Genomic DNA, 113,105 nt, shown 5'->3' on the forward strand with positions numbered 1-113,105 from the left:
GGCGGGGGGCGCGCTGGCGGGCGCGACGGCCGGCGGGGCGCTGCGGGGGGCGGCGGCCGGCGGCGCGGCGGCGGATCGGGAACCGGCCCATCCGGCGGCTCCGTCCACGGCGGACCGGTCCGGGGCCGGCCGATCGGTCGACGGTTCCCGTCCATCCCGGGCCTCCCGCTCGGCGCGGGTCGACTCGTACGGCCGGGGCTCCTCGGACCGCACCGGCTCGTAGGGGCGGGCGGGCTCGGCCCGGACCGGCTCGTACGGCCGGGCCGGCTCGGCGCGCACCGGCTCGTACGGCCGGGCGGGCTCGGCCGACCACTCCGGCGTCCGGTCGGACCGGGACCGGCGGCTCGTCGGCGGCTCGTCCTCGCGCGCCCACGGCGGCGCCCAGCCGCCGCCCCAGCTCGGCCGGTTCCAGCTCGGGCCGGACCAGTCCGGTTCGTCGGCGGGACGGTGGCCGGCGTAGGGCTGCTCGGCGTGCGGGTCCGGCTCGCCGCGCCCGGCGGCCGCCTCGTCGCCGCCGCGGGCCCCCGTCGACGCGTCCGGTGAGCCGGGGTGGGAACGGTCGGCCCGGGCGCGGGACACGTCGGGCGGGAACTCGTCGGCCTCGGCCCGGCCGGACTGGCCCTGGTCCGGACGGGGCGCGTGGAAGCCCGGCGGGACCTCGAAACCGGAGGCGGCGGTGCCGACCGGCGGGACCTGCACGGCCGGGGGCGCGGACGTGGGCAGGCCCCCGTCCGCCCAGCGGCTGAGCCGGGGTGCCTCCTCCGAGGAGTGCCGCGCGGCGGCGTCCGGATCGGCCGGTCCGGGCTGCTGCTCGGGCGAGGGCGCCGGCCGCTGCGCCGGTACGACCAGTCGGTCGCCGTCGGCGTCCCGCCGCAGGTCGGCGCCGAAGCGGGGGGCGTCGGCGGGCGGGGCGCTCACCGGGGAGGGTCGGCCGCGCGGCTCCTCGCCCGGGTGGCCGACGCCGTTGAGGTGGGCGCGGCCGTTGCGCGGCACGGGGTCGGGCTGAGGGTCGGCCAGCGGCGCCGGCAGGTCGCCGTGGCGCGGGGAGGAGGCGTCCCAGCCGGTTGCCGGGTCGGGCCGGTGCCAGGGGGCGACGGTGTCCCGGTACGCGGGGGCGTCGGCCCCGCCGGACCACCCGGTCGCCGGGGGTGCCCACCCGCTGACGGAACGGGCCAGGTCGTCCTGCTGACCCGTCCCGTCACCGTGCTCTCCCGGGGTGGCGGCACCGGGTTGCCCTGTTTCACTCACCGCGCGCTCCTTGGTCGCCCCCGCTGAGGCTACCGTGTGGTGACAGTGGCGATAAGTTACAGCGGCGGGCCAATTCCGGGACCGGGGAACATGCCCCAGACCGGTACGGGGTAAAAGTGCCGGCTCGTACGAAGAAACTCGGAGGTTCCCATGACCGCTGTGGGGAACGGTGCGCAGACCGCCGGCCGGCCCACCAGGCTGCCCCGCTCGGCGCGACGGAAGCAGCTGCTCGCGGCGGCGCAGGAGGTGTTCGTCGCACAGGGTTACCACGCCGCCGCGATGGACGACATCGCCGAGCGGGCGGGAGTCTCCAAGCCGGTGCTCTACCAGCACTTTCCCGGCAAGATGGAGCTCTACCTGGCGCTGCTCGACACGCACTGTGACGCGATAGTCGCCAAGGTGCACGACGCGATGCGCGGTACCAACGACAACAAGGAGCGGGTCGGGGCCTCGGTCCGGGCGTACTTCGACTTCGTCGACCACGAGAGCGAGGCGTTCCGGCTCGTCTTCGAGTCGGACCTGCGCAACGACCCGGCGGTGCGGCAGCGCGTCGAGCGGGTCGAGCAGGGCGCCATCGCGGCGATCACCGACACCATCATCTCGGACACCGGCGTCAGCCGGGCGCACGCCGAGCTGCTCGCCTCCGGTCTGGTCGGTGCGGCCGAGACCGCCGCCCAGTTCTGGCTGGCCGGCGGTCGCCAGGTGCCCAAGGCGGAGGCAGAGGCGCTGGTCGCGGCGCTGTCCTGGCGTGGGATCGCGAGCTTCCCGCTGCAAGGTGAGTCAGCCTGAACATCCGGCCCCGAGATCGGATAGCCTTCCGATCGGCGGCTCTTTCGCCCACCTGAGGAGGCACAGTGGAGGTCAAGATCGGCGTGCAGTACGCGCCGCGCGAGCTGGTTCTGGAGAGCGCGCAGTCGCCGGCCGAGATCGAGCAGATCGTGACCGACGCCTTCGGCAAGGACGAGGGGACGCTGTCCCTGACCGACGAGAAGGGCCGACGGGTCATCGTGCCGGTCAACAAGGTCGCCTACGTCGAGATCGCCGAGGCGTCCCCGCGGGCGGTCGGGTTCACCGTCCGCTGATCCGGTCCGGCCCCCGCGGCGGGTGCGCCCGCCGCGGGCCGGGCCCGGCCGGGCAGTTCAGTTGTTCAGCCCGACGGCGGCCATCCGGGCGGTGTGGTTGGCGGTGAGCCGGCGGAACGTCGCCTGCACGTCCGTGCCGTCCCGCGCGATCAGCGCGGTCAGCGCGCCCCGGTCCGCCGCCGCGACCCGGCCCGCCTGGGACAGCGCCTCGCCGACGAGCCGGCGCGCCCACATCGACAGCCGGTTCGCCACCCGCGGGTCGGCCTCGATCGCGGCCCGGATCTCGGCGGCGGCGAAGTCGGCGTACCGGGATTCGTGCAGCACGTCGTGCACCAGCCGCCGGTACGGCTCGTCCAGCCGGTCGGCGATCTCGCCGAGGAAGTCGTCGGTGATGGCGTCCCCGACGTACGCCTTCGTCACCGCCTCCAGCCAGTCCTTCGGCTCGGTCGAGTCGTGGTACGCCTGCAAGGGACCCACGTACGGAGCCATCACGTCGTCGGGTGTCGCCCCGAGAGCGGTGAGCCAGTCGGCGAGACGCCGGTAGTTGCCGATCTCGGCGGCGGCCATCTCGCTCAGCGCGGCCCGGCGGCGCAGGTCGGGGGCGAGCCGGGCGTCGGCGGCCATCCGGTCGAAGGCGAGCAGCTCGCCGTAGGCGACCAGGCCGAGCAGGTCGACCACGGCCTCGGGTGTTGTCGGGGCGGACACGAGCGCAGGGTACCCCCCAAACCGGCACACCGAGACCCGCGGACAGTGGCACAGGTCACAATTGCCACCCCCGGAGGAGACCCCGCCAGCGCGCTCGGGGACGCCTGCGGGGTCGCTCGGGTAGTATGGAGCAGTTGCCGCGGGCGCCGATCTGATCGAAGTCCTGCCTGCGGCGCGCGTGCGGCCCGGTCCGGCTCGGCGAATCCGCCCCCGACCGCGTGGCCCGCGCCAAACCGAACGCGCCCTGAGGACAAGACGGGGCGCACCACGAGAGGGCACCCCCAGATCCAAATGAGCGAACAGATTCTCGAAGAGCTGGGTGGCCACGAACTGGCCCCCACCGCCCCGGTCCGTCCGGAGGCTCCCACCTTCGCCGCGCTCGGTGCGCGGCCCGAGACCGTCGAGGCCCTGGCCGCGGCGGGCATCACCCGCGCCTTCGCGATCCAGGAGTACGCGATCCCGATCGCGCTGCGCGGCACCGACATGATCGGCCAGGCGCCGACCGGCACCGGCAAGACCCTCGGCTTCGGCGTACCGCTGCTGGAGCGGGTCTTCGCGCCGGGCGAGGGCAGCGACGGCGTGCCCCAGGCACTGGTCGTCGTCCCCACCCGCGAGCTGGGCATCCAGGTCGCCAAGGACCTCGCCGCCGCGGGCCGGACCCGGGGCGTCCGGGTGCTGCCGATCTACGGCGGCGTGGCGTACGAGCCGCAGATCGACGCGCTGCGCAAGGGCGTGGAGATCCTGGTCGGCACGCCCGGCCGGCTGATGGACCTGCAGAAGCAGAAGCACCTGCGGCTCGACCGGGTGCGCGCGCTGGTCCTCGACGAGGCCGACCGGATGCTCGACCTGGGCTTCCTCGACGACGTCGAGAAGATCCTGGCGATGCTGCCGGAGGACCGGCAGACCATGCTCTTCTCGGCCACCATGCCGGACCCGATCGTCACGCTCTCCCGGCGCTTCCTGCGCCGTCCGATGACGATCCACGCCGGGCACACCGCCGAGACCGGCCCGTCGCCGCAGACCCAGCAGCTGGCCTACCGCACCCACTCGATGAACAAGGTCGAGATCGTGGCCCGGATCCTCCAGGCCGAGGGGCGCGGACTGACCATGATCTTCACTCGCACCAAGCGGGCCGCCGACCGGGTGGCCGAGGACCTCGACTTCCGCGGCTTCGCGGTCGCCGCCGTCCACGGCGATCTGGGTCAGGGCGCCCGGGAGCGGGCGCTGCGGGCGTTCCGGGCCGGGAAGATCGACACTCTGGTCGCCACCGACGTGGCGGCCCGGGGCATCGACGTCAGTGGCGTCACCCACGTCATCAACTACGACTGCCCCGAGGACCAGGACACCTACACCCACCGGATCGGTCGTACCGGCCGGGCCGGGGCCACGGGCGTCGCGGTGACCTTCGTCGACTGGGACGACATGCCCCGCTGGCGGATCATCGACAAGACGCTCGGCCTGGACATGCCGGAGCCGCCGGAGACGTACCACACCTCTCCGCACCTCTACACCGACCTCGGCATCTCCACCGAGATCACCGGAACCCTGCCGACCGCCGAGCGGACCCGGGCCGGGCTCTCCGCCGAGGTCGAGGAGGACCTGGGCGGCCGGCCGCGGCGCGGCGAGAGCGGCCGGGGCTCCCGGCGCGGTGACAGCCGTGGCGAGAGCCGGGGCGAGAGCCGGGGCCGGGGCGAGCGCCGACGCGGCGGTCACTCGGACGCCGGCACGCCGGACGCCGACGCGCCGGCCGACGCCGCCGCCGAGGAAGGCACCCGCACCCCCCGCCGCCGGCGTCGCCGCCGGGCCGGCGAGGCGGTCGCGGGCGAGTCGACCGCGTCGGTCGCGACCGACGCCGGCTCCCCGGAGCCGGCCGTGGCCGCCGCCGAGGGCGAGTCGTCGAAGCCGCGCCGCCGCCGGCGCCGCCGTGGCGGCTCCGGTGCCGGTACGCCGGCCGAGGCGATCGCCGACTGACCACTGCGCCACCCGACGTCCCCCGCACCGTTCACCGGTCCGGGGGACGTCCCCTTTTCCGTACCGGCCGACGCGCCGGTGCCGGGCGCGGCGGACGAGCGACGCACAGCACCATGCGGTGGCCTGCCGACGGGCGGCCCGGACCAGGAAGGAAGATGGTGGGATGCCGGAACCGTTGGACGTCGCCCTGACCGAGGTCCGGGCCCTGCTGCTCGACCCCGCGCTGACCCGCGCGGTCGCCGCCGGTCGCCGCCGTGGGCAGCGCCCCTCGGTGGTCCGCGCCGAGCTGCGCCCGGTCGCGCTCAAGGCCGGCCCCCGGTTGCAGATCTCCACCTCCGACGGTGCCCGTCCGTACACCCGCAACGTGGCTCCGGGGGCGGAGGCCGGCGCGGCGGTCGACGCGCTGCTGGCCGAGCCGTTCGGCAACTGGCACGTGGAGACCGCGGACGCCACGCTCCAGCTCCGGGTGACCAAGTCCGGCGAGGCGCAGGTGCACCGGGCCGCGGCGAGCCGCCCGGAGGCCGAGCCGGCTGATCACGACCGCGCCAAGGAGTACCTGCTCGATCCGGGCGACCCGATCTTCGCCGAGATCGGCGGTTCGGCCGCCAAGCGCCGCCAGGTCGACGCGTTCCTGCGCGCGCTCGCCGCCACGCTCCCCGACGAGCTGACCGGCCCGCTGCGGGTGGTGGACCTGGGCTGCGGCAACGCGTACCTGACCTTCGCCGCGCACCGCTACCTGACCCAGCGGGGCCTCGAGGTCGAGCTGGTCGGCGTGGACGTCCGCGAGGACCAGCGGCGGCGCAACACCGAGCTGGCCGAGCGGCTCGGCTGGGCCGACCGGGTCTCCTTCGTGGCCGGCACCATCGCCGACGCGGTGGTCGAGCCCGCCCCCGACCTGGTGCTGGCGCTGCACGCCTGCGACACCGCCACCGACGAGGCGCTGGCCCGCGCGGTCCGCTGGGACGCCCGCTGGGTGCTCGCCGCCCCGTGTTGCCACCACGACATCGCCGCGCAGCTACGCGCGCACCCGGCTCCCGCGCCGTACGAGCTGCTGACCCGGCAGGGCATCCTGCGGGAACGCTTCGCCGACGTGCTCACCGACTCGCTGCGCGCCGGCCTGCTTCGGCTGCACGGCTACCGGGCCGAGGTGGTGGAGTTCGTCGACTCCCGGCACACTCCGCGCAACCTGCTGATCCGGGCCCGCCGTACCGGCACCGCGCCGACGCAGGCGCAGCGGGCCGAGTACCGGGACCTGGTCGACCAGTGGCGGATCACCCCGCGTCTGGAGACGCTGCTGACCGAGGCCGGCCCGACAGCCTGAGACCCGCCCCCGGTACCCGTCCGACCGGCCTGGGTCGGCGGCGGCGCGGGTCAGCGACGGCGGTCGCCGCCCCGGTCGCGTCCCGACCGCTCGCCCCCGGGGGTCCGGTCGAAGACGGAGATCCGGTCCCGCGACGATCGGTCGTCCTCGCCGGGCGCGGTGGGGAACGGGACGACCTTGCCCGACGTCTCGGCGTTGCCGGCGGCGGCGAAGGCGTTCCAGGAGATGTCGACCAGCAGCCGCCTCAACTCGGCGTGCCGGACGGCGGCGCTGCGCTGCAACACCAGCCGGATGCCGAGCACCACGCCGACCAGGGTGGTGGTGATCGCGCCGGTGGCCGCCAGCACGTGCGCGCCGGTCGCGTCATCGCCGGTCAGCACGAGCGCCAGCAGCCAGATCCAGAAGCCGAGGGCGAACACGCCGGCCTTGGCCACGAAGAACACACTGACCGCACCCGGGCGGTGCGGCACCGGAAGGACAGGGTCGGCCATGCTGCTCCTCATCGGTGCGCCGGGACTCGTCAGCGCCACGTCGCTGGTGGCGCCGGCGCGTCGAGCTTAGTTGATGTCTGCCTATCGACGCCGGACACGAGACCGGCACACATGCCGGATTGCGGGGCCCACCGACAACCGAAGTCCTGCCGGCGGGGCCTTCGGGTCGATCGGTCGACTGCTCCGACGCCTTGTCGTACTACCCTGGGAGGGCGCACTGAATCTGGGCCCCGGCCGGAAAGGGAAGACCCCGCAGGAATGGGTTCCGCAGAGGTATCACCACAGATGGCCTTCGCACGTTTCGTGCGACGTGCCATCGACGACGCCCGCGACGAGCGGGGTTGGACGGTGAGCGACCTGGCGGCGCACACCGGGGTCGGCCGCTCCACCGTCTTCCGCTGGCTCGCCGGCGACTGGCAGGACTATCCCGAACTGGCCAAGGTGCGCGGGTTCTGCGCGGCCCTCGACCTGCCCGTTGCGGCGGCGTTCCGGGCGCTCGGGCTGCCCGACGCCGGTCCCACGCCGCGCCGCCGGGTCGACGACTCCCCCGTCGAGGCGGACGTGCGGGTCATCCTGGAGCGACTGGCCGACCCGACCGTGCCGGCCGAGGAGAAGCACCACATCCGCGACCTGCTCCGCTACCTGGCCCGCCGCCCGGTCCGCCGAGCCGGCTGAGCGACCGCCCAGGGCCACCCGGCCGCCGACGGTCGTCAGGGCACGGTGACGGTGAACTCGGCGGTGCGCACCACGCCCGCCACCTGGAAGTCCAGGTACATCCGGTAGCGACCCGGCCCGGGGGCGGTCACCCAGAAGGTGACCGGGTCGCCCGCCGGCGTCGCCACCGGGTGTACGTGCAGGTAACCCAGGTCCCCCTCGCGGAGGGCGACCAGGTGGCCGTACGCGCCGAGATAGCGTTCCAGCGCGGCGGGGGCGCCACCCGCGCTGACGGTGAAGCGCAGCGGGAGGGCCCTGCCGACCTCCGGGGCGCCCTCGTACCCGACGGTGAAGCCGTCGACGGTCGTGGTGGTGGCCGGGGCGGGCAGCGGCCGAGGGGCGTAGCCGCCGGGCGCGACCAGGTCCACCCCGAGGGTCGCCGCCGTCTGCCGGCCGTCGTCGGCGACCGCGGTGAAGTCGGCGTACGCCCGCCAGACGCCCGGCTGCGCGAGGGTCAGCGGTACGGACCAGGTCCCGTCGGGTGCCATCGTCGGGTGCAGGTGCTGGTAGCCGCTGAGGTCCCGGCGCACCACGACCAGGTGCATCGGCTTGTCGTGCACGACGGCGAACCGGGTGACCGGCCGCCGCCGCTCGTCGCGTACCTGGAAGCGGAACTCGCCGGCCCGGCCGACGCCGAACACCACCGCCGACGCGGTGAGCGTGTAGCCGCCGGAGCTGACCGAGAAACCGCCCGCGCCGCTGTCGGCGGCCTGGTCGGTGCCGACGCCGTGGTCGTGCGCGCCGGTGCCGGGGGCGTGGGTGTGGTCGCTGGTGGCCGCGGCGGCGCTCGCCGCCGACGGCGTGCCCGGGCCGGGGTTGGCCCGGCCGAGGCCGAAGCCGAGCAGCACCGCGAGCACCAGCCCGCCGACGGTCAGCGCCAGCCGCAGGGTGCTCCGGTCCGCCCCCACCGGCGGCCCGCCGACCGCGCCGGTCGGGAGTGCGTCGATCGGCTCAGCCGGCTCGTCGTCGGCCGGACGCATTCCGAACACCGGTGGACCCGCGTCGCCCACCGGGTGGGCCTCGGCCGGGCCGGACCACCCGCTCTCGACCGGGTGCCCGTCGGCCACCGGCGGACGCGGGTCGGCCGCCGGCTGAGCGTCTGTCGTCCCGGAGCGCTCGCCGCCGACGGACCCGGGCGGGACCGGCGGGGTGGGCGGCTGCTCAGGCACCGCCGACGGCCAGTTCGTACCCCGCCTCGTCCACGGCGGCCCGGACCGACGCCTCGGACAGCGGCGTTGTGCTGGTCACCGTCGCGGTGCCGGCGGTCAGGTCGACCCGCACCTCGTCGACGCCGGGCAGCGCGGACAACTCCTCGGTGACCGCGCGCACGCAGTGCTCGCAGGTCATCCCGGTGACGGCATAGGTCTGCGTGACGGTTCCCTCGGCCATGCGCCCACGGTACCGCCGACCCGGCTGCCGTCCGCCGTCCGGACGCCGGGCGTGGCGACGGTCCCAATCCACCGGCGCCGGGAACTTTTCCGCCCGCACCCGCCGACGACCGGCGGAACGGTGCGACCGCGGTGAGCCACGAGGGCCCGGGAGGGGGTGCTGTTCAGCCGGCGACGGCGAGGGCGAGGGGGAGCACGTCCGGGGCGCCCGCCCGGCGCAGCAGCCCGGCCACCATGGTCAGCGTCCAGCCGGAGTCGACCAGGTCGTCGACGAGCAGCACCGGCCCGTCCAGTCCGGCCAGCGCGTCGGCCAGCTCGTCCGGCACGGCGAACGCGCCGTGCAGCGCGCGTACCCGCTGGGCGCTGTTGCCGCGCGGCCCGCCGCCCCCGGCGACGCCGGTCGGGACCACCCGGCCGAGCAGCGGCAGCCGGCCCACCGCGGCGATCCGCTCGGCCAGCGAGTTGACCAGGGCGGGGTGCGTGCGGGACCCGACGGCGACCACGCCGGCCGGGCGGCGCGGCCACGGGTCGTCGCCGTGCGCCCACGCCTTCAGCACCTCCACCACGGCCGCCGCCACGTCGTCGGGGACCGGGCCGTCCGCCGCCTCCGGGCCGACCAGGCCGCGCAGCCGCCCACCCCAGCCGAGGTCCGACAGGCGTCCCACGGCCCGCCCGGGCAGCGCCTGCTCGCCGGGCGGAATCCGCCCCTTGAGGGGTACGCCGACCGCGTCCAGCCCGGTCGGCCAGAGCTTCTTCGGCGGGATCTCCACACCGGGGCGGCCCAGGAAGGTCTGCGCGGCGGTCAACGCGGCGTCGGAGACCTCCGGCGTGAACAGCGGCGCGGCGCAGCGGTCGCACCGCCCGCAGTCGCCCGCCCCGGCGTCGTCCAGACACTCCCGCAGATAGCGCATCCGGCAGCCGGAGGTGGTCGCGTACTCCCGCATGGCCTGCTGCTCGGCGGTGCGCGCCTGGGCGACGCGCCGCAACCGGGCCTCGTCGTAGACCCAGGGCTCGCCGGTGGCGAGCCAGCCGCCGCGGACCCGGCGGACCGCGCCGTCCACGTCGAGCACCTTGAGCATCAGCTCCAGCCGGGCCCGGCGCAGGTCGACCATCGGTTCGAGGGCCTGAGTGGAGTGCGGGCGGTCGGTGTGCAGCGCGCCGAGCACCGCCCGCACCTGCTCCTCAGGTGGGAAGGCGAGCGAGGCGAAGTAGCGCCAGATGGCCGCGTCCTCGACGCCGGGCAGCAGCAGCACCTCGGCGTGCTCCACGGCGCGGCCGGCCCGGCCGACCTGCTGGTAGTAGGCGATCGGCGAGGGCGGGGCGCCGAGGTGCACCACGAACCCGAGATCCGGCTTGTCGAAGCCCATGCCCAGCGCGGAGGTGGCGACCAGCGCCTTGATCTTGTTGTCCAGCAGGTCCTGCTCGGCGGCCCGCCGGTCGGCGTCGTCGGCCTGCCCGGTGTAGGAGGCAACCGACCAGCCCCGGGAGCGGAGGAACTCGGCCGTCTCCCCCGCCGCCGCCACGGTCAGGGTGTAGATGATCCCGGAGCCGGGAAGCCGGTCCAGGTGGTCGGCGAGCCAGGCCAGCCGGTGCGCCGGGCTGGGCAGGTCCACCACGCCCAGCCGCAGCGACTCGCGGTCGAGGGTGCCGCGCAGCACCAGGGCGTCGCCCAACTGCTCCGCGACGTCGGCGGTGACCCGCTCGTTGGCCGTGGCGGTGGTGGCGAGCACCGGGGTGCGCTCGGGCAGGTTGCCGAGGAAGGTCCGCAGCCGGCGGTAGTCGGGCCGGAAGTCGTGCCCCCAGTCGGAGACGCAGTGCGCCTCGTCCACCACCAGCAGCCCGGTGGTGGCGGCCAGCTTCGGCAGGACGGTGTCCCGGAAGTCCGGGTTGTTGAGCCGTTCCGGGCTGATCAGCAGCACGTCCACCGCACCGGCGTGGATCTCGGCGGTGATCTCGTCCCACTCGTCCAGGTTGGCGGAGTTGATGGTGCGGGCTCGGATGCCCGCCCGGGCCGCCGACTCCACCTGGTTGCGCATCAGCGCCAGCAGCGGCGAGACGATCACGGTCGGCCCGTGCTCGCCGTGCTCCCGCAGCAGGGCGGTGGCCACGAAGTAGACCGCCGACTTGCCCCAGCCGGTGCGCTGGACGCACAGCACCCGGCGCCGGTCCACCACCAGCGCCTCGATCGCCCGCCACTGGTCCTCGCGGAGTCGGGCGTGCTCGCCGGCCAGCCGGCGCAGCACCGCCTCGGCCCGCTCCCGTACCGCCGCCCGATCCTGGCTCATCCGGCATTTCTACCAGGCGCCCGACAGACCCTCACTGGTCCGCGCTGCTGGGCGGCGGTCCGTCGGGCGGCAGGGAAGCCCGTTGATCATGAAGTTATCGCCACGCGCACGGCGCGTCTGCGGCAATAACTTCATGATCAACGGGGTCGAGTGGGGGGTGGGGTGGGGGGTTAGTGGGGGCGGCGGGGGGTTAGGGCGGCGCGGAGGGGGGTTAGGCGGGAGGTGAGGCTGGCCAGGCCGCCGGGGAAGAAGTAGACGGCCAGGATGAAGACGGTGCCGAGGACGAAGAGCGGCTGGCTCAGCGGGCGGCTGAGGACGGCCGGGAGGCTCTCCACGGCGTCGCTGGTGCCGAAGGCGGTGAGGCGGTGGTCCAGGTACATGTAGAGGATGCCGCCGAGCACCGGACCCCAGCGGGTGCCGGGGCCGCCGAGCACCACCATCACCAGCAGCGACAGGGTCAGCTCCGACGAGGTGATGTGCGGCGAGGCGCCGCCGACGATCAGGCAGTAGACCACCCCGCCGCTCGCGGCGAGGCCGCCGGCCAGGGTGAACGCCACCAGCTTGAACCGGTACGGGTCGAGCCCGAGCACCCCGATCCGCCGCTCGTCGTCGCGCAGCCCGGCCAGCACCCGCCCGGTGGGCGAGCCGGAGACCCGGTGCACCACCAGGACCACCACCGCCAGGTACGCCAGCGCCAGCCAGTACAGGTTGACCGTGTTGGTCACCCCGACCAGGGCCGGCGGCAGCCCGGAGACGTCCAGCGGCAGTCCCTCCTCACCACCGGTCCACCCGCCGAAGTCCCGGGCCACCAGGATCGCGCCGACCTGGGCGAAGGCGAGCGTCACCATGGCGAAGGCGATCCCGACGGTGCGCAGCGCGACCGCGCCGAGCAGCGCGGCCAGGGTCGTCGCCCCGGTGACCGCGAGCAGCGCCGCCTGCCACAGCGGCAGGCCGGCCCGGGTGACGAGGATGTCCGTGCCGTACACGCCGGCGGCGAAGTAGAGCGCGTGCCCGAACGAGAGCATCCCGGTACGGCCGAACAGCAGGTCGTACCCGGCCGCCAGCCCACCGAAGACCAGGCAGACGGCGAGCAGTTGCAGGGTGCCCGGCGAGTTCAGCGGCCCCTCGAAGATCCCCGGCAGGCTGACCGTCGAGTACGGCAGGATCGCCGCCACGGCCAGCGCCACCAGCGGCAGCCACGGCCGTACGCCGTGCCAGCGGCGGCGTCCCGGCGTCAGCTCGTCGGGCACCGCCGCGGGCGGGGCCGGGACCTCGGGACTCTTGACCTCGGTCATGCCGTTGCCACCTTTCCGGCGAAGCCCTGCGGACGCAGCAGCAGCACCACGGCGAGCAGCCCGACCACGCAGATGTCGCCCAGTCCGGACTCGCCGTAGTAGTTGACGAACTGTTGCAGCAGCCCCACCGCGACCGCGGCGTACGCGGACCCGACCACCGAGCCCATCCCGCCGATCACCACCACGATGAACGCGAAGATCAGCAGCGAGCCACCCTGACCGGGCGAGACGGTGCCGAAGTAGACGCTGCCGAGCGCGCCGGCCAGCGCGGCGGCGGCCCCGCCGATCGCGAAGACCAGGGTGAACGCCTTGCGGACGTCGATGCCGAGCGCGGTCACCATCTCCCGGTTCTCCACCCCGGCCCGGATCACCAGGCCGTAGCGGGTCCAGCGGAGGAAGGCGAGCAGCGCGCCGAGCACCAGCACCGCGGCGACGATCAGCAGCAGCCCGCCGTTGGGCACGTTCGCGCCGAGGATCGAGGTCACCTGACGGGTCCACTCGGGACGCGGGAACGGGCGCGCGTCGGCGCCCCAGGTCGCCTGGAGCAGCGCCACCCCGGCCAGCGACAGGCCGACGGTGACCAGCACCTGCTCGATGGTCCGCGAGTAGAGCGGCCGGATCAGCACCAGCTCCACCAGCACCGCGACGAGGGCACCGGCGAGCACCCCGAAGGCGACGGCCACCACGAAACCGAACCCGTCGGAGCCGGCGCCGGGCAGGTTGCCCGCGGCCCACCAGGTCGCGTACGCGCCGACGCCGAGGAAGAGCCCGTGCGCGAAGTTGAGCACGTCGGCCAGGCCGAAGACCAGGGAGAGCCCGGAGGCGACCAGGAAGTAGAGCGCCGCCAGGCCCAGCCCGGTCAGCGCCAGCAGGATCACCGTGGTCACGAGTGCACCTCCGCCGAGCCGACCCCGAGCAGCGACTTGGTCAGTCCGGTCTCCAACAGCAGTTCCTGGGCGTTGCCGGCCCAGGCCACCCGGCCGGCGGCGAGCACCACCGCGTCGCGGGCCAGCCGTCGGACCACGGCCAGGTTCTGCTCGACCAGCAGCACCGGCACGGACTCGGCCACCCGTTCCAGCACCTCGGCCACCTCGGTCACCACCTTCGGTGCCAACCCCTTGGTCGGCTCGTCGACCAGCAGCAGCCGGTTGTCGTTGAGCAGCACCCGGCCGATGGCGAGCATCTGCTGCTGCCCGCCGGAGAGCGAGCCGGCCCGTTGCCGTCCGCGCCGGTCCAGCTCCGGGAAGAGCGCGAAGACCTTGTCGTACGCGGGGGTGGTGCCCCGCCGTTCGGCGAGCCGCAGGTTCTCCGCGACGGTGAGGCCGGCGAAGACGCAGCGGTCCTCCGGCACGTAGCCGAGCCCGCCGCGGACCAGCCGGTGGGTGGGGCGGGCGAGCAGACTCTGCGCGCCCATCCGGATGGCGCCCCGGACCTCGCCGCCCCGCGGCGTCAGGCCGACGATCGCGCGCAGCGTGGTGGTCTTGCCGACGCCGTTGCGCCCGAGCAGCACGGTGACGCCGGTCGGCGCGACCGTGAACGACACGCCCTGGAGGATGTGCAGTCCGGCGATCCGCACGGACAGGTCCTCCACACTGAGAACGGGTTCGCTCATAGCGACTCCCCCAGGTACGCCTCCTGGACGGTGGCGTTGGCCATCACCGTGTCCGGGGTGTCGCAGGCCAGCAGCGCGCCGTGGTGCATCACGGCGATCCGGTCGGCGAGTTCCAGGATCACGTCCATGTGGTGTTCGACCATCAGCACCGCCCGCCCGCTGTCGCCGGTCAGCGACTTGATCACCGCGACCAGCTCGGGCACGTCCTCGGCGCTGACGCCGGCCATCGGCTCGTCCAGCAGCATCACCCGGGGCTCCCCGGCGAGCAGCAGGGCGATCTCCAGCTTGCGCTTCTCGCCGTGGGCGAGGGTGCCGGCGAGCGCCGTACCCCGGTGGTGCAGGCCGACGCGGTCGAGCGCCGCGTCGGCGGCGGCGGCCACCTCCCGGTCGGCCGCCGCCCGCCGCCACAGCTTCATCGAGCCCCCGCGGTACGCCTGCACCGCGAGCCGGACGTTCTCCCGGACGGTGAGCGAGCCGAAGACCGAGGACGCCTGGAAGGTGCGTCCCAGCCCGAGGCGGGCCCGCCGGTGCGGGGGGAGGGCGGTGACGTCCTCCCCGTCCAGCAGGATCCGACCCTCGGTGGGCCGGCGCAGGCCGGTGATCAGGTTGAACAGGGAGGTCTTGCCGGCGCCGTTCGGCCCGATCACGCCCAGGAACTCCCCGGGCGCCAGGTCGAGGTAGACGCTGTCGACGATGGCGACCTCTCCGATCCGCCAGGTCAGACCGCGGGTGGCGAGCACGGTTCAGCCCTTCATCTGGGTGACCGGCGGCGCGGTCTCGTCACCGGTCAGGCTCTTCTGGGCGGTGGCGGTGAACGCGGTGCCACTGCCGGAGAGCTTGGCCTGGTACATCGGCTGGAGCAGCGCGTGGTCACCGGCGCGGATGGTCATCGACCCCTTCACCCCGTCGAACGTCCAGCCTTCGAGGGCCTTGACCATCTTCTCGACGTCGTCGCCCCCCTCCTGCACGGCGCGGACGACCATCTGCGCGGCGGCGAAGCCGTCCGGGTGGAACAGGTCGATGGTGCCGCCGGGGATCTTCGCCTTGGCGGCCTTCGAGGCCTCGGTGTCGCTGGCCCCGTCGAAGTAGTGCGACAGGAAGGAGATCTTGCTGCCGGCGGCGCCGAAGGTCGGCCAGGAGGCGCGGATGTCCAGGCCGGTGACGACCGTGGTCGAGCTCAGCACACCCTGCTGGTCGAGGGTCTGCCACATGGCCGGGGCGGTGGTGCCGGCCCAGGCGACGAAGAGCAGGTCCGGCTTGGCGGCCTTGATCTGGCTGGCGAACGGGGTGAACTCGGTGGCGCTGGCGGGGGCGCGGACGCTGCTGACGCTGGCCCCGGCACCGCCGATGACGGCCTTCACGGCGGCCTCGTTGGCGTCGCCGAACGCACCGTCCTGCGCGAAGACGACGACCTTCTTGCCGGCCGGGTCGCCGATGAACGACTTGGCCGTCACCACGTCCTGGTACGACTGCCGGCCCGAGCGGAACGTGTACTTGTTCGCGCCGGTGAGCGCGTCGGTGGCGGCCGGGCCGGAGATGAACAGCACCTTGTTCTGGGCGGCGATCGGGGCGACCTGGAGCGCGACGCCGGACGCGGTGGAACCGGCAATGATCTTCGTACCCTTGCCGATCAGGTCCTTGGCGGCGGAGACCGCCTTGGCCGGGTCGCCGGCGTCGTCGACCTCGGTGAGCTCGATCTTGCGGTCACCGACCTTGCCGGTGCCCTTGGTGGCGTAGTCGAGGCCGGCCTTGAACCCCTCGATGTACTGCTTGCCGTAGCTGGCCAGCGCACCCGACTGGGAGTACACCAGGCCGACCTTGACCGGTGCGGCGTCGCCGCCGCCGGAGGCGGTGTCCTGCGGGCTGCCACAGGCCGTGGCCGCGAGCGCGGCCGCCATCACCGTGGCGGCGGAAAGGAACACCCGTCGCGTGTGCCGGATCGTCATTGCGACTCCAGGTGGGGACAGGGGGAAGTGTCAGTTGTCGGCTCACGCTAGAAGTGACGCCACGCACGGGCTATGTGGCCCCGGCACACAAGTGATACGGACCGGGTGGCCGACCGTAACAATCGCCGCGCGGGTGCAAGTTACCGCCCGCTTCGTGATGGCTTGTGCCGCCACCACCCGACCCGCCCCTGTGTCGCGTCCCGCCATCGCCCCGACATCGCCGGCCGTTTCTCGTTCCGCCCGCCCTCCACTGTCGATCGCCGCGTTCGCCGCCACTCGCGCCGGCCGATCCTCCCCGCCACGGCCGCCACGGCCCATCGGTGGAACACCACGGGTGTCACCGCGGTCGCCAGGCACCCATGGTGTTCCACTCGCCGATCGGCCGGCGCGGGGCGGCGCAGGCGCCGTCGTGGTCGGCCGGGCGGGGGCAGCGCCGGCCGCCGTCGAGCAACCGGTCGCAGAAGACCCAGTGGCGTACGCCCTGCGCGTCCTCGGCCGACACACCGTGGTGCCGCCGCCGTCCACTGCGGGCAGGAACCCGAGCGCCCGGGTGATCGACCGGGCGAGGCGCAGCGCGGCGGGCAGGTCGGCGGCGACCACTGGCAGGTGTACGACGAACCGCCCCGGACTCACCACCGCGCGCCCGGGGTGAACCGGGACTGCCAGCTCCGCAACGCCCGCTTGATCCGGAGGTTCTCCTCGGTGGTCAGCGCCAGGTCCCGCCGAGCGTTGGCCAGCTCGGCGGCGACCCGATGCAGGAACGCGTGCACCTCGACCGGGTCGAGTCCGCGTCGTACCTGGTGGAACTGCTGCTCGCGGATCTGTCCCGCGGTGAGCGGCCGGCACGACTCCGAGCGGTACCAGCCGGCGTTCGGCGGACGGTGCGGATGGCGCCGTGGGGCGCGGCGGAACAGGGAGAGCACGTTGCGCATGAGCCACCTTCCGGTCGTCGCGTCATCGCGTCATCGCGCGTCGTCGCGCTGGAAGGCGGCCCGGTCCACCGATAGGGGACGCGGACCGGGCCGCCGGCCCCGCGACCGCAGCCCTCTTCGGCGGTACGACCCCGGAGCCAACCTTGGGTGTCCGCCCCCAGGGTTTGCCGAACCAACCGGAGCCGGACACCGAGCAACTTACGCCACTAAGTGGCGCGAGTCTAGCTCCCCGTGTCGGCGCGCCAACTTATTGCAGATGCTGGTGTAGGTCCGGCATGATCGGAGACGCCGAACCAACCGGAGTCTCACCATGCCCACAGCACAGCCCGAATTCCGGCGCATCGTCGACGACATCGCCGGGAAGATCAAGAACGGCGAACTCAAGCCGGGAGACAAGCTGCCGTCGACCAGCAAGCTCGCCGAGATGTACGGCGTCAGCAACAACACGGCCTACCGCGCGCTCGTCATCCTTCACGACCGCGAACTCATCATCGGCCAGCAGGGGCGCGGCACCTACGTGGCTGAGCGCCCAGCAAGCTAGCAGTTCAGGCGCTTTGGAACTGATGTCGTAGCCGACTCAGCCGGCGGGGCGCTCCGCACCATCCCGCAAGATCGTGCTCATCCGCCTGGTAGTGGGCCGCTGCGGCCGAGCGACACCACTACTTCCGGAATGGAGCGCAATCTCCGCCCGTCGCGGCACCCACCCGGACAGGGCTGATTCGTTTACGTCATCAGCTCTAAAGGGCCGCAATGACACCACCCCACTCCCGGCAGCGGCTGCGGCTCGGCCCAGGTCAACAGGCTCCGCTCGGAGCGCCCGGCCCACTCGGCTGCGTACCGTCGCCGACACGAGAAGGGGGTGCCCGGCCGGACCGGACACCCCCTTTCCGCGTACCCGACGGGGAACCTTCGCCACCGCGAGCCAGGCCGGTGGGCTCGGCTCGCGGTGGCGCGGCGGTCGGGGTGGGGCAGCGAGCTGCGGTCAGCGCTCGGCGAGGCCGGCGCGGGCGGCGACCGCGGTGTCGGGCTGGTCGGCGAAGACGCCGTCCAGGCCGAGGCCGTGGAAGAGCTCGTACTCGGCGGTGATGTCACCGCGGGCGTTCGGGTCGGCGCCGATCCGGAAGTCGGTCGGGAGGAACTGGTTCTCGGCGCGGAAGGTCCAGGCGTGCACCACCAGGCGCTCGCGGTGCGCGTCCCGGACGACCGTGGTCGGCGCGCGCAGCTTGCCGGTGGCGTCGCGGGGCACGATCAGGTTCTTGTTCAGGCCGACACCGTCGGCGTAGTCGGCGATCCACGCCAGCCCGGCCGGGGTGGCCAGGTCGGCGTAGGTGCGGGCGTCGCCGGCGGCGGTGAAGTCGTACGGGCGACCGGCGGCGTCCAGGAGCTGCACCAACGGCACGTCGATCATCGCGTCCAGCCTGCGCAGGTTGGCGGTTTCGAAGGACTGCACGAAGACCGGGTCGTTCCGGTGGGTCAGCTTGTTCTTCCGCAGGACCGCGACCAGCGGCTCCTCCAGCGGCAGCCCGATCGAGGCGAAGTAGCTGGGGTGCTTGGTCTCCGGGTAGACACCGACGGTGCGGCCCCGCTGGCGACTCTCGGTGCGGGCCAGGTCGATGACCTCCTGGAACGTCGGCACCTCGAACCGGCCGTCGAAGGCGGTGTTCGCCACCCGGACCTGCGGCAGCCGCTCCTTGGCGCGCAGGGTCTTCAGCTCGGCGAGGGTGAAGTCCTCGGTGAACCAGCCGGTGACGGCCACCCCGTCGATGGTCCTGGTGGCCTTGCGGGCGGCGAACTCCGGCCGGGTCGACACGTCGGTCGTACCCGAGATCTCGTTCTCGTGCCGGGCGACCAGCACGCCGTCCTTCGTCGAGACCAGGTCCGGTTCGATGTAGTCGGCGCCCATCCGGATCGCCAGCCGGTAGGCCTCCAGGGTGTGCTCGGGGCGGTAGCCGCTCGCGCCGCGGTGGGCGATCACGATGGGCCGGTGGCTGGCCCGGTCCCGGCCGGCCTGGTCCGCGCGGTCGGCGTCGTCCTCACCGGCCGACGCCGAGCCGGGGACGGCGACGGCCACCGCGAGCAGGGCGGCGGCCAGGCCGAGGGCGGAAAGGGTACGTCGCAACGCCGTCTCCTGTCGTCGATTGGTCGCCGCCCAGCAGACCGGTCCGGGCTGACCGCCAGTTGGTCGGCGGCTGACCGGCCGGTGAACCCTGCGGGATACGCCATTCACCGACCCGAAGATGCCCCGAACAGGAAGATTGTCTGGTGCGCCGGTTCCTTCGTCACCCCGTCCGGCTGGTGCCGTTCGGCTTCCTGGTGGCGATCGCGATCGGCACCGGCCTGCTGATGCTGCCCTGGGCGACCAGCGAGGACCGCTACACCCCGTTCGTCACGGCGCTGTTCACCGCGACCTCCGCCGTGTCGGTCACCGGCATGGCCGTCAACGACACCCCGAACTACTGGAACGGGTTCGGGCTGGTGATGATCACCGTGCTCACCCAGGTCGGCGGCCTGGGTATCCTCACCGGCGCGGCCCTGATCAGCCTCGCGGTGTCCCGGCAGCTCGGGCTGCGCAACCGGCTGCTGGTCGCGGCCGAGACGGCCGAGTACGGCGTCGGCGACGTCGGCTGGCTGCTGGTGCGCATCGCCAGCACGGTGGTGGTCACCGAGGCGCTGATGACGCTGGTCGTCAGCGGGCGGCTCTGGCTGGCCTACGGCTATCCACCCGGCCGGGCGCTCTGGTCCGGCACCTTCCATTCGATCCAGGCCTTCAACAACGGCGGGTTCACGCTCTACTCCGACGGGCTGCTCGCCTTCTCCCGGGACCCCTGGGTGGCGCTGCCGCTGGGCATCGGCGCGATCATCGGTGGCCTCGGCTTTCCCGCCCTGTTCGAGGCGGCCCGGCACTGGCGCCGCCCGGCCCGTTGGGCGATCGCCACCAAGCTGACCATCTGGGGCAGCGTGGTGCTGGTGGCGGGCGGCTTCCTCGCCCTGCTGCTCGCCGAGTGGAACAACCCCCGCACCATCGGCACGTACGACGCGCCCGGCAAGGTGCTCGCCGCGTTCACGCAGATCGCCCTCAGCCGCACCGGCGGCTTCGACGTGATCAACATCGAGTGGCTGAGCGAGGAGAGCTATCCCCTGCTCATCGCCCTGATGTTCATCGGCGGTGGCAGCGCCAGCACCGCCGGCGGCATCAAGGTCTCCACCTTCTTCCTGCTCGCCTTCGTGATCTGGGCGGAGGTGCGCGGCGAGCCCGATGTCGTGGTGGGCCGGCGGCGGGTGGTCGGGTCGAGCCAGCGGCAGGCGCTCACCGTGGCGCTGCTCAGCGTCGCGCTGGTGGTCATCGGCACGGTCGGGCTGATCCTGATCACCGAAGGGGTCCGGTTCAACGAGTCGCTCTTCGAGGTGACCTCGGCCTTCAGCACCACCGGCCTGTCGGTGGGGCTCACCCCGAAACTGCCCGAACTCGGCCAGTACGTGCTGACCCTCCTGATGTACATCGGCCGGGTCGGGCCACTCACCCTCGGCTCGGCGATCGCATTGAACACCCGGAACCGGCTCTACAGCTACCCGAAGGAGCAACCCATTGTCGGCTAAGGGAACGAGCGACGGCGCCATCGCGGTGATCGGGCTGGGCCGGTTCGGCTGCCACCTGGCCGGCGCGCTGACCCGGCTGGGCCACGAGGTGCTCGCCGTCGACCGTGACTCGGATCAGGTCCAGCGCTGGGCGCCGTACCTGGAAAGGGTGGTGCAGGCGGACGGGACCGAGGAGGACGCGCTGCGCCAGCTGGGCCTGGCCGACTTCCGGCGGGTGGTGGTCGCGATCGGCGTGTCGCTGGAGGCGAGCGTGCTCACCGTCGTGGCGCTGACCGAGGTCGGCGTGCCGCAGATCTGGGCCCGGGCCACCTCGGACAAGCATGCGAGGATCCTCGCCTCGGTCGGTGCCCACCACGTGATCTTCCCCGAGGCGGAGACCGGGGAACGGGTGGCGCACCTGATCGTCAGCCGGATGCTCGACTTCATCGAGTTCGGCGACGACTTCGCCATCGCGAAGGTGCCGGTACCGCCGTCCCTGGTCGGCCGGTCGCTGCGCGATCTGGCCCCCGAGCGCTACGGCGTGCTGGTGGTGGGCGCGAAGCTCCCCGGGGAACGCTTCCGGTACGCCACCGCGGACACCCTGCTCAGCAAAGGCACCGTGCTGATCGTCGAGGGGACGATCGCTCAGGTGCAGCAGTTCGCCAACCTCGGCTGACCGGTCACTTCCCTTTGCCCTTGCCCCCCTTCGTCGCCGCTACCGGCCGCCTTTTCCCTTGCCCTCACCCGACCCCTTGCCCTTGCCGGAGGTGCCGGACTTCGCCTTCGGCGTGCCGGACCCACCGCTGCCCGAGGACTTGGCCGTGGTCTTCGCCGGCGGCTTCTTCGTCGTCGCCTTCGGCGGCGCCTTCGTGGTCGGCGCGGTGGTCGGCATCGCCCCGGCCACCCCGGAGACCCGTACCCCGCAGGCGTTCTCACCGATCTTGAACTCCAGCGGCAGCGGGTTGCCGCCGACGTACCGGCCGGACAGGGCGATCTTCTCGGAGGCCCCCGGCGCCAACGACTCCCGACCGGCGGCCGGGCCCACCCGGACCGTCCGGCCCTCCTGCCGCACCGTCGGGCCGGGCGCGGTAAGCGTCTGCTGGCCGGGGAAGGCGAAGCTCATCGTCCAGTCCCGCAGCTCGCGGGTACCGGTGTTGGTGAGGGTCAGCTGGGCGGCGAAGTCCTTGCCGGAGTCGCTGCGCAGCGCGTACTCGACCTCGCAGGGGCTCGGCTGCTCCAGGCCCATCCGCGCCTCGGTGGGCTGGTCGACGCCACCGCTGGCCGGGGTCTTCGAGGTCATCCCCCACATCGCCGCGGTGACCGCGACCAGACCGGCGGCGGCCACCCCGGCCTCCACCCGACGCCGCCGGGTCGCCGCCCGGCGGCTGCGGGTCCGACCGGAGAAGGGCAGCGCGTCGGTGTCGGCCGACCAGGGCAGGATCGTGGTGCCGGCGCTGGCCAGCAGCGCCGGGTCGAGCGTGCCGGGCGCCGGGGAGACCGGCACGGCCGCGATCATCCCGGCCGCCTCGGCCAGGGTACGGGCCAGCTCGGCGGTGGTCGGCCGGTCCTCCGGCCGCTTGGCCAGGCAGCGGTGCGCCAGCTCGGCCACCTCGGCGGGCAGCCCCGGCACCTCCGGCATCGGCTCCGGGTCGTTGTACATGTGCGCGCGCAGCATCTCGGTGGTGGTGCTGGCCTCCCACGGCAGCCGGCCGGTCAGCATCCGGTAGAGCAGCAGCCCGACGGCGTACACGTCGGTGGCCGGCGAGACCTGGCCGTTGTCCAGCCGCTCCGGCGCCAGGTAGGCGGGAGTGCCCAGCAGGGCGCCGTCCGGGCCCTTCTCGCTCTCCCCCACCAGCGCGGAGATGCCGAAGTCGACGACCTTCACCCCGTTCGGGGTCAGCATGACGTTGCCGGGGGTGACGTCCCGGTGGACCACGCCCCGGGCGTGCGCGGTGGCCAGCGCCGAGGTGACCTCGGCGGCGATGGTGACCGCGTCGCGCCAGGCCAACTTCCCGTCCCGGCCGAGCTGCACGGTCAGCGGGGCGCCGTCGACCAGCTCCATCACGACGTACGGCACGGTCAGGCCGACCTGCTCGGACTCGCCGTAGTCGTACACGTTGGTGATGTTGGGGTGGCAGAGCCGCGCGGCGGCCTGGGCCTCGACCCGGATCCGGTGCCGGAAGGCCTTGTCGCTGGCCAGCCGGGAAGCGAGCACCTTCACCGCGACCTGCCGACCCAGCACCTCGTCGTAGCCACGCCACACCACGGACATGCCGCCGGCACCGAGCTGCTCGATCAACCGGTACCGCTCACCCAGCAGCTGCGCGCCGTTCCGGATTCCACCACCCATGGTCGGACGTGTTGCCCGGGAACGAACCCGCTACACCTCGCTGGTCGTAATCGGTCAGCGGATTCACCCGATCAGGCTGTCGCGAGCAGTTGGTCCACCGGCGCGTAGTCGTCGGTCAGGACCAGCGCGTCGTCGACGAAGGCGGCCAGCTCCCCGCCGGCCAGCAGGTCCGGCACCGGGTCGAGGCGGCCCAGCCGCTGGGTGAGCGCGTCCACCGGCAGCGGCGCGTCCGAGGCGACGATGAGGAAGTTGGAACCCTGCTGACCGGCGATCGCGGCGGCCGGGGCGACCAGCGCGACATGGCGGAACTCGGCGGCGACCGTGGCCAGCTCGCTGCGGATGAAACGGCCCGGCGGATAGTCGATGACGTTCTGTACGTACATCCCGCCGGGTCGGAGCACCCGGCGCACCTCGGCGGCCATCTCCCGGGTGGCCAGGTGCCAGGGCACCACCAGGTGGCCGAAGGCGTCCCCGACCACGAAGTCGCGGCTGTCGGTGGGCTCGCCGCCGACCAGCATCCGGGCGTCACCCACCACCGCGCGCAGCCCCGGCCCCGGCCGTACGCCCAGCAGCCGCCGGTCCAGCTCGACCAGCTCACCGTCGATCTCGAAGACCACGTTGTCGGTGCCGGGGCGGGTGGCGCTCAGGTAGCGCGGCATGGTGAAGCCGCCGCCGCCCAGGTGCAGCGCGTCCAGCCGCCGCCCGGCCGGGGCGACCACGTCCGCCGCGGCGCCGATCCACCGCGTGTACGCGTACTCCAGGTGGGTGGGGTCGGCCAGGTCCACGTACGAGTGCTCGGCGGAGTTGAGGTAGAGCACCCGCCCACTGGCGCGGGACGGGTCGTCGGCCACCCGCGCGCAGTGGTACGCCGTCTCCACGTCGCACGGGTTCGGGGCGACCGCACTCAGCCCCGCCCCGAGCAGTCCGAGCACCGCGAGGGTGGCCTTGGTCCGGGCCGCGCCGGGCAGCCCGCCGCCCTCCTGCCGGCGCAGGTGGAACCCGAGCGCGAGGCCGGTGACCCCGAGCAGCACCGCCAGCGCGATCAGGATCACCGTGCTGGGCAGCGCCGCCACCAGCACGAAGCCGGTGACCAGGGTGGCGGTGATGCCGCCCAGCGTGCCGATGCCGGAGAGCCGCCCGACCACCTGCCCGGTGCGGCGCAGGTCGGCCAGTTGGAGCTTCACCACCAGCGGCGTGACCGCCGCGAGCAGAGCCGCCGGAACGAAGACCGCGAGCGCGGTGAGCAGCAGGATCGCGCTGGCCGCGCCGCCGCGCAGCACCTCACCGGCGTACCGGACCACCGGCAGGGTGACCGCCGTGGCGATGCCGGCCAGCACCAGCGCCGGGGCCAGCAGGCCGCGCGGGTCCCGCCGGTCGGCCAGCCAACCGCCCGTCCACGCCCCGTACGCGATCGCGGCCAGCGCGATGCCGATCACCGAGCTGGTGACCTGGAGGGTCACCCCGACGTACGGGCCGACCAGGCGGAGCGAGACCGTCTCCAGCACCAGCACGGCCCCGCTGGAGAGGAAGACCAGGAACGCGGCGAGCCCGTTGGGCAACGCGCGGGCGGTGGCCGGCGCGGCGGGCGCCGGGTTGACCACGACGTCGGGCGATGAGCTGCTCACCGTCGCGATGGTACGCAGCGTTCCCGGCGCTCCGGGTCAGTACATCGAAAGATGAACATGGTTTGTGTGGTCGGCGGCCGGGCTGCCGGAGCCGCTGTACGACCGCCAACCCGTGTTCGGCATCCAGATCTGCCGGTACCAGATCACGTAGAGCACGCCGAGCCGGCTGGCGTTGTTCTTGAAGTAGTTGGCCAGGCTGTCGCCGTACGCCTTGTCCCCGCCGGTGGCCGTACGGTCCTCGAACCCGCCGGTGGCGGCGGCGAAGTCGCAGGCCCGCCCCTTCGGGTGCTCACCGCCGCCGCCGCTGCGGAAGCAGGAGACGTACCGCTTGTAGCCGGCGGCCTGGGCCTGCCGGAGGGCGTGCAGGGTGCGCGGGGTGATGCAGCCGTCGGTGGTCGGGTCGTTGGCCGAGCAGGACTCCGACGGCCAGGACCCGTCCGAGTTGCGCGGCGCCGGACTCGCCGACCGCGAGCTGCCGCTGAAGCCGGAACTCGTGCCGGAGCTGACCGTGGCGAGCGCCCGCTCGGCGTCCCGCTTCCGCTTGGCCAGCGCGGCGAGCTGCTTCTGCTGCTCGCGCACCTCGTTGTCGATGGCCGCCTTGGCCTGCGCGGCCGCCTGCTTGGCATCGGTCAGCTCGCGCAGCCGCTTGGCGTCCCGCTGGCCCATCACGTCCAGCTCGGCGGCGCGTTGCAGCAGCGCCTGCGGGCTGGCGCTGTTCAGCAGCGCCGAGGCGGTGCTCAACCGACCCAGCCGGTACGACTGCGCGGCGACCTCGCCGACCTGGGCGTTCAACCCGACCAGCCGTCCCTCGACCGTCTTCAGCTCGCCGGTCAGGGCTGCCTGGCGGCGCTTGGAGTTGTCCAGCTTCGCCTTGGCCTCGATGTGGCCCTTGGCGGCGGCCTCCAAGGCCTCACGGAGCTTGGTGGTGCCACCCTCGTTCGGCTCGGCGGCGGCCGGCGCGGCGCCGGCGCCGAGCAGCAGCGCCACGACGGCGAGCAGCACGATCAGCGGCCGGCGGGCGGCCGGCCTGGTGAGGCTGGTCCTCGGCACGACAGTGTCCTTCCTCGGCCACCAGGGGGACGGCGGCGCGGCGGGGCCCCGCCGGCTCCGAACGGACGGGCCTGCGGGCGGCGACCGCCGGACACGATACCGGACCCAGGCCGGTTGACCAGGCCCGCAACCGCCGCGGGCATAGATCGTCGACGCAGCGTCCCGACGTGGTCGCAGAGCGCCGCGACAGCCGACCGGCCTCGTCTGCACCGGCGTGATCCACTCCGATTGCGGCGAGTCGGGGCATCCAGCCGGCCCGACACCCCGACACACCGCGAAGCGCGGCGTCGGGCGGCCCGGTCAGCCGCCGAGGAGGGCGTCGCGGACCTCGTGCCAGGTCCGCTCGTCGGCCGCGACCAGCAGCCCCTTGTCGTCGTCGGCCGGGTGATACTCGGCACCGTCGAACCGGCGGGCGACCCCGCCGGCCTCCCGCACCAGCAGCACCCCCGGGGCGTGGTCCCAGGGCAGGGTCCGCCAGAAGAGCACGAACTGCTGGTCACCGGTGAGCAGGTCGAGGTATTCCCGCCCGGCGCAGTGCTGCCCGGCGAGCAGTTCGCCGATCCGCGCCCCGCCGGCCTCGGCGGTCCGCCGGGTCTCCGGCGGCAGGAACCGGGTCATCGCGGTGCCGCGCAACGCGCCGAGCGGCGGTACGCCGTCGGCGGTACGCACCGGCCGGCCGTCGAGCAGGGTGCCCTCCCCGGCGACGGCCACGGCGAGGGTCTCCGCGAGCGGGTCGAGCACCCAGGCGGCGGCCGGCTCGCCGTCGGCGAGCAGCGCGACCATCAGCGCGAACGGGCGTCGGCCGGCGGCGAAGTTGCCGGTGCCGTCGACCGGGTCGACCACCCAGACGTCGCCGTCGCCGCGCAGGTGGCGCAGCAGGGACGGATCGTCGGCGACCGCCTCCTCGCCGACCACCACCGAGCCGGGCCGCAGCCGGCGCAGCGCGGCGGAGATCTTCTCCTCCGCCCGCCGGTCGGCCACCGTGACCAGGTCCCCGGGGGCCTTCTCGGCGACGTCGGCGTCGTCCAGCCGGCGGAACAGGGGCAGCACGACCTCGGCCGCGGTCTCCCGCAGCAGCTCGCCGACGTCGTCCCGCAGCCGGTCAGCCACGCGGCGGGAGCTTGACCACGCTGACGAAGAACTCGTCGATCTGCCGGACCACCGAGATGAAGCGCTCGAAGTCGACCGGCTTGGTCACGTAGGCGTTGGCGTGCAGCTGGTAGCTGCGCAGGATGTCCTCGTCGGCCTGCGAGGTGGTGAGCACCACGACGGGGATGCGGCGGAGCTGCTCGTCCTCCTTGATCTCCTCCAGCACCTCGCGGCCGTCCCGGCGGGGCAGGTTCAGGTCGAGCAGGATCAGGTCGGGCGTGACCGCGTCGCCGTACGGGCCCTCGCGGCGCAGGTAGGCCAGCGCCTCGGCGCCGTCGGAGACGACGGTGAGCCGGTTGCGCAGCTTGTGCTCCTCGAACGCCTCCTGGGTCATCAACACGTCACCCGGGTCGTCCTCGACCAGCAGGACCTCGATCGGGCTCTTGCCGTCCGCTGGCGCGGTCATCTCACCGTCTCCTTCATGCCACCCGTTGTACCGTGCTCCGGCGCCGCCTCGGGCGGGTCCGCGCCCGCCGGGCCGTCCGGCTGCCGGCCCACGGTCGGCGCGGAGGTCTCCGGCTCACCGTCGGCGTCGGTGTCGACCAGCGCCGTCGGGTCGTCCCCGGCCGGCTCCTCGGCGGTGACCGCCTCGGCCTCCGCCGCCGCGCGGGCCGCCTCGACGTCCTCCGGCAGCGCCGGCAGGGTGAAGCGGATCGCGGTGCCCTCGTCGGTGTCGGTGTCCACCCAGACCCGGCCACCGTGGTACTCCACGATCTTCTTGACGATCGCCAGGCCGATGCCGGTGCCCGGGTACGCGTCCTTGGCGTGCAGCCGCTGGAAGATCACGAAGATCTTGTCGGCGAACTCCGGCTCGATCCCGATGCCGTTGTCCTGGCAGGTGATCTCCCACTCGTCGTCGACGAGCCGGGCGGAGACGTGCACCTTCGGCGTGACGTCCGGGCGGCGGAACTTGATCGAGTTGCTGACGAGGTTGGCCAGCAGGTTGGTCAGCAGCGGTTCCTCGCCGCGGATCACCGGCATCTCGTCCCAGGTCAGCTCGGCGTCGGCGTACTGGCGGGCGGCCTCGGTCTGCCCGGCCACGTCGCCCATCACCTTGTTGAGGTCGACCTCGGTGAAGCCGGTGGTCAGCCGGCCGATCCGGGAGAACGCCAGCAGGTCGTTGATCAGGCGCTGCATCCGCTGCGCGCCGTCGACCGCGAAGGCGATGTACTGGTCGGCCCGCTCGTCGAGCTGGCCGGCGTAGCGGCGCTGGAGCAGCTGGCAGAAGCTCGCCACCTTGCGCAGCGGCTCCTGGAGGTCGTGCGAGGCCACGTACGCGAACTGCTCCAGGTCGCGGTTGGAGCGGGTCAGCTCCTCGGCCTGCTTCTGCAGCTGGCTGTTGACCCACTCGATGCTCTCGCGTGCCTCGCGCACCTCGGCGAGCTCCCGGGCGATCTTCTGCCGCATCGCGTCCACGTCGCCGGCGAGCTGTTGGAACTCCGGCGGGCCGGAGCCGGCGATGCGGTGCTGGTAGTCGCCCTCGGCGACCTCCCGTACCTGCTCGGCCAGCCCGGTCAGCGGCTTGATCACCATCCGGTCCAGCGACAGCAGCAGCACCGAGCCGGCCACCGCCACCACCACCGCCGCGACGATCAGCAGAACCACCAGGATGTTGCTGCTCTGGTAGACCTTGTCCGCCGTGCGCTGCCGCTCGTCGAGGATCTCGGCCTGGAGCACGCCGGCCGAGGCGCGGATCTGCTCGAACTGCTGCCGTGCCTGGTCGGTGATGAGCGCCTGGGCAGCCGCCGTGCCGTCCCGCTCGGTGGTGGTGATCACCGGCTGGGCGACGGCGCTGCGCCAGTCGGCCGCCTGCTGCTCCACCACCGCCAACGCCCGCTGGATGTCCGGATAGTCACCGATCAGCGCGTTCATCTTGCTGACGGTGTCCCGCTCCTGCTGCAGGCCGCTGTCGTACGGGGCGAGGTCGGCGCGGTCGGCGCTGACCGCGTACCCCCGGACGGCGGTCTCCTGGTCGAGCAGGGCGTTGAGCAGTTCCTGGCCCTGCACCCGCAGCGGGCCGGTCTTCACCAGCACCGCGTCCATGTTCTGCCGGGTCTTGGTGGCCAGCGCGGCCTCCGCCGCGGCGAGCCCGAGCAGCAGCACCACCACCACGGTGAGCAGCAGGCTCACCCGCCGGCGCAGCGTCCAGCCGGGGCGGTACGAGTTCACCGGCCACCGCCGCGGGTGACCAGCAGCATGGCGACGTCGTCGGCGAGCGGACCACCGTTGATCTGCTCGGCCCGGCCGACCAGCCAGGCCGGCAGCTCGGCCAGCGGCACCGCCTGGTTGGCCGGCTCCTCCAGCAGGCCGGCCAGCCCCGGCACGTCCAACCGGTCGTCGCCGTCGCCCACCCGTCCCTCGATCAGGCCGTCGGTGTACATCAACAGGGACCAGTCATCGGTGTCGAACTCCAGGTCGAACGCTACGGGTCGGCGGGGTCGTACCCCGAGGAGCAGGCCACCACGCGCCGGGACCGGCGCGACCTTGCCCCCGGAGAGCAGCAGCGGCGGCGGGTGCCCGGCCAGCCGGACGGTGGCCCGGTTGCCGGCCAGGTCCAGCCGGACCGTGGCGACGGTCGCGAAGATCTCCTGGAGGCGGCGCTCGCTCATCAGCACCTGTTCCAGGGCGGGCAGCACGTCGTCGTCGGCGACCCCGGCCAGGATCAGCGCCCGCCAGGCGACCCGCAGCTCGACGCCGAGCGCGGCCTCGTCCACACCGTGCCCGCAGACGTCGCCGACGATCAGGTCGACCCGGTCGGGCCGGGTCTGCACGACGTCGAAGAAGTCCCCGCCGATCAGGGCGGCGTGCCGGCCGGGACGGTAGAAGGTGTGCACCGACACCTCGTCGGTGCTCATCAGCGGCTGGGGCAGCAGGCCGCGCTCCAGGCGGGCGGACTCGGCCTGGCGCAGCTCCACCTCGCGCAGCCGCCGGGCGTTCTCGTCGGCCCGCTTGCGTTCCACCGCGTAGCGCAGCGCACGGGTCAGCAGGACGCCGTCGACCTGCCCCTTGACCAGGTAGTCCTGGGCGCCCTCGGCGACCGCGACGATGCCCAGGTGCTCGTCGGAGCGGCCGGTCAGCACGCAGACCGCCGCGCCGCTGGCCATCTCCAGCACCTTGCGCAGGCCGTCCAGGCCCTGGGCGTCGGGCAGCCCGAGATCGAGCAGCACACAGTCCACGCCGGCCACCCGCTGCCGGGCCTCGCTGAGGCTGGTGGCGACCAGCAGGTCGATCATCGAGTTGGTCTCGGCGAGCAGCTCACTCACCAGGAAGGCGTCGCCCTCGTCGTCCTCGACCAGCAGAACCCGCAACCGCTCGCCGGGCGGCAGGTTGGGGTTCGGCCCGAGGCCCCCCTGCGGGTACGGCGCCACGGAGGGACCGGCCAGGCCGGGCCCCCGGTGCGGCCGGGTCACCGCCGCGAGACGCGGGAGTTCGCTGGTGATGTCGGGCTCCTTCCGAGTGCCCCGCTGATCCTGTATTAGACAACGGTCGCACACAACACGGCCGCGGCGGCACGGGCGTACCCGGGCAAGGCCGTCACACGGACAGCGGTCGGGCGGGAGGGAGCGTTACGGGAGGCCCCGGGGTGTCGCGGCTCACCCCCGGCACGGTGCAGGATGATCCTCACCCTTCGCCCCACCCCCCGAGGAGCCCGCCGTGGGCGCACCCGTAGTTCCCGCCGCCGAGGAGTCCCCCGGGCGTACTCCCGTGGTCCGCGCCGCGGACCGGGCGCTCGCCCGGCCGCGCCGCCGGGCGCTCGCCGCCGTCGTCGCGCTGGTCGCGCTGCTCGCGGTCGGCGCGACCGTCCTGCTCGACCTGCGCACCCCGGCGCCGCGTCCGGCGGACGCGCCGGCCGGCGAGTTCAGCGCCGCCCGGGCGTACCGGACGGTGCAGACAGTCGCGGCCCGCCCGCACGTCGCCGGCAGCCCGGCCAACGATCAGGTACGCGAGCACCTGGTCGGCGCGTTGCGCGGCCTCGGCCTGGAGACCGAGGTGCAGGACACCGTCGCCGACGAGGCGGGGCAGCTCAGCGGGGCCGCCGGCGGCGCCACCCTGGCCCGGGTCCGCAACGTGGTGGCCCGGCTGCCCGGGACCGCCCCCACCGGACGGGTCTTCCTGGTGGCGCACTACGACTCGGTGCAGTCGGGGCCGGGCGGGAACGACGACGGGGCCGGGACCTCGACCATCCTGGAGGTGGCCCGGGCGCTGACCACCGGTCCCCGCCCACGCAACGACATCGTCTTCGTGCTCACCGACGCCGAGGAGGCGTGCCTGTGCGGCGCGCAGGCGTTCGCGTCGAGCCACCCGCTGGCCGCGGCCGGCGGGGTGGTGCTCAACCTGGAGGCGCGGGGCGCCACCGGTCCGGTGATCATGTTCGAGACCTCCCGGAACAACGCGCGGCTGGTCGACGTCTTCGGTCGCGCCGCCCCGCACCCGGTGGGCACCTCGTTCGCGGTGGAGATCTACCGGGCGCTGCCGAACGACACCGACTTCACCGCCTTCCTGGACGCCGACTTCGTCGGGTTGAACTCGGCGTACATCGACGGGGGCGCGATCTACCACACCCCGCTGGACACCCCGGCGGCGATGGACCGGGGCAGCCTCCAGCAGCACGGGGACAACGCCCTCGGGCTGGCCCGGGAGTTCGGCCGCACCGACCTGGCAGCCCTGCGCTCCGGCCACGACGCCACCTACTTCCCGGTTCCCGGCGCTCTTGTCCGCTACCCCGGCTGGCTGACCTGGCCGCTGGCCGCGCTCGCCGTGGCGGCGGTGCTGGCGCTGGTCTGGTTGGCCCGGCGACGGGGGCGGGTGACCACCGGCCGGCTCGCCGCCGGCTTCGGGCTGGCGCTGGTGCCGATCGTGGTCGCGCCGCTCGCCGCCCAGTTGCTCTGGGCGGGGATCACCGCGCTGCGTCCCGGCTACGCCGAGCTGCTCGACCCGTACCGGCCGACCTGGTACCGGCTGGCCGTCGTGGCGCTCGCCGCCGCGATCCTGGCCGCCTGGTACGCGCTGACCCGTCGCTGGGCCGGCCCGGCCGCGCTGGCGATCGGCGCGCTGGGCTGGCTGGCCCTGCTCGGGGTGCTGCTGGCCGCGCTGGTGCCCGGCGGGGCGTACCTGGCCACCCTGCCGGCCCTGGCCGGCGCGGCGGCCGGCCTGGTCGCCCTGGTCACCCGGATCGACGGTCCGTGGCCGGTGCTGGCGGTGACCCTGGCCGGCGCGGTCGCCATGGTGATCCTGCTGCCGACGGTGGTGCTGCTCTTCCCGGCGCTCGGCATGGCGATGGGCGGCGTCGCGGCGCTCTTCGCGGTGCTGCTCGGCCTGGCCGCACTGCCGGTGGTGGACCTGCTGCACCCGGCCGCCGGCGGCCAGCGCGGGATGGTCGCGCTGCGCGCCCGCCGGCTGGGCGCGCTGCCGGCCGTCGCCGCCGGTCTGGCGGCGGTGGTGCTCGCCGGGGTCGGGCTGCGGGTGGACCGTTTCGACGCCGCGCATCCGGTGCCCACCCACCTGATGTACGCCCTGGACGCCGGCACCGGCCAGGCCCGTTGGCTCAGCCACGAGGAGGACCCGCAGCCCTGGACCGACGGCTACGTGGACGGGCTGGCGACGGTCGAGGACTTCCCGGGTCTCGGTGACGCCGAGCTGCGCGCCGGACCCGCCCCGGCGGCGAACCTGCCGGCGCCGAAGCTGGAGGTCCTCGCCGACACCACCGTCGGCCGGCAGCGCATCCTGCGTCTGCGTCTGGTGCCCCAGCGGCCGGTCCGGCTGGCCACGTTGCACGTGGCGACCGCCGGGGCGGGCGGCGCGGGCATCGAGGCCGCGACGGTGGCCGGCCGGTCGGTGCAGATCGACAAGCGGCATCCGGACGGCCGCTGGTGGGGCATCGTGTTCCACGCGCCGCCGCCGGAGGGGATCGAGGTCACCCTCACCCTGGAGCCGCGCGGCGGCCAGGTGCAGTTGCGGGCGATGGACGCCAGCGACGGTCTCGACGGGCTGCCCGGCTTCCGGCCCCGCCCGGCGGACGTCGGCGTGGTCGGCTCGCACAGCTCGGAGATGCTGGCGGTGGCCCGCACGTATCCGCTGTAGCCGGACCGACGGGGGCCGGGTGTGTCGGTCGGGCCCTGTCGAGCTGATGTCACGAACGATTCAGGCAGCGCACTGAGTCGTCGACGTCATCAGCTCCGCAGGGCACCGCACCGGGTGCTCGACGGAGTCCCACGCGCCGGGTTGGCCGGCCGGCGGATGGCCTCCCCGCCGTCCGGGGGAGCAGCCGACGACGCCGGCCACTGATACGGTCCTGACGCCATCCATGGAGCGTGATGTATCCGACCGGCCAGTCGGATCCTCCATGGACTCATGGCAGAAACGGGGAAGCATGAAAAGCAGGGTGCTGCGCGCACTGGGCGCCGCAGCGATGGCCGGGGTGATGGCCGTCATGGGCCTCACCGGGCCGGCGCAGGCGGCGGAGGCCGCCGGGCTGGACGGCACGATCACCAACAAGCTGACCGGCGAGCCCGTCGCCGGGGCGGGGATCGTGATCCAGCAGCAGGACGGTTCCAACTGGAACTTCACCAACAGCGACACCGACGGGCGCTTCGCCTTCCCGGACACGCCCGCCGGCGAGTACACCGTCCAGGTCAACGCGAACGGCTACGTCGAGGAGTACCTCTACGGCCACCGGAACAGCTGGGAGGCCGACCTGATCACGGTCCCGGCCACCCTCCAGATCCCGCTGATGCCCATCCAGTACGGCGACGTCGCCGGCCGGGTGGTGGACCAGAAGGGTGCGGGCATCGCCAAAGTCTGGGTCCAGCTGCGACGTGGCGGCAACTGGGTGGCCGACACGGCGACCGACGACCAGGGGCGGTACCGCTTCGAGCGGATCGAGACCGCCTCCAACTACACGGCACAGTTCACCTTCCCGAGCGGCCAGGTGCTCTTCAACGGCGGAGGCGAGTCCGAGTACGAGGCTCCCCCCTTCACCGTGACGGCGGACAGGACGACCACCGTCAACCTCACCCGGCCCCCGGTCGGGAACCTCGTCGTCCGCGCGGTCGACAAGGAGACCGGCGCCGCGATCGCCGGCTACTGCTGGTACCCGCAGGACGGCCCGCTCTCGTTCCACACCACCTGCACTGACAAACTGGGCCGGGCCCGGTTGCAGGACATGCCGGTCGGCACCTACCGCGGCGGCGGCTACGACCCCAACAAGGTCTACGTCAACGGCCTGTTCGGCCCGGTGACCGTGACCGAGAACGAGACGAGCTCGACCACCGTCAAGCTGGAGAAGTCGGTCAGTCTGCACGTCGACTTCGTCGACGCGGTCACCGGCGACCCGGTCAGCGGCGCCTGCGTCACCCTGGCCGACCCGGTGTACACCGACGTCGGCCAGAACGGCAGATGCGGTTCCGAGGTGGACTACGACAACCTGTTCGCCGAGACCCAGTTCCGGCTCTTCGTCGCTCCGTACGACGAGGAGCACGGCGCGCAGTGGGTCTCGACGACCGGTGGCGGCACGGGCGACCCGGCGCAGGCCAAGGTCTTCAAGCCGGTGCCGGGCGAGCGCATCCGGGTGACCGTCAAGCTGGACGGCGCCGGCAGCGTGACCGGCGTCGTGCGGGACGCCGCGACGGGCGCCGGCGTACGCGACGTCTGCCCGACCCCGACCGGACCGGCCTTCTCCTACACCGAGGGTCCCAACGCCAACTGCACCTACGACGGCGGTCAGTACACGATCCGCAAACTCGGCCCGTACCAGTGGAAGCTGGCCTTCCCGGCGTACGACGGCAAGCACGCGTGGGCATGGTCGGGCGACGCGGTGAACCGGGCGTCCGCGACGCCGGTGCAGGTGGTGGCCGGCGAAACCGTCACGCTGGATGCGGCGCTGCCGGCCACCGGCACGATCAGCGGCACCGTCACCGTGCCCGACGGCACCTGCCTGAGGTGCGTGGGCATCACCGCCGTCGACGCGACGACCGGTGACTGGGCTGGCATCCAGCCGTCGGTCCGCTCGGACGGCACGTTCACCATGAAGGGCCTCAACACGCAGGACGTGCGGCTCCTCTACAGCGTGGGCGACGGCCGGGTGGCGTACCCGGACCTCGTCCACACCACGGCGGGTGAGGCCGTCACCGGCATCAAGATCACGGTGCCGGCGGCGTAGCGCCGGAGTGGCCGAGGGCCCGTCCACCGTGGTGGTGGGCGGGCCCGCTGCCGGTTGAGGCCCGGACGCCCGGGCAAGGTGGGGAAGCCGGGGCTCTTACTTCCAGCGGTATTGATCCCGGGCCTAGGCGTAGTCGATCAAACGGGAGGAGCCTGCCGCTGACCTGCCGGTTCGCCTTTCATAGGTGGTCAATGATGGTCACCCTTGGCTGCCCTTCGACGGCCTGGATACGGCCTGATCTTGACCCCGCCACCTCCAGCAGCACCATGGACTCGAACCCTGAACCCCTCTGGTCGGGAGTCAATCGCCCCAGATCGGGCGGATCGGCCGGCTGACCTGGGTTAGGTCTTCAATTGCCTTACAGCGGTTGACAGCTCTTGATGGCGTCACTTGTGCCCGCGCTGTGCCCGATGATCTTCGCGCATGCCCGGACTTCGCCGAGCCCAGCCGTCGCGCCTAGTCCTTCCGCCGCTGTGCCTCCTTGCCATCGCCGTCCGTTGCGTGATCAGGGCCTGCCGACGTTGGCGTCTGGGTGGCCATCGCCTCGACCGAGGCGACAAACTGCTCGTAGCCCGCATCCCCCAAGACCCGCCGCGCTTCGGCCTCTTGCTCCGCCAGGATAATCGGTCGGCGTTGCCTGGCCTCCCGCAGCAGGTCCTCGGAAATGTCTCCAATATCGTCAAGTTGAACGTGAACCAATTGGTCCGGAGTTAGGCCAGAAGCATGTAGGGGCGGATCCTCGTCCCATTCGATGAAGTTTGCGCCGGCGAGGCTCGCATTCCCCAGCCTGGCGTTAGAGAAGATCGCTCCAGCTAGAAGTGTGCGATTCAGGTTGGCCGACGACAAATCTGCTGAAGAGAAATCTGCCCCAGTAAGGTTCGCGTTTTCTAGGTTGCATTTCAACATCGATGCCGACGAGAATTTCGCCTCCCACAGTGCGGCATCCGCGAGGGACGCGAATCGCAAAATCGTATTACTGAAGTTGGCTTCAGGGCCATGCACATCGACAAGACTGGCACCGGCCAGGTATGCGTTGCCGAGGTCAGCCTTCTCAAGAATAGCGCCGTCCAGAAAAGCATCCCTCAACTCGCAACCGCGAAGGCTGGCTCCACGTAGGTCGGCACCAGTGAGAAGCGATCCGGCAAACAAAGCCTCATCCCACCGAGCGTCCGCCATTCGTGCACCACGTAGGTCCGTGGCACAAAGGTCGAGCCTATAATTTTCGAATCTCTCGGGCCTCCTGCCGAGCACAGTTAGCGCCGCCTGCACATCGGTGGCCAGCCCAACTGAGCGGAGTCGCCGGCCCTGATCTTCCGGCCGTTCAGTCGGCTCCTGCGTCATGTCGACCTCGTCGCCACCATCGTGCACAGGAACGCTATCCCTAATAAACGCCGAAAGCACAGCGACGATGGTTTCGTGCTCATCCTCCGACTCAAGCATCACGTGCTCTAGCGCATAAATGCCGCCCAGCCGTTCGGTTATTTTTTCGGAGGCTAGAAGAGCAATTCCTTTGTTGTAGCGATCGGTAATTTGGCCACGGCGGGTTAGCTGGTAGGTGCGTGCAGTGAACGCAAGGCCTGCGATAAGCGCAAGTCCGCCTACGCTCGTCAAGAGAACTTGACGGGTAGCATTACGTGCCGCCACTTTGTCCATGCCCTGCAAGTGCTTTGCAGGGGTCGCGAGCCAAGCTAGCGGGCCTAGCAATAGTGCCAAGGTTCCCGCAGCAGCCATCAGCGCAAGAAGAACCAACCAAGCTGAACGTACTCGACGCCTGCGCGCAGGGTTACTTTGGACCCGCCATACGAATACGGACCACCAACCAAGCGCTCGCCGAGCAAGGCTCCCACGTATCCTCGCCAACTTGACCCCTCCGAAGCCCGCACCGATGGCAGGCACCCCCAGCCTGTCAGCCCATCGCCACATCTAGCCATCCCGTCGGCCTTCGTCCGCACCTTGGTGGAGTGGGTGGGGCCTGCCCGGTCAAGGTGGAGCACCCCACTGTCTGAACGACCTTGACCGGGCAGGCCCCACCTGCTCGGCTTTGCCCGGACGGAGGTTGTCGGGATGGCGCCACCATCCCAGAGCGCCCGAGCGCCCCGCCGGAGGCACTGCCTGTGTCTCGACAACGTGAAGCCCCGGAACTGCCATCGATCATGGCGGCCCGGGGCTTCTTCGTATGTCGCGCCGCCGGCGGGCTATCACCGACGCGCTGGCGGCCGAAGGCCAGAGGCGCGGCGGCGGGCCATCGGCCCGGCCCAGGTTCGGCGGCGCGCGCGGCCTGCGAAGCGGGCCGCCTTGATCTCGTACAGAAAGTCCTCACACCAAGTGGGGAAGTCTCATGTCGGGTCTCAGCAGGTGTCCCGCTGGCGAAGTCAGTCCACTGTCGTGTCGTAGCCAATGTGTAGCCTGTTCGGAAACCCAGGGCGACGGCGCCCTCCAACGAAAGACGCATACATGCCTGCTCTACCGCAACGACCTCCGGCGCACGTCAACGCGCAGAGGTCCGAGAAGGCCTTCGCGGCACTGTTCAGCGACGACAGGTGGGTGATGCGACCCATCACCCCGGACTACGGTAGAGACCTCGAAGTTGAGCTGTTCGAGGACGGCGAGGCCACCGGCGTCCTGTTCGGAGTCCAGCTGAAGAGCATTGACAAGCTGCCGCGGAAGGGCCGACTCAGCAAGTCTGGCATCGAGACCAGCAGCCTTCGATACTGGCAGGCGTTGGACTATCCGCTCATGGTCGCCACCTACAGCGTCCCGGCAGACCAGTTCTTCGCCCGATGGGCGCATAGCTACGACTGGCACTACAAGAGCCACTCCGGAGTTTGCACGGACGCGTGTACGCCCGGCCCAAAGACAGTTACCTTCCACTACGGAACTGCTCATCGGATCACTCCGGAGGCCGTGACGCGACTCTCTGACGAACTACGGTTCTTCCGTGCCGCCCGCACCGGAGGTCTTCGCCACAGCCCTATGCCTATCCGGATCAACGGCGAACGCATCGACGGGCATTCGTTGGACCGGGTTACGGAGGCATTCGGTCGGATTGCTGCGGACTGCGGCCGGATACGGTTCGCCGAACCGGACGAGCTAGCAGTATCGCTCACCTATACAAAATCAGAGATTCGGGCGGTGCTACCTGGCGACATGCGCAGCTCGACCATCCATATCGGACGTGGGGTTTACGACGGCCCGAGAGGTTACACCGCCCTGGCAGCCGACGGGGCTGTCGCGCTTTCTCATCTGTTCTTTGAATTGCAGGCTGATAATGCTGCGGCTGACCTGCTCACGATCGTTGCACCGCATTCCCTCGCACTGTTCTGGTCTAACAGTTACCAAACACTGCGACCAAGACTGCTCGAAGCGGGACGTGAGGACGTTCTACGCGTGCTCGCCGAGGAACACGCTCGCCACCTAGTTCGGCAAGTTGTGGGTATGAAATAGGGACGTCAGCACGGTAAAGCCTGCTCCCCAACCATTGGAGCCTCTCGCGCCCTGGTCCTCATCGTCGACAAAGTTCCGCCCGGATGTGCACCCCGCACCATGGGGGCAGATCAACGGACCACACGCGCCAGCCGCCGCGATCCTTCCGCAGCTGCCACTGCCACATGTGGGGTGTCCCGGCCAGATTCGTACCGTCGCCCCACCACACGCCGCGTACCTGCTCTTCGACGGTTGCGCGGTCGTCGCCCTGGTGCTCGATGACACTCGACCCGACCGCTTCGAGCTTCGACACGGGACGGCCTGAGCCTGCGATGTCGTCGCGGTATCTGACGAACTGGTCTAGGAGCTCGTCGTGCCGGGACTTCGCTAGCACCCGAGACAAGCCGTCTTCCTCTCCGGCACTGAGCTTCATGAGCCAGACTGTGGCCGCCGCCTCCGGTGCCGGCTCACCTCGTTCGGCTTCGGCCTGCTTCCGGACGGCCCACGACGCGGGCACAGCCACAACTCCGGCACAGGCGACGACCACCAGTGCCAACAGCGCCCATGGCCATCGCCGCGCCTGGCGACCCGCCTTCCTGATCCGGGGCGGTCGCCATCCTGGTAGTTCCTCCCCCATGGTCATCCCTGAACCATACAAAGTGACCGGGGAAGATCCAACCCCATCGTTCTGATCACTCAGGCCACAGCCGGTCCCGCACTCGAGAAAGCATCTTCTGTCGGACTTGCCGTGCCGCGTCCATCGGCGTGGTGAAAGAGGTATCGATGACTAGGTCCGCATACGGCAATGGTTCTGTCTCGTCCCATGCTTCGAGTCGGGCACGGGTATCCCCCGTTGCGCGTTCGGCGATCCTCTTCGCAGCTATATCACGCGGGCAGCGGAGTTCTACGACCAACCAAGACACGTGCGGGATTCCGCGAGTGATCGCGCTGACAGCGGCAACCTGCCCGAGATGCACAACGGGTATCCCGCTTTCCATGCACCCCTCTAGCGCTGGACGGTCAACCGCGTAAATCGCGCCGTACCGAGCGTTCTCCCAGAGCAGCAATCCTGCTGCCTTCATCGTCTCTAGGTGCCTGCGGCTTGTCAGTCGATACCCTTCGACTCTGCCAGGCCCGGCTTTCAAACGCTGAAATAGCTGATATCGGCTGTCTAGCTCGCGAAGCGCGCATGTGATGGTGTCCTTCCCAGACGCCGGAGGGCCGTATAGCACCATGGCTTGCCGCATCATCAACCACCAAGAATCGTCTTCAGCAGCTCTCTTGCCTGACTTTGAAGAGGGCGACCCGAGGCACAGTTGTCAACTTCGACGTACTCAACTGTTGGCCTGAAGTCAATATTGATTGACGACAGGTACGCGCGCCAATCTGCAAGCTTCGCAGCATCACGGGCCGCACCACGATGCCTGACGTATGAGTGCATCGTGTCCGGATCGCAGTAAACCCACACCAGGGTTGTGCTAGCTCCCATGTCTCGATGAGCGGCTTGTCTGCGCTCAAGCCATGCCACGTCGTTGAACTCTCGGATGAACGGCGCGGTCACGATGGCGCTATTGCCGCATTGAACGTTCTCATCGGTCGCGGCGATCAGGGCTTCGTATTCACGCGGCCGGATTGTCGAAACGTATGCTTCTGACTCTCTGTCGTGGGGAGATTGACCGATCACCTGTAATGCCGCTTCGACTACAGGCCTGGTCAACGTGTCCTTGTCCAGCATCGGCCAACCAGTCTCCCGAGCCAGCATCCGACCCAGCTCGGTCTTGCCGCTGCCGGCGTATCCACCGATGAGCACCACGTGTGGCTGTGCGAGCCGGGCTTCTGGACGGCGGTCATGGGTTGGCGCCACAACAACCCGCTTCGAACGGGACTTACTGGCGACTAGACCCTCGGCGGAGAGCAGTTTCATGGCTTCAGTGATGGTGAAGACGCTGACGCCCCACTGCTCGGCAAGCTCTCGGGTCGAGGGCAGGGTATCGCCATCCCTCAGCACGCCAGCGTGAATCTCGTTGCGTAGGTGACGGGCCACCTGCTGGTGGAGGGCTTCTGTGCGCGTTAAGCGCCTGTCAGGAGATGACATTAAGGTCCCGTCGTCGTGTGGCCCTGGTATGCCCCGAGGCTATCAGTTGCCTATCAGATAGCCGAGCGGCGAAGAGCCAGGTCACGGCTACCCTCCGCAAACCTAGCCAAGATCTTCGTTCCTAACAGTTGACCTGTTGACCTACCAACTGTTAGCTTCATCGATATCGGGCACTAGCCCAAGGAGGGCAAAGCCCCAGTTGAGAAGGAGTCAGTCATGGCGGGACGTCTGCTGCTGGACACCTCGCGGGTGTCGTACGAGGTGTCGGTGAACCCGGTGCCGAAGCTTGACCAGAACGGTCAGCAGAAGTTCGACCGGGAGACCAAGCACCCGATGTGGACGGTGCACCTGTACGCGCTGTCGGAGAACTCCGGCGAGGTCATCAACGTGACCGTGGTCAGCCCGACCATGCCGCCGGTGACCGTTCGTCAGCCGGTGGTTCCGGTGGACCTGGAGGCGCTGCCCTGGGTCAACGACCGGGACGGCAAGGTCCGCTCGGGTGTGGCGTTCCGGGCCGCTGGTCTGCGGGCGCTGGACACCGCCGCCGCCTAGCGGACGGTTCCTCGGCTCCACAAGAACGAAGAGGTGGACACGGGGTCGCCGTTGATTGGCGTCGTCTGCGACCCCGCGTCCTGTCCAACAAGGTCCCTACCTAGGGAGGACTTGTCGTGTCCAAGTCTAGCCAGAGGTCCCCGTTCGGCTGGTCGAACCGTGGGGGCAACAACGTCACCGTCATCGAAGCGCCGGTAGCCCGCTCGCATCGTCGCCGGGCCATCATCGCGTTCTGGGTCACCCTCGGCGTCGTGGGCCTGCTGGCCGCCACGGTGGCCTCGCACTACCTGCACCCGATCCTCGGTGCCATGCTCGGCGGCCTCATCGGCGCTGCCTGCGGCGCGGTGGTGTTCGCGCTGATCGTGGCGTGGCCGGTCCTGCGCGTCTTCTGGCACTGGCTGCCGGAAATCGGGCTCGGCCTGGCCGCCGTCTACGGCTGGACCGCGCTGATGCAGTCGACCCCGCTGTGGGGTTCGCTGCTCGTCGTTGCCCTGGTCGTCGGCGTTCCCGCCGCTGTCGGGCCGATCCGCCGCCGTGTCATGGCGTGGACCTGGTGCCTGGTCGTGCGGCACCGGCTGCGGCTGTGCTTCGCCGCGTTCATCGCTACCAACCGTTCCGGTTCGCTGCCGCTGATCCTGCCCGCGAAGCCGACCCCGGCCGGTGAACGGGTCTGGGTGTGGCTGCGTCCGGGCCTCTCGCTGCGCGATTTGGAGCAGGAGGGCCAGGTGCAGAAGCTCGCCGTGGCGTGCTGGGCCAACGAGGTCCGCGTCATGCGCGCCTCCCGCCGCTACGCGGCGCTGATCCGCCTGGACATCACCCGCCGCGAACCTCTCGCGCACACCATCGTGTCCCCGCTGCCGGACTACGTCCCCACCGACGTGCCGGCCAACGCGCCCACCTCCCCGGGCATGCCGCCTGTCGGCCTCGACCTGCCCGACGTGCCGGACGAGCCGGTCACCGCACCGGCCGACACCCCCCGGCCGCGCAAACCGCGCAACCCCACCACCACCACGAGCCCGAGCGACGGGTTCGACCCCTCCGACTACGCCTGACCGGGATGGCGCGGACCGAGCACCCCTGACGGGTCAAGCGTCCGCGCCCCTCCCTCCCCTGCCCTCTTGACACGTACGTGTCAACCGACCCCGGGAGCCTTCCATGGATCTCACGGACACCATCGAACTGCCCACGCAGCCGGACGCGCCGGAGACGGTCCCGGTTGGCACGGGCCTGTCCATCTTCGATCCGGTTTTCCTCGGCATCGATGAGTTCGGCCAGGCCGTCTACCTGCCGATGATCTACCGGAACATCCTCATCGGCGGTGAGCCCGGCGCGGGCAAGTCCAGCCTGTTGAACACGATCGTTGGTCACGCGGCCTTGTGCCCGGACGTGCGGCTTTGCCTGCTCGACGGCAAGCAGGTCGAACTCGGGCTGTGGGAGGACGCCTGCGACGTGTTCGTCGGCCCGGACCTCAACCACGCCAACCGCACGCTGCGCCGGGTGCAGACCGTGATGGACAACCGCTACACCTTTTTGAAGGCCCGTCGTCGCCGCAAGATCGGCCCGAACGACCTGTTCGGTCAGATCCTCGTGGCCTGCGATGAGATCGCCTACTTCTCCGCCACCGTCGGGGACAAGAAGGACCAGGAGCTGTTCCACGCGCTGCTACGCGACATCGTGGCCCGGGGCCGCGCGGTCGGCATCATCGTGGCCGCCGCCACGCAGCGGCCCTCATCGGACATCATCCCGACCTCGCTACGGGACATCTTCGCCTGGCGCTTCGCCGGCCGCTGCACCACCGACGTGTCGAGCGACATCGTGCTCGGGCACGGCTGGGCCGCCCGCGGCTTCTCCTCCAACACCATCGACCCCAACAACCAAGGCGCCGGACTCCTGATCGCCGAAGGCGGTATCCCTGCCCTGGTCAAGGCTGCCTACATGACCGACGCCGACATCATCCGCGTCGCGGACTACGCCGCCTGGACCCGCCGCAGCAGCGGCCTCGCCACCACCGACATCAAGGCCGCCGCATGAGCACCACCGCCGCGACTCCGACGCGGGTCCTGGACCTGGTGCTCATCGGCACCGGCGAGGACATCGCCGCACTGACCGCCATCGCCCGCCACGCGGGCGCGCTCGTCTTCCGCTCCGCTCCCGCTGCCACCGACGACGGCCGCCAGCGGGTGTTCCTCAGGCTCCACCTGCACCACCGATAGAGGAACGGCCGACAGACCGGGACACAGCCCTGAGAAAGCAGCCCCGATCTGCCGGCCACCGACCAACGCCCACGAAAGGACGTGGCCGCCATGAACCCTACCCAAAAACCGATCCACACCCCCGGCGCGCTGGCCGACCTGACCCCGGCCGACATCCTGCGCTGCGCCGCCCGCTACCTGGAAGTTCACGGCTGGAACCAGGGCACCTACTACCCCCCGACGGACGACAACCCGTTCCCGCCCGCCTGCGTGTCCGCCGCGATCGGCATGGCCACCCACGGCCACCGGATGCCAGTTCCGCACGAGGTCAAGAACGCCAGCGCGTTGCGCGAATACTCCCGCGCCATCGACGCGCTGTCCGACTTCCTCAGCATCGACGAGCCCTCGTCCTGGACCAGCGGTGACGGCGACCCGACCTGTCCCTTCACCTGGAACGACCGGCCCGCCCAAACGGCCGAGCAGGTCATCGCGACCCTGCGGGCCGCCGCCGACGACTACGACTGGAGCCACGCCACCGAGGACCAGCTCGAAAGCTACGCGGAAAGCGCGTTGGCCAACGACACGCTGCCCACCCGTGAGGGTTTCCTCGCCTGGCTCGGTGCCCGATGAGCACCGTCGCCGCGCTGCCGACCGGCAACGTCCACGCCATCCTCGACCGCGCTGCCCTCTACCTGGGCCGCTACGGCTGGACCCCGACCGGCCTCTATGACGCGCACGACGGCTGTACCGCCACGTGCGCCTGCCACCGCACCGGCACCTACCCGGCGTCGATCCTCGGCGCGATCCGGGTCGCCGTGTTCGGCCAGCCCCGCTGGTACCTCACCGGCGTCACCGACGCCGACCTGCACACCTACAGCGCCGCCGTCGAGTGGTGCAACACCTACCTCATCGCCGTCGGCCACGCCGGTCAGCACGCCCCGGTCTTCGCCTGGGAGACCGCCCCCGGCCGCACGCCGGGCGACGTCATCGAGGCGCTGTGCGCCGCCGCCATCGCCTACCGCAAGCACACCATCCGGAGGGCCGCATGAGCACCGCCGCCCACATCACCGACGTGACACGTACGTGTCAAGACTCCGTCTCCACCGCCGCGCTCGTCGGCGCTCTTGAATCCGCCTGGGCCGCGATCCGCGACCGGCACCCCGAAATCCCGGCCGCCGTCCTCGTCGTCGGCTCGGGCTCACCCACCAAGGCCAACCAGGGCATGAAGTGGGGCCACTTCGCCGCGCTGCGCTGGCAGGCCGGCGACAACCAGCTCCCCGAAATCCTGATCTCCGGTGAGGGCCTGGCCCGTGAGCCGGAAGCCGTGTTCACCACCCTGCTGCACGAAGCGACCCACGCCCTGGCCGACGCCCGTGGCATCCAGGACACCTCGCGGCAGGGCCGCTGGCACAACAAGAAGTTCTCGACCCTGGCCGCCGAACTCGGCATGTCCACGACCAAGGACGACAAGCTCGGCTACTCGCCCTGCACCCTGACCGACCTCACCCGCGCCCGCTACCGCTCGGTCATCACCGATCTCGGTGAGGCGCTGCGCTTCTACCGCCACCCCGAACCGACAGGGGAGGCCAAGACCCGCACGAACAACAACAACGGCGTCTCGTGCGAGTGCGAGTGCCCCCGCAAGCTGCGCATCTCCACCGCCGCCTTCGAAGAGGGGCCGATCGTCTGCGCCGTCTGCGCGGCGGCGTTCCTGCCCGAGGACATCGACCGCGACACCTACGAACACCCCACCTTCGCCACCGGCACCGCCGCTGGCGGCGACCACGACCAGGCCGACGACGACTCGGAGGACCCGATGGTGTTCTACGACCCGACCGGCGAGCGCTTCGGCCTGCCGACCTACCCGTTCAAGTTCGCCCCCGATGGGCTGCTGACCCGTCGCCAGCTGCGCGCCCGCAAGCTGCGGCCCGGCGGTCAGGAACCCGCCGCGCAGATCCTCTGGCGGCGCGGTAAGCGCGTGGCCTACCTGTTCCGTCTCGACCTGGCGGTACCCAAGCGGACCGCCACCCTCGCCCAGAGGGCGGCCATCGACAAGGCGCTTACCGCGCGGCGTACCTGCCCCGACTGCGGCCAGGTCAAGCCCTACTACATCCCCCGTCGCACCGGCTCATGCCTCGACTGCACCTCTGAGGTGACCTCATGACCACGACCTCTCGGCCCTCGCGCGGCTGGTCGTACCTCGGCCTGGTCCTCGGCGGACTGGTGTCCGTCGCCGCGAACATCGCTCACTCGTTCATCGCCCCCGACGGGGCACCGGCCGATTGGAGCCCTGAGCCCGGCGCGGTCATCTCCTCGATCGTGTGGCCGCTGTTCCTGTTCATCGCCATCGAAATCCTTGCCCGTACCCCGTGGCCTTCGGGCTGGGGTTGGAACGTGCTGCGCTGGGTCGGGCTGCCGCCCGTCGCCCTGGTCGCCGCGTTCGTGTCCTACCGGCACCTGTCCGGACTGCTCGACCACTACAACGAGGAAACCCTCGTCGTCTGGTTCGGTCCCCTCGCCGTCGACGGCCTGATGCTCATGGCCACCGCCGCTCTACTCGCCACCGGAAAGCGCACCACCCGGCCCGCTGCTTCTGTCCCGGCACCTGCGCCGGCCACCCTCGCCGAGGCGTCGTCATCTGACATCCCCGCCTCGCCGACGGTCCGCCCGGCCGCCGCGACCCCGGCCACCGACCCCACGCCCGAACCGATCGCCGCACCTGCCCTGCAACCCATCAACCCGCCCACCTCTGGCGAGGACACCGACACCTCGATGACGGTCGAGCGCACCCCGGACACCGCCGAGAAGGACCCGACTCCGGCACCCGTCGCGGCTCCGGCTGGCATGACCGGCTCCGCGCTGGCACTGCTGCCCAACGCTCGCATCGTCGCCACGGCTCACGAGAAGGCCCACGGTGAGCCCATCACCGCCGGTCAGCTCGCCGTGCGACTGCGCGTGCCCACTCACACGGCCGCCGACATCCTGACGGCCCTCCACAACCCGAGCACCAACGACAAGACCCACAACGGCACCGCTGTGGGAGCCACCGCGTGACGTCCTCGACGTTGCCTCTCGTGCCCGAAACCACCACGGTTTCGGGCACGGGAGCATGCGCCGAAACCACCGGCGGCTACTGGCCCTGGGCCGCGCCCACCACCGGCCCCCGCGACCTGACCGCCGACGGGTGGGTACGCGGCCACGACCCCCGCACCGTCGCCTCCGGCCGCGCCCGCGCCCAAGACCCCGACTACCCCGAATGGCTCGGCCACGTCCGCGCGGCCTCGGCGTGCAAGCACCCCATCCGGCTCGCCGGGCAAATCCACGTCAACGACGCCGACGGCAACCGCATGGCCACCATCGACACCGCCGACATGCCCGACGGCGCGATCTACACCCCCTGCGGCAACCGCCGCGCCTCCGTCTGCCCGTCCTGCGCCGAGCTGTACCGCCGCGACACCTTCCACCTCATCAAGGCCGGGCTACAGGGCGACCGGTGGGGACTACCGCCGCTGCACGAGCACATCGCCATCTTCCTCACCGCCACCGCCCCCTCGTTCGGGCCGGTGCACCACCGGGTGGTGAAGGTCCACGCCGCGGACTGCCGCAAGAAAGACGGCTGCACCTGCCGCGCCTCCGTCTGCCACCCGTTCGGCCGCGTCTGCCCCCACGGCGTGGACCTGCGCTGCGGCCAACGCCACAAGGCCGGCGACGGCCACCTCGGGCAGCCACTGTGCCTGGACTGCTACGACCACGCCGGCCAGGTCGTCTGGAACCACGAAGCACCCGAGCTGTGGCGCCGCACCATCCAACAAGTCGACCGCGAGCTACGCCGCCTCGGCCGCACCCACGGCGTCGACCTACGCCGCCGCTACATCAAGGTCTACGAATTCCAGGTACGCGGCGTCATCCACTACCACGCACTCATCCGTCTCGACGGCTACAACCCCGACTGCCCCGAAGCTATCGTCCCCCCGCCGCGCGCGATCAGCCGAGACATGTTCGAGGCTGCCGTCCGGACTGCTTTCGTCAAGACGGCCTACACCTCTGCGCCGCACCCGGCCAACGGTGGGCAGGGCTGGCGCATCGCGTGGGGTGACAAGGGCCTGGACCTCAAGCACGTCAACGCCCCCGGCGGTGAGGTGAACCTCGCGCAGATCACCGGCTACATCGCCAAGTACGTCACCAAGAGCACCGAGGTAACCGGCCTGAGCCTGCGCCGCGTCGACGACCTCTCCGTTGAGGTCCACGGAGATCCCGGGACTCACCTCGGCCGGCTCATCCGCGCCTGCTGGGACCTCGGGGAGCACCCCGACTACACCCGCCTTCGCCGCTGGGCGCACCAGTTCGGCTACGGCGGGCACATCGCCACCAAGAGCCGCGCGTTCTCCGTGACCCTCGGCTTCCTGCGCTTGCAGCGCACCATCTGGCGGCGCACCGAAGGCCACCCCCACACCTGGGACGACGAGCAGACCGAGCGCGTGATTTACGAACTCGGATACCAGGCCACCGGCTGGATCACGACCGGAGACGCCCTGCTCGCCAACACCGCCGCCGCCATGGCCCGCGCCCGACACCAAGCCGGACTCGACGCCCTGGCCGACGAGCTGGCCGCCCACCGCACGGGCCAGCCCAACGCCGCTTGACACGTACGTGTCAAAACCCGTCCCTCCCTCCTGTTCCTTGACAACTCCACAGCGAAAGCACCACCCCCCACCCCACCCGGAAGGAGAGCCATGCCCACACGTCCACGCCCCCTGGTCGCGGTCCGGCTCATCGGCCCGACCGCCACCATCACCGCCCACGCCGCCACCATCGCGGCCCAGCTCACCGCGCACTACGGCCGCGAGCGGGTCACCTGCCGCACCAGCACCCGCCCCGCCGGCTACAGCGGCGAAAGCCGCGCCTACATCACGATCACGCGAAAGGAGCCACGATGACCGCACCTGCTGCCCCTGACCCCCTCTGGGAGATCGAAGACGTATCGGCCTACCTGCGGGTCCCCGTCCAGACGCTCTATCAGTGGCGCAAGCGCAAGTACGGCCCGCCCGCCGCCCGCGTCGGCCGCCACCTGCGCTACGACCCCGACGCGGTGCGCGCCTGGTTCGCTGACCAGTCGAAGGCGGCCTGACATGGCACATGTTCAAGACCGCTGGTACCGCACGGTCATCGGACCGGACGGCAAGTCACAGCAGGTACCCCGACCAGAGTGCGGCCAGGGTCTGCGTTACCGCGTCCGGTACATCGCCCCGGACGGCAAAGAGAAGTCGCAGTCATTCCCCGACAAGAAGAAGCGCGAGGCGCAAGCATTCCTCGCCCAGGTTCAGGCGGACATCCTCAAAGGCTCGTACGTCGATCCTGACGCCGGACGGGTCACCTTCAAGCAGTACGCCGACGAATGGCTCGCGGCGGCAACCACCGACGAACTAACCCGCGACCGCATCGAGTACGAGCTGCGGTTGCACGTCTACCCCGTGTTCGGTCACAAGCCGCTCACGGCAATTCAGCCGGCGACTATCCGGGATTGGGCACGCAGGCTGCAAGAGTCGGGATTGGCAGCGAGCTACCGCCGGGTCCTCTTCACCGATGTCTCGATGATTTTCAACGCTGCTGTCGATGACAAAAAGATCGTCAGTAACCCGTTCGCGGTCAAAAGCATCCGCCGTCCGAAAGCCCTTCCCACCAAGGTGGTGCCGTGGTCGGTTGCCCTACTGGCCGCGTTCCGCGAGAACACCAAGCCTCGATACCGGGTCGCGGTGGACCTGGGCGCGGGGTGTGGTCTGAGGCAGGGCGAGATATTCGCGGTGAGTCCCGAGGACCTGGACCCCGGTCGGCCCGTTCTCCACGTCACCCGGCAAATCAAGCTGGTTCGCAAGACGCTGATCTTCGCGCCACCGAAGGGCGGCAAAGTTCGGGAGGTTCCGCTACCCGGCTCGGTGGCCGCTCGGTTGAAGCGACACACCGAGGACTGCCCGCCCGTGGCGGTGACCCTGCCGTGGGGCACCTCGACCGGCGAACCGAGGACCGTCGAGCTGTATCTGAGCACTCCTGACGGAACGCCGCTGTCTCGCTCGATGTTCAACCACGGCATCTGGAAGCCCGCGATCCGCGCAACTGGAATCGCCGAGGACAGGCGCAACGGGATGCACGTGCTCCGGCACACCTACGCCTCGGTGCTCCTGGACGCCGGAGAGAGCATCAAGGCTCTGGCGGCCTACCTCGGGCACTCCGACCCCGGCTTCACCTTGCGGATCTACACCCACCTGTTGCCTGCGAGTGAGGAACGCACCCGCCGCGCCATCGACAAGGCCTTCGGTGCGAGCACAACCCCCGACCGCAACTCGGATACCGGCGACGGCCTGGAAACGGCATGATCATGGGTCAGGCCCCCGAAAGTGCCCTTGCGGTGCAGGTCAGGGCGCATGTCGTCGCTACTTCCAGCGGAAATGTACGAAGAGCCGGCCGAAGTTCTTCGAGTCCTTCTCGACCCGGTGGTAGAGCTGCTTGACGTCCTTCTGGTCGAGGAACCGCAGCACCCGCTTCTTGAGCTGCCCGGAGCCCTTGCCGGGGATGATCTCGACGAGGGTGGCCTTCTTCGCCACCGCCTCGTCCATGATCCCGCGCAGCGCCCGGTCGATGTCGTGGCCCTTGTTGAAGATCTCGTGCAGGTCCAGCTTCAGCTTCATGCCGCGCCCACCGCCAGGTCAGCTCCCATGCGCCCAATCGTAGGCGGGCCCGCGGCCGGCCTGCGGACACGCGTCGGGGCGGCCCCGCAGGACCGCCCCGAGGGACGTGCGTCAGCGACCGAGCCCGACCCGGGTCTCCACCCGGCGCAGCGCGGTCGTGTAGTCGTCGTTGGTCGAGTGCATCGCCGCGGCGATCCGCAGGTGCCGCAGCGCGTCCGCGTGCCGGTTCAGCCGCTCCAGGGTGCGGCCCAGCACGTGGTGCGCGTAGTGGTCGCTCGGGTCCCGCTCGACCAGCTCGCGCAGCTGCTCCTCGGCCCGGTTGAGCTGGGCCGACTGGAAGTACGCGCGGGCCAGCAGCTGGCGTACCGAGGAGTTGCCGGGCTCGGCCTCCACGATCGGCTCCAGCAGCCGGGCCGCTCCGGTCGGGTCACCCGCTTCGAAGAACATGGTCGCCCGCCGGTACTCCGCCAGAAGATCCATCCCGACCCACCTCCTCCTGTCGAGCCGCCTCTGGTCCGACGCTGGCACAACACGGGCCGCGCCGCGAGTGTTCCTGGCCGGAATCGCGATCAGGGGGCCGGGTCGTACCGGCCGTCGACCAGCTCCCAGGCCCGGACACCGCCCACGATCCCGGCAGTGTTCGGGACGACCACGACATCCTCGCCCATTCTGGCCAGCTGCTCCGGCCGGATCAGCCGGGAGTTGCCCCCGCCCAGGTAGAGCCGGTCCCAGCGGAACACCGGCCGCAGTCCCTCCACCACCTGCCGGATCCGCCGGGACCAGAACGCGTCGCCTAGCCGGCGCCGCTCCGGCTCCCCGACGTACGTGTCGTAGGTGGTGCCCCAGCGCACCGGCGCGTGCGACAGCTCCAGGTGCGGGGCGAGCAGCCCGCCGTCGAAGAGCGCGCTGCCCAGCCCGGTGCCGAGGGTCAGCACCAGCTCGCAGCCGGTCCCGGCGACCACCCCGGCCCCGTGCACCTCGGCGTCGTTGAGCACCAGCGCCGGCACCCCGAAGGCGTCGCTGAGCGCGCTGCGGACGTCGTACCCGGACCACTCGGCGACCAGGTCGGGGTCGACCCGGCTGCGCGGCCCGGAACGGGTCACGTAGTGCGGGGTGGCCACCACCACGCCGTGCCGGATCATGCCGGGCATCCCGACGGTCACCCGGTCCGCCGCGGGCAGCCGGGCGCCGAGTTCCACCAGCGTCTTGACGAAGAGCGCCGGCGGCAGGGGGTACGGCGTGGGCACCCGCAGCGGCCGGGCGCGCATCGTGCCGGCGGCATCCAGCACGCTCGCCTTGATCCCGCCACCGCCGCAGTCGATCGCCAGTGTGGTCACCACGGGAGTGAGTCTGCCTCGCGTCCCGGGCCCGCGTACCGCGGGTCGCCCGATCCGGCGCCCGCGGCGGCGACGGTACGCTCGGTTCCTCATGAGCGCCACGCTGATCGTCAAGGACCTCGCCGCCGGGCACGGTGACCGGCTGCTCTTCTCCGACCTGGAGCTGGTGGTCGCCCCCGGCGACGTGATCGGGCTGGTCGGGGTCAACGGGGCCGGCAAGTCCACCCTGCTGCGCACCCTGGCCGGGCTGCTGCCGGTGGAGCTGGGCAGCGTGTCGCTGAACCCGCCCACCGCCACCGTCGGCTACCTGCCGCAGGAGCCCGAGCGCCGGTCGGGCGAGGCGGTCCGCGACTTCCTGGCCCGGCGTACCGGGGTCACCGCGGCGCAGGCCGCCCTGGACGCGGCCACCGAGGCGCTGACCGCGGGCGGGCCCGGCGCGGACGACGCGTACGCGGACGCGCTGGAGCGGTGGCTCGGTCTCGGCGGCGCGGACCTGGAGGAGCGCGCGGAGCAGGTGGCCGCGGAGCTGGGGCTGACCGTCGACCTGGACCACCCGATGACCGCCCTCTCCGGCGGCCAGGCGGCCCGGGCCGGGCTGGCGTCGCTGCTGCTCAGCCGGTACGACGTCTTCCTGCTCGACGAGCCCACCAACGACCTGGACCTGGCCGGTCTGGAACGGCTGGAGCGGTTCGTCACCGGGCTGCGCGCCGGCACGGTGCTGGTCAGCCACGACCGCGAGTTCCTGACCCGGACGGTGACCCGGGTGCTGGAGCTGGACCTCATCCAGCAGCAGGTCCGGCACTACGGCGGCGGGTACGCGGCGTACCTGGAGGAGCGGGAGGTGGCCCGCCGGCACGCCCGCGCCGACTACGAGGAGTACGCCGACACCCGCGCGGCGCTGGAGGCCCGGGCCCGCACCCAGCGCGCCTGGATGGAGAAGGGCGTGAAGAACGCCCGACGCAAGGCCACCGACAACGACAAGATCGGCCGCAAGTTCCGGGCCGAGGCGACCGAGAAGCAGGCGGCGAAGGCGAAGCAGACCGAGCGGCTGATCGAGCGCCTCGATGCGGTCGAGGAGCCGCGCAAGGAGTGGGACCTGCGGATGGAGATCGCCGCCGCGCCCCGCGCCGGCGCGGTGGTGGCCTCGCTGCGCGGCGCCGTGGTCCGCCGGGGCGGCTTCACCCTCGGCCCGGTGGATCTGCAGATCGACTGGGCGGACCGGGTGGCGATCACCGGGGCGAACGGCTCCGGCAAGAGCACCCTGCTCGCCGCGCTGCTGGGCCGGCTGCCGCTGGACGCCGGGCACGCCGCGCTCGGCCCGGGCGTGGTGGTCGGCGAGGTCGACCAGGCCCGGGGGCTATTCCTCGGCGACCAGCCCCTGGTGGACGCGTTCGGCGCCGCCGTACCCGAGCTGGCCCCGGCGGACGTGCGGACGCTGCTGGCCAAGTTCGGCCTGCGCGCGGAGCACGTGCTCCGGCCGGCGGCGACCCTCTCCCCCGGCGAGCGGACCCGGGCGGCGCTGGCGCTGTTGCAGGGGCGCGGGGTCAACCTGCTGGTGCTCGACGAGCCGACCAACCACCTGGACCTGCCGGCGATCGAGCAGCTGGAGTCGGCGCTGGCCAACTACCCGGGGACGCTGCTGCTGGTGACCCACGACCGGCGAATGCTGGACGCGGTCAGCGTCAACCGGCGGCTGCGGGTGGACGCCGGGCGGATCGCCGAGGATTGATCCGTGCCGACCGGGGTGCGGCGGGTGAGAATGAGCCCATGCTCAAGTGGGAGTACGCGCTGCTGGTGCGGCGACGCCAGGCGGCCACCAACGACATCGGCTGGGAGGTCGTCTTCGTCTGGTACGGCCCGGACGGCTCGATGGTCGACGTCACGCCGTACGGCGACACCGCGCTTGCCCACCTGAACCGGGCCGGCGACCAGGGCTGGGAGCTGGTGGCGATGAGCGAGGACCCGTCGCTGCCCGGCAACAACGAGCTGCACCGCTACCACCTCAAGCGGCCGAAGGCGAGCGCGGCGCCACGCCAGCGGATGCGGGGCGGCGGCCGGCCCGCCCGGCGCACCATTTCCGGCTGAACCGGGCGGGCCACGCATACCGGGCGGCGATGCGGGTAACGGCCGGCGGGAGGTGGCCATGGTCGCGCTGGCTCAGACGCCGCCCTCGGCCGAGCGGCTGCGGGCGATCGACGGATTCCTCGCCGAGGCCTGGGCGGACCAGGTCCGCCACGACGAACGGCTGCGGGCGCTCGACGTGGAGGTGCGGTTCGACCGGGGGGTCGCCCACCTGACCGGTGCGGTGGCCGAGCCGGCCGAGCTGCGGATGGTCCGTGACCTGGTCGGCCGGCTGGCCGGGGTCTACGGCGTGTGGTGCCGGGTCGGCGTGGGCGGCCGGGAGCCGGTGGTGGTGGACCTGGGCTGCGGTGGCCAGAAGCAGTACCCGACCAACCTGGGACTGGACATCTTCCCGGCGCACGGGGTGGACGCCGTGGCGGACCTGTCCGGCTCGCTGCCGCTGGCCGACGACTCGGTCGACGTCTTCTTCGCGGTGCACATCCTGGAGCACCTGATCGACTTCCTGCCGCTGGTGGACGAGTGCCATCGGGTACTGCGTCCGGGCGGCGTGCTGCACGTGATGAGCCCCTGGTGGGGGCACGTCAACGCGGTGGCCGACCCGACCCACGTACGCCTGCTCGACGTACAGACGATCAAGGGCATCTGCGGGCAGCGCCCGCCGGGCACCCCGCGCTGGTACCCCCTGCACGCCGGCTGCGACGGCGCCTCGATCTTCGCCGACCTCACCCCCCTCCCCGCTACCGACCCCCCACCCTCCCCCTCCCACCTGGCCCGCTTCTTCGCCTGACCCCGCTCCACGCCTGACTCCGCTCCACGCCCGTCGATCATGAAGTTGTTGCCGCGCCACGCCGACGGGGCGGGCAACAACTTCATGATCAACGAGGGCCAGCGGGGGGTGGGGTCAGTGGGGGTGGGTGCTTTCGCGGGGGGTCAGGCGGTAGGGGGCGGTGAGGTCGCGGGGTGGGGTTTCCCGGTCGCCGTCGACGCGGGCGGCGAGCATCTCGACGGCCAGGCGGCCGATGCGCTCCTTGTCGGGGGCGATGGTGGTCAGGGTGGGCACGCTGAACCGGCCGTCCTCGATGTCGTCGAAGCCGGCCACCGCGACGTCCTCGGGCACCCGCAGGCCGGCCTCGTGCAGGGCGCGTAGGGCACCGAGGGCGAGGGTGTCGTTGAAGCAGAAGACGGCGTCGGGGCGTACCCCGGTGGCGAGCAGGTGGCGGACGGCGGCGGCGCCGTCCGCGCGGTGCCAGGCCGGCGCGGGCGCCACCAGGGCCTCGTCGTAGGCGATGCCGGCGTCGGCGAGCGCGGCGGCGTAGCCGGCGAGGCGGAGCCGGGCGCTGGCGCCCTCGGGGGTGCGCTGCGACCCGACGGCGGCGATCCGGCGGCGACCGAGGCCGACGAGGTGGGCGGTGATCTCCCGGGCGGCGGCCACGTTGTCGATGCCGACGTGGTCGGCCGGGCCGTGGTCCACCCGCTCGCCGAGCAGCACCATCGGCGTGCCGTCCAGGCCGGCGAGGTCCTCGGCGGTGAGCGCCAGCGGGCTGAGGATCAGACCGTCGATCATGTGGTCGCCGATGCCGGCGGCGGCGACCCGCTCGCGCTCGGCCCCGCCGCCGGTCTGGTCGATCAGCACCGTCCAGCCGCGCTCCGCGGCGGCGGTGACGACGTGCCGGGCAAGTTCGGCGAAGTACGGGATGTCCAGCTCCGGCACGGCCAGTGCGATCACCCCGGTACGCCCCTTGCGCAGATTGCGGGCGGAGAGGTTGGGCCGGTAGTTCAGCTCGGCGATCGCCTCCTCGACCCGGGCCCGGGTGTCCGGCCGGACGTGCAGGTAGCCGTTGACCACGTTCGAGACCGTCTTGACCGACACGCCGGCCCGCTCGGCCACGTCCTTGAGCCTGTGCCGCACTGGACTTCCTCCCCGAGTCGCTGCCCGAACCTTACCGTGTCACGACCGCATTACAGCCCCTTTACAACGTTGCTTACAACGTTGTAGAAACCATGGATACCGGGTGACCGCGGTCACCCGGAACCGGCAACAGGAAAGGTGGCACCCCCCTTGCGGACCGCGCAGCTCACCATCGACCCCGCCTTCGCGATCGGCCCCGCTGACCGGCGGCTCTTCGGCTCCTTCGTCGAGCACATGGGGCGCTGCGTCTACGGCGGGGTCTACGAGCCCGGCCACCCCACCGCCGACTCGCGCGGCCTCCGCGGCGACGTGCTCTCGCTCACCCGTGAGCTGGGCGTCTCCGTGGTCCGCTACCCCGGCGGCAACTTCGTCTCCGGGTACCGCTGGGAGGACGGCGTCGGCCCGGTCGGCGACCGCCCGCGCCGGCTCGACCTGGCCTGGAAGACCATCGAGACCAACGCCTTCGGGCTGGACGAGTTCATGACCTGGGCCGCCGAGGCCGACGTCGAGCCGATGATGGCGGTCAACCTGGGCACCCGGGGCGTGCAGGAGGCCTGCGACCTGCTGGAGTACGCCAACCACCCGGGCGGCACCCAGCTGTCGGACCTGCGCCGCAAGCACGGCGCCGAGGAGCCGTACGGGGTGCGGCTCTGGTGCCTCGGCAACGAACTGGACGGCCCCTGGCAGGTCGGCCACAAGACCGCCGACGAGTACGGCCGGCTCGCCGCCGAGACCGCCCGGGCGATGAAGATGATCGACCCCTCGATCAGCCTGGTCGCCTGCGGCAGCTCCAACCGGCGGATGCCCACCTACGCCTCCTGGGAGGCGACGGTGCTGGAGCACACCTACGAGCACGTCGACTACATCTCCGCGCACACCTACTACGACCCGTCCGACGGCGACCGGGCCAGCATCCTGGCCTCGGCGGTGGACATGGACAACTTCATCCGCGAGGTGGTCGCCACCGCCGACCACGTGGCCGCCAAGCAGCGGCACCGGCGCAAGCTCAAGGTCTCCTTCGACGAGTGGAACGTCTGGTACGAGTCCCGTCTCAAGGACGACCTCGACCGGCGCGGCTGGGTCGAGGCGCCCGCACTGATCGAGGACGACTTCACCGCGGTCGACGCGGTGGTCGTCGGTGACCTGCTGATCACCCTGCTCCGGCACGCCGACCGGGTCGGCGTCGCCTGCCAGGCGCAGCTGGCCAACGTGATCGCCCCGATCCGCACCCGCACCGGCGGGCCGGCCTGGCGGCAGAGCATCTTCCACCCGTTCGCCCTCACCGCCCGCTACGCCCGGGGCACCGTGCTGCGCACCGAGCCGGTCTCGCCGGACTACGAGACGAAGCGGTTCGGCGCGGTGCCGGTGCTGGACACGGTGGCGGTGCACGACGAGGAGTCCGGCGAGCTGACCGTCTTCGCGGTCAACCGGGGCTCCGACGACCTCCCGCTCGACCTGGACCTGCGCGGCCTGCCCGGCCTGCGCGGGGTCGAGCACCTGAGTCTCGCCGCCGGGGACGACCCGGAGGCGATCAACACCGAGGCCGAGCCCGACCGGGTGACGCCTCGCGCACTGCCCACCCCCACCCCCGACGGCGGTCGCTGCACCGTACGCCTGCCGGCGGTCTCCTGGAACGTGCTGCGTTTCGCGTCGCAGTCCTGACCAGGGAATACTTCACCCCGTCCCCCAAGGAGAAACCCGGATGATGCAGAACGAAATGAGCCGGCGGCGGCTGCTCGGTCTCGGCGTGGGTCTCGGCGCGGCCGCGTCGCTCACCCTCGCCGGTTGCGGCGGCGGCAGCGCCAGCAAGTCGACCGCGACCGGCAACGGTGGCAAGGAGTACACCGGCCCCAAGGTCTCGCTGAACCTGTGGAACGGCTTCACCGGCGGCGACGGCGACATCTTCAAGAAGCTCGTCGAGCAGTTCAACTCCGAGCACCAGAACATCGCGATCGCGGTGAACACGTACCGGTGGGACGACTACTACAGCAAGCTCCCCGGTGCGGTCTCCAGCGGCTCCGGCCCGGACATCGCGGTCATGCACATGGACCAGCTGGCCACCTTCGCCGCCCGCGGCGTGATCACCGAGCTGGACGACGTGGCCAAGGCGCTGGAGCTCAGCGAGAGCGACTTCGCGCCGACCGTCTGGAAGGGCGGCCTCTACAACAACAAGCGGTACGGGATCCCGCTGGACATGCACCCGCTCGGCTTCTACTACAACAAGGCCGTCATGCAGAAGGCCGGCCTGGACCCGAACAAGCCGCCGACCACCCGGGACGAGTTCACCGCCGCGCTGACCGAGCTGAAGAAGTCCGGCGTGCAGGGCTTCTGGATCAGCCCGTTCCAGTTCACCGGCGGCATGACGTTCTACTCGCTGCTGCACCAGTGGGGTGGCACCCTCTTCGACGCCGAGGTCACCAAGGCGACCTTCAACTCCGACCCGGCGATCGAGGCGTGCACCTGGCTGGTCGACCTGATCAAGCAGGGGCACTCGCCGTCGAACGTCGGCCAGGACGGCGACTACCTCGCCCTCAAGAGCGGCAAGAACGCCTTCAACTTCAACGGCATCTGGCAGATCAACGACATCGCCAAGGACCCGAGCGCGCAGATCGGCGTCGCCGAGCTGCCGCAGATCGGCAGCCAGAAGGCCGCCTGGGCGAACTCGCACAACTTCACCATCGTCAAGCAGCGCAGCGCCGACAACAACAAGATCTCCGGCGCGAAGGTGTTCATCAACTGGCTCAGCGAGCACTCGCTGGACTGGGCGAAGGGCGGTCAGGTCCCGGCCCGCAAGGAGGTCCGGGAGGGTGCCGACTTCAAGGCCATCCCGAACGTCGCGACGCTCGCCCCGGAGCTGGACTACGCGGCCTTCCCGCCGGCCGTTCCCGGGCTGGGCGAGGTGGTCACCACCTTCTACACCTCCTTCAACGAGGCCGTGCTGGGCAAGAAGTCGCCCAAGCAGGCCCTGGACGACGGCGCGGCCAAGGCGACCAAGCAGCTGGAGGACAACCGCAAGAAGTACGGGAGCTGATTTCCCGTGGCGGACGTGATCGAGGTCGGGGCGGCGCGCAAGGACGCGCCGCCCCCGGCGGGCGGGAAGAACCGCCGGGGCGCGACGGAGCGGGGCAGCCGCGCGACCCCGTACCTCTTCCTCGCGCCGTACCTGCTGCTCTTCCTGGCGTTCGGGCTGCTGCCGATCCTCTTCGGCGTCTGGCTGAGCGTCCACCAGTGGGACCTCCAACTGCCCAACCGGCCCTTCGTCGGGCTGGACAACTACCGTGACCTCTTCGACAGCGAGTCCGCCATCTACGGCGACTGGTGGTCCAGCGTCCGGGCCACCGCGATCTTCACGGTCTTCTCGGTGCCGCTGCTGGTGGTCGTACCGCTGGGGCTGGCGCTGCTGCTCAACCGGTCGTTCCCGGGGCGGACGTTCTTCCGGGCGCTCTACTTCGCGCCGTACGTGCTCGGGGTGGCGGTGATCGGCCTGCTCTGGCGCTTCCTGCTCGACGCCAACCTGGGCCTGGTCAACCGGCTGCTCGGCGCGGTCGGCCTGCCGTCGGACACCCCGTGGGTGACCGACGTGCCGTGGGCCTGGGTGTCGCTGGTCGGGGTGACCGTCTGGTGGACCTCCGGGTTCAACGCGGTGATCTACCTGGCCGGCCTGCAGGACATCTCGCCGGAGCTCTACGAGGCGGCGCGGATGGACGGGGCGAACGCCTGGGACCGGTTCCGCAACGTCACCCTGCCCGGACTGCGCCCGGTCATGCTCTTCGTGCTGACCACCACGATCCTCGCCTCGGCGAACGTCTTCGGGCAGTCGTTCCTGATCACCCAGGGCGCGCCGGGCCAGCAGACCCGCACCGTGGTCTGGCGGATCGTGGACGAGGGTCTGCGGGACAACGACGCGGGCCGGGCCGCGGCGATGAGCATCGTCTTCGCGCTGGCGCTCACGGTGATCAGCATCGTCAACTTCCGGTTCTTCCGGTACCGGGAAGACTGAGGGGCCGACCATGACGACTCTCCGCCGCTTCACGCGCTACGCGGTCCTGGTGCTGCTGGCCCTGGTCTTCCTGACCCCGCTGCTCTGGATGGCGATCACCTCGGTGAAGACCTACGGCGACGCGCAGAAGATCCCGCCGAGCTTCCTGCCCCAACCGTTCTCCACCTACGGCTACGAGCAGATCCTCGGCAACACCTCGAACCCGGTGCTCCGCTGGTTCGTCAACAGCATGCTGGCGGCCACCCTGCACGCGCTGCTGGTGCTGGTGACCGCCTCGATGGCCGCGTACGCGCTGGCCCGGCTCCGGTTCCGCGGCCGGGCGGTCAGCTTCGCGCTGATCGTGGGAACCCTGTTCATCCCGCCCACCTCGCTGATCATCCCGAACTTCGTGATCGCCGACCGGCTCGGCTGGCTGGACACCCTGACCGTGGTGATCGTGCCCGGCGCGGCCAGCGCGTTCGGGGTGTTCTTCCTGCGGCAGTTCTTCCTCAGCATCCCCGCCGAGCTGGAGGAGGCGGCGGTGCTGGACGGCGCCAACCACTGGCAGATCTTCACGCAGGTGCTGCTGCCGCTCTCCAAGCCGGCCCTGGCCACCCTGGCGGTGCTGTCGTTCCTGACCAACTGGAACGACTTCCTCTGGCCGATCTACGTGCTGTTCAGCCCGGAGCGGCTGACCCTGCCGGCCGGCCTGGGCCTGCTCCAGGGCGCCTATGTCAGCGACTACCCGGTGATCATGGCCGGGGCGGTGCTGGCCAGCGTGCCGGTGCTGATCCTCTTCGTGGCGGCCCAGCGGCACATCATCCAGGGCGTCTCGCGCAGCGGCCTGAAGGGATGAGCGCCGGGCACACCCGGCTACGCGGTGCGGCGGCGGCCCTCGCCGCCGCACTGCTCGTCGCCGGCTGCGGCGGTGGAGAAACCCCATCGAGTACGGGAGACGACGCGAGCGTGTTCACCAACCCCGTGGTACGCGCCGACGCCCCCGACCCGCAGGTGATGCGGGCCGGCGACGCCTGGTGGCTGTTCCACACCAACAGCGGCGGCCGCAACGTGCCGGTGCGGCGCTCGGCCGACCTGGTCGACTGGAGCGAGGCGGAGGACGCCCTGCCCGAGCTGCCCGACTGGGCGGACCCGGGGAAGACCTGGGCGCCGGAGGCGATCCAGCTCGCCCCGGACCGGTTCCTGCTCTACTACACCGTCGCCGGGCGGGATTCCGGCCGGCAGTGCGTGGGGCGGGCGGTGGCCAGCAGTCCGCGGGGGCCGTACCGGGACGACTCGACCGAGCCGTTCATCTGCCAGGCCGAGCTGGGCGGGGCGATCGACGCCAGCCCGTTCCGGGACACCGACGGCAGCCTCTGGCTGCTCTGGAAGAACGACGGCAACGCGATCGGGGTGGACACCTGGCTCTGGTCGCAGCGCCTCTCCGACGACGGGCTGCAGCTGGTCGGCGAGCCGACGAAGCTGCTGAAGCAGACCGAGCCGTGGGAGGGCACCCTGATCGAGGGCCCGTTCCTCCACCGGCAGGATGGGCGGTTGTACCTCTTCTTCGCCGCCAACGCGTACGAAAAGGCGAGCTACGCCGAGGGGTACGCGGTCTGCGAGAGCCCGACCGGCCCCTGCGTGAAGGCCGCCGAGAACCCGATCCTGAAGACCAACGAGGTCGCCTCGGGTCCCGGCCACGCCTCGATGGTGGTCAAGGACGGCCGGACCTGGCTGGTCTACCACGCCTGGCCGCCCGGCCAGGAGGGCAGCGTCGACCCCGGCCGCCAGGTCTGGCTCGACGAGGTGGTCTGGGAGAACGGCAAACCCGTCGTCAAGGGCCCCACCGCCACCCCCCAACCCCGCCCCTGACCCACCCCCACCCCAGGCGCACGCCGTCCCGGACGCACGCCGTCCCGGACCCACCCGCCGCGCGCGGACCCCGCCCGGTCACCCGCCCCGCGGGCACCCCGCCCCGGACGCACCCCCCGCTCTCGGGCGCACCCCCCGCTCTCGGGCGCAAATACAGAGAAAGAGTGGCTATCCGACGCGGAATAGCCACTCTTTCTCTGTATTTGGCCCTACCGGTCCGGCCCGGCCGGTCACGGGGCGGAACGGGACGGGGGCGGAACGGGCCGGGGGCCCGGGCCCCGGTTACGGGGTGGGGGTGCGGGGGGTGGGGGCTGCCGGGGTGGTGGTGGCGAGGCGGTTGCGGCGGTAGCCGTAGCCGAAGTAGATGACGGCGCCGAGCAGCATCCAGATCAGGAACCGGATCCAGGTCTCCACCGACAGGTTGAGCATCAGGTAGAGGCAGGCCAGCGCCGAGACGATCGGCAGCACCGGGGAGAACGGCACCTTGAACGGCCGGTCCAGGTCGGGGCGCTTGCGGCGCAGGATCGGCACCGCGACCGAGACCAGCACGAACGCGCAGAGCGCGCCGATGCTGACCAGGTCGGCCAGGGCCGACAGCGGCAGGAAGCCGGCGAGCAGCGCGACCGCCACCGTCATCACCGCGGAGATCCGGTACGGGGTGCCCCAGCGGGGGTGCACCTTGGCGATCGACGGCGGGATCAGGCCGTCCCGGGAGATGGCGAAGCCGATCCGGCCCATGGCCACCAGGTCGACCAGGATCACACTGGTCAGGCCCGCGATGGCCGCGATGGAGACCAGCACGCCGGCCCAGCCCGCGCCGGCCGCCGTGAAGGCCGAGGCGATCGGGGCGCCCCGGTCGATCTCGGTGTACGGCACCATGCCGACCACGACCAGCGAGACGCCGATGTACAGCACGGTGGAGATCAGCAGCGTGCCGAGCAGGCCCAGGGTGAGGTCGCGCCTGGGACGGCGGGTCTCCTCGCCGAGGTTCGCCACGGCCTCGAAGCCGGTGTACGCGAAGAAGACCACCGCGGCGGCGCTGAGCACCCCGACGAAGCCAAAGACCGAGGGCTCCAGCCCGAACAGCGCCTGGGTGACGGGCTGCTTGATGCCGTCGTCGGCGGCGCCGGCGGGCTCCGCCGGCGGGATGAACGGGGTGAGGTTGGCGGCCTTCACGAAGAACAGCCCGGCGGCCACGATGAAGACGCAGATGGCGACCTTGACCAGCACCAGCAGATTGGTGACCCGGGCGGACTCCCGGATGCCGACGATGGCGACCACGCCGAGCAGCAGCACGATGCCGATCGCGCCGAGGTTGACCACGCTGCCCTCCTCGCCGAACCAGGCGGTGGGCAGGCCGAAGAGTTCCGCGAGGTAGCCGGACCAGCCCCGGGCCACCACCGCCGCGCCGAGGGCGAACTCCAGCAGCAGGTCCCAGCCGATGATCCAGGCGACGATCTCGCCCATCGTCGCGTACGCGTAGGTGTAGGCGCTGCCGGCGGTCGGCACGCTGGAGGCCAGCTCGGCGTAGCAGAGCGCGGCGAGCAGCGCGACCACCCCGGCGATGGCGAACGAGATCACCACGCCGGGCCCGGCGCTGTCCCGGGCCTCGATGCCGGTCAGCGTGAAGATGCCGGTGCCGATCACGATGCCGATGCCGAAGCCGGTGAGGTCACGCGCGCCGAGGTGGCGTTTCAGCCCTGGCTTGCCGTCGTTCCCGTCGGCCTCGCCCTGGGCCAGCACGTCCCTGATCGGTTTGGTGCGCAGCACGGACACCGCGTTCACCCCTTCCTTGACCACCCCCGTGGCGGCCGGTGACCGGCGATGCTACCCAGGACGGACCCTCGCCAATCACCACTTCCCGGGCTGATCGGACGCTGACCGGACGTGTGGGGACCGTCACGCTTCGCACGGTTGCCGGCCTGGCCACCCGCGGCGAGGTTGCCGGTATCCGGACATCCAGGTCGGACCCTTGCGCGAAGCCCACCAGGTGTGAAAATTTCCTACCAGCGGTAGATAGCCGCTGGCGAATCTTGCCACGGACGCCGCGACAACCGGGAGCCCGACGAAGGGACACACCGCATGAAGGCAACTCGGCTCCGAGCCGCCGGGCTGGCCGTGGCACTGCTCGGCGCGCTGGTCGCCGGCTCGCCCGCGAGCGCCGCACCGGACACGGCGGCCACCGAACCCGCCACCACCGACTGCATCACCGACCCGGCCACCCCGAAGCGCCAGTTCCGGGCCATGTGGATCGCGTCGGTCACCAACATCGACTGGCCCAGCAAGGCCTCGCAGACCGCCCCAGACCAGGTCGCCAAGCAGCAGGCGGAGTACCTGGCCTGGCTCGACCTGGCGCAGAAGCTCAACCACAACGCCGTCGTCGTCCAGGTCCGGCCGACCGCGGACGCGTTCTGGCCCTCGCCGCACGAGCCGTGGTCGGAGTACCTCACCGGGGTGCGCGGCCAGGACCCGGGCTGGGACCCGCTGAAGTTCCTCGTCACCGAGTCGCACAAGCGGAACCTGGAGTTCCACGCCTGGTTCAACCCGTACCGGGTCTCCATGCCGGCCCCGGGCGGTGCCGGCGCGGACCTCACCAAGCTCGCGCCGAACCACCCGGCACGGCAGCACCCGGAGTGGACCTTCGCCTACCCGCCGGCCGGCGTGGCCGGCAGCCGGCTCTACTACAACCCCGGCATCCCCGAGGTCCGCGAGTTCGTCCAGACCGCGATGATGGATGCGGTCAACCGGTACGACATCGACGGCGTGCACTTCGACGACTACTTCTACCCGTACCCGAGCGGCACCCACCAGGTGCCGGACGACGCCACCTTCGCCGCCCACAACCGGGGCTTCACCGACAAGGCGGACTGGCGGCGGGACAACATCAACCTGCTGATCCAGGAGATGAACGCCAAGATCAAGGCGGTCAAGCCGTGGGTGAAGTTCGGGGTCAGCCCGTTCGGCATCTGGCGTAACAAGTCGGCCGACCCGCTGGGCTCGGACACCACCGGCAGCCAGTCGTACGACATCATCTCCGCCGACACGCGTACCTGGATCAAGCAGGAGTGGATCGACTACGTGGTGCCGCAGCTCTACTGGTACATCGGCCAGTACCCGGCCGCCGACTACGCCCGGCTGGTGCCGTGGTGGGCCGAGACGGTACGCGGCACCCGGGTGCAGCTCTACATCGGCCAGGCCGACTACAAGAGCGGTGAGCCGGTGTACGGGCCGTTCTGGCAGAACCCGCGCGAACTCTCCGACCACCTGACGCTCAACCGGTCGTACCCCGAGGTGCTCGGCAACGTGCACTTCTCGGCCGTCCAGGTGCGGGCCAACCGGCTCGGCGCCACCGACATCTACGCCGCCGAGCACTACTCCCGGCCGGCGCTGGTGCCGGCGATGCCGCACCTGCCCGCCAAGCCGCTGCTGCCCCCGGTGGTCACCGGGGCGGAGCGGTCCGACGACGGGGTACGGCTGAACTGGCGGCAGCCGGCCGACGGCCAGGGTCCGTTCGGCGACGCCACCTCGTACGCGGTCTACCGCTTCGACTCCGACGAGCGGGTGGACGCCTGCGGCTTCGCCGACGCGTCTCACCTGGTCGGCACCCTGCGCGCCGACGACGCCACCGCGGTGCAGTCCTTCGTGGACGCCACGGCGGAGCCGGGGCGAACGTACACGTACCACGTGACCGCGCTGGACCGGCTCTGGAACGAGAGCCTGCCCAGCCCGGCGCGGGTGGTGCGCTGACCCAGCCGCGAATGCCCCGGGCGGCGACCGCCCGGGGCATTGGTCTGTTTCATCGTCTGTCATCAATAGTACCCGCGGGTAACACCTCCAGGTACGGGGATTGATCGAAACTGATGCGACCAACGGTGATCCACCGGTCACTGGTCGTACGCCACCCCCGCGGAGGTACCCGAATGCCCAGACGACTCGCCACCCTCTTCGCCGCCGGCGCGTTCGCCCTGCTCGCCCTGCTCGGCGTGAGCTCGCCCGCGTTCGCGGTGACCCCCGAGCAGAAGCTCTCGGTGCTCTCCAGCTGGACACAGACCAGCGCCACCAGCTACAACGCCTGGAACTCCGCCCGGCTGAACAAGGCCGCCTGGGCCGACTACGCCTTCGACTGGTCCACCGACTACTGCTCGTCGAGCCCGGACAACCCGCTCGGGTTCAACTTCACTCTCTCCTGCGCCCGGCACGACTTCGGCTACCGCAACTACAAGGCGGTCGGCCAGTTCTCCGCCAACAAGGCCCGCGTGGACAGCGCCTTCTACGAGGACCTGAAGCGGGCCTGCGCCCCGTACAACGTCGTCGTCCGGCCGGCCTGCTACAGCCTGGCCTGGACCTACTACCAGGCGGTCAAGACCTTCGGCTCCGTCGCCGCCGTCCAGCAGTCCGACATCGACCGGGCCGCCCGGATGAAGGCAGACGCGGAGCGCCGCGCCGCCCTGCGCGGCTGACCCCGCCGCCGTCGACTCCGCCGGGCGTCCCAGACCGGGGCGCCCGGCGGTGTCAGGCCCGCTCCCGGCGGTCCAGCTCCTGCCGGCCCAGGCCACCCTGCCGGGGCGCGGCCGCGCCGGCGGTGCGGAACCGGATCGAGTCCGCCCCCAGGTCAGGGTGCTCCACCGCCAACGCCAGCGCCGCCGCCTCCTCCAGGCCCAGCTCGCCCCCCTCGCCGTACGCGGTGTCGAAGGCGGCGTCGCCGAGCACCCGGCGCAGCTCGGCCTGGCGCTCCAGCCAGTAGCTGCCGTAGATGCCCGGGCTGCCCCGCAGCTGCGCCCGGGTCGCCTGCGCCGCGCCGAAGAGCCGGGCGGCGGTGCCCAGCTCACCACCGGCGGCGCAGCGGACCGCCACCGCGTTGACCGTGTCGCAGGCCCGGCCGTGGTAGCCGTGGCTCATCCGGGACCGGAGCGCCACCAGCAGGTGCTCGTGCGCGGCGACCAGATCGCCCCGGGCCAGGGCGACCATACCGAGCAGCATGTCCACCGACCGCCGGCCCCGCTCGACCGGCCGCGCCGCCTCCACCGGGCGGGCCGCGCCGAGCAGCTCCGCCGCCTCGTTCAGCGCACCCCGCCGCCACAGCAGCTCGGCCAGGTTGTAGACGGCGAAGAGCGCGTCGCCGGTCACCCGCTGCTCGTGTGCCCAGTCGATCACCTCGCGGCAGACCCGCTCCGCCTCGGCGAACTGCCCCATGTCGATCAGCGGCGCGGCCCGCCCGGCCAGCACCCGGGCGAGCAGCCCGGCGTCACCGGCCTGCCGGGCCGCCGCCTCCGCCCGCTGCGAGTAGCGCAGCTCCTCGGCGAACTCGCCGTCCGCGCCGGCGTGCAACGAGTGCAGGTGGTACGCCGCCGCCAGCTCCGCCTCCGGGATCGCCTCGCCGGTCTCGGCGATCCGCCCGTAGAGCCGGAACAGCCAGAGCCGCGCCTCCCGGGACAGCCCCCGCTCCCGCCACCACTGGTCCAGCCCGCCGGCCAGCCGCAACCCGGCCCGGGCGCTGCCCCCGGTGGCGCACCAGCGCAGGGCGGCCCGCAGCTCACCGGCCAGCGGGTCGAGCGCGTACAGCGAGAGGGTCACCGGTTGGCCGTCCGGGCCCAGGTGGGCGCGCTCCAGCGCGTGCGCCGACCAGGCGACGTGCCGGTCCCGCGCGGCCTGCTCCTCGCCGGCCTCCACCAGCCGGCGGGCCGCGTACGCCCGGATCGGGTCGAGCATCCGGTAGGTGCTGCCCGACGCGTGCGGCTCGGCCAGCAGCATCGACTTGTCCACCAGCACCGACAGCGGGTCGAGCGGGTCGTCGTCGAGCAGCCACTCCACGGTGGACAGCTCGACCGGACCGGCGAAGACCGCCAGCCAGCGGAGCAGCCGCGACGCGCGCGGCCCCAACGTCCGGTACGACCAGGTGACCGTCGCCTGCATGGTGAGGTGGCGCTCGGTGGCGGAACGCTGCACCGCCCGGTGCGCGGCCGACGGGGGCACGGCCCCGGCCGCCGCGGCGACCAGGTCCACGGTGTCCTGCTGGTTGCCCGTCCAGCCCCGGTCCGCCGGCGGCTCCGGCACGACCCGCCCGGCGTCCAGCGTGCCGAGCACGTCGTCGAGGCGGGCGGCGAGCTGCCCGGCGGAGAGCACCCGGAGCCGGGCGGCGGCCAGCTCGATCGCGAGCGGGAGGCCGTCCAGCCGCCGCACCACCCGACGCAGGTCACCGGCCTCCGCCCAGTCCGGCGGCCGGCCGCCCCGGGCCGCCGCCGTCCGGTCCAGCAGCAGCGCCACCGCGTCGCTCTCGGTACGCCCCGGCTGCGGGTCCACCGAGAGCGGCGGGATCCGCCAGACCACCTCGCCGGGCAGGCCGAAGGACTCCCGGCTGGTGGCCAGCACCCGCACCTTGCTCCCGCCGGCGAGCAGCCGGGAGATCACCTCCGCGCAGGCGGCCGGCTGGGCGTCGCAGGTGTCCAGCACCACCAGCATCTGCCGGGCGGCGGCGTACTCGACCAGGGTGTCCAGCATCGGGCGGCCCGGCTCCGGGCGCAGCCCGAGCACCGCGGCGACCGCGAACGCCACCAGCCCCGGGTCGGTCACCGTGGCGATGTCGACGAACCAGACCCCGTCCGGGTACGCCTCGACCATCCCGCCGGCCAGCTCGACGGCCATCCGGGTCTTGCCGGCGCCGCCGGCGCCGAGCACGGTGACCAGCCGGTGCCGGCGTACCAGCAGGTCGAGCTCCGCGCGCTCGGCCTCCCGGCCGATGAAGGAGGTGACCTGGGTGGGCAGGTTGTGCGGCACCGCGTCGGCGGTGCGCGGCCGGGGGAACTGCCGTTCCAGGCCGGGCGCGACGAGCTGGAAGAGCCGTTCCCGGTCGTCGAAGCCGCGCAGCCGGTGCAGGCCGAGGTCGAGCAGGGACGCACCGGACGGCAGCGGTTCGGCGTGCCGGGCGGTCGCCGCCGAGCAGAGCACCTGCCCGCCGTGGGCGGCGGCGGCCACCCGGGCGGCCCGGTGCACCTCGGGGCTGGCGTACTCGCCGTCGCGCGGCTCCGCGTAGCCGGTGTGCAGCCCCATCCGCACCCTGGGGGTGGCTTCCGGGGTGGGCCAGTCGTGGGTGGACAGCGCGCGTTGGGCGCTCAGGCAGGCGGTCAGCGCCGCCGCCGCGTCGGGAAAGGCGAGGAAGAACGAGTCGCCCTCGGTCAGCAGCTCCGCGCCGTCGGTGCCGGCGAGGGTGTCCCGGAGCAGCCGGCGATGCTCCCACAGCACGGGGCGGTAGCCCGACCCGAGCAGCTGGGCCAGCCGGGTCGAACCCTCGATGTCGGTGAACACGAAGGTCACCCACCCGCTCGGGAGGTGGATCCGTGGCGACATGCGTGGAACCTCCGCCCCTGACGTCGGCTTCATGCTGCCCTATGGTCGGGCCGTCACGCATCGTGAGAACGGCCGGGCGGCGTCCGCCCCAAGGTGCCATTGCCCCCGGTCAGCGGCAAGGTCTGCGCCGCCGAACGGGCCGGTCGGGGCCGCTCAGCAGCAGCCGCCACCCCCGCAGCAGCCACCGGCCGGCGCCGGCCGAGCGCCGCCGACCGGTCCACCACCGCCCCGGCCGGTCACCGCGACGGTGGAGAGCAGCTTGACCGTGTCGGCGTGTCCCTGCGGGCAGGACGCCGGATCACCGGCCCGGGCCATCGGGCGGTTGACCTCGAAGGTGTCGCCGCAGGCGCGGCAGCGGAACTCGTACCGGGGCATGCTCCCAGCGTACGGCCGGGCCTGACGGTCGCACCCGGATGGGTGATACTCGACGGGTGGCGAGCGGCGAGGAACCATCGACGGTGCGACCCCTGCGACCGGCGACGCCGCCCGACGGGCCGCTCGGCAGCTCCGGCGCCGCGCCGGACCCGACCCCGGTCCCCCGTCCCCGCCGCCCCTTCCTCGGCCGGTCCGCCGACGAACCGTCGACCGCGACCACCGCCGGCAGCGCGCCGACCACCGTGGAGCCGACCGCCGCCGGCAGCGCGCCGACCACCGTGGAGCCGACCGCCGCCGGCGCGGCGCAGGCCGGGCCGGGGACGCCCGGCACGGCGAAGGCGGACGCCGGGACGGCCGACGTGTCGGAGGCCGGCCGGGAGAACGTCGACGCGAGCAGGGCCGACACCGAGCGGGCTGACGCGGAGCGGGCTGACCCGGAGAAAGCCGACGCCGAGGCCGCCGACCCGAGCAGGGCCGTCGCTGAGAAGGCCGGCGACCCGGGCAGGACCGGGGCGGACAGAGCCGGGGCGAAGGCTGCGGACCCGAGCAAGGCCGGCGCGGACAAGACCACCGACCCGAGCAAGGCCGGCGCGGACAAGACCGACACGGAGGCCGGTGACGGGAGCAGGGCCGGCGCGCAGGCCGCCGCCACGCCCACCGACGGCCCGGAGAAGGAGCCGGCGAAGGACGACGTCAAGGCCGGCGGCGAGCCGGGACGGCGTCGCCGGGTGCCGTTCGCGCACGCCGTCCGGCTTCCCCCGCCCCGGCAGGCGGTGGTCGGCGCGGCCCGGGCCACCCGGGCCTGGTCCCGACGCCCGAGCGGCCGGCTGACCCTGCCCGGGGTGTTCCTCGTCGCGCTGGTCGCCGCCACCGCCGTGGTGGGCGCCGTGGTGGTCCCGTCGGCCGTCCGGTCGCCGAAGCCGGTGGCCGTGGACGCGACCGACGGCGCCGTGGTCGTACCCGCGCCGGGTGCGCTGCCCGGCGCGACCGCCGTGCCGGTGCTGCCCGGCGGGACGGCGCTGCCCGGGCTGCCGCCCGCGACCGGGCTGCCCGGCGGCGTGCCGCCGACCGGGCCGGTCGTCCCGCCCGCCACCGGCCGCCCGGCCGACGCCCTGGCCGCCTGGGCCCAGACCACCGGCGCGCGGGTCGGCATCTCGCCGGTGGCCATGCAGGCGTACGGCTACGCCGAGCTGGTGCTCGCCGAGACCAACCGGAGCTGCCAGCTGAGCTGGACCACGCTCGCCGCGATCGGGTACGTCGAGTCGCGGCACGGGCAGGCCAACGGCGCCAGCCTCCAGTCCACCGGCCGGGCCGAACCGGAGATCATCGGCGACCCGCTCGACGGGCAGGGCGGCCGGTCCCGCATCACCGACACCGACCGGGGACTCTTCGACCGGGACACCGTCTACGACCGGGCCATCGGGCCGATGCAGTTCATCCCGACGACCTGGCAGGAGATCGGCGTCGACGCCGACAACGACGGCCGCAAGGACCCGCACGACCTGGACGACGCGGCGCTCGCCGCCGCCCGGTACCTCTGCAAGGGCGGCCGGAACATGACCATCCCCGGCGACTGGTGGGGCGCCATTCTCTCCTACAACGATGTGCGCCGGTACGCCCAGGATGTCTTCGACAAGGCCAACCAGTACGGGGTGGCCAGCCGTACGTGAGGTGATCGTCCGCATACATTGCCGGACCAGACACTTCCCCCCGGCAGCCGATGACGGCAAGCTAGACGGGTGATGGTGCGCGAGTGGGATCCCCGGACCGCGTCGTCCGACGAGGTCGCGTCCGTGCTGGACACGCTGAACGCGGTCCTGGCGGCGGATCTCCCGCAGGACCCGCCCTGGCGGGAGAGTTCCCTGCGGGAATACCTCTCCGAGGTGATGCCGGGTGAACGGCGGATCTCCTGGGTCGCCCAGGCGGAGCCCGGGCCGGACGGCCGCCCCGGCCCGATCCTCGGCCACGTGCACGTGCTGCTGCTCGGCGACATCGGCGTCCTGGAGGTGCTGGTGCACCCCGACATCCGGCGTACCGGACTGGGCCGCGAGCTGGTCCTGCTCGCCGCCCGTCGGGTCTACCAGGAGGGCTTCCAGTCGATCGGCGTCGAGGTGGTCGGTGACACGCCGGCGATCGCCTTCTACGAGTCGCTCGGCTTCTCTCGGGAGTACGTCGAGACCCGCAGCGTGCTCGACCTCGGCGCGGTGGACTGGCCGGCGCTCGCCGAGATGGCCACCGGGATCGGCGCCGGCTACCACCTGGAGTTCTGCCCGGGCGGCCCGCCGGACGACCTGATCGAGGCGTACGCGCGGGCCAAGGCCGAGGTGCGCGACGTCGACGACGGCGAGCTGCGCCCCAGCTCGTACGACCCGCAGCGGCTGCGGGACAGCCTGGACACGCTGCACCGGCGGGGCATGAAGCCATACATCGTGCTGGCCCTGCACGAGCACAGCGGCGAGGTCGCCGGGCTGACCGAGGTGGTGGTGCCCGCGCAGCACCCCACCCGGGCCGACCAGTACGACACGATCGTGGTGCAGGACCACCGCGGCTACGGCATCGACCGGGCGATCAAGGCCCGGATGCTGCTGGAGCTGCGCTCGGCCGAGCCGACGCTGGCCGAGGTGCAGACCTGGAACGCCCAGGCCAACGAGGCGATGCTCAAGGTGAACGCCGAGCTGGGCTACCGCCCCGACCGGGAGTGGTGCGAATACAGCGTGGACGTCGCCGAGCTGGTGCACCGACTCGACGCCGCCCGCTGACCGCGAGTTCACCACACCGCCCCCCACGGGGGATGGACGGCGGCAAGCACCGACACTTAACGTGCGTTAGTCCCCGTCCACCCATCGTGGAGGCTTTATGCGCCCGCGCCGCAGATACGCCGCGCTCGCAACCGCCGCCGCCGTCACCCTTCCGGTCATCGGCGTCGCACCCACCGCGGCCATCGCCGCGCCCACCGACCTGTTCATCTCCGAGTACGTCGAAGGCTCGTCGAACAACAAGGCGATCGAGCTGTTCAACGGCACCGGCTCCCCGGTCGACCTCACGGCCGGCGGCTACCAGCTCCAGCTGTACTTCAACGGCTCCACCACGCCGACGAACGTCGCGCTGAGCGGCACCGTCGCCGCCGGCGACGCCTTCGTCTTCGCCGCCTCCTCGGCCGCCCCGGCGGTGCTCGCTCAGGCCGACCAGACCACCGGCGCGTCGCTGTTCAACGGGGACGACGCGATCGTGCTGCGCAAGGCCGGCGCGGTGCTCGACTCGATCGGCCAGATCGGCGTCGACCCCGGCACCGAGTGGGGCAGCGGGCTGACCAGCACCGCCGACAACACGCTGCGGCGGCTGCCGTCGGTCTCCAGCGGGGACACCGACCCGTCCGACGCGTTCGACCCGGCCGCCCAGTGGACGGGCCTGCCGACCGACACCTTCGACGGTCTGGGCGCGCACAGCGTGGACGGCGGCGGCCCGGTCGACCAGCCGGCCACGCTCAACTGCGGCGGCACGCTGACCCTGGAGGCCGGCGCGACCGCCACCCGCCAGGTCACCGCCACCGACGCGGACGACACGATCACCGACCTCGCGGTCACCTCGGTCAACCCGACGCCGGCCACCGGCTCGATCAGCCGGACGGCCGTCACGCCGGCCACCGCCAGCGGCGGCACCGCCACCGCCACGGTCACCGCGACCGGCCTGCCCGGCGGGGCGTACGCCGTGACGCTGACCGCCACCGACGCCGAGGGCGGCACCGCCACCTGCACGCTGACCGTCCAGGTCACCACCGTGCTCTCGGTCGGCGAGGTGCAGGGCCCGACCCGGGACGACGAGGACGGCCACACCGACCGCTCGCCGCTCGCCCCGGCCAGCGGCAACGGCACCAGCTCCACGCTGTACGACGTGCGCGGCGTGATCACCCAGAAGTCGCTCACCCGCACCTCGGCCGGCGCCGACCAGTACGGCTTCTACCTGCAGAGCCGCAAGGGCACCGAGGACGGCGACCCGCTCACCTCCGACGGCCTCTTCGTCTTCACGGGCTCGTTCACCACACTGATCGGCGGCTACGCGCCGACCGTCGGCGACGAGGTGGTGCTGCGCGGCCGGGTGTCGGAGTACTTCAACCAGAGCCAGCTCTCCGGCGCCTCGCTGGTACGCAAGCTCGACTCCGGCCTGGACGTGAACACCGCCGTCGCGGTGGACGACGCGGTCCCGCCGGCCGAGGCGGCCGACGCGAACCGGTTCTGGGAGCGGCACGAGGGCACCCGGATGCGGGTCCGCTCGGGCAGCGGGGTGTCCGCCCCGCGCCACATCTTCGCCTCCACCGCCGACTCCGAGATCTACGTGGTGGACCGCGAGGACCCGATCATGGAGCGGACCGACCCGTACGCCCGGCGGGTGTTCCGGGACGCCCACCCGCTGGACGACATCCCGGGCACCCTCTTCGACAACGGCAACAACCAGCGCGTCCTGCTGGGCGCAGGCGGGTTCAAGGCCACGGCCGGCGACTCGACCGCGCTGCTGCCGCCGGCCCGCACCTTCGACACCCTCGCCACGGACGCGTTCGGCGCGGTCGCCTACGGCTTCAGCAAGTTCACCGTGCAGCCGGAGACGCTCTCCCTCACCGCGGGCGCCGACCCGTCGGCGAACAACCCGCCGCAGCCGGCCGACCGCAACCGTGAGGTGGCCGTCTCGACCTACAACGTGGAGAACCTGTACGACTTCCGGGACGATCCGTTCGACGGCTGCGACTTCACCGGCAACCCCGGCTGCACCGGTGTCCGGCCGCCGTTCGACTACGTGCCGGCCGACGAGGCCGACTACCGGGAGCACCTGGCCGCCCTCGCCGACCAGATCCGCGCCGACCTGCACTCCCCGGACCTGATCCTGGTGCAGGAGGCCGAGGACCAGGACATCTGCACGGTCTCCGGCACCGAGCTGGTCTGCGGCGACACCAACGACGCCGACGGCGCTCCGGACACCCTCCAGGACCTGGCGCTGACGATCGCGACCGCCGGCGGCCCGGCCTACGCCGCCGCGTACGACCGGACCGGCGCGGACGCCCGGGGCATCACCTCCGCGTTCCTCTACCGCACCGACCGGCTCTCGCTGGCCGAGGCGACCGCCACCGACCCGCTGCTCGGCGCCACGCCGACGGTGGAGTACCGGTCGGCGGGGCTGCCGTCCAACGCGGACGTGCAGAACCCGAAGGCGCTCAACGCGCGGCTGCCCGCCGACACGGACACCTCGACGGGCAAGGACGGCGACAACGTCTTCACCCGCGCCCCCCAGCTGGGCAAGTTCGTGGTGCGGGCGACGCCGGACGGCTCGGAGTCCTACCTGCTGTACGCGCTGAGCAACCACTACTCGTCCGGCCCGGACACCAGGGTCGGGCAGCGGACCGAGCAGGCGACGTACGGCGCCGCGATCGTCACCGCGGTCGAGGAGTCGGACCCGCACGCCCGAGTGGTCTACGGCGGCGACATGAACGTCTTCCCCCGCCCGGACGACCCGATCGCCACCGCGGCGAACCCGACCCCGTCGGACCAGCTCGCCCCGCTCTACGAGGCCGGCCTGCACAACCTCTGGGACGACCTGGTCGCGGACGTCCCGGCGGCGGCGTACTCGTACGCCTTCAGCGGGCAGGCGCAGACGCTGGACAGCATCTTCGTCAACGACGCGCTCCACGCCGACCTGGTGCAGGTGCGCACGGCGCACGTCAACGCCGACTGGCCGTCCGACGTCAGCGGCGACGGGTCGCGTGGCGCGAGCGACCACGACCCGTCGGTCGCCCGGTTCCGCGCGCAGCCGTCGCTGCGGGTGGCCGACGCGTCGGTCGCCGAGGGCGACAAGGGCGACAGCACGCTGACGTTCACCGCGACCGTGTCGCGGCCGCTGTCGGCGCCGACGACGATCTGTGCCGCCGCCGTCGGCCTGACCGCCACGGCCGGGTCGGACTTCGACCCGTACGTCGGCTGCCGGGTGCTGCCCGCCGGGCAGACCTCGCTGGCCTTCCCGGTGACCGTCCGGGGTGACCGGAAGGTCGAGGCGGACGAGAAGATCGCCTTCGCGGTCGCCGGCCCGCTGAACCTGCGGTTGGCCGATCCGCTGGCGGTCGGCACCGTCACGAACGACGACTGACCGTTCGACGCACGGGCGACGGCCCGCCGGCCAGGCACACGCCTGGCCGGCGGGCCGTCGTCGTGTCCGGGAGGGACCCGGGGCAACCGAACGGGGGGCGGGTGGCGTGTACCTGACATGGCAGACCCTCCGACCACGACCCTCGGCGCACCGTGATCGTCTGCCGGGTGCTGCTGGATCTCTCCACCGCTGAGACGGCCACGGTGCCCGACCTCAGCGAGGGGACGGCCAAGAGCCGACTGTCCCGAGGGCTGGCCGAGCTGCGGGCCGCGCTGGCCGAGAAGGAGTGACGATGGACGTCGTACCCGAGCCCCTGACGGAGCTGGTGCACCGCGCCGCCGCCACCATGCCCGCGTACCCCGCTGACCTGGCCGGGATGCGTCGGCGCTGGCAGGCCCGGCGGCGCCGGCGGCGGGCCGTGCTGGCCGGCGGGCTGGTGGCGCTGGTGGCGCTGACCGGCGGCGCGGTGTCCCTGCTGGACGGCCGGGCGGGCACGCCGGCGGACGGACCGCCCCCCGTGGCCGGCGCCTCCTCCCCCGCGCCAGCGCCGGACCGGGTGGCGCAGCGGCTCGTGATTGACGGGCCCGAGTGGTTCGTCCCGGACGGTACGGACCGACCGAGGGTCGGCGTGGCCGCGCTCCCGGCGGCCGAGGTACGTCCCGACGGGTCGGTGGTGCCGTACCGCGTACCGGCGGGATTCCACCTCGGCGCGGCGCTGCCGGACGGCCGGCTGGTCGGCCTGGTGCACCGGGGCGCCGGCCGGCCGCGGTCGCCCGGCGCGAACGCCGACCGGGGCGCCGTCGACCTGGTGCTGGTGGAGCCGGGCGGCGGCGAACGCAGGTATCGCCTCCCGACTCCCGGGGAGCGCGTCGGGATCGTCGGCGCGGACGACCGGACGGTCTACCTGGTCCGGCCGACCGGAGTGGTGGCCCGCGACCTGTCGACCGGCGTGGAGACCGTGGTGCTCGACTCCTCGGTGGTGGGGCCGAACCTGATCGCCCCGGAGGCCCGGGTGACGGGCGGCCGGATCGCGGTCCGTGGCGAGGCCACCCGGACGGTCTGCCTGATCGACGTGTTCGACCTCACCGGCCGGGAGCGGCGTGGCCGGGTGGAGACCGGCCTGGGCTGCCAGTTCGAACTCTCCCCGGACGGCCGGAGCCTCGCCGCCGTCCACCGTCCGCTCGCCGACAGCCGGAAGCAGCGACTCGGGATCTGGGACGTCGGCACCGGGAGGCAGCTCGCCGACGTGCCGGTCGGCACGCTCACCGGCGACCCGGCGACCGCGGGTACGGTGTACGGCCTCGCCTGGGACGACGACCGGACGGCGCGCGCCGTGTGGGCGCAGTTGCCGCCCGGCGCCGACCGGGTCTACCAGGTGCCCGAGGTGATGCGGATCGTCTCCGCCACCACTCAGTAGCGCTGGCGGAGCAGCTGGGCGGCCTCGACCGCCCAGTAGGTGAGGATAATCTGCGCGCCGGCGCGGCGGATGGAGGTGAGCGTCTCCAGGATCACCCGCTCCCGGTCGATCCAGCCGTTCGCGGCGGCCGCCTCGACCATCGCGTACTCGCCGGAGACCTGGTAGGCGGCGACCGGGACGTCCACCGCGGCCCGGACCGCCGCGACCACGTCGAGGTAGGGCAGCGCCGGCTTGACCATCACCATGTCGGCGCCCTCGGCGACGTCCAGCTCGACCTCGCGCAGCGACTCCCGCAGGTTGGCCGGGTCCTGCTGGTAGGTGCGGCGGTCGCCCTCCAACGCCGACTCGACCGCGTCCCGGAACGGGCCGTAGAAGGCCGAGGCGTACTTCACCGCGTACGCCAGCACCGCGACGTCCTGGTGACCGGCGGCGTCGAGGGCCCGGCGGACCACGCCGACCTGGCCGTCCATCATCCCGGACGGCCCGACCACGCCGACCCCGGCGGCCGCTTGGGCCACCGCCATCTCGGCATACGCGGCCAGGGTGGCGTCGTTGTCGACGCCACCGTCCGGGGTGAGCAGCCCGCAGTGCCCGTGCGAGGTGAACTCGTCCAGGCAGAGGTCGCTCATCACCACGGTGGCGTCGCCCACCTCGGAGACGACGTCCCGGATGGCGACGTTGAGGATGCCGTCCGGGTCGATGCCGCCGGAGCCGGTGGCGTCCCGCGACGCCGGCACCCCGAAGAGCATGATCCCGCCCACCCCGGCCTGGACCGCCTCGACGGCGGCCTTGCGCAGCGAGTCCCGGGAGTGCTGGAGCACCCCCGGGAGCGACGCGACGGCCCGTGGCTCGGTCAGCCCCTCCTTGACGAACATCGGCACGACCAGCTCGGCCGGGTCGACGCGGGTCTCGGAGACCAGCCGCCGCACGGCGGCGTTACGACGCAGCCGGCGGGGCCGGATCTCGGGGTACGGCACGACAGCCTCCTGTCAGCGGAACCTCAGGGCGGTCGGCCCCTGCACCTTCGAGCCGCGGCGCTGCTTGGCCGGCATGGCGGCCAGCTTCTCGCGCAACTCGACGGCGTAGGCGGCGAGCGCCTCCACCAGGTCGGGCACCGAGGCGTGCGCAGGCTGCACGTCGACCCGCAGGCCGAACTCCGTCGCCGTCTCCGCCGTCTTGGGCCCGATGACTGCAACAACGGTACGCGCGTGCGGCTTCCCGGCGATACCGACCAGGTTCCGGACGGTGGAGGACGAGGTGAAGAGCACCGCGTCGAACCCGCCGGACTTGATCGCGTCCCGGATCTCGGCGGGCGGCGGGGCGGCCCGGACGGTCCGGTACGCGGTCACGTCGTCGACCTCCCAGCCGCGCTCGGTGAGCCCGGCGGCGAGCGTCTCGGTGGCGATGTCGGCGCGCGGCAGCAGCACCCGGCCCACCGGGTCGAGGATCTCGTCGTGCGGCGAGAACTCGGCCAGCAGCCCCTCGGAGGACTGCTCCCCGGACGGGACCAGCTCCGGCTGGATGCCGAAGGCGCGCACCGCGTCGGCGGTCGCCTCGCCGATGCAGGCGATCTTGACGCCGCCGAAGTGGCGGGCGTCCAGGCCGTGCTCGGCGAACTTCTCCCAGACCGCCCGGACGGCGTTGACCGAGGTGAAGATCACCCAGGCGTACCGGCCGTCGACCAGGCCCTTGACCGCCCGCTCCATCTGGGCCGGGGTGCGCGGCGGCTCGACCGCGATGGTCGGCACCTCGCACGGGATCGCCCCGTACGCGCGCAGCCGGGCGCTCATCGCACCGGCCTGCTCCTTGGTGCGGGGCACCAGCACCTTCCAGCCGTACAGCGGGCGATTCTCCCACCAGCTCAGCTTGTCGCGCTGGGCGACGCCCTCACCGACGGTGAGCACGACCCGGCCGGTGAAGCCGAGCGCCGCCGCGACGAAGGAGTCGACGGTCGACGTGGTGGTGTACTGCGTCTCGCCGGTGCCGTCGCCGGTCACCCCGACGCCGGTGGTGCCGTCCACCCCGGCGGCCAGCAGGCCGTCCCGGACGGCGGCGAGGTCGCCCGCGTCGACCGCGAGGGCCAACGAGCCCCGGCCGACGGCCGCGGCCAGCGCGTCGAAGTCCAGCGTGCTGACGTCCTCGACGTCGGCGGCGGTGCGCACGCCCGGCAGCGGAACACCGGCGTACGTGGCGACACCCTCGGCTTGGCCGACCCCCGGGACCACCTCGAAGTGCGCGGCGGTACGCGCCACCGCCTGCACCTCCTTGACCACCGAGTCGTGCCCGAACGGGTCACCGGCGACCAGGTGCACCGCGTTCAGCCCGGACCGGGCGGCGGAGATGAGCACCTTGGCCACGTCGCCCGGCACACCCTCGGCGGGCGTGAACTGGGCGTCGGACCTGGCCTGGGCGCGGACGGCGTCGAGCAGCGACTCGGGGACCCCCCGGTCGTACACCACCTGGTCGGCGTCGACCAGGGCGTCGTGCGCCCGGCGGGTCAGCAGGCCCGGGTCGCCGGGACCGGCCCCGACGAACGCGATCCGGCCTACGGGCTTACGGGTGCGGGTCATTCTGTGCTCCCAAATTGCTGGGTCCCCGGGCCGGTGTGTCCTTCGTGGCCGAGGATCGAGTCGGCGCCGAGTTCGAGGAGTTCGGCGGCGAGTGCCTTGCCGATCTCCGCCGCGTCGGCGGGCGTACCGGTGCGGGACAGCCGGAGGTCTCGGGTGCCGTCCGGGCTGATCACCGCCCCGCGCAGGTAGATCTCATCACCGGCGTCGCCCTCGGCGAGTTCGGCGTAGGCGGCGACCGGAGCGGAGCATCCGGCCTCCAGGGTGGCCAGCAACGCCCGTTCCGCGGTGACCGCGGCCCGGGACGGTGCGTGGTCGAGCACCGCGAGCAGCTCGACCAGGTCCTGGTCGTCGGCCCGGCACTCCACCGCCAGCGCGCCCTGGGCGGGCGCGGGCAGCATCAGCATCGGGTCGAGCGTTTCGGTGATCACGTCGGTCCGGCCCAGCCGGGCCAGGCCGGCCCGGGCCAGGACGACGGCGTCGAGGTCGGCCTCCGGGCCGAGCACCCGCCGCAGGCGGCTGTCCACGTTGCCCCGGATCGGGGTGACCTCCAGCTGCAGCCCGAGGGCGTGCAGCTGGGCGATCCGGCGCAACGCGCCGGTGCCGACCACGGCGCCCGGCGGCAGCTCGGCGAGGGTACGGCCGCCCGTGGCGACCAGCGCGTCGCGCGGGTCCTGCCGGGGCGGCACCGCCGCGATGTGCAGCCCGGCCGCCGCGGCGGTGGGCAGGTCCTTGTACGAGTGCACCGCGAGGTCGATGGTGCCGACGGTCAGCGCGTCGCGCAGGGCGGAGACGAAGACGCCGACGCCGAGCCGGTGCACCGGGGCCGCCGAGCGGTCACCGGCGGTGACCACCTCGACCAGCTCGACCTCGCGGCCGGTGGCCGCGGTCAGGGCCTCGGCGACCTGGCCGGACTGGGCCATTGCCAGGGCGCTGCCCCGGGTACCGAGGCGCAGGGGCGTGCTCATCGCTCACCTCCGGTGGGCGGGACGTCGACGACGTCGAAGGATGGCCGGCCGTCGGCGTTCTCGACGACGTCGGGAACGGTGTCGACCGGCGAGGTCTGCGGCACGTGGAGGTCGAACAGCTCCCGCAGCAAGGCGGCGTACTGGTCGCCGCCGGGCTCGGCGGCGAGCTGGCGGACCCGCACGGTGGGCTGGTGCAGCAGCCGCTGCACCACCCGGTGCACCGTCCGGGCGACCTCGGCGCGCTGGTCGTCGTCGAAGTCGGGGCGGCGCTGGGCGAGCCGGCGCAGCTCGGCGGTGACCACGTCGTCGGCGCGACCGCGCAGCGCGGCCACGGTGGGCGCCACGTCGGCCCCGCGCAGCCAGCTCAGGAACGACTCGACCTCGCCCGCGACGATCCGGGCGACCTCGGCGGCGTCGGCGGCGGCCGGACCGTCGGCGAGCAGCGCCGCCATCCGGTCGATGTCGATCACCTCGACGCCGGGCAGCTCGGCGACGCCGGGCTCGACGTCGCGCGGCACGGCCAGGTCGAGCAGGACCAGCGGACCCCGGTCGGCGTCGCGGCCGGCCAGCGCCCGGGTGACCCGGTCGAGGGTGAGGACCGGTTCGGTGGCCGCGGTGGCGGCCACTACGATGTCCACTGTGGAGAGGGCGTCGACGAGCTCGGTCATCGGCACGGCGTTCGCCCCGTACGACTCGGCCAGGCGTACCGCCCGGTCGGCGCCCCGGTTGGTGACGGCGAGCGGCCCGGCGCCCAGCCGGGACAGCGTCGCCACGCCCAGCGAGCCCATCGCGCCCGCGCCGACCACCATGGCGGGGCGGCCGGAGAGGTCGCCGTCGAGGTGCTCGGCGGCCAGGTCCAGCGCGGCGGTGACCACGCTCTGCCCGGCGCGGTCGATGTTCGTCTCGGCGTGCGCCCGCTTGCCCACCCGCAGCGCCTGCTGCATCAGCTCGTGCAGCAGCCGCCCGGCCGAGTCGGCCCCGGTCGCCCAGTGGTACGCGTCGCGCAGCTGGCCGAGGATCTGCGCCTCGCCGACCACCATCGAGTCCAGCCCGGCGGCGACCCGGAAGACGTGGTCGACCGCGGCGGCGTCGTAGTGCACGTAGAGGTGGTTGGCCAGCGTCGCCGGCGGGGCGCCGGCCTGCTCGGCGAGGACGGCGCAGATGTCGCCGAGGCCGCCGTGGAAACCGGACACGGCGGCGTAGACCTCCACCCGGTTGCAGGTGGAGACCAGCACCGCCTCGGCGACGTACGGCTGGGCGACCAGGCGGTCCAGCGTGCGGGTGAGGTCGGCGGGGGCGACCGCCAGCTGTTCCAGGGTGGCGACCGGGGCGGTGCGGTAGGACGCGCCGACGACGAGCAGTTTCACGTGCCGATCGCCTCCTGGGTGTCGGTGGCCGCGAGCCCGCCGGGCAGAGCGGTGAGGGCGGACCCGCCGGTGGCGGGGAGCGCGGTCAGCGACGCCTTGCGGTGCTCGTGGAAGGACAGGATCTGCAGCTCGATGGCGAGGTCGACCTTGCGCACGTCGACCCCCTCCGGCACCGAGAGTACGCACGGCGCGAAGTTCAGGATGCTCGTCACGCCGACGGCGACGAGCTGATCGGCGACCGGCTGGGCGGCCGAGGCCGGGGTGGCGATCACGCCGATCGAGATCAACTCCTCGGCGGCCACCCGGGCGAGGTCGTCGACGTGCTGCACGACCAGGCCGTTGATCACCTCGCCGACCCGGGACGGGTCCGCGTCGAAGAGCGCGGCGATCCGGAAGCCACGGCTGGCGAAGCCGCCGTAGCCGGCCAGGGCGTGACCGAGATTACCCACTCCGACCAGGGCGACGGCCCGGCACTGGGTGAGCCCGAGCACGTACTCGATCTGCTCGATCAGCAGCGCGACGTCGTAGCCGACGCCCCGGGTGCCGTACGAGCCGAGGTGGGAGAGGTCCTTGCGGAGCTTGGCCGAGTTGACCCCGGCGGCGCTGGCCAGTCCCTCGCTGGAGACGGTCTCGTGACCGCTCTCGGCGAGGTTGTGCAGCGCGCGGAGGTACTCGGGGAGCCGCGCGACGGTCGCCTCCGGAAGATCCGGGAGCGCCGGTACGGCACCGGCGCGGCCGGGCGCGCCAGGGTGACGGTGCTGACTCATGAGACTCCGTGCGGTGCGATCCTCGGCCAGCTCCGGTGCCCGGCCGTTTCGGGACCCCCGCTCGCGGCCGAGAGTGTCGGCCGTGCTAGCGGGGCGCGTCGGAACTACAGAGTAGGCGCTTGTGAAGACGTGCACAAATCGCGATCTTGCTGACTCGCGACGCCCGTCCACCAGGCCCTCCATTCCGCAAGATCGATCCGGCGGCCTTGGCCGGCGCCGCTCGGCGATTATTGCTCAATCCCGACTTCTCTGACCAATCACACAAGGCGCGGCGGGCCCGCGGCGTACTCCTCACCAGCGCCGGAGCGGTCCCACCCGGCGCGGCCGGCCGGGCCCGGCGTGCGGTGCCGGCCCGGGGTAGGGCCAACCCGACCGCGAACGGGGCAGCCCGCCGGATGGGCATTCCGGGCCGGGCGTCCCTAGCCTCGGAGCATGACCACCGCCACCGCGGTCACGCCGGTACCGAGCGTGAGCCGCCAACTGATGCGCGACACCGGGTACGTCCTGCTCGGCCTCCCCCTGGCGCTGTTCGGCCTGGTGGTGCTGACGGCCGGCCTCGCGCTCGGCGTCGGGCTGGCGGTGCTGGTGGTGGGCCTGCCGATCATGACCGGCACGCTCTACACCGCGCGCGGCCTGGCCGACGTGGAGCGGCTGCGGCTGCCCACGGTGCTCCGGATGCCCCGGATCCGCCCCCGCTACCTGACCCCGCCACCGGCGGCCGGCGCCTGGCGACGGATCTTCACCCCGATCCGGGACGGGCAGTCCTGGCTCGACCTGGCGCACGGCATCGCCCGGTCGGTGGTAGCGGTCGTCACGTTCGCCATCACCGTCGCCTGGTGGGTCGTCGCGCTCGCCGGCACCCTCTACCCCGCGTACGACTGGGCCCTCCCCTACGGCCCGGACGACCGCAGCCTGGCCGACCTGCTCGGTCTCGGTGACGGGCCGGTGGCCCGGATCGGCCTGAACACCGCGATCGGCCTGATCTTCCTGCTCACCCTGCCGATCGTGGTCCGCGGCTGCGCGCTGCTCCAGGCCGGCTTCGCGCGCGGGCTGCTCACCGGCGTGGCCGAGATGCGCGACCGGATCACCGTGCTGGAGGAGCAGAAGCGGGCGGCGGTGTCGGCCGAGGCGGCGGCCCTGCGCCGGCTGGAACGGGACATCCACGACGGCCCCCAGCAGCGACTGGTCCGGCTGGCGATGGACCTGAGCCGGGCCCGGCAGCAGCTCGCCACCGACCCGCAGGCCGCTGCCCGGACCCTGGACGAGGCGATCGCCCAGACCCGGGACACCCTGGCCGAGCTGCGGGCCCTTTCCCGGGGCATCGCACCGCCGGTGCTGGTCGACCGGGGCCTGCCCAGCGCGGTGGCCGCCCTGGCCGGCCGTAGCCTGGTGCCGGTCGACCTGACCCTCGACGACCGGCTGGGCAACCCGAAGGGCCGGCTCGACCCGCTGGTGGAGAGCACCGCCTACTTCGTGGTCGCCGAGGCGCTGACCAACGTGGCCAAGCACAGCGGCGCGACCGGCTGCGCGGTGACCGTGCAGCGCCGCGACGACCAGCTCGACGTCACCGTCAGTGACGACGGGGCCGGTGGTGCGCACGTGGCGAAGGGGCACGGCCTCGCCGGCATCGCCGACCGGGTACGCGCCGCCGGCGGCGTACTCCGGGTGGACAGCCCGGTCGGCGGGCCGACCATCGTGCGGGCCGTGCTGCCGCTGTGACCCCGGCACCCGCCCGGACGTGGTAGACACCGCGGCATGCGAGTACTGATCGCCGACGACGCCGTACTGCTCCGGGAGGGCCTGGTCCGGCTGCTCACCGAACAGGGACACGAGGTGGTGGCCGCCGTCGGGGACGGTGAGGCGCTGGTGGAGGCGGTGGTGGCGCACCGGCCGGACGTCTCGATCGTGGACGTGCGGATGCCGCCCACCCACACCGACGAGGGGCTGCGCGCGGCCGTCCGGGCCCGCGAGCTGGTCCCCCGTACGCCGATCCTGGTGCTCTCCCAGTACGTCGAGGTGTCGTACGCCGACGACCTGCTGTCCACGGCGGGCGGGGGCGGCGGCGGGATCGGCTACCTGCTCAAGGAGCGGGTGGCCGCGATCGACGAGTTCCTCGACGCGCTGGCCCGGGTGGCCGCCGGCGGCACCGTGCTCGACCCGGAGGTGGTCGGCCAGCTGCTGGTCCGGCGCCGCCGGGACGACCCGCTGGGCGAGCTGACCCCGCGCGAGCGGGAGGTGCTGGCGCTGATGGCCGAGGGCCGCTCCAACGCCGCCATCGCGAAATCCCTGGTGGTGACGGACGGCGCGGTGGAGAAGCACGTCCGCAACATCTTCACCAAGCTCCACCTGCCGCCGGACACCGACCACCACCGCCGGGTCCTGGCCGTCCTCGCCCACCTCCGTGCCTGACCGACCCCCGGCCCAGCGCCAGTCCGACTCCCGGTTGATCAAGAAGTTTGCGTCGCGTCCGGGCCGATTCCTGACGCAAACCTCTTGATCAACGCGGCCGGACCGACGGGGGCCGGGGTGGGGTCAGAAACGGGTGGCCAGGGTGACCGCTTCGGTGAGGGTGTCGGCGGTGGGGTGGGGGGTGGCGCGCAGGGCGGCGGGGTCGGAGAGGCCGCCGGTGTAGAGGACGCAGCGGGCGCCGACGCTCTCCGCGGCGTGCGCGTCGTCGACCGAATCGCCGATCAGCACCACCGACTCGCCGGCCAGGCCCAGCTCGGCCAGGTGCTTCTCCAGCCACTCCGCCTTGTGGCCGCCGCCGACCGTGGCGCGCAGCCCGTCCACCCGGGCGAAGTGCGGGGTCAGGCCGTAGGTGTGCACGGTCGGCACCAGCTCGTCGTGGAACCACATCGACAGCAGCGACTGGCTGCCCGGCCAGGCGGCGATCGCCGCCAGCGCGTCGTCGGCCAGCCCGCAGCTGGTCAGCCCGGCCCGGTACGCGTCGTGGAAGATCCGGTCGAGCGCGCCGAACGCCTCGGCGTCGATCGCCCGCCCCAGCATCTCGGCGTAGTAGTCGACGATCGGCCGGCGGAACCGCACCCGGTGCTCGTCGACCGTCACCGACGGGCCGCCGGCGCTGGCGAAGGCCACGTTGGTGGCCTGCACCACCAGGCTGAGGTCGTTGAGCAGGGTGCCGTTCCAGTCCCACACCAGGTGGTCGCGCGCAGGGCTCATCGCAGCAGCCTAAGGCCCTGCTCAGAGCTGCGGTGTGGTCAGGTCCCGCAGCAGCCGGTCCTCCTCGACCCGCCAGTAGCCGTGCTCCTTGCCGTCGAGCAGCACCACCGGCAGCCGGTCGCCGTAGTCGCGCTCCAGCTCGACGTCGCCCGTGACGTCCTTCTCCACCCACTTGTCGCCGGTGACCGCCACCACCCGGTCCAGCGCCGCCTTGGCGTCCTCACAGAGGTGGCAGCCGGGCCGGGTGATCAGGGTGAGCCGGGCGTCACTGGACATCGGGGACCTCCGTGCGTCGGGGCCGGGGCGGCGCCGCCGGGGACGGCGCCGACCGCAGCTGGGTCTTGCGTACCTTCCCGATCACCGAGTACGGCAGTTCGTCGACGAACTCGACGGCGGTCGGGCACTTGAACCGGGCCAGGTTACGCGCGCAGTGGGCGAGCAGCTCCTCGCCGGTGACCGGACGCCCCGGCGCCGGCACCACGTACGCCCGCACAGTCTCACCCGTGCGCGGGTGCGGCACACCCAGGACGGCCGAGCCGACCACCCCCGGGTGCGCCTCGAGCACCAGCTCGACCTCGCGCGGGTAGACGTTGAAGCCGTTGACCAGGATCAGCTCGCCCAACCGGTCGACCAGGAAGAGGTCTCCGTCGTCGTCGGCGTAGGCGACGTCGCCGGTGGCCCACCAGCCGTCCGCGTCCGGGCCGCCCCGGCCGTCCGGCCAGTAGCCGGTGAACAGGTTCGCCCCGCGGACCACGATCTGGCCCGGGTCGGTGCCGGGCGAGGAGTCGGCGAGCCACGGGTCGTCGTCCGGGTCGTCGTCCGGCTCCGCGACGCCGTCGCGCCACAGGTCGGTCCCGTCGGCGGCGACCAGGCGCAGCTCGACACCGGGCAGCGGCCGGCCGATCGAGCCGGGCTTCGGCTCGCCGCCGACCAGGGTGGTGGTGAGCACCGGCGCGGTCTCGGTCAGGCCGTACCCGACGTGCACCGGATGCCCGGTGACCTCGGTGAAGCGCGCCGCGGCGGCCGGGTCCAGCGGCGCCGCGCCGCAGACCGCGACCCGCACCGACGCCATCGCCGCAACGACCGCGTCGGCGTCCGCCGTGGACCAGGCCAGGAACATCGACGGTACGCCGACCAGCACGCTGACCCGGTGCCGGGCGATCTCGTCGAGCGCGCAGCCGGGGCCGAGCTCGTCGACCAGCACCCCGGTCGCGCCGTGCTGGATCACCGCCCCCAGCCCCGTGTTCAGCCCGTACGCGTGGAACAGCGGCAGCGCGAGCAGCACGGTGTCCCCGGGCCCGACCACCGGCGGGGAGATCCGGCCCACCTGGTCCTGATTGGCGGCCAGCGCCCGGTGCGACAGCATCGCGCCCTTGGGCTGCCCCTCGGTGCCCGAGGTGTAGAGCAGCACCGCGAGGTCGCCGCCGGGGCGCGCCGGCAGTTCACCCGCCTCCTCGGGCGGGGTGGTGTGCACGGCGGTGAGCGCCGGCAGCTCGAGACCGGCCACCCGGTCCCGGACGGCCTCGGTGCCGCAGAGCAGCGTCGCGCCGGAGTCGGCGAGCACGTGCCGCAGCTCGCGGGCGGTGAGGCCGGGGTTGACCGGCACCGCGACCAGCCCGGCGCGCAGCGTGGCCAGGTAGGCGACCACGAAGTCCGGCGTGTTCGGCAACGCGATCGCCACCCGCGCCGGCGGGTCGGTCGGCACGGCCGGCCCGGCGGCGGCCAGCGCCCGGGCCACGGCGGTCACCCGGGCGTCCAGTTCGGACCAGGTCAGGGTCTGCTCGCGCCAGTGCAGCGCGGGTCGGTCGCCGTGGTCGGCGGCCGCTCGGCGGAGCCGGTCGGCGAGGTCGGGCGCGGAGCTGTCGGTGGCGTCCTGCACGGTCGCTGAGTCTGGCACAGCAGCCCCGGAGGGACCATGCTTGCGTCGGGGGGCACGCCGCCGGTCCGGCGACACGCCGACACGCCGAAGCCGGTTCATTTCCGGTCCGACCTGGACTTTCCACTCGGGATCAAGGCGCGACGTGAAAGTCAACCGCACACGACGGACAACTGGTCCGCCATCTGTGCGACGGGGCCGGAAATACTTTGGCCCTGTGTAACGGACTTGCCACGCGCGGGTGACGTTGGCCCTATCATCACTCGGGTCGGCTCACCCCATTTGCCGTGAGTCGACACCCCTCAGCCCGAGGAGGCCCCCGTGCCTGTGAGCGCATTGGACCAGCACCTCAGGGGGATCTGCCGCACGTCGGCACACCCCTGTGCGACCCTGCCCGCCCGGGGCGGACCGGACGCCGCGGCGACCCGTCGCCGCACCGCCCGGTCGGCCGGCGCGCGGACCGGGGAGGCGCGGTGACCACCTTCGGCTACGCGGAGCGCCCCGCCGGCCTGACCGGCCCGACACCCCGGACGTCGCCCAACGAGCGGCTGGACCCGGGGCACGGCTCCGATCGGCGCAACCGGCACAACGAGGCCCCGGCCCGGCCGGCGGTACCCGGTGGGAACGCGAAACCGGCCGGTGGCCGGGTCGCGTCCCCGGCCCGCCCGACCATGCCGGTGCAGAGCCGGCGGGTCGGCGAGCCGCCGGCGGTGACCGACCCGTCCGGCGCCGAGACCGCCGTGCTGCCGGCCGTGCCCGCCGCCGACACCGCCGTGCTGCCGGCCGTGCCGGCGACCGCGACGCCGGCGACCGGATTTCCCAGCCGGCCCGACCCGTCCGACCCGGCGACCGAGGTCTGGGCGCTGGTGGAGCGCGCGCAGGCCGGCGAGGCCGAGGCGTTCGGCCTGATCTACGACCGGTACGTCGACACCGTCTTCCGCTTCGTCTACTTCCGGGTCGGCAACCGCCAACTGGCCGAGGACCTCACCTCGGACACGTTCCTGCGGGCGCTCAAGCGGATCGGCAGCTTCACCTGGCAGGGCCGCGACCTGGGCGCCTGGCTGGTCACCATCGCCCGCAACCTGGTGGCGGACCACTTCAAGTCCGGCCGCTACCGGCTGGAGGTCACCACCGGCGACGTGCTCGACGCCGACCGGGAGGACCGGGGCCCGGAGGGTAGCCCCGAGGCGGCGGTGGTCGAGCACATCACCAACGTCGCGCTGCTCACCGCCGTCAAGCAGCTCAACCCGGAACAGCAGGAGTGCATCGTGCTCCGCTTCCTGCAGGGCTTCTCAGTTGCCGAGACGGCCCGCGCGATGGGCAAGAACGAGGGCGCGATCAAGGCGTTGCAATATCGCGCCGTCCGCGCCCTGGCCCGCCTGCTCCCGGACGGTTTCCAGCCCTGAGCCCCTGCGACGACGATCACTCTTCGTGATTTCGGCAGCGGCCGGCCCGTAACCCGTGCCCGCCGCGGACCGTTTCTCCGGGTGCGACCGGTGGTTGCCCCGGCGCCCCCGGACCACCCGGTCCGGAGCAGCGCGGCCGGCCAACACCTTCGTCCGTCGGCGTACGCCGCCGCCGGTCGCTGGGAACCACCACGGCCGAGGCGGCCGTGACCAGCGAGAGGGGGTGCCTGCGGTGGACAGTGACCTCTTCTCCCGTCGTCGGGCCGCACGTTTCGCCCAGCTTCTCGACGAGGCGAACGGCGGCCGGCGTCACCATGTCCGGTCCCGTGCCGACGAGTCGCTCACCGCCCTGGTGGCGGTCGGTCAGCGACTCGTCGCCGAGCGGCCGGACATCGAGGTCGACGCGGAGTTCCGCAGCGGGCTCCGGGCCATGCTGGTGGCGACCGCGGAGCGGGACGGCATGGGCGCGGCGACCACGACCACACCCGCCCGCACGACCGAGGCGGCTTCGCGTGGCTCGCTGCTGGGCGCGGTGACCGCCCGTCAGATCCGCGCCCGGGGCGCCATCCTGGTCGGCATCGCCGCCGGCGCCGTCGCCGTGTCGGGCATCTCCGCCGCCAGCGAGGACGCGGTCCCCGGCGACGCGCTGTACGGCATGAAGCGCTCCACCGAACGCGCCCAGCTCGCCCTGACCGGCTCCGACCTCAGCCGGGGCCAGCTCTTCCTCGACTTCGCCCGTACCCGGCTGGACGAGGCCGGCACGCTCCGCGGCGACCTGGCCGGGTTCAGCGCGGTGCTGGACGACATGGACGCCGACACCCGCCAGGGCGTGCGGCTGCTCACCACCACCGCCGCCCAGCGCTCCGACCCGGCCGGGCTGGACGCGGTGAACACCTTCGTGACCGGGCAGCGCAAGGCGGTCGGTGGCCTGCTCGACGGGGCCAGCCGCGCCGAGCGGGACCGGACCCGCCGTTCGCTGGCCCTGCTGGACGCGATCCGCAAGCGCTCCGACGCGCTGCGCGCCGCCATCGCCTGCGGCCTGCCCGCGCCGGTCGCCAGCGACGCGCTCGGCCCGGCCCCGGCGACCTGCCCCAGCGACCGCTGAGCGGCAGAGCCGTTCACACCACAGTTGCGCCTTCGGACGTCCGCCCGTAACCGACCCCCGACTACCCTCAGGGGTGCAGCGGTCGTCGTACGGAGGGAGGTCGGATGGCCCGCACCCGCAAGGTCACGGTCAGCACCGACGTCCACGGGCACACCGCCGGCTGGGCCGACGCCGAGCTCGACCGGCCCGTCCCCGCCGAGCCGGACCCCACCGCCGCGGCCTTCTTCGACGTGGACAACACGATGATGCAGGGCGCCTCGATCTACTGGTTCGCCCGTGGCCTGGCCGCCCGCAAGTACTTCACCACCGGCGACCTGGCCCGGTTCGCCTGGCAGCAGGCCCGGTTCCGGCTGCTGGCCACCGAGAACGCCGTCGACATGTCGCAGGCCAAGGAGGCCGCCCTGGCCTTCATCGAGGGCTGGCGGGTGGACGAGATCGAGCGCCTCGCCGAGGAGATCTTCGACGAGCTGATGGCCCCGCGCATCTGGGCCGGTACCCGCCGGCTCGCGCAGCGGCACCTCGACGCCGGCGAGCGGGTGTGGCTGGTCAGCGCCGCCCCGGTGGAGATCGGCCGGGTGATCGCCACTCGGCTCGGCCTGACCGGTGCGGTGGGTACGGTGGCCGAGGTGGTCGACGGCGCGTACACCGGGCGGCTGGTCGGCGACCTGATGCACGGGCCGGCCAAGGCGGAGGCGGTCGCCCAGCTCGCCGCGGTGGAGGGGCTGGACCTGACGCGCTGCGCCGCCTACAGCGACTCGGTTAACGACCTGCCGATGCTCACCGCCGTCGGGCGGGCGGTCGCGATCAACCCGGACGGGACGCTGCTGCGGCAGGCCCGCGAGCGGGGCTGGGAGGTGCGGGACTTCCGCACCGGGCGGCGGGCCGTCAAGATCGCCGTACCCTCCACCGCCGCGGCCGGCCTGCTCGCCGGCGCGGTCAGCGCCGGCCTGGCCCTCCACCGCCGCCGCCGCACCCCCTGACCCCCACCACGAAGCACCCACCCCGCCCCGCCGCGCAGCCCGCCCCCACCGAAGCGCGCACCTACAGAGAAAGCGTGGCTATTCGGCGAGGAATAGCCACGCTCTCTCTGTAAGTGCGGCTCGGCGAGGAGGTGCGACGGGCGGGGGTGCGGGTCAGGGGCCGAAGGGGTCGGGGCGGCGTTCCAGGAGTTTGTGGAGGGTGTGCTGGATGGTTTCGCGGACCTGATCGGCGAGGTTGAACACGACCAGCGGGTCGTCGGCGGAGTCGGTGAGGTGCGCCGTCGGGATCGGCGGGCAGAACTCGATCAGCCACTTGCTCGGCAACGGCACCATGCCCAGCGGCCCGAGCCACGGGAACGTCGGCGTGACCGGGAAGTACGGGAGCTTCAGCAGCCGGGCGAGCGGCTTGATGTCGGCGAGCATCGGATAGATCTCCTCGCCGCCGACGATGGCGACCGGCACGATCGGGGTGGCGGTGCGCAGCGCCGCCGAGACGAAACCGCCTCGGCCGAACCGTTGCAGCTTGTAGCGGTCGGAGTAGAGCTTGCCGATGCCCTTGAAGCCCTCGGGGAAGACGCCGACGAGTTCACCGTTGCGGAGCAGCCGCTCCGCGTCCGGGTTGCAGGCGACCGTGCCGCCGGTCTTGCGGGCGATCTCCGAGACCACCGGCATCCGGAACACCAGGTCGGCGCCGAGCAGCCGCAGGTAGCGGCGCGCCGGGTGCTGGTCGTGCAGGGCGGTGGAGAGGATCAGCGCGTCCAGGGCGACCGTGCCGGAGTGGTTGCCGACGACCAGACCCGCCCCGTCGCCGGGCACGTTCTCCAGGCCGGTGACCTCGGTGCGGAACCAGTCCCGGTAGAGCAGGCGCAGCAGCGGGTGGAAGACCGAGTCGGTCAGGTCCGGGTCGAAGCCGAACTCGTCGACCTCGTACTCGCCGGAGAGCCGTCGGCGCAGGAAGGCCAGGCCGGCCGCGACCCTGCGGTCCCAGTGGTCCCCCGGCCGGTCCGGCACCGCCGCCCCGGTCGGGGCGTCCGCCGGCACCCGCCCGGCCTCGTCGCCATGGGTGGACCGGTTCCGCGCCCCGGTCGCCGGCTCGTCGACCCCGATGTTCAGCTCGTCGGCCCCGGTGCCGGGCTCGTCGCTCCGGGCGCCGGGCTCGTCGGCGGCGGTGCCGGGCTCGTCGGTCCCGGCGGACGGCTCGTCGCTGGTGGACTGGTTCGCGCCCGTCCGGGCGGACGGGATCGGCTCGTCGGTGGCGGAGGTGTCCGGCTCGGTCAGGGCCGCCGGCTCCGCGGCGGCGGCGGCCGTGGTACGCCGGTGCCCGTTGCTTCGCGTCGGCTGACCGCCCGGCCCGGCCACGGTCAGCGGTACGTCGTACCGACCGTCGGGCCGCTCCTCGGACCGGCTCACGAGCGCTCCCGAACGGCCGACCGGACCTGACGGATGCTCTCCAGCACGAGCTGCTCGGCGGTGGCCAGGGTGTTGCGGGTGAGCACCACTCCGCCGTGGTGGGCGCGGATGAAGTCGTCGAACGCGGCGGCGGTGGAGCGCGGGGTGAAGCCGTACTCCCGCTCCAGCCGGCTGGTGTCGACCACCCGGCCGTGCACGAACAGGTCGACCTGGTCGAGGCCGTAGCGGCCGAAGCCGAGGTTGCGGGCGAGCGCGGCGGCACCGGACAGGCCCGGCTCCAGCACCGGCACGGCGACCCGGCCGGCCCGGCGGATCGCCTGGGAGAGCGAGAGCACCCCCGGCCCGGCGACGTTGTAGGTGCCCGGGTGCTCCTCGGCGATGGACCGGTGCAGCACCTCCAAGGCGTCGTCGAAGTGCACGAACTGCAGCCGCGGGTCGCGCCCGAAGACGGTGGGCACCACCGGCTGGGAGAAGTAGCGGGTGAGCGTGGTGTCGGCGGTGGAGCCGATGAACGGCGCGAAGCGCAGCACGGTCGCGGTCACGTCGGGACGGCGGCGGCGGAAGCCGCGGACGTACCCCTCGATGTCGAGGATGTCGCGGCCGAAACCGCCGCGCGGCACCTCGCGCGGCTCGGTCTCCTCGGTGAAGACCGCCGGGTCGCGGAAGGACGCACCGTACGCGGCCGTGGAGGAGCGGACCACCAGCTTGCGCAGCCGCGGCGCCCGCTGGCAGGCGGCGAGCAGCTGCATGGTGCCGATGACGTTCTGCTCCTTCATCGCCGCCCGGCCGCCGTGCTGGGGGTCGGGCGAGCTGACCAGGGCGAGGTGCACCACGGCGTCGACGTCCAGGTCGACGAGGAGCCCGCCGAGCGAGCCGAGGTCGAGCCGGACCCGCTCGACCCGGTCGAGCAGGTCGGTGAACTCGGGGCCGGGGGTGGCCGGGTCGACGCCGATCACCCGCTCGATGCGCGGGTCGGCGGCGAGCCGGGCGGCGACGTGCGCGCCGAGATAGCGGCCGACCCCGGTGACGACGACGACCCCCGGAGCACCTGAGGTGCCACCGGGGGTCATCTCGTACGCCCTGACCGGCAGACGGGACCGAGCCGGGACGTCCGCGGCCTGATCACCTGAGCCTCCGAGGGTCGACAGTTGGCAAGTGGTGCCGGAAGCCGGGCCGTGGCCCGGCCCCGGTCACTTGCCGAGACGGCGACGCTGGACGCGGGTCTTGCGCAGCAGCTTGCGGTGCTTCTTCTTAGCCATGCGCTTGCGGCGCTTCTTGACCACCGAGCCCATACGACAGCCTTTCAATGCAAACGTGCGGGGCGGACGAGTGACGCCACGTCGGTGGCGCCGGTGACCGCTTGCGGACAACGGACCGGACCAGCCTGGTGGCGTCGGGGCTCACCGGCGAGGGTCACGATCGGCTCCAGGGTAGCCGGAGTGCGTCAGCAGGACCAACGCGCCCCCGTCGATGCCCGTTACGTCGCAGTCGGCGCACCGCCCGGCGAGGGATCAGGCGGTTTCCTGAAACGCGCCCCGGAGGTAGTCGTGCACCGCGTGCTCCGGGACCCGGAACGACCGGCCGACCCGGACCGCGGTGAGCTCACCGCTGTGCACCAGGCGGTAGACCGTCATCTTGGACACCCGCATGACCGACGCCACCTCGGCGACGGTGAGGAACTTGACATCCGACAGCCGACCGTCGGACTGCGACCCGGCCATGGCTCACCCGACCCATCCCATGCCCGGCGCGTACCGAGCGACCGGAGCTTCCGTCCGGGCCGGCAACGCGCGTGTTACCAGTACGGTAGCGGGGCCGCTGTGACCGGCGCGATCCCTTCGTACAACTGATCATGCCCGGGTCGCCGTTCACCCGACCGTGACCTGCCGTTTCGCCCCCGCCTGCGCGCGGCGTCCCGTTCCCGGGACCGGTGGCGGGCACCGGTCCCGCGAGGCCCCGACGGCGACCGGCGGACTCATTCGGCCCGCAGCGCGACCACCGGGTCGAGCCGGCCGGCCCGCTGCGCCGGCACCACCCCGAAGACGATGCCCACCGCCGCCGACACCCCGAACGCCAGCGCCAGCGACCACCAGGTGATCGCGGCCGGGATCGGCGAAAAGGCGTCCACCAGCAGCGCGGTGCCCACGCCGAGCGCCATCCCGGTCAGCCCGCCGATCGCGGTGAGCAGCACCGCCTCCAGCAGGAACTGCACGCCGATGTCGCGGGGGCGGGCGCCGACGGCCTTGCGCAGGCCGATCTCCCGGGTCCGTTCGCGCACCGAGACCAGCATGATGTTGGAGACGCCCACCCCGCCGACGAGCAGCGAGATGCCGGCGATGGCCGCGAGCACGCCGGTGAGCACGCCGAGGATGTCGCCGAGCACGCCGAGGATCTGCTGCTGGGTGACCGCGCTGAACTCGGTGTCCGGGTGCCGGCGGGACAGCTCGGCGACGATCCGGTCGCCCAGCTCGTCGATCCGCTCCCGGTCCGGGGCCTTGACCGCGATGCCGTCCACCCGCTGGGTGCCCCAGAGCCGCTGGGCCGCGGTGACCGGCACGTGCACCTCGTCGTCCCGGTCGACGCCGAGGCTCTGCCCGAGCGGCGCGAACACCCCGATCACCCGGAACCGGACGCCGGCGAGCGCGACCTGCTGGCCGAGCGGATCCCGGTCGGGAAAGAGCGCGCGGGCCACCGAGTCGCCGAGCACCGCCACCCGGCGGCTGGTGTCCACGTCGGCACCGGTCAGGTAGCGGCCCCGGGCCAGCGAGCGGGTGAAGACCGTCGGGGTGGTCTCCAGCACCCCCTGCACGGTGGTGAAGTCGGAGCGGTTGCCGGCCCGGGCCGTCGCGCCGGAGGCGATGGTGACCGCGACCCGGCTGGGATCGCCGACCACCCGGGAGACCGCGTCGACGTCGGAGAGGGTCAGCGGGGAGACCACCGGCGCGGTGCCGACGTCGATCCGGCCCGGTACCACCAGCAGCAGGTTGGAGCCGAGCCCCTCGACCTGCTGTTCGACCTTCTGCTTGGTACCGGTGCCGATGGCGACCAGCAACACCACGGACGCCACCCCGATGATCACGCCGAGCATGGTCAGCGCGCTGCGCATCCGGTTGGCCCGCAGCGCGTCCAGCGCCACCCGCCACGCCTCGGCGAGCCTCACGACACCCCGCCGGCCCGCTCGTCGCCCACCCGGTCCGGCCCGGCCGCGTCCACCTGGGAGATGCCCCGGGTCGCGGCGTCCGCGCCGAGTCGCGGCCCGGCCGCACGGTCCGCGTCCGGTCCCGGCCGGTCGGCGGCGTCCACCTCGGATCCCGGTCCGGCCCCTTCGGGGGTACGCCGATCGGCCGCCGGATCGCGCGGAAGGCGTCCGGTGGCTCCGGTGGCGCCACCGGAGCCACCGGACGGGCGCCCCGGGCCGCTTCCGGACGCGGACCGGGGCTCCGCGCTGGGAGCGTCCACCAGTGTGTCAGGTACCGCCACGGGCCCGGACGCCGGTCGATCATGAGCGGTCGAGGCGCTGTCCGACACCACCACCCCGTCGCGCATCGCGATCCGCCGTCGGGCCCGGGCCGCCACCTCGTTGTCGTGGGTCACCATCACCAGCGCCACTCCGGACTCGGCGTTGAGCTGCTCCAGCAGGGCCAGCACCGCCTGGCCGGTCACCGTGTCCAGGTTGCCGGTCGGCTCGTCGGCGAGCAGCACCGTCGGGTCGGTGACCAACGCCCGGGCGATCGCCACCCGCTGCTGCTCGCCACCGGAGAGCTGGTTGGGGCGGTGGTCCAGCCGGTGTCCCAGGCCGACCCGGCCGAGCATCGCGGCCGCCCGCTCGCGCCGCTGCCGGGCCCCGACGCCGCGGTAGACCAGCGGCAGCGCCACGTTGTCCACCGCCGACGTGCGCGGCAGCAGGTGGAACGCCTGGAAGACGAAGCCGATGGTCTCGTTGCGCAGCGTCGCCAGCTCCGGCGCGGAGAGGGCGCCGACGTCGCGACCGCCGATCACCAGCCGACCGCCGGTGGGCTGGTCCAGCCCGCCGAGCAGGTGCATCAGGGTCGACTTGCCGGAGCCGGACGGCCCGACCACGGCCACGTAATCTCCCGGCGCCACGGTCAGCGAGACGCCGCGCAGCGCCGGCACGGAGACACCGTCGAGCTGGTACGTCCGGGAGACGTCCACCGCCTCGATCGCCGCCGGACCGCTCACGGCCATCCCCTCGTCGGCTTGGTCCGCACGCTCACCGGGTCACCGTCGTTCGCGGCTGCGGGGCTCGCGGGACCGGCGCACTCCTCGCGCTCACCGGACTTCCTGGCCGTCCTGGACCTGGTCGGTGCCGCGCACCACGACGCGGTCGCCGGCCTGCACCCCGTCGAGGATCTGCACCAGGTCCTGCCCCTGCACGCCCACCGTCACCGGCGCCCGGTCCGCCCGGCCGTCGCGGACCAGCCAGACGGCGTCCCGGCCGTCGGCGGAGAAGACCGCCGAGGCGGGGACGGTGACCGCGTCGGCGGCCTCGCGTACCCGCAGGTGCACCACGGCGTTCATGCCGGGGCGGGGCGCCGGTGCGGCCTCGCCCTCGCCGAGCCGGCCCGCACCGAGGGCGAGCCGCACCCGGTAGGTGACCCCGCCCCGGGCGGAGCTGGTGGGCAGCACGTCGACCGAGCGGACCGTGGCGTCGTAGCTGGCGCCGGTGACCGCGTCCAGTTCGACGTCGGCGACCAGGCCGGGGCGGACCAGCAGCACGTCGGTCTCGTCCACCTCGGCGAGCAGGCCGAGCGCGCCCGTGTCCACGATGGTCAGCACGGGCGTGCCGGCGGTGACCCGGCCGCCGGCGACCACCGCGTCGTCCACGCCCGGCGGTGGGCCGGCGCGGGACGGGGTGAGCGCCGACGGATCGATCCCGGCCGGCACCTGCCCGCCGCCGAGCAGGGCGGACAGGTCGGTGCCACCGCCGCCCGGGGCGCCGCCGGGCTGCACGACTCCCCCGATCGGGGCGCGCAGGGTCAGCGCGTCGACGGTCGCCTTCGCCAGGTCGTACGCCTGCCGGGCCTGGAGCCGTTGCGCGGCCGACAGCGCGCCGACCGCCGAGTTGAGACCGGCGACGCCCCGCTGCACCGACCGGACGGCCTGGTCGGCGGTACGCGCCGCGGCGGCGTACTGCTGCTGGGCGGAGGTCACCTGGGCGAGCAGCGCGTCCCGTACCTGCTGGTCGGCGATCTTCCCGGCGGCGTTCCGGGCGGCGTCGAACGCCTCGTCGGCGGCCTGGTCGGTGCCGCGCCGGCGGATGCCCAGGTCGCCCACGCCGACGCCCCGGCCGGCCCGTTCGGCGGCCCGGAGGGCGTCGCGCGCCTGGCGGAGGCGCTCCTGGGCGGACGGGGAGTTGATCACGGCGAGCACCTGACCGCGCCTGACCCGCTGGCCCGGCTGGACCCGCAGACTGCTGACGGTGCCGTCGGCGGGTGCGGTCAGGGTGGCCGCGGCGCGGGCGGTCACGGTGGCCGGAGCGTCGATCACCTCGGCGACGGCGGCCCGGCCGGCCGGGGCCAGCGCGACGGTGGACTCGTCGTCCCCGCAGGAGGCGGCGGTGGTGCCGGTGAGGACGACGACGGCGAGCAGGGCGGTGAGCAGGCGGGGCCGCGTGGCTACGGGGGGCCGCGGCGAATCGGGGCGGCGCACGGGCCAACCTTAGCCCCGCGTCGATACGACGCCGAACGGCGCGATCGGCCTACCGGCCGGCCCGCGTCCACCCGGCGAAGAGTCGGTCCCCTGTCATCGGACGATCGTCCGGACGTAGGCGACGCACTCGTCGTGCAGGGCGGTCCACGGGTCGCCGAGAACCTGCTCGGACGCGTCGTCCAGCGACCGCCGGTCGTGCACCACGGCCCGGAAGAAGTCGAGCACCTGCTGCTCGCCGTACCGGTCGACGAGGTGGCGGACGGCCAGGTAGCCGACCCCGTAGCTGCCGCCGACCCGGTCGGCCGGGGCGGCGTCGGCCGGGGTCAGGGCGTCCAGCCGGCCGTTCCACCCGCCGGCGACGAGCTGCCCGGCCTCGTCCAGCCCCTCGTAGCGGCTCACCGGCGCCCCGTCGGCACCGGCGTACTCGGCCAGCCCCTCCACCAGCCACCAGGTCTGCTTGCCCGGGTAGCCCCGCGCCGGCAGCGAGGCGGCGTGGGTCAGCTCGTGCCGCAGCAGCTCACCGGTGGCGGTGGCGGTCAGCCCGTCGGCGTTGAGCACCACCTCGTGGTGGCCGCCGCCGACGGTGACCGCGTACCCGGCGGTCCACTTCGGTCGGCCACCGCCGTACCAGCGTCGCCACTCGGGGCCGCCGGCGTAGAAGATCCGGTAGCGGTCCGGCGGTGGGCCGGCGACCGCGTACCGGTCGGCGACCGTCGCCGCGGCCTCGGCCTCGGCGAGCAGGCCGGGCAGCTTCCCGCGCAACGCCGGGGTGGTGGCCACCATGGTGCGCGGGCCGACGGCGACGACCAGGTCGCTGACCTCCCAGGGGCGGACCCCGGCCTGCGCGGAGCGAGACTCCTCGACGGCGACCAGCAGCGGTACGCCGCCGTTCTCCCGCCAGCGGGTGCCGATCAGGACCGGGCTGGGCGCGCAGTTCGGCACGAGGAAGCAGTACCGGAAGGTCACCAGTTGCCGCCACTGCCCCGCCTGCCCGGCGACCGGGATGGGCAGCCCGGACGGCTCGGCCCGCCACACCGTCACCCGGAGCGCGCGCAGTGCGGCGAAGCGGCGGCCCAGATCGGCGCGGGCGGCGGGGTCCGCGACGGCGAGGAAACCGCGCCGATCGCCGCCGAGCAGGGCGTCCGCCTGCCGGGCGAGCTGGGCGGAGAGCTGGTCGCCCATCCGGCGGGCAGCCGCCGTGGCCGGATCGGGCGGGCGGGTGGCGGAGCGATCCACCGGGGCGCGCTCGGGGGTGCCATCGACCAAGCCGGCCAGCAGCGCCGCCGGTACGCCGCAGCCCACCACCGCCAGCACCACCGCGACCGCGACCCAGAGCGGCCAGCGGCGGCGTGAGCCGGGCTCGCCCACCCCGGCGGTCGGGGGCGGCTGGTCCACCCGTGCAGTCGGGCTCGACTCGTCCCCGTCAGTAGGGCGCGACTCGTCGGCCCCGTCGGTGAGGCGCGGCTCGTCCACCCCGTCGGTCACCGGCGAAGGGTACGACCAATCGGGGCGATCCGGCCAGAGCCGCCCGCGCGTCGGCAGCATGCCGGCGGGCCTGCACACCCGGTGGAACCCTCTGCCGCAGGACGGTGGCGTGCACACGGACAGTGACCGGGGCGGCGTCGGAAGGGGGTGTCTACTCGCCTATCGAGCTGATGACGTTAACGACTCACGGAAGGCCGGCTCCGGTGGCGTTGCGACGGAGCCGGCTGCCGTCCGACAGAGACGGGCCGCTACCCGGCTGGCCGCCGGACCACAGCCGCGCGTCAGGGGTGGCCCGAATCGTTTACGACATCAGATCGACAGGGCGCGACCACCGCAGGTGGGGTGCCGTGGACGGGCCGCCCACCGGAGCCCTCACCAGCGGTCGCCGTCAGCGGGTCACCCACAGCGCCGGGATCCAACCCGCCAGCAGACACCACCGGAAGGCCGGACCATGAACCACCGGCAGGCGCCGAGATCGGACCGACCAGCAGCCACCACAGGAGGCGCGACCACGAGCTACCCGGCGGCGCGAGCGGGTGACTGGGCCCGGTCAGGCCGGGTGGCCGCTGTGGCTGAGCAGCGCCCGGTCCACGGCCCAGAGGGCGACCAGACCCACCGCGAGCAACGGATGCCCGGCGAGGGCGAGCAGCACGCCGGCGGCGAGGAAGCAGGCCGCCTGGACGGCGTACTTGGCTGCCGGGGCGCCCCGGACCCGGGCCCGGGGCGAGCAGAAGACGCCCCAGACCAGCGCGATCAACAGCGGTGCGCCGAGCCCGGCGACCAGCCGGACGGCCAGGCCCGCGTCGAGGGTGAAGCCCCACCAGCCGGCGGCGACGAGCATCGCCATCTCCACCAGGAAGGCGATCGTCAGCAGTACGGCCCTCATCAGGACTCCCAGTCCCGGTACGCGGTGTCCAACGCGGCCACCAACTGGTCGAAGGACCGGTCGATGCCTCGGGGCAGGCCGAAGCCACCGGCCGCCTCCAGGGTGACGAAGCCGTGCACGGCGCTGCGGAACAGGCGTGCGGCGTCGACGGCGGCGTCACCGGTCAGGCCGTACCCGTGCAGGATCGCGTAGACGGTGTCGAGGGCCCGCCGGCCGGCGGCGACGTGCTCGGGGTCGGTCGGGTCGGGCACCCGCTGCGCCGCCGGGTAGCGGCCGGGGTGCCGGCGGGCGTAGTCGCGCCAGGCGGTGGCGACCGCCCGCAGCGCGTCCGCCCCGGCGCGCCCGGCGGCGGCCGAGGTCATCGCGTCGGCGAGTTCGTCGACGGCCAGCGCGGCCAGCTTCTGGCTCAACGCGTCGGCACCCTTGACGTGCTTGTAGAGGCTGGGCAGCGCGACGCCGAGCCGGCCGGCGAGCGCGGCCAGGGTCAGCCGCTCGTAACCGACCTCGTCGGCGAGGCGGGCCGCCTCGCGGACCACCGTCGACGGGGTGAGCCCGGCCCTAGGCACGCGTGGTCACCGCCAGGAACTCGACGAGCTGGGCAGCGGTGGCCGCCGGCTGGTCGGCGTGCGGGTAGTGGCCGGAGTCGGCGATCATGCGGGCCTCTGCGGTGTCGAAGAGGCGGCGGGCGGCGCGCGCCTCGCCGCCCGGGTCGGCGAAGTCGGGGTCCTTCGCGCCCATCAGCACCAGCACCGGCTGCCGCACGTCGGCCGCCCGGGCCGTCCAGTGCGGGGCGACCGGCGCGACCACGCCGCGGACCGCCGCCATCCGGCCGCGCAGGCCGGCGACCAGCTCCCTGCGGTACGCGGCGTCGTCGGCGGGCCGGTCACCGGGGAAGAGCGTCCGGTGGAACATGCCGAACAGCCGGGGACTGCGCAGCACCGCCGCCTGGGCCAGCCGCATCGCCGGGTTGGGCCGGGGCTGGGCCACGAACGCGCCGATCTGCACGATGCCGTTGACCAGGTCGGGCGCGTCCCCGGCGGCGAAGACGACGGCCGCCGCGCTGGACGAGCTGCCGACCAGGGTGGCCGGGCCGCCGAGGGTACGCACCACGGCCAGCAGGTCCGAGCCGACCTCGGCCGGGGCGTACGACGGCCAGTGGGCGCTGGAGTCGCCGTGCCCCCGGACGTCCACCGAGGCCACCCGGTAGCCGGCCGCGACCAGCAGCGGGATCAGGTGGCGGAAGGATCGTCGGTTCTCCCCCATGCCGTGCGCGAGGACCACCAGCGGCCCCTCGCCGTGCACCTCGTACGCGATGGTGCCGCCGTCCCGCTCCACCCGGCTAATGCTCATAGCCATAAAGCTAAGAGCATTAGCCAGGTGTGTCAACGGTCGAACGCCCGAGTCACCTCAACGGCTGAGTCACTTCTTGGAGACCAGGGCCCGGCCGAAGAACATCAGGTTCGCGGGGCGCTCGGCGAGCCGGCGCATCAGGTAGCCGTACCAGTCCTCGCCGTAGGGCAGGTAGGTCCGCACGGTGTAGCCCTCGCCGACCAGCCGGGCCTGCTCCTCCGGCCGGATGCCGTACAGCATCTGGAACTCGAAGCGGTCCGGGCCGCGGTCGAACCAGCGGGCCCGGTCCTCGCCGATGGCGATCAGGCGCGGGTCGTGGGTGGCCAGCATCGGGTAGCCGTCCCCGGACATGAGCACGTTCAGGCAGCGGACGTACGACTTGTCCACCTCGCGGGCCGACTGGTACGCCACCGACTCCGGCTCCTTGTACGCGCCCTTGCAGAGCCGTACCCGGGACCCAGCGCCGGCCAGCTCGCGGCAGTCCGACTCGGTCCGCCGCAGGTACGCCTGGAGCACCGCGCCGGTGGCCGGGAAGTCCTTGCGCAGGTTGGCCAGGACGCTCAGCGTCGAGTCGGTGGTGGTGTGGTCCTCCATGTCGAGGGTGACCGTGGTGCCCGCCTCGTCGGCAGCCAGGCAGATGGCCCGCGCGTTGTCGTAGGAGAGCTGCTCGTCGAACTTCTGGCCGAGAGCGGAGAGCTTCACGCTGACCTCGGCGGGCGGGGTGAGCCCGGCGGCGGAGAGCAGCTTCAGCAGCTTGAGGTACTCGTCGCGGGTGGCGTTGGCCTGCTCGGGAGTGACGGTGTCCTCGCCGAGGTTGTCGATGGTGACCGCGAGGCCGTCGGCGACGAGTTCGCGGGTCGCGCGCAACGCGTCGTCGGTGCCGGCGCCGGCGACGAACCGGCGGACGACGTCCCGGGTGAACGGGGCCGTCGCGATGAGCCGCTCGACCTGGGATGACCGGGAGGCGGCAAGGATGACGGAACGGAGCATGAGCCGAGCGTAACGCCCGTGCACCGGGCTCCGTCGCGGGGCGGCCGAGCCGCCGCGACGGCCCGTGACAGCCGTCCCAATGGCATCACGAGCACCGTCCGGGGGACGACGGAAGTGGCGTCGATCAGCTACAACGATGCCGTGGATGGACACCCCCGCCGCCGGCTCCGGTCGGCCTCCGTGCAGCTGGGCGCGCTCACCGCCCTGGCGCTCGCCCTCTCCGGCTGCAACATGACCTCCGACGACGACGATGACGACGACTGCGCCCTCGGTCCGGCCGGCGGCGGGGACACGGTCGCGCTGGCGATGCGGGTACCGACGGTCACCACCGGCAGCGCCGGCGCCGAGCCCCGGCCGGTGGCCGCGGCCCTGCCCGAGCGCGGCGGTTTCGGCACCCACCTCGCCTCCTGCGGGGGCTGAGGTGCGGCGCGAGGCGGCCACCCCCCGCCCGGACTGGGACGCCACCATCCGCGAGCAGGGCCTGGTGTACGTCGACACCGAGCTGCCCGACGGCGGGACCATGTCGTACTGGGACGAGACGGCGGCGTACGCCTTCGACCTGACCGAGGTGCTGCGGCTCGAGGAAGCCACCGAGGAGCTGCACCGGATGTCGGTGGCCGCGGCCGAGCACGTCGTCGCCCGCGGCCGGTACGCCGAGTTCGGCATCCCGGCCTGGGCCGCCGAGGCGGTCGCCCGGTCGCTGCGCGAGGGTCCGCCGACCCTCTACGGCCGCTTCGATCTCGCCTATGACGGCAGTTGGCCGCCGAAGCTGCTGGAGTACAACGCCGACACCCCCACCGCCCTGGTGGAGGCGAGCATCATCCAGTGGTACTGGCTGGAGCAGACGCACCCGGACGCCGACCAGTGGAACAGCCTGCACGAGCGGCTGGTGGGCGCCTGGGCCAAGATCGGTGCCGGCCTGCACGACCGGCGGGTGCACGTGACCTGGTCGAACGAGGAGGAGTCGGGCGAGGACCAGATCACCGCCGGGTACCTGGCCGAGACCGCCCGCCAGGCCGGGCTGGACGTGACGCTGCTGCCGATCCAGCACGTCGGCTGGGACGGCCGGCGCTTCGTCGACGCCGACGACCACCCGGTGACCACCTGCTTCAAGCTCTACCCCTGGGAGTGGATGCTGGCCGAGCCGTACGGGCCGGCGGCGCTGGAGCCGGGCACCCCGACCACCTGGATCGAGCCGGCCTGGAAGCTGCTGCTGTCCAACAAGGCGCTGCTCGCCGTGCTCTGGGAGCTGTACCCGGGGCACGAGTACCTGCTGCCGGCGTACCTGGACTCGCCGCGCGGGATGGCGGAGTACGTGGCGAAGCCGCTGCTCGGCCGGGAGGGCGCCGCGGTGCGGATCGTCACCGGCGACACCGAGATCACCAATCCGGGCGACTACGGCGACGAGGGCTTCTGCTACCAGGAGTTCCGGGCGCTGCCGGACTTCGCCGGCAACCGTACGGTGCTGGGGAGCTGGATCGTCGACGGCGAGTCGGCCGGCGTCGGCCTGCGGGAGAGCGAGAGTCTCATCACTGACGGTTACGCGCGGTTCCTGCCGCACTACATCGACGCGCCGCGCGCCCCGTGAGTCGTCTACCGTTGGGGTCGTGAACTTCGACGCGTACGCCCGGACCGGCGTTGACCTCGTCAACGCCCGCCTGGACGACCTCGACGACCTGCGGGCCCTCTTCCCGGACGACAACGCGTGGATGCGCGACGAGGTCGCCGAACGGGACCTGGTGATCTTCCGGCGGGCGCAGAAGCGCCTGCGCGACGTGTTCGAGTTCGGCACCTCCGGGCGGGACGTCCAGGCGGTGGCCGAGCTGAACGCCCTGCTGGAGGCGTTCCCCGTGCAGCCGCGGATCTCCGGGCACGACTCCAGCGACTGGCACATGCACGTGACCAGCCGGGGCGCGTCGGTCAGCGCGGAATACCTGGCCGGCGCGGTCTGGGGCCTGTCGGTCTGGCTCTGCGAGTACGGCAGCGCCCGGTTCGGGGTCTGCGCGGACGAGCGCTGCGGCAACGTCTACCTGGACACCTCGTCCAACTGCTGCCGCCGGTTCTGCTCGGAGCGCTGCGCCACCCGCTCCCACGTGGCCGCCCACCGCGCCCGCAAGCGCGCCGCCGTCGGCGAGCAGCAGCTCCCCGTCCCCACCCAGGCCGACTCCCTCACCCCCGTCCCCTGACCCACCTGATCGCCCGGTCGATCAGGAAGTTGTCGCCCCGGCACGCCGAGGCGGAGGGCGACAACTTCCTGATCAACGGGGAGGCGCCGGGGCCGGGAGCGGTCAGGCGTCGACCGGGGAGGGGGCGGTGAGGTGGGCGCGGGCGAAGGCGAGGGCCTCGCGGAGGTCCGCCTCGCGGTCGGCGCGGCTCTTCGCGCCCCGGGTGGTGACCTCGACGGCCACCGAGCCGGTGAAGCCCCGGCCGGCCAGTGAGCGCAGCAGTTCGGCGCAGGGCTGGCTGCCGCGCCCGGGCACCAGGTGCTCGTCGCGCCCCTCGCCGGTGCCGTCGCCGAGGTGCACGTGCGCCAGCCGGTCGCCCATCCGGTCGGCCATCGCCAGCGAGTCGGTGTGCGAGGCGGCACAGTGCGACAGGTCGAGGGTGTACGAGGCGTACCCGGCCTCGGTCGGGTCCCAGCCGGGCACGTACGGCACGAACTGGCGGCCGGCCATCCGGACCGGGTACATGTTCTCCACCGGGAAGAGCAGGTCCGGGAACTCGCCGGCGATCGCGTCGAGCCCCTCGGCGAAGTTGCGGGCGTAGTCCCGCTGCCAGGTGAACGGCGGGTGCACCACCACGACCGGCGCGCCCAGGGTGGCGGCCAGCTCGGCCGAGCGGCGCAGCCGCTCCCAGGGGTCGGGGCTCCACACCCGCTGGGTCACCAGCAGGCACGGCGCGTGCACCGACAGGACCGGCACGCCGTAGTGCTCGGAGAGGCCGCGCAGCGCGCCGGCGTCCTGGCTCACGGCGTCGGTCCAGACCATCACCTCGACGCCGTCGTAGCCGAGCGCCGCGGCAAGCTGGAACGCCGCCGCGGTCCGCTCAGGGAAGACCGAGGAACTGGACAGGAGCACGGGGACGCGGGAAGTCACACCCCTCAGGGTAGCCCGACCCGTCCCCACGCCTCAGGACGAGCGGCGTCAAATGGCGCAGAACGACCGACGCGGATCACATCGGCTCCAGCTGATCCAGCCGGCGGAGGATGACGCCCTCCCGCAACGCCCACGGGCAGATGTCCAGCGCCGGGACGTCCAAGCGACGCATCACCGCCTCGGCCACCACCGCACCGCCGAGCAGCTGGTGCGCCCGCCCCGTGCTGACCCCCTCCAACTCCGCGAGCTGGGCCGGTGGGATGTGCCGGATGAAGCCGAGCACCTGCTGCAGCCCGGTGCGGGTGAGGCTGCGCCGGGCCCAGAGCCCGGCCGCGGACGGCGCCGCGCCGGCCAGCCGGGCCAGCATCCGGAAGGTTTTGGAGGTGGCGACAGGGCGCTCCCAGCCCACCCCGGCGAGCTTCTCCACCACCGGGTCGAGCAGCCCGTCGACGTACTCCCGCAGCTCCTCCACGGCCTCGGCGGACGGCGGCACCTGCCCGGTCGGGTCCACCCGCAGCCGCTCCCGGCTCAACCGCCCGGCCCCCAGCGGCAGGGAGACCGCGACGTCCGGGTCCTCGTCGATGCCGGCCGCCAGCTCCAGCGAGCCGCCGCCGATGTCCATCACCAGCAGCCGCCCCGCCGACCAGCCGAACCACCGCCGCACCGCCAGGAAGGTCATCCGCGCCTCGTCGGCGCCGGAGAGCACCTCCAGCCGTACGCCGGTCTCGTCGCGGACCCGGGCCAGCACCTCGGCGGCGTTGGTGGCGTCGCGCACCGCGGAGGTGGCGAAGGCGAGCAGGTCGTCGGCGGCCATCCCGGCGGCGGCGGTACGCGCCATGCCGACCGCCTTGACCAGCCCGTCGGCGCCCTCCTCGGTCAACGCTCCGTCCGGGCCGATCTGCTCGGCCAGCCGGAGCACCACCTTCTCCGAGTGCGCCGGCCAGGGGTGCGCCCCGTGGTGGGCGTCGACCACCAGCAGGTGCACCGTGTTGGAACCGACGTCGAGGACACCCAGTCGCATGCTGTCGACCCTAGGGCCAACACGTTTCCGCGGCTCGCCGGCCGGCCCCGGTCACCCCGCGTACGCTGGTCCGGGTGACGAGCCAGGTGGAACTGCACGTACTGGTGGACGACCCGAGCGACCCGCGCAGCCGCGAGGTGGAGCTGGACTTCCCCCGCGAGTGGATCGAGTTCATCGACCCGGCCGACGAGCGGCACCTCGTCCGCGCCGACCTGACCTGGCTGTTGTCCCGCTGGACGTGCGTCTTCGGCAAGGGCTGCCACGGCATCATCGCCGGCCGGGCCAGCGACGGCTGCTGCTCGCACGGCGCGTTCTTCACCGACGGCGACGACGAGAAGCGGGTCCGGGCGGCGGTCAAGCGACTCACGCCGCAGACCTGGCAGCACTTCCGCCGGGGCGTCAAGAACTGGACCGCGGACGACACGATCGACGGCAAGAACCCGGCGCGGCGCACCGCCACCCGGGACGTGGACGCGCCGTGCGTGTTCCTCAACGACGCCGACTTCCCCGGCGGTGGCGGCTGCGCCCTGCACGGCCAGGCGCTGCGCGACGGGGTGCACCCGCTGGAATACAAGCCGGACGTCTGCTGGCAGTTGCCGATCCGCCGCGAGCAGGACTGGACCAAGCGACCGGACAACACCAAGGTGCTGGTCTCCACGCTGACCGAGTTCGACCGGCGGGGCTGGGGTGCGGGCGGGCACGACCTGGACTGGTGGTGCACGTCGTCCACCGACGCGCACGTCGGCACCGAGCCGATGTACGTCTCGTACGGCCCGGAACTGACCGCGCTGATCGGCGCGCCCGCCTACGCGAAGCTGGCCGAGCTGTGTGGGGCGCGACTGCGCCAGGGCCAGGTCGCCCCGCACCCGGCCAGCGAGAGCTAACCGCCGAAGCTACTCCCGCGCGCCGGCCGGCAGGACGACCACCCCGTCGTCGTCGCTGTGCACGTCGGCTCCCGGGGTGAAGACGCAGTTGCCGAACGACACCGGCACGTCCCGCTCGCCGGCTCCCACCTTCGCGCTCTTGCGCGGGTTGGCGCCGAGCGCCTTGATGCCGATCGGCAGGCCGGCCAGCGCGGTGACGTCCCGGACCGCGCCGTTGATCACCACCCCCGCCCAGCCGTTCGCCGCCGCGGTGCCGGCGATCAGGTCGCCCATCAGGGCGGTGTGCACCGACCCGCCGCCGTCCACCACCAGCACCCGGCCGTCCCCCGGCTCGGCGACGATCGACTTGAGCAGGGCGTTGTCCTCGAAGCAGCGCACCGTGACGGCCGGCCCGGCGAAGGCGCGGGCGGCGCCGAACTGGCGTAGCTGGGTGTCGCACGAGCCGAGCACGTCGCCGTACCGGTCGTAGAGGTCGGCAGTCGGAGTCAGCATGGTTCTTCCCTCTCTGGTCGGGGTGTCGGATCGGAAGGTGGGCCCTGGTGCAGTCCGGTCGCGGCGACGGCCGCGCCGGCCAGGCCGGCGGCGGTGCAGGCGAGCACGCCCGCCGCCCCGGCACCGGCGGCGAGCGCGCCGGCGGCGCTCGGGATGACGACCTGGCCGAGCCGGTTGCCGGTGAGGCGCAGGGACATCGCCCGGCCCCGCAACCCGGGCGGGGCGGACTCGGCCAGGAACGACATGGTCAGCGGTTGCCCGGCGCCCAGACCCAGCCCGGAGACCGTGACCACCACCGCCATCGCCCCGAGCGGCAGGGGCGGCAGCAGCAGCCCGACACCGGCGGCGGAGAGGGCGACGGTGCCGATCAGCAGCCGGCGCCGGCCGACGGCGGCGACCAGCCGGCCCAGCAGCAGCCGCGAGGCCATCGACGCGACCGCCCGCAACCCCAGCAGTACGCCGATGGAGCCGGCGGCGATGCCCCGCTCGGCACCGAGGGCGGGCAGGTAGACCAGGGTGATGTCGACCGCCGCCAGGACGACGCAGCTGACCGCGAGGGCGCGCACCAGTCCGGGCTGGCGGAGCAGGCCGGCCAGTCCGCCGGCGGCCGGGCCCGCCGCCTGCCGGTGGTGCGCCGACGGGCGGAGAGACGCGGCGGCGACCAGCAGTGGCAGGGTGAGCGCGGTGGCGCCGAGGAAGATCGCCCCGGTGTCCGGGATCGGGCGGTCCCCGCCGAAGACCACGATCAGGCCGGGTCCCAACGCCTGGCCGAGCGAGGCGGCGAAGGTGTAGTAGCCGAAGGCCGCGTCGTACCGGTCCGCCGCGGTGCGGTTGGCGACCAACGCCTGCTGGCCCACCACTGCGCAGAGGTGGCCGGTGCCGAGCACCATGCTGGCCACGACCAGGCCGGCGACCGAGTCGGCGAAGAGCACGAAGCAGGCGCCGGCGGCGGCGAGCAGGCCCGACCCGGCCAGCACGATGCGGCGTTCGCCGAACCGGTCGACCGCGTGGCCGGAGGGAACCGCCAGCACCAGCGGCACGACGGCGAAGCTGGCCCCGAGCACGCCGAGCCAGGCCGCCGGCACGTCCAGGTCCAGGGCCCGGTACGCCGACGCCGGGCGCAGCATGAAGGTGGCCGCCTGCACCACGACGGTGTGGGTGAGCAGCAGGCCGGTCTGGCCGCGCCCGGGGACCCCGGAGCCCCCGGGCGCCACTCAGTCGGCCTTCACGGCGAGCACCGGGCACGGCACCCGGAGCAGGATCTCCTGCGCGGTCGACCCCATGATCAGCTTGCCCACCGGGGTGCGGTGCCGGATGCCGATCACCACCAGCGAGATCTCCTCCGCCTCGGCGATCTCGGCGATCTCCTCGGCCGCGTCCCGGCCCCGCACCAGCTGCCGGACGGTGTGCGGCACCCCGGTCAACTCGCGGGCCACCCGCGCCAGGTCACTCTCCTGGGCGAAGCGCGGGTCGACGTAGGCGTCGCCGCGCGAGGTGTTCACCACCAGCACCGGCTCGTCGCGGAAACGGGCCTGCTCGACGGCGGCCCGCAGGGCCGCCTCACCCAGGGCCGAGGGGACGTACCCCACCAGCACGGTCATCGGGTCACCAGCCTTTCCCGAACTCCTCGGACGACGAAGCGGCCGAGCACCGGCCAGAGCAGCACCACCAGGACCACGGCGTAGATCGTCCAGGAGACCCAGCCGCCGAGCAGGCCGTGCAGCTCGCCGCCGGAGAGCTGCAACGCCCGCCGGCCCTGGAGCTCGGCGCGCGGGCCGAGGATCACCCCGACGATCAGCGGCAGGATCGGCAGCCCGAACCGCCGCATGCCGAACCCGAGCAGGCCGAGGGTGAGCAGCAGGAACAGGTCGAACGGCTGGGCGTTGACCGCGTACGCGCCCATCGAGGCGAAGAAGAGGATCCCGGCGTAGAGGTACGGGCGGGGAATCCGCAGCAGCCGCGCCCAGGCGGGCGCGAGCGGCAGGTTCAGCACCAGCAGCAGCAGGTTGCCCACGAAGAGGCTGGCGATCAGCGTCCAGACCAGACCGGACTCCCGCTCGAAGAGCAGCGGGCCCGGCTGGATGCCGTACTGCTGGAAGGCGGCCAGCATCACCGCGGCGGTGGCGTTGGTGGGCAGGCCGATGGCCAGCATCGGCACCAGCGTGCCGGCGGCGGAGGCGTTGTTGGCCGCCTCCGGGCCGGCGACGCCCTCGATCGCGCCCCGGCCGAACTCCTCCGGGTACTTCGTCAGCTTCTTCTCGGTGGCGTACGACAGGAACGTCGGGATCTCCGCGCCGCCCGCCGGCAGCGCCCCGAACGGGAACCCGTACGCGGTGCCGCGCAGCCACGGCTTCCAGGACCGCTTCCAGTCCTGCCGCCCCATCCAGGGCCGGCCGACCGGGATCACCTCGGCGGCGCGGCGGCGCAGGTGCGCGGCGATCCAGAGCGCCTCGCCGACGGCGAAGATGCCGACCGCCACAACGACCACGTCGATGCCGTCGGCGAGTTGCGGAATGCCCAGGGTGAGCCGCTGCTGGCCGCTCACCGCGTCGATCCCGATGGTGCCGATGACCAGGCCGATCAGCAGCGAGGCGAAGCCGCGGACCCGGGACGCCCCGAGCACCGCGGTGACCGCCACGAACGACAGCAGCATCAGCGCGAAGTAGTCCGGCGCGCCGAGGCTGATCGCGAACTGCACCACCGGTGGGGTCACCACCACCAGCAGCAGGGTGGCGATGGTGCCGGCGACGAACGAGCCGATCGCGGCGGTGGCCAGCGCCTGCGCCGCGCGTCCCGCCTTCGCCATCTTGTTGCCCTCGATCGCGGTGACCACCGACGACGACTCGCCGGGGGTGTTCAGCAGGATCGAGGTGGTCGAGCCGCCGTACATGCCGCCGTAGAAGATGCCGGCGAACATGATGAACGCCTGGGTGGGCTCCATCCCGTAGGTGACCGGCAGCAGCAGCGCCACCGTCATCGCCGGGCCGATGCCGGGCAGCACGCCCACGGCGGTGCCGATGGTCACCCCGAGCAGCGCGATCAGCAGGTTCATCGGGGTCACCACGTTGGCGAACCCGTCGAGCAGGTTTCCGAGGTTGTCCATCACAGGATCCCTTGCAGCACGCCCGCGGGCAGGTTCACGCCGAGCCCGATGGCGAACGTGTAGAAGGTGATCAACGACAGCGCGACGGCGATCAGCAGGTTGCGCACGTGGTGCCGGTTGCCCAGCGCGAAGGCCGAGCCCCAGAAGAGCAGCGTGCCGCTGATCACCCAGCCGAGCCGGTCGATGAGCACCGCGTTGACCAGGAACGCGCCGATCAGCAGCAGCACCGTCCGCCAGTCGATCGGGGTGGTCAGGTCGACGTCCTCGCCGGCCTCCGGCTCACCGCTGCCGCCGCGCGCCACGTCCACCGCGTAGATCGCGGCCACGATCAGCAGCAGCACACCGAGCAGGATCGGCACGGGCTTCGGGCCGATCGGGTCGGCGGTGCTGATCGCGTGCCCGGTGCGCGCCGCGTCGACGATCACCAGCCCGCCGACCAGCGCCAGGAACGCGCAGACGGCGTACTGCGCCCGGTCCGGCTTCCCGGTCCGGGCCGCACCGTCGGCCGGGTTCGCGGCTGCGGGCGCGTCGTCGGCCGCGGCGGGCCGCGTCACCGCCGGCAGGCCCGGCGTACGCTCCGCGGCCGGCGGGACCGCCGCGGGGGTCGCCGGATCGGCGGCCCCTGCGGTCGGCTGCGCCGGGATCGGCGGTACGGCGGGGACGGTCCCCTCGCGCGCCGCCGGCCGGGGCGGCGGGTCGCCGCCCCGGTCCGGTGCGGTCGCCATGCCGGTCATGCCAGCCCGAGCTGCTTGAGCAGGTCGGCCACGGACTTGTCCTGCTCGGTGAGGAAGGTGGCGAACTGGTCGCCGGTGACGAAGGCGTCGGTCCAGCCCCGCTTGGCCAGCTCGGCCTTCCACTGGTCGGACTCGTGCATCTTCGTCAGCGCGTCGATCCAGACCTTCTTGTCGGCGTCGCTGATGCCGGGCGGCGCGACGATGCCCCGCCAGTTGGTGAAGACCAGGTCGATGCCGGCGGACTTGAGCGTCGGCACGTCCTTGAGGGCGTCGATCGGCGCCTCGCTGGTCACCGCGAGGACCCGGAGCTGGCCGGCCTCGACCTGGTCGAGGAACTCGCCGAAGCCGCTGGCGCCGAAGGCCACCTTGCCGCCGAGCACCGCCGGCAGCAGTTCGCCGCCGCCGTCGTACGAGACGAAGTTGACCTGGCGTGGGTCGATGCCGACGGTCTTGGCGAGCTGCATCGGCAGCAGGTGGTCCGGACCGCCGGGCGAGGAGCCCCCGCCGACGGCGATGCCCTTCGGGTTGGCCTTCCAGGCGGTGACGAGATCCTGGATCGTCTTGTACGGGGAGTCCTTCGGCACCACGATGGCGCCGGCCTCCTCGATCAGCTTGGCCAGCGGGGTGGTCTGGGTCAGCGTCGCCTTGGACTTGGAGGTGTAGGAGGCACCGACCACGCCCAGCCCCATCTGCATGGCGAGCTTGCCGTTGCCCTTCTCGTTGACGGTGCGCTGGAGGCCGACCGTGCCGCCCGCGCCGGGCAGGTTGAAGACCTGCACCCCGGTGGCGATCTTGGCGTCCTCCATCACCTTGGCCGCGGTACGGGCCGTGGTGTCGTACCCGCCGCCGGGGGTGTTCGGCACCATCAGCCGCAGCCCGGTGGCCGGCTTGCCGTCACCGCCGCCGGACGAGCCCTCGTTCTTGTCGGCGGTGGCGCCGCACGCGCCCAGCGCCAGCGCCGTGGCGGCGGCGACGCCCACGACCAGCAGTTTTCTCCGAGTTGCCATCATGTTTCTCTTCCATTTCGAAGGAGTCCGGCGGCAAGATGATGGCCCCCGGGCGGATCCCCTGTCTGCCTTCTGTCACCAGCGGAAATTGAGGTCTTTGTGGTCGCGGTCACGCCCCGCCGCACCTTGGCCGGGCAGTTGCTCGTACTCCAGCTCGCGATCATCGTGGTCGTGCTGGTGGCGGTGGCCGCCGTCTCGCTGGCCCAGTCCGAAGCGACCTTCAACCGGGTGGAGGGGCGGCGGGTGGCCGCCCTCGGCGAGGAGCTCGCCGGCAGCCCGTTGCTGCGCGACCGGCTCAACCAGCCGGCGCCGGCGGAGCTGGTCGCCCCGCTGGTGCAGAACGCGCTGAACCGGTCCGGGGTGACGTCGGTGACCGTGGCCGACGCCCGGGGGCGGGTGGTCAGCTCCACCGATCCGACGCTGGTGGGGAGCCAGCTCGTGCTCGGCGACCCCGACGTGGCGCGGGGCCGGGCCTGGT

General features: G+C 72.8%; 105 protein-coding genes and 3 pseudogenes (1 of these 108 running past the window's edge). 48 read left to right on the forward strand and 60 right to left on the reverse strand.

The features are described from left to right. A pseudogene (locus tag V6U89_RS13035) lies at positions 1-1,248 on the reverse strand (hypothetical protein); the annotation flags it as partial. Between the two features lie 150 nt (positions 1,249-1,398). Between V6U89_RS13035 and V6U89_RS13040 the strand changes: the two are divergent. Together V6U89_RS13040 and V6U89_RS13045 are read left to right on the forward strand one after the other, a co-directional pair. Then, the gene (locus V6U89_RS13040; protein WP_154941766.1) at positions 1,399-2,037 is read left to right on the forward strand and encodes a TetR/AcrR family transcriptional regulator; all 639 of its coding nucleotides are present in this window, start codon (positions 1,399-1,401) and stop codon (positions 2,035-2,037) included. Between the two features lie 65 nt (positions 2,038-2,102). Continuing rightward, entirely contained in the window at positions 2,103-2,330 is a 228-nt protein-coding gene (locus V6U89_RS13045) for a DUF3107 domain-containing protein (RefSeq protein WP_088960194.1), read from the forward strand. A 57-nt stretch (positions 2,331-2,387) separates the two neighbouring features. Here the strand turns inward: V6U89_RS13045 and V6U89_RS13050 are convergent, their stop codons facing one another. Continuing rightward, complete coding sequence (locus V6U89_RS13050; protein ID WP_334571226.1) at positions 2,388-3,035, reverse strand: ferritin-like fold-containing protein; 648 nt, start codon at positions 3,033-3,035, stop codon at positions 2,388-2,390. 291 nt (positions 3,036-3,326) lie between these two features. On the opposite strand from V6U89_RS13050, the gene V6U89_RS13055 reads away from it, so the two are divergent. Both V6U89_RS13055 and V6U89_RS13060 read left to right on the forward strand, forming a co-directional pair. Next, on the forward strand, positions 3,327-5,006 hold the full coding sequence (locus tag V6U89_RS13055; protein WP_334571227.1) for a DEAD/DEAH box helicase: 1,680 nt from the start codon (positions 3,327-3,329) through the stop codon (positions 5,004-5,006). Between the two features lie 163 nt (positions 5,007-5,169). Then, entirely contained in the window at positions 5,170-6,327 is a 1,158-nt protein-coding gene (locus V6U89_RS13060) for a class I SAM-dependent methyltransferase (RefSeq protein WP_334571228.1), read from the forward strand. A gap of 50 nt (positions 6,328-6,377) precedes the next feature. Here the strand turns inward: V6U89_RS13060 and V6U89_RS13065 are convergent, their stop codons facing one another. Then, the gene (locus V6U89_RS13065; RefSeq protein ID WP_334571229.1) at positions 6,378-6,818 is read right to left on the reverse strand and encodes a hypothetical protein; all 441 of its coding nucleotides are present in this window, start codon (positions 6,816-6,818) and stop codon (positions 6,378-6,380) included. Positions 6,819-7,076: 258 nt separating this feature from the next. On the opposite strand from V6U89_RS13065, the gene V6U89_RS13070 reads away from it, so the two are divergent. Next, positions 7,077-7,493, forward strand: coding sequence for a helix-turn-helix domain-containing protein (locus V6U89_RS13070; RefSeq protein WP_334571230.1), 417 nt, complete (start codon positions 7,077-7,079; stop codon positions 7,491-7,493). Positions 7,494-7,528: 35 nt separating this feature from the next. Here the strand turns inward: V6U89_RS13070 and V6U89_RS13075 are convergent, their stop codons facing one another. The 10 genes and pseudogenes from V6U89_RS13075 to V6U89_RS13120 all read right to left on the reverse strand — a co-directional run bounded on the left by V6U89_RS13075 (position 7,529) and on the right by V6U89_RS13120 (position 16,990). Continuing rightward, positions 7,529-8,512, reverse strand: coding sequence for a hypothetical protein (locus tag V6U89_RS13075; protein WP_334571402.1), 984 nt, complete (start codon positions 8,510-8,512; stop codon positions 7,529-7,531). 181 nt (positions 8,513-8,693) lie between these two features. Then, a complete protein-coding gene (locus V6U89_RS13080; protein WP_334571231.1) occupies positions 8,694-8,921 on the reverse strand; it encodes a heavy-metal-associated domain-containing protein in 228 nt (75 codons plus the stop codon). Between the two features lie 163 nt (positions 8,922-9,084). Further along, positions 9,085-11,205 carry a RecQ family ATP-dependent DNA helicase gene (locus V6U89_RS13085; RefSeq protein WP_334571233.1) on the reverse strand — a complete coding sequence of 707 codons (2,121 nt, stop codon included), beginning with the start codon at positions 11,203-11,205 and terminating at the stop codon, positions 9,085-9,087. Positions 11,206-11,375: 170 nt separating this feature from the next. After that, complete coding sequence (locus V6U89_RS13090; protein WP_334571234.1) at positions 11,376-12,500, reverse strand: branched-chain amino acid ABC transporter permease; 1,125 nt, start codon at positions 12,498-12,500, stop codon at positions 11,376-11,378. Then, a complete protein-coding gene (locus V6U89_RS13095) occupies positions 12,497-13,387 on the reverse strand; it encodes a branched-chain amino acid ABC transporter permease (protein ID WP_154941755.1) in 891 nt (296 codons plus the stop codon). Before V6U89_RS13095 ends, V6U89_RS13090 begins: the two co-directional genes overlap by 4 nt. Then, a complete protein-coding gene (locus V6U89_RS13100) occupies positions 13,384-14,112 on the reverse strand; it encodes an ABC transporter ATP-binding protein (protein ID WP_334571235.1) in 729 nt (242 codons plus the stop codon). Before V6U89_RS13100 ends, V6U89_RS13095 begins: the two co-directional genes overlap by 4 nt. Then, a complete protein-coding gene (locus V6U89_RS13105) occupies positions 14,109-14,852 on the reverse strand; it encodes an ABC transporter ATP-binding protein (protein ID WP_334571236.1) in 744 nt (247 codons plus the stop codon). The genes V6U89_RS13100 and V6U89_RS13105 overlap by 4 nt, the downstream gene beginning before the upstream one ends. Positions 14,853-14,855: 3 nt before the next feature. Next, a complete protein-coding gene (locus tag V6U89_RS13110; protein ID WP_334571237.1) occupies positions 14,856-16,058 on the reverse strand; it encodes a substrate-binding domain-containing protein in 1,203 nt (400 codons plus the stop codon). 337 nt (positions 16,059-16,395) lie between these two features. Next, positions 16,396-16,691 (reverse strand): annotated as a pseudogene (locus tag V6U89_RS13115) (hypothetical protein). Further along, positions 16,688-16,990 carry a DivIVA domain-containing protein gene (locus V6U89_RS13120; protein ID WP_334571238.1) on the reverse strand — a complete coding sequence of 101 codons (303 nt, stop codon included), beginning with the start codon at positions 16,988-16,990 and terminating at the stop codon, positions 16,688-16,690. Before V6U89_RS13120 ends, V6U89_RS13115 begins: the two are co-directional and overlap by 4 nt. 310 nt (positions 16,991-17,300) lie before the next feature. On the opposite strand from V6U89_RS13120, the gene V6U89_RS13125 reads away from it, so the two are divergent. Beyond that, positions 17,301-17,531, forward strand: coding sequence for a GntR family transcriptional regulator (locus V6U89_RS13125; RefSeq protein ID WP_334571240.1), 231 nt, complete (start codon positions 17,301-17,303; stop codon positions 17,529-17,531). Positions 17,532-17,972: 441 nt separating this feature from the next. Here V6U89_RS13125 and V6U89_RS13130 read toward each other — a convergent pair whose 3' ends face one another. Next, a complete protein-coding gene (locus V6U89_RS13130) occupies positions 17,973-19,109 on the reverse strand; it encodes a glycerophosphodiester phosphodiesterase (protein WP_334571241.1) in 1,137 nt (378 codons plus the stop codon). Positions 19,110-19,252: 143 nt separating this feature from the next. On the opposite strand from V6U89_RS13130, the gene V6U89_RS13135 reads away from it, so the two are divergent. Beyond that, positions 19,253-20,587, forward strand: coding sequence for a TrkH family potassium uptake protein (locus tag V6U89_RS13135; RefSeq protein ID WP_334571242.1), 1,335 nt, complete (start codon positions 19,253-19,255; stop codon positions 20,585-20,587). Between the two features lie 25 nt (positions 20,588-20,612). Further along, positions 20,613-21,242 (forward strand): potassium channel family protein, encoded by a 630-nt coding sequence (locus tag V6U89_RS13140; protein WP_334571403.1) that lies wholly within the window; start codon positions 20,613-20,615, stop codon positions 21,240-21,242. A gap of 39 nt (positions 21,243-21,281) precedes the next feature. On the opposite strand, the gene V6U89_RS13145 is transcribed toward V6U89_RS13140, so the two are convergent. From V6U89_RS13145 to V6U89_RS13175, 7 genes are all read right to left on the reverse strand, one after another. Further along, positions 21,282-22,916, reverse strand: a complete 1,635-nt coding sequence (locus tag V6U89_RS13145; RefSeq protein WP_334571243.1) for a serine/threonine-protein kinase — start codon at positions 22,914-22,916, stop codon at positions 21,282-21,284. A 71-nt stretch (positions 22,917-22,987) separates the two neighbouring features. Then, the gene (locus V6U89_RS13150) at positions 22,988-24,541 is read right to left on the reverse strand and encodes a fused MFS/spermidine synthase (RefSeq protein ID WP_334571245.1); all 1,554 of its coding nucleotides are present in this window, start codon (positions 24,539-24,541) and stop codon (positions 22,988-22,990) included. Between the two features lie 36 nt (positions 24,542-24,577). Next, a complete protein-coding gene (locus V6U89_RS13155) occupies positions 24,578-25,591 on the reverse strand; it encodes a coiled-coil domain-containing protein (protein ID WP_334571246.1) in 1,014 nt (337 codons plus the stop codon). Between the two features lie 300 nt (positions 25,592-25,891). Continuing rightward, positions 25,892-26,701, reverse strand: a complete 810-nt coding sequence (locus V6U89_RS13160) for an inositol monophosphatase family protein (protein ID WP_334571247.1) — start codon at positions 26,699-26,701, stop codon at positions 25,892-25,894. After that, the gene (locus V6U89_RS13165) at positions 26,694-27,146 is read right to left on the reverse strand and encodes a response regulator (RefSeq protein WP_154941744.1); all 453 of its coding nucleotides are present in this window, start codon (positions 27,144-27,146) and stop codon (positions 26,694-26,696) included. Before V6U89_RS13165 ends, V6U89_RS13160 begins: the two co-directional genes overlap by 8 nt. Then, positions 27,143-28,909, reverse strand: a complete 1,767-nt coding sequence (locus tag V6U89_RS13170) for a sensor histidine kinase (RefSeq protein ID WP_334571248.1) — start codon at positions 28,907-28,909, stop codon at positions 27,143-27,145. Before V6U89_RS13170 ends, V6U89_RS13165 begins: the two co-directional genes overlap by 4 nt. After that, positions 28,906-30,108 (reverse strand): PP2C family protein-serine/threonine phosphatase, encoded by a 1,203-nt coding sequence (locus tag V6U89_RS13175; protein WP_334571249.1) that lies wholly within the window; start codon positions 30,106-30,108, stop codon positions 28,906-28,908. The genes V6U89_RS13170 and V6U89_RS13175 overlap by 4 nt, the downstream gene beginning before the upstream one ends. Before the next feature lie 286 nt (positions 30,109-30,394). On the opposite strand from V6U89_RS13175, the gene V6U89_RS13180 reads away from it, so the two are divergent. Both V6U89_RS13180 and V6U89_RS13185 read left to right on the forward strand, forming a co-directional pair. Next, positions 30,395-32,821, forward strand: a complete 2,427-nt coding sequence (locus V6U89_RS13180) for a M28 family peptidase (RefSeq protein ID WP_442933912.1) — start codon at positions 30,395-30,397, stop codon at positions 32,819-32,821. Positions 32,822-33,110: 289 nt separating this feature from the next. Continuing rightward, on the forward strand, positions 33,111-34,898 hold the full coding sequence (locus V6U89_RS13185) for a carboxypeptidase regulatory-like domain-containing protein (RefSeq protein WP_334571250.1): 1,788 nt from the start codon (positions 33,111-33,113) through the stop codon (positions 34,896-34,898). A gap of 456 nt (positions 34,899-35,354) precedes the next feature. Here the strand turns inward: V6U89_RS13185 and V6U89_RS13190 are convergent, their stop codons facing one another. Next, a complete protein-coding gene (locus tag V6U89_RS13190; RefSeq protein WP_334571251.1) occupies positions 35,355-36,551 on the reverse strand; it encodes a pentapeptide repeat-containing protein in 1,197 nt (398 codons plus the stop codon). Between the two features lie 801 nt (positions 36,552-37,352). Here V6U89_RS13190 and V6U89_RS13195 point away from each other — a divergent pair. Continuing rightward, entirely contained in the window at positions 37,353-38,342 is a 990-nt protein-coding gene (locus V6U89_RS13195; RefSeq protein ID WP_334571252.1) for a DUF4365 domain-containing protein, read from the forward strand. Between the two features lie 58 nt (positions 38,343-38,400). On the opposite strand, the gene V6U89_RS13200 is transcribed toward V6U89_RS13195, so the two are convergent. The 3 genes from V6U89_RS13200 to V6U89_RS13210 are packed head-to-tail and all read right to left on the reverse strand — an operon-like array spanning position 38,401 to position 40,416. Then, complete coding sequence (locus V6U89_RS13200) at positions 38,401-38,964, reverse strand: hypothetical protein (RefSeq protein ID WP_334571253.1); 564 nt, start codon at positions 38,962-38,964, stop codon at positions 38,401-38,403. A 49-nt stretch (positions 38,965-39,013) separates the two neighbouring features. Continuing rightward, positions 39,014-39,571 carry a phosphotransferase-like protein gene (locus tag V6U89_RS13205; protein ID WP_334571254.1) on the reverse strand — a complete coding sequence of 186 codons (558 nt, stop codon included), beginning with the start codon at positions 39,569-39,571 and terminating at the stop codon, positions 39,014-39,016. Beyond that, complete coding sequence (locus tag V6U89_RS13210; protein ID WP_334571255.1) at positions 39,571-40,416, reverse strand: GntR family transcriptional regulator; 846 nt, start codon at positions 40,414-40,416, stop codon at positions 39,571-39,573. Before V6U89_RS13210 ends, V6U89_RS13205 begins: the two co-directional genes overlap by 1 nt. Before the next feature lie 216 nt (positions 40,417-40,632). On the opposite strand from V6U89_RS13210, the gene V6U89_RS13215 reads away from it, so the two are divergent. The 12 genes from V6U89_RS13215 to V6U89_RS13270 all read left to right on the forward strand — a co-directional run bounded on the left by V6U89_RS13215 (position 40,633) and on the right by V6U89_RS13270 (position 49,531). Further along, positions 40,633-40,968: a hypothetical protein gene (locus V6U89_RS13215; protein WP_179804618.1), complete on the forward strand. Its 336-nt coding sequence runs from the start codon at positions 40,633-40,635 to the stop codon at positions 40,966-40,968. Positions 40,969-41,084: 116 nt separating this feature from the next. Continuing rightward, the gene (locus V6U89_RS13220; protein ID WP_334571256.1) at positions 41,085-42,020 is read left to right on the forward strand and encodes a hypothetical protein; all 936 of its coding nucleotides are present in this window, start codon (positions 41,085-41,087) and stop codon (positions 42,018-42,020) included. Between the two features lie 103 nt (positions 42,021-42,123). Beyond that, on the forward strand, positions 42,124-42,999 hold the full coding sequence (locus tag V6U89_RS13225) for an FtsK/SpoIIIE domain-containing protein (protein ID WP_334571257.1): 876 nt from the start codon (positions 42,124-42,126) through the stop codon (positions 42,997-42,999). After that, a complete protein-coding gene (locus V6U89_RS13230) occupies positions 42,996-43,181 on the forward strand; it encodes a hypothetical protein (protein ID WP_334571259.1) in 186 nt (61 codons plus the stop codon). The genes V6U89_RS13225 and V6U89_RS13230 overlap by 4 nt, the downstream gene beginning before the upstream one ends. Before the next feature lie 90 nt (positions 43,182-43,271). Further along, a complete protein-coding gene (locus V6U89_RS13235; protein WP_334571260.1) occupies positions 43,272-43,790 on the forward strand; it encodes a DUF6197 family protein in 519 nt (172 codons plus the stop codon). Continuing rightward, complete coding sequence (locus tag V6U89_RS13240) at positions 43,787-44,209, forward strand: DUF6197 family protein (protein ID WP_334571261.1); 423 nt, start codon at positions 43,787-43,789, stop codon at positions 44,207-44,209. Before V6U89_RS13235 ends, V6U89_RS13240 begins: the two co-directional genes overlap by 4 nt. A gap of 767 nt (positions 44,210-44,976) precedes the next feature. Then, a complete protein-coding gene (locus V6U89_RS13245; protein ID WP_334571405.1) occupies positions 44,977-45,324 on the forward strand; it encodes an RRQRL motif-containing zinc-binding protein in 348 nt (115 codons plus the stop codon). Beyond that, a complete protein-coding gene (locus tag V6U89_RS13250; RefSeq protein ID WP_334571262.1) occupies positions 45,321-46,214 on the forward strand; it encodes a hypothetical protein in 894 nt (297 codons plus the stop codon). The genes V6U89_RS13245 and V6U89_RS13250 overlap by 4 nt, the downstream gene beginning before the upstream one ends. A gap of 20 nt (positions 46,215-46,234) precedes the next feature. Then, entirely contained in the window at positions 46,235-47,803 is a 1,569-nt protein-coding gene (locus V6U89_RS13255; RefSeq protein WP_334571263.1) for a replication initiator, read from the forward strand. A gap of 90 nt (positions 47,804-47,893) precedes the next feature. Next, positions 47,894-48,097 (forward strand): hypothetical protein, encoded by a 204-nt coding sequence (locus V6U89_RS13260; RefSeq protein ID WP_334571264.1) that lies wholly within the window; start codon positions 47,894-47,896, stop codon positions 48,095-48,097. Further along, positions 48,094-48,288 (forward strand): helix-turn-helix domain-containing protein, encoded by a 195-nt coding sequence (locus V6U89_RS13265; protein ID WP_334571265.1) that lies wholly within the window; start codon positions 48,094-48,096, stop codon positions 48,286-48,288. The genes V6U89_RS13260 and V6U89_RS13265 overlap by 4 nt, the downstream gene beginning before the upstream one ends. A gap of 1 nt (position 48,289) precedes the next feature. Continuing rightward, entirely contained in the window at positions 48,290-49,531 is a 1,242-nt protein-coding gene (locus V6U89_RS13270) for a site-specific integrase (protein WP_334571266.1), read from the forward strand. A gap of 57 nt (positions 49,532-49,588) precedes the next feature. Here the strand turns inward: V6U89_RS13270 and V6U89_RS13275 are convergent, their stop codons facing one another. The 3 genes from V6U89_RS13275 to V6U89_RS13285 all read right to left on the reverse strand — a co-directional run bounded on the left by V6U89_RS13275 (position 49,589) and on the right by V6U89_RS13285 (position 51,183). Further along, positions 49,589-49,843: a Smr/MutS family protein gene (locus tag V6U89_RS13275; RefSeq protein ID WP_030329768.1), complete on the reverse strand. Its 255-nt coding sequence runs from the start codon at positions 49,841-49,843 to the stop codon at positions 49,589-49,591. A 111-nt stretch (positions 49,844-49,954) separates the two neighbouring features. Continuing rightward, positions 49,955-50,323, reverse strand: a complete 369-nt coding sequence (locus tag V6U89_RS13280) for a tetratricopeptide repeat protein (RefSeq protein ID WP_088960164.1) — start codon at positions 50,321-50,323, stop codon at positions 49,955-49,957. 89 nt (positions 50,324-50,412) lie between these two features. Beyond that, positions 50,413-51,183 (reverse strand): ROK family protein, encoded by a 771-nt coding sequence (locus V6U89_RS13285; RefSeq protein WP_334571268.1) that lies wholly within the window; start codon positions 51,181-51,183, stop codon positions 50,413-50,415. Between the two features lie 88 nt (positions 51,184-51,271). Between V6U89_RS13285 and V6U89_RS13290 the strand changes: the two genes are divergently transcribed. Genes V6U89_RS13290 through V6U89_RS13300 form a run of 3 tightly spaced genes read left to right on the forward strand, consistent with a single transcriptional unit; the run spans position 51,272 to position 54,049 of the window. Continuing rightward, complete coding sequence (locus tag V6U89_RS13290) at positions 51,272-52,909, forward strand: ABC-F family ATP-binding cassette domain-containing protein (RefSeq protein WP_334571269.1); 1,638 nt, start codon at positions 51,272-51,274, stop codon at positions 52,907-52,909. A gap of 38 nt (positions 52,910-52,947) precedes the next feature. Next, positions 52,948-53,265 carry a hypothetical protein gene (locus V6U89_RS13295; protein WP_334571270.1) on the forward strand — a complete coding sequence of 106 codons (318 nt, stop codon included), beginning with the start codon at positions 52,948-52,950 and terminating at the stop codon, positions 53,263-53,265. 58 nt (positions 53,266-53,323) lie between these two features. Next, positions 53,324-54,049, forward strand: coding sequence for a methyltransferase domain-containing protein (locus V6U89_RS13300; RefSeq protein WP_334571271.1), 726 nt, complete (start codon positions 53,324-53,326; stop codon positions 54,047-54,049). 114 nt (positions 54,050-54,163) lie between these two features. Here the strand turns inward: V6U89_RS13300 and V6U89_RS13305 are convergent, their stop codons facing one another. Continuing rightward, positions 54,164-55,171 (reverse strand): LacI family DNA-binding transcriptional regulator, encoded by a 1,008-nt coding sequence (locus tag V6U89_RS13305; protein WP_334571272.1) that lies wholly within the window; start codon positions 55,169-55,171, stop codon positions 54,164-54,166. A 150-nt stretch (positions 55,172-55,321) separates the two neighbouring features. On the opposite strand from V6U89_RS13305, the gene arfA reads away from it, so the two are divergent. The 5 genes from arfA to V6U89_RS13330 are packed head-to-tail and all read left to right on the forward strand — an operon-like array spanning position 55,322 to position 61,019. Next, complete coding sequence (gene arfA, locus V6U89_RS13310; RefSeq protein ID WP_334571274.1) at positions 55,322-56,833, forward strand: arabinosylfuranosidase ArfA; 1,512 nt, start codon at positions 55,322-55,324, stop codon at positions 56,831-56,833. A 40-nt stretch (positions 56,834-56,873) separates the two neighbouring features. Continuing rightward, positions 56,874-58,202 carry an ABC transporter substrate-binding protein gene (locus V6U89_RS13315; protein WP_334571275.1) on the forward strand — a complete coding sequence of 443 codons (1,329 nt, stop codon included), beginning with the start codon at positions 56,874-56,876 and terminating at the stop codon, positions 58,200-58,202. A gap of 6 nt (positions 58,203-58,208) precedes the next feature. Then, the gene (locus V6U89_RS13320; protein WP_154941731.1) at positions 58,209-59,171 is read left to right on the forward strand and encodes a carbohydrate ABC transporter permease; all 963 of its coding nucleotides are present in this window, start codon (positions 58,209-58,211) and stop codon (positions 59,169-59,171) included. A 10-nt stretch (positions 59,172-59,181) separates the two neighbouring features. Further along, entirely contained in the window at positions 59,182-60,006 is an 825-nt protein-coding gene (locus tag V6U89_RS13325; RefSeq protein ID WP_334571276.1) for a carbohydrate ABC transporter permease, read from the forward strand. Next, positions 60,003-61,019 carry a glycoside hydrolase family 43 protein gene (locus tag V6U89_RS13330; RefSeq protein WP_334571277.1) on the forward strand — a complete coding sequence of 339 codons (1,017 nt, stop codon included), beginning with the start codon at positions 60,003-60,005 and terminating at the stop codon, positions 61,017-61,019. The genes V6U89_RS13325 and V6U89_RS13330 overlap by 4 nt, the downstream gene beginning before the upstream one ends. A 282-nt stretch (positions 61,020-61,301) precedes the next feature. Here V6U89_RS13330 and V6U89_RS13335 read toward each other — a convergent pair whose 3' ends face one another. Further along, positions 61,302-62,804 carry an amino acid permease gene (locus V6U89_RS13335; protein ID WP_442933913.1) on the reverse strand — a complete coding sequence of 501 codons (1,503 nt, stop codon included), beginning with the start codon at positions 62,802-62,804 and terminating at the stop codon, positions 61,302-61,304. 297 nt (positions 62,805-63,101) lie between these two features. Here V6U89_RS13335 and V6U89_RS13340 point away from each other — a divergent pair, with 297 nt between their 5' ends. Further along, positions 63,102-64,766: a glycoside hydrolase family 10 protein gene (locus V6U89_RS13340; RefSeq protein ID WP_334571278.1), complete on the forward strand. Its 1,665-nt coding sequence runs from the start codon at positions 63,102-63,104 to the stop codon at positions 64,764-64,766. Between the two features lie 173 nt (positions 64,767-64,939). After that, positions 64,940-65,479: a phospholipase gene (locus V6U89_RS13345; protein WP_334571279.1), complete on the forward strand. Its 540-nt coding sequence runs from the start codon at positions 64,940-64,942 to the stop codon at positions 65,477-65,479. Positions 65,480-65,531: 52 nt separating this feature from the next. Here V6U89_RS13345 and V6U89_RS13350 read toward each other — a convergent pair whose 3' ends face one another. Continuing rightward, the gene (locus V6U89_RS13350; RefSeq protein WP_334571280.1) at positions 65,532-68,363 is read right to left on the reverse strand and encodes an ATP-binding protein; all 2,832 of its coding nucleotides are present in this window, start codon (positions 68,361-68,363) and stop codon (positions 65,532-65,534) included. Positions 68,364-68,516: 153 nt separating this feature from the next. After that, the gene (locus V6U89_RS13355; protein ID WP_334571281.1) at positions 68,517-68,738 is read right to left on the reverse strand and encodes an FmdB family zinc ribbon protein; all 222 of its coding nucleotides are present in this window, start codon (positions 68,736-68,738) and stop codon (positions 68,517-68,519) included. 359 nt (positions 68,739-69,097) lie between these two features. Here V6U89_RS13355 and V6U89_RS13360 point away from each other — a divergent pair, with 359 nt between their 5' ends. The 5 genes from V6U89_RS13360 (at position 69,098) to V6U89_RS13380 (ending at position 76,284) form a co-directional block, all read left to right on the forward strand. Further along, positions 69,098-70,408 carry a lytic murein transglycosylase gene (locus V6U89_RS13360; protein ID WP_442933919.1) on the forward strand — a complete coding sequence of 437 codons (1,311 nt, stop codon included), beginning with the start codon at positions 69,098-69,100 and terminating at the stop codon, positions 70,406-70,408. Between the two features lie 72 nt (positions 70,409-70,480). Further along, positions 70,481-71,497 carry a GNAT family N-acetyltransferase gene (locus V6U89_RS13365; protein ID WP_334571407.1) on the forward strand — a complete coding sequence of 339 codons (1,017 nt, stop codon included), beginning with the start codon at positions 70,481-70,483 and terminating at the stop codon, positions 71,495-71,497. A 97-nt stretch (positions 71,498-71,594) separates the two neighbouring features. Continuing rightward, positions 71,595-74,867, forward strand: a complete 3,273-nt coding sequence (locus V6U89_RS13370) for a lamin tail domain-containing protein (RefSeq protein ID WP_334571284.1) — start codon at positions 71,595-71,597, stop codon at positions 74,865-74,867. A gap of 152 nt (positions 74,868-75,019) precedes the next feature. Further along, positions 75,020-75,157, forward strand: coding sequence for a sigma factor-like helix-turn-helix DNA-binding protein (locus tag V6U89_RS13375; protein WP_442933914.1), 138 nt, complete (start codon positions 75,020-75,022; stop codon positions 75,155-75,157). A 2-nt stretch (positions 75,158-75,159) separates the two neighbouring features. Then, complete coding sequence (locus V6U89_RS13380; protein WP_334571286.1) at positions 75,160-76,284, forward strand: hypothetical protein; 1,125 nt, start codon at positions 75,160-75,162, stop codon at positions 76,282-76,284. On the opposite strand, the gene hemB is transcribed toward V6U89_RS13380, so the two are convergent. From hemB to V6U89_RS13405, 5 genes are read right to left on the reverse strand one after another with little or no spacing between them, the layout of a single operon-like run. Beyond that, complete coding sequence (hemB, locus tag V6U89_RS13385; protein WP_334571288.1) at positions 76,278-77,261, reverse strand: porphobilinogen synthase; 984 nt, start codon at positions 77,259-77,261, stop codon at positions 76,278-76,280. The genes V6U89_RS13380 and hemB overlap by 7 nt on opposite strands. Before the next feature lie 12 nt (positions 77,262-77,273). Then, positions 77,274-78,854 (reverse strand): uroporphyrinogen-III synthase, encoded by a 1,581-nt coding sequence (locus V6U89_RS13390; protein ID WP_088960146.1) that lies wholly within the window; start codon positions 78,852-78,854, stop codon positions 77,274-77,276. After that, positions 78,851-79,819 carry a hydroxymethylbilane synthase gene (gene hemC, locus V6U89_RS13395; RefSeq protein WP_334571290.1) on the reverse strand — a complete coding sequence of 323 codons (969 nt, stop codon included), beginning with the start codon at positions 79,817-79,819 and terminating at the stop codon, positions 78,851-78,853. The genes V6U89_RS13390 and hemC overlap by 4 nt, the downstream gene beginning before the upstream one ends. Further along, positions 79,816-81,186 carry a glutamyl-tRNA reductase gene (locus V6U89_RS13400; protein WP_334571291.1) on the reverse strand — a complete coding sequence of 457 codons (1,371 nt, stop codon included), beginning with the start codon at positions 81,184-81,186 and terminating at the stop codon, positions 79,816-79,818. The genes hemC and V6U89_RS13400 overlap by 4 nt, the downstream gene beginning before the upstream one ends. Further along, positions 81,183-81,953 (reverse strand): redox-sensing transcriptional repressor Rex, encoded by a 771-nt coding sequence (locus tag V6U89_RS13405; RefSeq protein WP_334571293.1) that lies wholly within the window; start codon positions 81,951-81,953, stop codon positions 81,183-81,185. Before V6U89_RS13405 ends, V6U89_RS13400 begins: the two co-directional genes overlap by 4 nt. A gap of 432 nt (positions 81,954-82,385) precedes the next feature. Between V6U89_RS13405 and V6U89_RS13410 the strand changes: the two genes are divergently transcribed. Then, complete coding sequence (locus V6U89_RS13410; RefSeq protein WP_210773610.1) at positions 82,386-83,672, forward strand: sensor histidine kinase; 1,287 nt, start codon at positions 82,386-82,388, stop codon at positions 83,670-83,672. 36 nt (positions 83,673-83,708) lie between these two features. Beyond that, positions 83,709-84,362 (forward strand): response regulator, encoded by a 654-nt coding sequence (locus V6U89_RS13415; protein WP_088960141.1) that lies wholly within the window; start codon positions 83,709-83,711, stop codon positions 84,360-84,362. Between the two features lie 123 nt (positions 84,363-84,485). Here the strand turns inward: V6U89_RS13415 and V6U89_RS13420 are convergent, their stop codons facing one another. From V6U89_RS13420 to V6U89_RS13430, 3 genes are read right to left on the reverse strand one after another with little or no spacing between them, the layout of a single operon-like run. Beyond that, a complete protein-coding gene (locus V6U89_RS13420; RefSeq protein WP_334571296.1) occupies positions 84,486-85,133 on the reverse strand; it encodes an HAD family hydrolase in 648 nt (215 codons plus the stop codon). 21 nt (positions 85,134-85,154) lie between these two features. After that, a complete protein-coding gene (locus V6U89_RS13425) occupies positions 85,155-85,409 on the reverse strand; it encodes a glutaredoxin family protein (protein WP_088960139.1) in 255 nt (84 codons plus the stop codon). After that, on the reverse strand, positions 85,399-87,111 hold the full coding sequence (locus V6U89_RS13430) for an AMP-binding protein (RefSeq protein WP_334571298.1): 1,713 nt from the start codon (positions 87,109-87,111) through the stop codon (positions 85,399-85,401). Before V6U89_RS13430 ends, V6U89_RS13425 begins: the two co-directional genes overlap by 11 nt. A 371-nt stretch (positions 87,112-87,482) precedes the next feature. Here V6U89_RS13430 and V6U89_RS13435 point away from each other — a divergent pair, with 371 nt between their 5' ends. The 3 genes from V6U89_RS13435 to V6U89_RS13445 all read left to right on the forward strand — a co-directional run bounded on the left by V6U89_RS13435 (position 87,483) and on the right by V6U89_RS13445 (position 90,500). After that, entirely contained in the window at positions 87,483-88,415 is a 933-nt protein-coding gene (locus V6U89_RS13435; protein WP_334571299.1) for an ECF subfamily RNA polymerase sigma factor, BldN family, read from the forward strand. A gap of 232 nt (positions 88,416-88,647) precedes the next feature. Further along, the gene (locus tag V6U89_RS13440) at positions 88,648-89,520 is read left to right on the forward strand and encodes a DUF5667 domain-containing protein (RefSeq protein ID WP_334571301.1); all 873 of its coding nucleotides are present in this window, start codon (positions 88,648-88,650) and stop codon (positions 89,518-89,520) included. 104 nt (positions 89,521-89,624) lie between these two features. Beyond that, complete coding sequence (locus tag V6U89_RS13445) at positions 89,625-90,500, forward strand: HAD family hydrolase (protein ID WP_334571302.1); 876 nt, start codon at positions 89,625-89,627, stop codon at positions 90,498-90,500. Between the two features lie 153 nt (positions 90,501-90,653). Here V6U89_RS13445 and V6U89_RS13450 read toward each other — a convergent pair whose 3' ends face one another. The 12 genes and pseudogenes from V6U89_RS13450 to V6U89_RS13505 form a co-directional block, all read right to left on the reverse strand. Then, a complete protein-coding gene (locus V6U89_RS13450) occupies positions 90,654-91,541 on the reverse strand; it encodes a lysophospholipid acyltransferase family protein (RefSeq protein WP_334571408.1) in 888 nt (295 codons plus the stop codon). 365 nt (positions 91,542-91,906) lie between these two features. After that, entirely contained in the window at positions 91,907-92,980 is a 1,074-nt protein-coding gene (locus V6U89_RS13455; protein WP_334571303.1) for an NAD-dependent epimerase/dehydratase family protein, read from the reverse strand. Between the two features lie 120 nt (positions 92,981-93,100). Beyond that, positions 93,101-93,202 carry a 30S ribosomal protein bS22 gene (locus V6U89_RS13460; protein WP_007465623.1) on the reverse strand — a complete coding sequence of 34 codons (102 nt, stop codon included), beginning with the start codon at positions 93,200-93,202 and terminating at the stop codon, positions 93,101-93,103. A gap of 219 nt (positions 93,203-93,421) precedes the next feature. Beyond that, the gene (locus V6U89_RS13465) at positions 93,422-93,631 is read right to left on the reverse strand and encodes a helix-turn-helix domain-containing protein (protein WP_088960133.1); all 210 of its coding nucleotides are present in this window, start codon (positions 93,629-93,631) and stop codon (positions 93,422-93,424) included. A gap of 254 nt (positions 93,632-93,885) precedes the next feature. Continuing rightward, positions 93,886-95,070, reverse strand: a complete 1,185-nt coding sequence (locus V6U89_RS13470; protein WP_334571304.1) for an ABC transporter permease — start codon at positions 95,068-95,070, stop codon at positions 93,886-93,888. Positions 95,071-95,273: 203 nt separating this feature from the next. Next, positions 95,274-96,116, reverse strand: a pseudogene (locus tag V6U89_RS13475) (ABC transporter ATP-binding protein); the annotation flags it as partial. Positions 96,117-96,200: 84 nt separating this feature from the next. Continuing rightward, a complete protein-coding gene (locus V6U89_RS13480) occupies positions 96,201-97,580 on the reverse strand; it encodes an efflux RND transporter periplasmic adaptor subunit (protein WP_334571305.1) in 1,380 nt (459 codons plus the stop codon). Positions 97,581-97,673: 93 nt separating this feature from the next. Next, on the reverse strand, positions 97,674-99,065 hold the full coding sequence (locus V6U89_RS13485; protein WP_334571307.1) for a hypothetical protein: 1,392 nt from the start codon (positions 99,063-99,065) through the stop codon (positions 97,674-97,676). Positions 99,066-99,615: 550 nt separating this feature from the next. Beyond that, entirely contained in the window at positions 99,616-99,951 is a 336-nt protein-coding gene (locus tag V6U89_RS13490; RefSeq protein WP_334571309.1) for a YrdB family protein, read from the reverse strand. Further along, positions 99,951-100,517 carry a TetR/AcrR family transcriptional regulator gene (locus V6U89_RS13495; protein WP_334571311.1) on the reverse strand — a complete coding sequence of 189 codons (567 nt, stop codon included), beginning with the start codon at positions 100,515-100,517 and terminating at the stop codon, positions 99,951-99,953. Before V6U89_RS13495 ends, V6U89_RS13490 begins: the two co-directional genes overlap by 1 nt. Next, positions 100,510-101,301: an alpha/beta fold hydrolase gene (locus tag V6U89_RS13500; protein ID WP_334571312.1), complete on the reverse strand. Its 792-nt coding sequence runs from the start codon at positions 101,299-101,301 to the stop codon at positions 100,510-100,512. Before V6U89_RS13500 ends, V6U89_RS13495 begins: the two co-directional genes overlap by 8 nt. 69 nt (positions 101,302-101,370) lie before the next feature. Further along, positions 101,371-102,291: a proline dehydrogenase family protein gene (locus V6U89_RS13505; protein ID WP_334571313.1), complete on the reverse strand. Its 921-nt coding sequence runs from the start codon at positions 102,289-102,291 to the stop codon at positions 101,371-101,373. A 141-nt stretch (positions 102,292-102,432) separates the two neighbouring features. On the opposite strand from V6U89_RS13505, the gene V6U89_RS13510 reads away from it, so the two are divergent. From V6U89_RS13510 to V6U89_RS13520, 3 genes are read left to right on the forward strand one after another with little or no spacing between them, the layout of a single operon-like run. Then, entirely contained in the window at positions 102,433-102,711 is a 279-nt protein-coding gene (locus V6U89_RS13510; protein ID WP_334571314.1) for a hypothetical protein, read from the forward strand. A gap of 1 nt (position 102,712) precedes the next feature. Next, a complete protein-coding gene (locus V6U89_RS13515; protein ID WP_334571315.1) occupies positions 102,713-103,879 on the forward strand; it encodes a glutathionylspermidine synthase family protein in 1,167 nt (388 codons plus the stop codon). Between the two features lie 19 nt (positions 103,880-103,898). Next, the gene (locus tag V6U89_RS13520; RefSeq protein ID WP_334571316.1) at positions 103,899-104,477 is read left to right on the forward strand and encodes a CGNR zinc finger domain-containing protein; all 579 of its coding nucleotides are present in this window, start codon (positions 103,899-103,901) and stop codon (positions 104,475-104,477) included. Positions 104,478-104,579: 102 nt separating this feature from the next. Here V6U89_RS13520 and V6U89_RS13525 read toward each other — a convergent pair whose 3' ends face one another. After that, positions 104,580-105,386 carry a sugar phosphate isomerase/epimerase family protein gene (locus tag V6U89_RS13525; RefSeq protein ID WP_334571317.1) on the reverse strand — a complete coding sequence of 269 codons (807 nt, stop codon included), beginning with the start codon at positions 105,384-105,386 and terminating at the stop codon, positions 104,580-104,582. Between the two features lie 76 nt (positions 105,387-105,462). Next, positions 105,463-106,407, reverse strand: a complete 945-nt coding sequence (locus tag V6U89_RS13530) for a Ppx/GppA phosphatase family protein (protein WP_334571318.1) — start codon at positions 106,405-106,407, stop codon at positions 105,463-105,465. Positions 106,408-106,481: 74 nt separating this feature from the next. Here V6U89_RS13530 and V6U89_RS13535 point away from each other — a divergent pair, with 74 nt between their 5' ends. Further along, positions 106,482-107,291 carry a hypothetical protein gene (locus tag V6U89_RS13535; protein WP_334571319.1) on the forward strand — a complete coding sequence of 270 codons (810 nt, stop codon included), beginning with the start codon at positions 106,482-106,484 and terminating at the stop codon, positions 107,289-107,291. A gap of 9 nt (positions 107,292-107,300) precedes the next feature. On the opposite strand, the gene rraA is transcribed toward V6U89_RS13535, so the two are convergent. The 6 genes from rraA to V6U89_RS13565 are packed head-to-tail and all read right to left on the reverse strand — an operon-like array spanning position 107,301 to position 112,630. Next, positions 107,301-107,783, reverse strand: coding sequence for a ribonuclease E activity regulator RraA (rraA, locus tag V6U89_RS13540; protein WP_334571320.1), 483 nt, complete (start codon positions 107,781-107,783; stop codon positions 107,301-107,303). Then, positions 107,777-108,997, reverse strand: coding sequence for an MFS transporter (locus tag V6U89_RS13545; protein ID WP_334571321.1), 1,221 nt, complete (start codon positions 108,995-108,997; stop codon positions 107,777-107,779). Before V6U89_RS13545 ends, rraA begins: the two co-directional genes overlap by 7 nt. Next, positions 108,998-109,384, reverse strand: coding sequence for a universal stress protein (locus V6U89_RS13550; protein WP_334571322.1), 387 nt, complete (start codon positions 109,382-109,384; stop codon positions 108,998-109,000). Continuing rightward, entirely contained in the window at positions 109,381-110,886 is a 1,506-nt protein-coding gene (locus tag V6U89_RS13555) for a tripartite tricarboxylate transporter permease (protein WP_334571323.1), read from the reverse strand. The genes V6U89_RS13550 and V6U89_RS13555 overlap by 4 nt, the downstream gene beginning before the upstream one ends. Continuing rightward, on the reverse strand, positions 110,886-111,611 hold the full coding sequence (locus tag V6U89_RS13560) for a tripartite tricarboxylate transporter TctB family protein (protein WP_334571324.1): 726 nt from the start codon (positions 111,609-111,611) through the stop codon (positions 110,886-110,888). The genes V6U89_RS13555 and V6U89_RS13560 overlap by 1 nt, the downstream gene beginning before the upstream one ends. A 5-nt stretch (positions 111,612-111,616) precedes the next feature. Then, complete coding sequence (locus V6U89_RS13565; RefSeq protein WP_334571325.1) at positions 111,617-112,630, reverse strand: Bug family tripartite tricarboxylate transporter substrate binding protein; 1,014 nt, start codon at positions 112,628-112,630, stop codon at positions 111,617-111,619. Positions 112,631-112,726: 96 nt separating this feature from the next. On the opposite strand from V6U89_RS13565, the gene V6U89_RS13570 reads away from it, so the two are divergent. Next, on the forward strand, positions 112,727-113,105 hold the 5' end (the start) of the coding sequence (locus V6U89_RS13570) for a sensor histidine kinase (protein WP_334571326.1). The gene runs 1,355 nt beyond the window's last position; the window shows 379 of its 1,734 coding nt (coding positions 1-379); it begins with the start codon at positions 112,727-112,729; its stop codon lies beyond the right edge, outside the window.

The sequence above is a fragment of the Micromonospora sp. CPCC 206171 genome, from assembly GCF_036906755.1.
GTDB lineage: Bacteria > Actinomycetota > Actinomycetes > Mycobacteriales > Micromonosporaceae > Micromonospora > Micromonospora purpureochromogenes.

What these genes read in the sequence shown, in the direction of transcription:
- V6U89_RS13040 (WP_154941766.1), top strand. Translation starts at nt 1,399, where the DNA reads ATGACCGCTGTGGGGAACGGTGCGCAGACCGCCGGCCGGCCCACCAGG.
- V6U89_RS13055 (WP_334571227.1), top strand. Translation starts at nt 3,327, where the DNA reads ATGAGCGAACAGATTCTCGAAGAGCTGGGTGGCCACGAACTGGCCCCC.
- V6U89_RS13060 (WP_334571228.1), top strand. Translation starts at nt 5,170, where the DNA reads ATGCCGGAACCGTTGGACGTCGCCCTGACCGAGGTCCGGGCCCTGCTG.
- V6U89_RS13065 (WP_334571229.1), bottom strand. Translation starts at nt 6,818, where the DNA reads ATGGCCGACCCTGTCCTTCCGGTGCCGCACCGCCCGGGTGCGGTCAGT.
- V6U89_RS13070 (WP_334571230.1), top strand. Translation starts at nt 7,077, where the DNA reads ATGGGTTCCGCAGAGGTATCACCACAGATGGCCTTCGCACGTTTCGTG.
- V6U89_RS13075 (WP_334571402.1), bottom strand. Translation starts at nt 8,512, where the DNA reads ATGCGTCCGGCCGACGACGAGCCGGCTGAGCCGATCGACGCACTCCCG.
- V6U89_RS13080 (WP_334571231.1), bottom strand. Translation starts at nt 8,921, where the DNA reads ATGGCCGAGGGAACCGTCACGCAGACCTATGCCGTCACCGGGATGACC.
- V6U89_RS13085 (WP_334571233.1), bottom strand. Translation starts at nt 11,205, where the DNA reads ATGAGCCAGGATCGGGCGGCGGTACGGGAGCGGGCCGAGGCGGTGCTG.
- V6U89_RS13090 (WP_334571234.1), bottom strand. Translation starts at nt 12,500, where the DNA reads ATGACCGAGGTCAAGAGTCCCGAGGTCCCGGCCCCGCCCGCGGCGGTG.
- V6U89_RS13100 (WP_334571235.1), bottom strand. Translation starts at nt 14,112, where the DNA reads ATGAGCGAACCCGTTCTCAGTGTGGAGGACCTGTCCGTGCGGATCGCC.
- V6U89_RS13110 (WP_334571237.1), bottom strand. Translation starts at nt 16,058, where the DNA reads ATGACGATCCGGCACACGCGACGGGTGTTCCTTTCCGCCGCCACGGTG.
- V6U89_RS13120 (WP_334571238.1), bottom strand. Translation starts at nt 16,990, where the DNA reads ATGCGCAACGTGCTCTCCCTGTTCCGCCGCGCCCCACGGCGCCATCCG.
- V6U89_RS13125 (WP_334571240.1), top strand. Translation starts at nt 17,301, where the DNA reads ATGCCCACAGCACAGCCCGAATTCCGGCGCATCGTCGACGACATCGCC.
- V6U89_RS13145 (WP_334571243.1), bottom strand. Translation starts at nt 22,916, where the DNA reads ATGGGTGGTGGAATCCGGAACGGCGCGCAGCTGCTGGGTGAGCGGTAC.
- V6U89_RS13165 (WP_154941744.1), bottom strand. Translation starts at nt 27,146, where the DNA reads ATGACCGCGCCAGCGGACGGCAAGAGCCCGATCGAGGTCCTGCTGGTC.
- V6U89_RS13185 (WP_334571250.1), top strand. Translation starts at nt 33,111, where the DNA reads ATGAAAAGCAGGGTGCTGCGCGCACTGGGCGCCGCAGCGATGGCCGGG.
- V6U89_RS13190 (WP_334571251.1), bottom strand. Translation starts at nt 36,551, where the DNA reads ATGGACAAAGTGGCGGCACGTAATGCTACCCGTCAAGTTCTCTTGACG.
- V6U89_RS13195 (WP_334571252.1), top strand. Translation starts at nt 37,353, where the DNA reads ATGCCTGCTCTACCGCAACGACCTCCGGCGCACGTCAACGCGCAGAGG.
- V6U89_RS13200 (WP_334571253.1), bottom strand. Translation starts at nt 38,964, where the DNA reads ATGACCATGGGGGAGGAACTACCAGGATGGCGACCGCCCCGGATCAGG.
- V6U89_RS13205 (WP_334571254.1), bottom strand. Translation starts at nt 39,571, where the DNA reads ATGATGCGGCAAGCCATGGTGCTATACGGCCCTCCGGCGTCTGGGAAG.
- V6U89_RS13210 (WP_334571255.1), bottom strand. Translation starts at nt 40,416, where the DNA reads ATGTCATCTCCTGACAGGCGCTTAACGCGCACAGAAGCCCTCCACCAG.
- V6U89_RS13215 (WP_179804618.1), top strand. Translation starts at nt 40,633, where the DNA reads ATGGCGGGACGTCTGCTGCTGGACACCTCGCGGGTGTCGTACGAGGTG.
- V6U89_RS13225 (WP_334571257.1), top strand. Translation starts at nt 42,124, where the DNA reads ATGGATCTCACGGACACCATCGAACTGCCCACGCAGCCGGACGCGCCG.
- V6U89_RS13230 (WP_334571259.1), top strand. Translation starts at nt 42,996, where the DNA reads ATGAGCACCACCGCCGCGACTCCGACGCGGGTCCTGGACCTGGTGCTC.
- V6U89_RS13235 (WP_334571260.1), top strand. Translation starts at nt 43,272, where the DNA reads ATGAACCCTACCCAAAAACCGATCCACACCCCCGGCGCGCTGGCCGAC.
- V6U89_RS13240 (WP_334571261.1), top strand. Translation starts at nt 43,787, where the DNA reads ATGAGCACCGTCGCCGCGCTGCCGACCGGCAACGTCCACGCCATCCTC.
- V6U89_RS13245 (WP_334571405.1), top strand. Translation starts at nt 44,977, where the DNA reads ATGGTGTTCTACGACCCGACCGGCGAGCGCTTCGGCCTGCCGACCTAC.
- V6U89_RS13250 (WP_334571262.1), top strand. Translation starts at nt 45,321, where the DNA reads ATGACCACGACCTCTCGGCCCTCGCGCGGCTGGTCGTACCTCGGCCTG.
- V6U89_RS13260 (WP_334571264.1), top strand. Translation starts at nt 47,894, where the DNA reads ATGCCCACACGTCCACGCCCCCTGGTCGCGGTCCGGCTCATCGGCCCG.
- V6U89_RS13265 (WP_334571265.1), top strand. Translation starts at nt 48,094, where the DNA reads ATGACCGCACCTGCTGCCCCTGACCCCCTCTGGGAGATCGAAGACGTA.
- V6U89_RS13270 (WP_334571266.1), top strand. Translation starts at nt 48,290, where the DNA reads ATGGCACATGTTCAAGACCGCTGGTACCGCACGGTCATCGGACCGGAC.
- V6U89_RS13275 (WP_030329768.1), bottom strand. Translation starts at nt 49,843, where the DNA reads ATGAAGCTGAAGCTGGACCTGCACGAGATCTTCAACAAGGGCCACGAC.
- V6U89_RS13280 (WP_088960164.1), bottom strand. Translation starts at nt 50,323, where the DNA reads ATGGATCTTCTGGCGGAGTACCGGCGGGCGACCATGTTCTTCGAAGCG.
- V6U89_RS13290 (WP_334571269.1), top strand. Translation starts at nt 51,272, where the DNA reads ATGAGCGCCACGCTGATCGTCAAGGACCTCGCCGCCGGGCACGGTGAC.
- V6U89_RS13295 (WP_334571270.1), top strand. Translation starts at nt 52,948, where the DNA reads ATGCTCAAGTGGGAGTACGCGCTGCTGGTGCGGCGACGCCAGGCGGCC.
- V6U89_RS13300 (WP_334571271.1), top strand. Translation starts at nt 53,324, where the DNA reads ATGGTCGCGCTGGCTCAGACGCCGCCCTCGGCCGAGCGGCTGCGGGCG.
- V6U89_RS13315 (WP_334571275.1), top strand. Translation starts at nt 56,874, where the DNA reads ATGATGCAGAACGAAATGAGCCGGCGGCGGCTGCTCGGTCTCGGCGTG.
- V6U89_RS13325 (WP_334571276.1), top strand. Translation starts at nt 59,182, where the DNA reads ATGACGACTCTCCGCCGCTTCACGCGCTACGCGGTCCTGGTGCTGCTG.
- V6U89_RS13330 (WP_334571277.1), top strand. Translation starts at nt 60,003, where the DNA reads ATGAGCGCCGGGCACACCCGGCTACGCGGTGCGGCGGCGGCCCTCGCC.
- V6U89_RS13340 (WP_334571278.1), top strand. Translation starts at nt 63,102, where the DNA reads ATGAAGGCAACTCGGCTCCGAGCCGCCGGGCTGGCCGTGGCACTGCTC.
- V6U89_RS13345 (WP_334571279.1), top strand. Translation starts at nt 64,940, where the DNA reads ATGCCCAGACGACTCGCCACCCTCTTCGCCGCCGGCGCGTTCGCCCTG.
- V6U89_RS13350 (WP_334571280.1), bottom strand. Translation starts at nt 68,363, where the DNA reads ATGTCGCCACGGATCCACCTCCCGAGCGGGTGGGTGACCTTCGTGTTC.
- V6U89_RS13355 (WP_334571281.1), bottom strand. Translation starts at nt 68,738, where the DNA reads ATGCCCCGGTACGAGTTCCGCTGCCGCGCCTGCGGCGACACCTTCGAG.
- V6U89_RS13365 (WP_334571407.1), top strand. Translation starts at nt 70,481, where the DNA reads ATGGTGCGCGAGTGGGATCCCCGGACCGCGTCGTCCGACGAGGTCGCG.
- V6U89_RS13370 (WP_334571284.1), top strand. Translation starts at nt 71,595, where the DNA reads ATGCGCCCGCGCCGCAGATACGCCGCGCTCGCAACCGCCGCCGCCGTC.
- V6U89_RS13380 (WP_334571286.1), top strand. Translation starts at nt 75,160, where the DNA reads ATGGACGTCGTACCCGAGCCCCTGACGGAGCTGGTGCACCGCGCCGCC.
- V6U89_RS13390 (WP_088960146.1), bottom strand. Translation starts at nt 78,854, where the DNA reads ATGACCCGCACCCGTAAGCCCGTAGGCCGGATCGCGTTCGTCGGGGCC.
- hemC (WP_334571290.1), bottom strand. Translation starts at nt 79,819, where the DNA reads ATGAGCACGCCCCTGCGCCTCGGTACCCGGGGCAGCGCCCTGGCAATG.
- V6U89_RS13405 (WP_334571293.1), bottom strand. Translation starts at nt 81,953, where the DNA reads ATGAGTCAGCACCGTCACCCTGGCGCGCCCGGCCGCGCCGGTGCCGTA.
- V6U89_RS13410 (WP_210773610.1), top strand. Translation starts at nt 82,386, where the DNA reads ATGACCACCGCCACCGCGGTCACGCCGGTACCGAGCGTGAGCCGCCAA.
- V6U89_RS13415 (WP_088960141.1), top strand. Translation starts at nt 83,709, where the DNA reads ATGCGAGTACTGATCGCCGACGACGCCGTACTGCTCCGGGAGGGCCTG.
- V6U89_RS13420 (WP_334571296.1), bottom strand. Translation starts at nt 85,133, where the DNA reads ATGAGCCCTGCGCGCGACCACCTGGTGTGGGACTGGAACGGCACCCTG.
- V6U89_RS13425 (WP_088960139.1), bottom strand. Translation starts at nt 85,409, where the DNA reads ATGTCCAGTGACGCCCGGCTCACCCTGATCACCCGGCCCGGCTGCCAC.
- V6U89_RS13430 (WP_334571298.1), bottom strand. Translation starts at nt 87,111, where the DNA reads ATGAACCGGCTTCGGCGTGTCGGCGTGTCGCCGGACCGGCGGCGTGCC.
- V6U89_RS13445 (WP_334571302.1), top strand. Translation starts at nt 89,625, where the DNA reads ATGGCCCGCACCCGCAAGGTCACGGTCAGCACCGACGTCCACGGGCAC.
- V6U89_RS13455 (WP_334571303.1), bottom strand. Translation starts at nt 92,980, where the DNA reads ATGACCCCCGGTGGCACCTCAGGTGCTCCGGGGGTCGTCGTCGTCACC.
- V6U89_RS13460 (WP_007465623.1), bottom strand. Translation starts at nt 93,202, where the DNA reads ATGGGCTCGGTGGTCAAGAAGCGCCGCAAGCGCATGGCTAAGAAGAAG.
- V6U89_RS13465 (WP_088960133.1), bottom strand. Translation starts at nt 93,631, where the DNA reads ATGGCCGGGTCGCAGTCCGACGGTCGGCTGTCGGATGTCAAGTTCCTC.
- V6U89_RS13490 (WP_334571309.1), bottom strand. Translation starts at nt 99,951, where the DNA reads ATGAGGGCCGTACTGCTGACGATCGCCTTCCTGGTGGAGATGGCGATG.
- V6U89_RS13500 (WP_334571312.1), bottom strand. Translation starts at nt 101,301, where the DNA reads ATGAGCATTAGCCGGGTGGAGCGGGACGGCGGCACCATCGCGTACGAG.
- V6U89_RS13505 (WP_334571313.1), bottom strand. Translation starts at nt 102,291, where the DNA reads ATGCTCCGTTCCGTCATCCTTGCCGCCTCCCGGTCATCCCAGGTCGAG.
- V6U89_RS13530 (WP_334571318.1), bottom strand. Translation starts at nt 106,407, where the DNA reads ATGCGACTGGGTGTCCTCGACGTCGGTTCCAACACGGTGCACCTGCTG.
- rraA (WP_334571320.1), bottom strand. Translation starts at nt 107,783, where the DNA reads ATGCTGACTCCGACTGCCGACCTCTACGACCGGTACGGCGACGTGCTC.
- V6U89_RS13550 (WP_334571322.1), bottom strand. Translation starts at nt 109,384, where the DNA reads ATGACCGTGCTGGTGGGGTACGTCCCCTCGGCCCTGGGTGAGGCGGCC.
- V6U89_RS13555 (WP_334571323.1), bottom strand. Translation starts at nt 110,886, where the DNA reads ATGGACAACCTCGGAAACCTGCTCGACGGGTTCGCCAACGTGGTGACC.
- V6U89_RS13560 (WP_334571324.1), bottom strand. Translation starts at nt 111,611, where the DNA reads ATGGCGACCGCACCGGACCGGGGCGGCGACCCGCCGCCCCGGCCGGCG.
- V6U89_RS13565 (WP_334571325.1), bottom strand. Translation starts at nt 112,630, where the DNA reads ATGATGGCAACTCGGAGAAAACTGCTGGTCGTGGGCGTCGCCGCCGCC.